The sequence below is a fragment of the Paraburkholderia youngii genome, assembly GCF_013366925.1.
GTDB classification, from domain to species: domain Bacteria; phylum Pseudomonadota; class Gammaproteobacteria; order Burkholderiales; family Burkholderiaceae; genus Paraburkholderia; species Paraburkholderia youngii.
In genome coordinates this window covers 3779363-3894226 of sequence record NZ_JAALDK010000001.1, presented here as the reverse complement: position 1 = coordinate 3894226, position 114864 = coordinate 3779363, and the positions used below count along the sequence as shown (strand labels likewise).

General features: G+C 62.9%; 105 protein-coding genes and 4 pseudogenes (2 of these 109 only partly in view). 41 read left to right on the top strand and 68 right to left on the bottom strand.

The window, feature by feature from the left end; translation table 11 throughout:
- Positions 1 to 533, bottom strand: partial view of a tyrosine-type recombinase/integrase gene (locus G5S42_RS17950; protein ID WP_176108022.1) — the 5' portion only. The gene continues 715 nt to the left of window position 1, outside the view; the window shows 533 of its 1248 coding nt (coding positions 1–533); the start codon lies at positions 531 to 533; its stop codon lies off the left edge, out of view.
- Positions 534 to 1307: 774 nt separating this feature from the next.
- On the opposite strand from G5S42_RS17950, the gene G5S42_RS17945 reads away from it, so the two are divergent.
- Both G5S42_RS17945 and galU read left to right on the top strand, forming a co-directional pair.
- Positions 1308 to 4187: a valine--tRNA ligase gene (locus tag G5S42_RS17945; protein WP_176108020.1), complete on the top strand. Its 2880-nt coding sequence runs from the start codon at positions 1308 to 1310 to the stop codon at positions 4185 to 4187.
- 62 nt (positions 4188 to 4249) lie between these two features.
- The gene (gene galU, locus G5S42_RS17940) at positions 4250 to 5131 is read left to right on the top strand and encodes a UTP--glucose-1-phosphate uridylyltransferase GalU (RefSeq protein ID WP_176108012.1); all 882 of its coding nucleotides are present in this window, start codon (positions 4250 to 4252) and stop codon (positions 5129 to 5131) included.
- A 103-nt stretch (positions 5132 to 5234) separates the two neighbouring features.
- Here the strand turns inward: galU and G5S42_RS17935 are convergent, their stop codons facing one another.
- The 4 genes from G5S42_RS17935 to G5S42_RS17920 form a co-directional block, all read right to left on the bottom strand.
- Entirely contained in the window at positions 5235 to 5462 is a 228-nt protein-coding gene (locus G5S42_RS17935) for a sulfurtransferase TusA family protein (protein ID WP_026225937.1), read from the bottom strand.
- 100 nt (positions 5463 to 5562) lie between these two features.
- Positions 5563 to 6609 carry a Gfo/Idh/MocA family oxidoreductase gene (locus G5S42_RS17930; protein WP_176108010.1) on the bottom strand — a complete coding sequence of 349 codons (1047 nt, stop codon included), beginning with the start codon at positions 6607 to 6609 and terminating at the stop codon, positions 5563 to 5565.
- Positions 6609 to 7625, bottom strand: coding sequence for an inositol 2-dehydrogenase (gene iolG / locus G5S42_RS17925; RefSeq protein WP_176108009.1), 1017 nt, complete (start codon positions 7623 to 7625; stop codon positions 6609 to 6611). The genes G5S42_RS17930 and iolG overlap by 1 nt, the downstream gene beginning before the upstream one ends.
- Complete coding sequence (locus G5S42_RS17920; RefSeq protein WP_176108007.1) at positions 7618 to 8502, bottom strand: MurR/RpiR family transcriptional regulator; 885 nt, start codon at positions 8500 to 8502, stop codon at positions 7618 to 7620. Before G5S42_RS17920 ends, iolG begins: the two co-directional genes overlap by 8 nt.
- Before the next feature lie 276 nt (positions 8503 to 8778).
- On the opposite strand from G5S42_RS17920, the gene G5S42_RS17915 reads away from it, so the two are divergent.
- The 7 genes from G5S42_RS17915 (at position 8779) to iolB (ending at position 17881) form a co-directional block, all read left to right on the top strand.
- The gene (locus G5S42_RS17915; RefSeq protein WP_026228647.1) at positions 8779 to 9825 is read left to right on the top strand and encodes a sugar ABC transporter substrate-binding protein; all 1047 of its coding nucleotides are present in this window, start codon (positions 8779 to 8781) and stop codon (positions 9823 to 9825) included.
- Positions 9826 to 10064: 239 nt separating this feature from the next.
- On the top strand, positions 10065 to 11255 hold the full coding sequence (locus G5S42_RS17910) for an ABC transporter permease (RefSeq protein ID WP_176108005.1): 1191 nt from the start codon (positions 10065 to 10067) through the stop codon (positions 11253 to 11255).
- A 13-nt stretch (positions 11256 to 11268) separates the two neighbouring features.
- Positions 11269 to 12075: an ATP-binding cassette domain-containing protein gene (locus G5S42_RS17905; protein ID WP_176108003.1), complete on the top strand. Its 807-nt coding sequence runs from the start codon at positions 11269 to 11271 to the stop codon at positions 12073 to 12075.
- An 86-nt stretch (positions 12076 to 12161) separates the two neighbouring features.
- Complete coding sequence (locus G5S42_RS17900; RefSeq protein WP_176108001.1) at positions 12162 to 14186, top strand: bifunctional 5-dehydro-2-deoxygluconokinase/5-dehydro-2-deoxyphosphogluconate aldolase; 2025 nt, start codon at positions 12162 to 12164, stop codon at positions 14184 to 14186.
- Positions 14183 to 16156, top strand: a complete 1974-nt coding sequence (iolD, locus tag G5S42_RS17895; protein ID WP_176107999.1) for a 3D-(3,5/4)-trihydroxycyclohexane-1,2-dione acylhydrolase (decyclizing) — start codon at positions 14183 to 14185, stop codon at positions 16154 to 16156. The genes G5S42_RS17900 and iolD overlap by 4 nt, the downstream gene beginning before the upstream one ends.
- A 19-nt stretch (positions 16157 to 16175) precedes the next feature.
- Entirely contained in the window at positions 16176 to 17084 is a 909-nt protein-coding gene (gene iolE / locus G5S42_RS17890) for a myo-inosose-2 dehydratase (RefSeq protein ID WP_176107998.1), read from the top strand.
- Positions 17081 to 17881, top strand: coding sequence for a 5-deoxy-glucuronate isomerase (gene iolB, locus G5S42_RS17885; RefSeq protein WP_176107996.1), 801 nt, complete (start codon positions 17081 to 17083; stop codon positions 17879 to 17881). Before iolE ends, iolB begins: the two co-directional genes overlap by 4 nt.
- Positions 17882 to 17939: 58 nt before the next feature.
- On the opposite strand, the gene G5S42_RS17880 is transcribed toward iolB, so the two are convergent.
- Positions 17940 to 18245, bottom strand: coding sequence for an NAD(P)-dependent oxidoreductase (locus G5S42_RS17880; protein ID WP_376776882.1), 306 nt, complete (start codon positions 18243 to 18245; stop codon positions 17940 to 17942).
- Positions 18246 to 18814: 569 nt separating this feature from the next.
- On the opposite strand from G5S42_RS17880, the gene G5S42_RS17875 reads away from it, so the two are divergent.
- Positions 18815 to 21337: a YadA-like family protein gene (locus tag G5S42_RS17875; protein ID WP_176107994.1), complete on the top strand. Its 2523-nt coding sequence runs from the start codon at positions 18815 to 18817 to the stop codon at positions 21335 to 21337.
- 177 nt (positions 21338 to 21514) lie between these two features.
- Here G5S42_RS17875 and G5S42_RS17870 read toward each other — a convergent pair whose 3' ends face one another.
- From G5S42_RS17870 to G5S42_RS17830, 9 genes are all read right to left on the bottom strand, one after another.
- Complete coding sequence (locus tag G5S42_RS17870) at positions 21515 to 22240, bottom strand: ABC transporter ATP-binding protein (protein ID WP_176107992.1); 726 nt, start codon at positions 22238 to 22240, stop codon at positions 21515 to 21517.
- Positions 22237 to 23037, bottom strand: a complete 801-nt coding sequence (locus tag G5S42_RS17865) for an ABC transporter ATP-binding protein (protein WP_176107990.1) — start codon at positions 23035 to 23037, stop codon at positions 22237 to 22239. The genes G5S42_RS17870 and G5S42_RS17865 overlap by 4 nt, the downstream gene beginning before the upstream one ends.
- Positions 23034 to 24350 (bottom strand): branched-chain amino acid ABC transporter permease, encoded by a 1317-nt coding sequence (locus G5S42_RS17860; protein ID WP_217709914.1) that lies wholly within the window; start codon positions 24348 to 24350, stop codon positions 23034 to 23036. Before G5S42_RS17860 ends, G5S42_RS17865 begins: the two co-directional genes overlap by 4 nt.
- Complete coding sequence (locus G5S42_RS17855) at positions 24343 to 25281, bottom strand: branched-chain amino acid ABC transporter permease (RefSeq protein WP_176107989.1); 939 nt, start codon at positions 25279 to 25281, stop codon at positions 24343 to 24345. The genes G5S42_RS17860 and G5S42_RS17855 overlap by 8 nt, the downstream gene beginning before the upstream one ends.
- A 4-nt stretch (positions 25282 to 25285) precedes the next feature.
- Positions 25286 to 25735, bottom strand: coding sequence for an acyl-CoA thioesterase (locus G5S42_RS17850; protein ID WP_176107987.1), 450 nt, complete (start codon positions 25733 to 25735; stop codon positions 25286 to 25288).
- A 40-nt stretch (positions 25736 to 25775) separates the two neighbouring features.
- The gene (gbd, locus tag G5S42_RS17845) at positions 25776 to 26924 is read right to left on the bottom strand and encodes a 4-hydroxybutyrate dehydrogenase (protein WP_176107986.1); all 1149 of its coding nucleotides are present in this window, start codon (positions 26922 to 26924) and stop codon (positions 25776 to 25778) included.
- A gap of 153 nt (positions 26925 to 27077) precedes the next feature.
- Positions 27078 to 27608 (bottom strand): NUDIX domain-containing protein, encoded by a 531-nt coding sequence (locus G5S42_RS17840; RefSeq protein WP_176107984.1) that lies wholly within the window; start codon positions 27606 to 27608, stop codon positions 27078 to 27080.
- A gap of 126 nt (positions 27609 to 27734) precedes the next feature.
- On the bottom strand, positions 27735 to 28766 hold the full coding sequence (locus G5S42_RS17835; RefSeq protein ID WP_176107982.1) for a threonine aldolase family protein: 1032 nt from the start codon (positions 28764 to 28766) through the stop codon (positions 27735 to 27737).
- 86 nt (positions 28767 to 28852) lie between these two features.
- A complete protein-coding gene (locus tag G5S42_RS17830; protein WP_176107981.1) occupies positions 28853 to 30154 on the bottom strand; it encodes a YbfB/YjiJ family MFS transporter in 1302 nt (433 codons plus the stop codon).
- A 101-nt stretch (positions 30155 to 30255) separates the two neighbouring features.
- Between G5S42_RS17830 and G5S42_RS17825 the strand changes: the two genes are divergently transcribed.
- Positions 30256 to 31176, top strand: a complete 921-nt coding sequence (locus tag G5S42_RS17825) for a LysR family transcriptional regulator (RefSeq protein WP_176107979.1) — start codon at positions 30256 to 30258, stop codon at positions 31174 to 31176.
- A gap of 72 nt (positions 31177 to 31248) precedes the next feature.
- On the opposite strand, the gene alaS is transcribed toward G5S42_RS17825, so the two are convergent.
- Positions 31249 to 33873 (bottom strand): alanine--tRNA ligase, encoded by a 2625-nt coding sequence (alaS, locus tag G5S42_RS17820; protein ID WP_176107977.1) that lies wholly within the window; start codon positions 33871 to 33873, stop codon positions 31249 to 31251.
- Between the two features lie 322 nt (positions 33874 to 34195).
- Between alaS and G5S42_RS17815 the strand changes: the two genes are divergently transcribed.
- Complete coding sequence (locus G5S42_RS17815; RefSeq protein WP_176110562.1) at positions 34196 to 35416, top strand: CaiB/BaiF CoA transferase family protein; 1221 nt, start codon at positions 34196 to 34198, stop codon at positions 35414 to 35416.
- An 18-nt stretch (positions 35417 to 35434) separates the two neighbouring features.
- Here G5S42_RS17815 and G5S42_RS17810 read toward each other — a convergent pair whose 3' ends face one another.
- Together G5S42_RS17810 and ggt are read right to left on the bottom strand one after the other, a co-directional pair.
- Positions 35435 to 35995: an RBBP9/YdeN family alpha/beta hydrolase gene (locus tag G5S42_RS17810; RefSeq protein WP_176107976.1), complete on the bottom strand. Its 561-nt coding sequence runs from the start codon at positions 35993 to 35995 to the stop codon at positions 35435 to 35437.
- A 55-nt stretch (positions 35996 to 36050) separates the two neighbouring features.
- Positions 36051 to 37871: a gamma-glutamyltransferase gene (ggt, locus tag G5S42_RS17805; protein ID WP_176107974.1), complete on the bottom strand. Its 1821-nt coding sequence runs from the start codon at positions 37869 to 37871 to the stop codon at positions 36051 to 36053.
- A 348-nt stretch (positions 37872 to 38219) separates the two neighbouring features.
- On the opposite strand from ggt, the gene G5S42_RS17800 reads away from it, so the two are divergent.
- A complete protein-coding gene (locus G5S42_RS17800) occupies positions 38220 to 39944 on the top strand; it encodes a glutamine--tRNA ligase/YqeY domain fusion protein (protein ID WP_018433476.1) in 1725 nt (574 codons plus the stop codon).
- 178 nt (positions 39945 to 40122) lie between these two features.
- Positions 40123 to 41037 (top strand): transporter substrate-binding domain-containing protein, encoded by a 915-nt coding sequence (locus G5S42_RS17795; RefSeq protein WP_376776881.1) that lies wholly within the window; start codon positions 40123 to 40125, stop codon positions 41035 to 41037.
- 16 nt (positions 41038 to 41053) lie between these two features.
- Here G5S42_RS17795 and G5S42_RS17790 read toward each other — a convergent pair whose 3' ends face one another.
- The 3 genes from G5S42_RS17790 to G5S42_RS17780 all read right to left on the bottom strand — a co-directional run bounded on the left by G5S42_RS17790 (position 41054) and on the right by G5S42_RS17780 (position 43570).
- Positions 41054 to 41503 (bottom strand): NUDIX hydrolase, encoded by a 450-nt coding sequence (locus G5S42_RS17790; RefSeq protein WP_013089984.1) that lies wholly within the window; start codon positions 41501 to 41503, stop codon positions 41054 to 41056.
- On the bottom strand, positions 41500 to 41883 hold the full coding sequence (locus G5S42_RS17785; RefSeq protein ID WP_176107970.1) for a hypothetical protein: 384 nt from the start codon (positions 41881 to 41883) through the stop codon (positions 41500 to 41502). The genes G5S42_RS17790 and G5S42_RS17785 overlap by 4 nt, the downstream gene beginning before the upstream one ends.
- Positions 41884 to 42004: 121 nt before the next feature.
- Complete coding sequence (locus G5S42_RS17780) at positions 42005 to 43570, bottom strand: methyl-accepting chemotaxis protein (protein WP_176107968.1); 1566 nt, start codon at positions 43568 to 43570, stop codon at positions 42005 to 42007.
- Between the two features lie 1500 nt (positions 43571 to 45070).
- Between G5S42_RS17780 and G5S42_RS17775 the strand changes: the two are divergent.
- A pseudogene (locus tag G5S42_RS17775) lies at positions 45071 to 45372 on the top strand (acetyl-CoA hydrolase/transferase C-terminal domain-containing protein); the annotation flags it as partial.
- 279 nt (positions 45373 to 45651) lie between these two features.
- Here the strand turns inward: G5S42_RS17775 and G5S42_RS17770 are convergent.
- From G5S42_RS17770 to G5S42_RS17730, 9 genes are all read right to left on the bottom strand, one after another.
- On the bottom strand, positions 45652 to 46323 hold the full coding sequence (locus tag G5S42_RS17770) for a DUF4286 family protein (protein ID WP_217709912.1): 672 nt from the start codon (positions 46321 to 46323) through the stop codon (positions 45652 to 45654).
- Between the two features lie 19 nt (positions 46324 to 46342).
- Positions 46343 to 47584, bottom strand: coding sequence for a cytochrome P450 (locus G5S42_RS17765; RefSeq protein WP_246392029.1), 1242 nt, complete (start codon positions 47582 to 47584; stop codon positions 46343 to 46345).
- A 35-nt stretch (positions 47585 to 47619) separates the two neighbouring features.
- Positions 47620 to 48378, bottom strand: a complete 759-nt coding sequence (locus G5S42_RS17760; RefSeq protein ID WP_176107967.1) for a glucose 1-dehydrogenase — start codon at positions 48376 to 48378, stop codon at positions 47620 to 47622.
- A gap of 133 nt (positions 48379 to 48511) precedes the next feature.
- On the bottom strand, positions 48512 to 49753 hold the full coding sequence (locus tag G5S42_RS17755) for a cytochrome P450 (RefSeq protein ID WP_246392028.1): 1242 nt from the start codon (positions 49751 to 49753) through the stop codon (positions 48512 to 48514).
- Between the two features lie 44 nt (positions 49754 to 49797).
- Positions 49798 to 51015, bottom strand: coding sequence for a porin (locus G5S42_RS17750; RefSeq protein WP_176107965.1), 1218 nt, complete (start codon positions 51013 to 51015; stop codon positions 49798 to 49800).
- 104 nt (positions 51016 to 51119) lie between these two features.
- On the bottom strand, positions 51120 to 51611 hold the full coding sequence (locus tag G5S42_RS17745) for a hotdog family protein (protein ID WP_312883579.1): 492 nt from the start codon (positions 51609 to 51611) through the stop codon (positions 51120 to 51122).
- 40 nt (positions 51612 to 51651) lie between these two features.
- The gene (locus G5S42_RS17740) at positions 51652 to 52800 is read right to left on the bottom strand and encodes a CaiB/BaiF CoA transferase family protein (protein ID WP_176107963.1); all 1149 of its coding nucleotides are present in this window, start codon (positions 52798 to 52800) and stop codon (positions 51652 to 51654) included.
- Positions 52797 to 53804: a ketopantoate reductase family protein gene (locus G5S42_RS17735; protein WP_176107961.1), complete on the bottom strand. Its 1008-nt coding sequence runs from the start codon at positions 53802 to 53804 to the stop codon at positions 52797 to 52799. Before G5S42_RS17735 ends, G5S42_RS17740 begins: the two co-directional genes overlap by 4 nt.
- A 162-nt stretch (positions 53805 to 53966) precedes the next feature.
- Positions 53967 to 54899, bottom strand: coding sequence for an AraC family transcriptional regulator (locus tag G5S42_RS17730; protein WP_176107960.1), 933 nt, complete (start codon positions 54897 to 54899; stop codon positions 53967 to 53969).
- A 154-nt stretch (positions 54900 to 55053) separates the two neighbouring features.
- Between G5S42_RS17730 and G5S42_RS17725 the strand changes: the two genes are divergently transcribed.
- From G5S42_RS17725 to G5S42_RS17715, 3 genes are read left to right on the top strand one after another with little or no spacing between them, the layout of a single operon-like run.
- Complete coding sequence (locus tag G5S42_RS17725; protein WP_176107958.1) at positions 55054 to 55851, top strand: SDR family NAD(P)-dependent oxidoreductase; 798 nt, start codon at positions 55054 to 55056, stop codon at positions 55849 to 55851.
- A gap of 19 nt (positions 55852 to 55870) precedes the next feature.
- On the top strand, positions 55871 to 56077 hold the full coding sequence (locus G5S42_RS17720) for a hypothetical protein (RefSeq protein ID WP_176107956.1): 207 nt from the start codon (positions 55871 to 55873) through the stop codon (positions 56075 to 56077).
- A gap of 1 nt (position 56078) precedes the next feature.
- Entirely contained in the window at positions 56079 to 57038 is a 960-nt protein-coding gene (locus G5S42_RS17715; RefSeq protein ID WP_176107954.1) for a LysR substrate-binding domain-containing protein, read from the top strand.
- 5 nt (positions 57039 to 57043) lie between these two features.
- On the opposite strand, the gene G5S42_RS17710 is transcribed toward G5S42_RS17715, so the two are convergent.
- The 16 genes from G5S42_RS17710 to G5S42_RS17635 all read right to left on the bottom strand — a co-directional run bounded on the left by G5S42_RS17710 (position 57044) and on the right by G5S42_RS17635 (position 74411).
- Positions 57044 to 58219, bottom strand: coding sequence for a CaiB/BaiF CoA transferase family protein (locus G5S42_RS17710; protein WP_176107952.1), 1176 nt, complete (start codon positions 58217 to 58219; stop codon positions 57044 to 57046).
- A 24-nt stretch (positions 58220 to 58243) separates the two neighbouring features.
- The gene (locus G5S42_RS17705) at positions 58244 to 59491 is read right to left on the bottom strand and encodes an NAD(P)/FAD-dependent oxidoreductase (protein WP_176107950.1); all 1248 of its coding nucleotides are present in this window, start codon (positions 59489 to 59491) and stop codon (positions 58244 to 58246) included.
- Positions 59488 to 59739 carry a ferredoxin gene (locus tag G5S42_RS17700; protein WP_176107949.1) on the bottom strand — a complete coding sequence of 84 codons (252 nt, stop codon included), beginning with the start codon at positions 59737 to 59739 and terminating at the stop codon, positions 59488 to 59490. Before G5S42_RS17700 ends, G5S42_RS17705 begins: the two co-directional genes overlap by 4 nt.
- 43 nt (positions 59740 to 59782) lie before the next feature.
- Positions 59783 to 60958, bottom strand: coding sequence for a cytochrome P450 (locus G5S42_RS17695; RefSeq protein WP_246392026.1), 1176 nt, complete (start codon positions 60956 to 60958; stop codon positions 59783 to 59785).
- Positions 60959 to 61045: 87 nt separating this feature from the next.
- Positions 61046 to 61741, bottom strand: a complete 696-nt coding sequence (locus G5S42_RS17690) for an SDR family NAD(P)-dependent oxidoreductase (RefSeq protein ID WP_176107946.1) — start codon at positions 61739 to 61741, stop codon at positions 61046 to 61048.
- A 167-nt stretch (positions 61742 to 61908) separates the two neighbouring features.
- Positions 61909 to 63564, bottom strand: coding sequence for an ATP-dependent acyl-CoA ligase (locus tag G5S42_RS17685; RefSeq protein WP_176110557.1), 1656 nt, complete (start codon positions 63562 to 63564; stop codon positions 61909 to 61911).
- A gap of 42 nt (positions 63565 to 63606) precedes the next feature.
- Positions 63607 to 64479 carry an acyl-CoA thioesterase gene (locus G5S42_RS17680; RefSeq protein WP_176107944.1) on the bottom strand — a complete coding sequence of 291 codons (873 nt, stop codon included), beginning with the start codon at positions 64477 to 64479 and terminating at the stop codon, positions 63607 to 63609.
- Positions 64480 to 64490: 11 nt separating this feature from the next.
- Positions 64491 to 64802: a 2Fe-2S iron-sulfur cluster-binding protein gene (locus G5S42_RS17675; protein ID WP_176107943.1), complete on the bottom strand. Its 312-nt coding sequence runs from the start codon at positions 64800 to 64802 to the stop codon at positions 64491 to 64493.
- A 29-nt stretch (positions 64803 to 64831) separates the two neighbouring features.
- Positions 64832 to 66061: an NAD(P)/FAD-dependent oxidoreductase gene (locus G5S42_RS17670; RefSeq protein WP_312883578.1), complete on the bottom strand. Its 1230-nt coding sequence runs from the start codon at positions 66059 to 66061 to the stop codon at positions 64832 to 64834.
- Between the two features lie 29 nt (positions 66062 to 66090).
- The gene (locus G5S42_RS17665; RefSeq protein ID WP_176107941.1) at positions 66091 to 67254 is read right to left on the bottom strand and encodes a CaiB/BaiF CoA transferase family protein; all 1164 of its coding nucleotides are present in this window, start codon (positions 67252 to 67254) and stop codon (positions 66091 to 66093) included.
- Entirely contained in the window at positions 67251 to 68117 is an 867-nt protein-coding gene (locus tag G5S42_RS17660) for an enoyl-CoA hydratase-related protein (protein ID WP_176107939.1), read from the bottom strand. Before G5S42_RS17660 ends, G5S42_RS17665 begins: the two co-directional genes overlap by 4 nt.
- A gap of 29 nt (positions 68118 to 68146) precedes the next feature.
- Positions 68147 to 69646, bottom strand: a complete 1500-nt coding sequence (locus G5S42_RS17655) for an aldehyde dehydrogenase family protein (RefSeq protein ID WP_176110555.1) — start codon at positions 69644 to 69646, stop codon at positions 68147 to 68149.
- Positions 69647 to 69682: 36 nt separating this feature from the next.
- Positions 69683 to 70825 carry an acyl-CoA dehydrogenase family protein gene (locus tag G5S42_RS45470; protein ID WP_176107938.1) on the bottom strand — a complete coding sequence of 381 codons (1143 nt, stop codon included), beginning with the start codon at positions 70823 to 70825 and terminating at the stop codon, positions 69683 to 69685.
- A gap of 24 nt (positions 70826 to 70849) precedes the next feature.
- Complete coding sequence (locus G5S42_RS17645; RefSeq protein ID WP_176107937.1) at positions 70850 to 71788, bottom strand: cupin domain-containing protein; 939 nt, start codon at positions 71786 to 71788, stop codon at positions 70850 to 70852.
- 41 nt (positions 71789 to 71829) lie between these two features.
- Positions 71830 to 72735, bottom strand: coding sequence for a fumarylacetoacetate hydrolase family protein (locus G5S42_RS17640; RefSeq protein WP_176107936.1), 906 nt, complete (start codon positions 72733 to 72735; stop codon positions 71830 to 71832).
- Positions 72732 to 74411 (bottom strand): FAD-dependent oxidoreductase, encoded by a 1680-nt coding sequence (locus tag G5S42_RS17635; RefSeq protein ID WP_176107935.1) that lies wholly within the window; start codon positions 74409 to 74411, stop codon positions 72732 to 72734. Before G5S42_RS17635 ends, G5S42_RS17640 begins: the two co-directional genes overlap by 4 nt.
- 438 nt (positions 74412 to 74849) lie before the next feature.
- On the opposite strand from G5S42_RS17635, the gene G5S42_RS17630 reads away from it, so the two are divergent.
- From G5S42_RS17630 to G5S42_RS17615, 4 genes are all read left to right on the top strand, one after another.
- Positions 74850 to 76505, top strand: coding sequence for a spinster family MFS transporter (locus G5S42_RS17630; RefSeq protein ID WP_176107933.1), 1656 nt, complete (start codon positions 74850 to 74852; stop codon positions 76503 to 76505).
- A gap of 71 nt (positions 76506 to 76576) precedes the next feature.
- The gene (locus tag G5S42_RS17625) at positions 76577 to 77332 is read left to right on the top strand and encodes an electron transfer flavoprotein subunit beta/FixA family protein (protein WP_176107931.1); all 756 of its coding nucleotides are present in this window, start codon (positions 76577 to 76579) and stop codon (positions 77330 to 77332) included.
- Positions 77332 to 78261 carry an electron transfer flavoprotein subunit alpha/FixB family protein gene (locus tag G5S42_RS17620; RefSeq protein WP_176107929.1) on the top strand — a complete coding sequence of 310 codons (930 nt, stop codon included), beginning with the start codon at positions 77332 to 77334 and terminating at the stop codon, positions 78259 to 78261. The genes G5S42_RS17625 and G5S42_RS17620 overlap by 1 nt, the downstream gene beginning before the upstream one ends.
- 36 nt (positions 78262 to 78297) lie before the next feature.
- Complete coding sequence (locus G5S42_RS17615) at positions 78298 to 79776, top strand: MmgE/PrpD family protein (protein WP_176107928.1); 1479 nt, start codon at positions 78298 to 78300, stop codon at positions 79774 to 79776.
- A 21-nt stretch (positions 79777 to 79797) separates the two neighbouring features.
- On the opposite strand, the gene G5S42_RS17610 is transcribed toward G5S42_RS17615, so the two are convergent.
- From G5S42_RS17610 to G5S42_RS17595, 4 genes are all read right to left on the bottom strand, one after another.
- Positions 79798 to 80562, bottom strand: a complete 765-nt coding sequence (locus tag G5S42_RS17610; protein ID WP_176107927.1) for a glucose 1-dehydrogenase — start codon at positions 80560 to 80562, stop codon at positions 79798 to 79800.
- Positions 80556 to 81788, bottom strand: coding sequence for a cytochrome P450 (locus G5S42_RS17605; RefSeq protein ID WP_176107926.1), 1233 nt, complete (start codon positions 81786 to 81788; stop codon positions 80556 to 80558). Before G5S42_RS17605 ends, G5S42_RS17610 begins: the two co-directional genes overlap by 7 nt.
- A 26-nt stretch (positions 81789 to 81814) precedes the next feature.
- On the bottom strand, positions 81815 to 83185 hold the full coding sequence (locus G5S42_RS17600) for an MFS transporter (RefSeq protein ID WP_176107925.1): 1371 nt from the start codon (positions 83183 to 83185) through the stop codon (positions 81815 to 81817).
- A 404-nt stretch (positions 83186 to 83589) separates the two neighbouring features.
- The gene (locus G5S42_RS17595; RefSeq protein ID WP_176107924.1) at positions 83590 to 83826 is read right to left on the bottom strand and encodes a hypothetical protein; all 237 of its coding nucleotides are present in this window, start codon (positions 83824 to 83826) and stop codon (positions 83590 to 83592) included.
- A 217-nt stretch (positions 83827 to 84043) separates the two neighbouring features.
- On the opposite strand from G5S42_RS17595, the gene G5S42_RS17590 reads away from it, so the two are divergent.
- From G5S42_RS17590 to G5S42_RS17565, 6 genes and pseudogenes are all read left to right on the top strand, one after another.
- Positions 84044 to 84697 carry a TetR/AcrR family transcriptional regulator gene (locus G5S42_RS17590; protein ID WP_176107923.1) on the top strand — a complete coding sequence of 218 codons (654 nt, stop codon included), beginning with the start codon at positions 84044 to 84046 and terminating at the stop codon, positions 84695 to 84697.
- A gap of 55 nt (positions 84698 to 84752) precedes the next feature.
- A pseudogene (prpF, locus tag G5S42_RS17585) lies at positions 84753 to 85905 on the top strand (2-methylaconitate cis-trans isomerase PrpF).
- Positions 85906 to 86307: 402 nt separating this feature from the next.
- A complete protein-coding gene (locus G5S42_RS17580; RefSeq protein WP_217709911.1) occupies positions 86308 to 87276 on the top strand; it encodes a DMT family transporter in 969 nt (322 codons plus the stop codon).
- A protein-coding gene (locus G5S42_RS17575; protein ID WP_176107922.1) for an IS3 family transposase occupies positions 87161 to 88344 on the top strand; the annotation gives its coding sequence in 2 pieces (ribosomal slippage) (positions 87161 to 87428 and positions 87428 to 88344; 1185 coding nt in all). Before G5S42_RS17580 ends, G5S42_RS17575 begins: the two co-directional genes overlap by 116 nt.
- Before the next feature lie 760 nt (positions 88345 to 89104).
- Positions 89105 to 89545, top strand: a complete 441-nt coding sequence (locus G5S42_RS17570) for a hypothetical protein (RefSeq protein WP_176107921.1) — start codon at positions 89105 to 89107, stop codon at positions 89543 to 89545.
- Between the two features lie 293 nt (positions 89546 to 89838).
- Positions 89839 to 90936, top strand: a complete 1098-nt coding sequence (locus tag G5S42_RS17565) for an outer membrane protein assembly factor BamB family protein (RefSeq protein ID WP_176107920.1) — start codon at positions 89839 to 89841, stop codon at positions 90934 to 90936.
- A gap of 389 nt (positions 90937 to 91325) precedes the next feature.
- On the opposite strand, the pseudogene G5S42_RS17560 reads toward G5S42_RS17565, so the two are convergent.
- The 12 genes and pseudogenes from G5S42_RS17560 to G5S42_RS17515 form a co-directional block, all read right to left on the bottom strand.
- Positions 91326 to 91769 (bottom strand): annotated as a pseudogene (locus tag G5S42_RS17560) (IS5 family transposase); the annotation flags it as partial.
- A 76-nt stretch (positions 91770 to 91845) separates the two neighbouring features.
- The gene (locus G5S42_RS45765) at positions 91846 to 92145 is read right to left on the bottom strand and encodes a group II intron maturase-specific domain-containing protein (RefSeq protein WP_176107919.1); all 300 of its coding nucleotides are present in this window, start codon (positions 92143 to 92145) and stop codon (positions 91846 to 91848) included.
- Positions 92146 to 92477: 332 nt separating this feature from the next.
- Positions 92478 to 92816, bottom strand: a complete 339-nt coding sequence (locus tag G5S42_RS17550; protein WP_246392024.1) for a hypothetical protein — start codon at positions 92814 to 92816, stop codon at positions 92478 to 92480.
- A gap of 3 nt (positions 92817 to 92819) precedes the next feature.
- The gene (locus tag G5S42_RS17545) at positions 92820 to 93071 is read right to left on the bottom strand and encodes a hypothetical protein (protein ID WP_176107918.1); all 252 of its coding nucleotides are present in this window, start codon (positions 93069 to 93071) and stop codon (positions 92820 to 92822) included.
- A gap of 127 nt (positions 93072 to 93198) precedes the next feature.
- Complete coding sequence (locus G5S42_RS17540) at positions 93199 to 93645, bottom strand: hypothetical protein (protein ID WP_176107917.1); 447 nt, start codon at positions 93643 to 93645, stop codon at positions 93199 to 93201.
- The gene (locus G5S42_RS17535) at positions 93561 to 94097 is read right to left on the bottom strand and encodes a type II toxin-antitoxin system CcdA family antitoxin (RefSeq protein ID WP_176110554.1); all 537 of its coding nucleotides are present in this window, start codon (positions 94095 to 94097) and stop codon (positions 93561 to 93563) included. The genes G5S42_RS17540 and G5S42_RS17535 overlap by 85 nt, the downstream gene beginning before the upstream one ends.
- 128 nt (positions 94098 to 94225) lie before the next feature.
- Positions 94226 to 94462: a hypothetical protein gene (locus tag G5S42_RS44350; protein WP_246392023.1), complete on the bottom strand. Its 237-nt coding sequence runs from the start codon at positions 94460 to 94462 to the stop codon at positions 94226 to 94228.
- A 371-nt stretch (positions 94463 to 94833) separates the two neighbouring features.
- A pseudogene (locus G5S42_RS45760) lies at positions 94834 to 95037 on the bottom strand (helix-turn-helix transcriptional regulator); the annotation flags it as partial.
- A gap of 85 nt (positions 95038 to 95122) precedes the next feature.
- Positions 95123 to 95656, bottom strand: coding sequence for a 3'-5' exonuclease family protein (locus G5S42_RS17525; RefSeq protein ID WP_176107915.1), 534 nt, complete (start codon positions 95654 to 95656; stop codon positions 95123 to 95125).
- Positions 95653 to 95823 (bottom strand): hypothetical protein, encoded by a 171-nt coding sequence (locus G5S42_RS43830; protein WP_217709909.1) that lies wholly within the window; start codon positions 95821 to 95823, stop codon positions 95653 to 95655. Before G5S42_RS43830 ends, G5S42_RS17525 begins: the two co-directional genes overlap by 4 nt.
- Positions 95820 to 96071: a hypothetical protein gene (locus G5S42_RS17520; protein ID WP_176107914.1), complete on the bottom strand. Its 252-nt coding sequence runs from the start codon at positions 96069 to 96071 to the stop codon at positions 95820 to 95822. The genes G5S42_RS43830 and G5S42_RS17520 overlap by 4 nt, the downstream gene beginning before the upstream one ends.
- Before the next feature lie 253 nt (positions 96072 to 96324).
- Entirely contained in the window at positions 96325 to 96648 is a 324-nt protein-coding gene (locus G5S42_RS17515; RefSeq protein ID WP_246392022.1) for a hypothetical protein, read from the bottom strand.
- 224 nt (positions 96649 to 96872) lie between these two features.
- On the opposite strand from G5S42_RS17515, the gene G5S42_RS17510 reads away from it, so the two are divergent.
- From G5S42_RS17510 to G5S42_RS17495, 4 genes are all read left to right on the top strand, one after another.
- Positions 96873 to 97118: a helix-turn-helix domain-containing protein gene (locus G5S42_RS17510; protein ID WP_176107912.1), complete on the top strand. Its 246-nt coding sequence runs from the start codon at positions 96873 to 96875 to the stop codon at positions 97116 to 97118.
- Positions 97119 to 97481: 363 nt separating this feature from the next.
- On the top strand, positions 97482 to 97886 hold the full coding sequence (locus tag G5S42_RS17505; RefSeq protein WP_176107911.1) for a glycine betaine ABC transporter substrate-binding protein: 405 nt from the start codon (positions 97482 to 97484) through the stop codon (positions 97884 to 97886).
- Positions 97887 to 97920: 34 nt separating this feature from the next.
- Positions 97921 to 98208, top strand: a complete 288-nt coding sequence (locus tag G5S42_RS17500) for a putative quinol monooxygenase (RefSeq protein WP_176107910.1) — start codon at positions 97921 to 97923, stop codon at positions 98206 to 98208.
- A 265-nt stretch (positions 98209 to 98473) separates the two neighbouring features.
- Positions 98474 to 99310 carry an alpha/beta fold hydrolase gene (locus tag G5S42_RS17495; protein WP_176107909.1) on the top strand — a complete coding sequence of 279 codons (837 nt, stop codon included), beginning with the start codon at positions 98474 to 98476 and terminating at the stop codon, positions 99308 to 99310.
- Between the two features lie 202 nt (positions 99311 to 99512).
- On the opposite strand, the gene G5S42_RS17490 is transcribed toward G5S42_RS17495, so the two are convergent.
- Together G5S42_RS17490 and G5S42_RS17485 are read right to left on the bottom strand one after the other, a co-directional pair.
- Positions 99513 to 100484 (bottom strand): GlxA family transcriptional regulator, encoded by a 972-nt coding sequence (locus tag G5S42_RS17490; RefSeq protein WP_176107908.1) that lies wholly within the window; start codon positions 100482 to 100484, stop codon positions 99513 to 99515.
- A 160-nt stretch (positions 100485 to 100644) separates the two neighbouring features.
- A complete protein-coding gene (locus G5S42_RS17485) occupies positions 100645 to 100887 on the bottom strand; it encodes a hypothetical protein (protein ID WP_176107907.1) in 243 nt (80 codons plus the stop codon).
- 213 nt (positions 100888 to 101100) lie between these two features.
- Between G5S42_RS17485 and G5S42_RS17480 the strand changes: the two genes are divergently transcribed.
- The 7 genes from G5S42_RS17480 to G5S42_RS17450 all read left to right on the top strand — a co-directional run bounded on the left by G5S42_RS17480 (position 101101) and on the right by G5S42_RS17450 (position 108294).
- Positions 101101 to 101955, top strand: coding sequence for an alpha/beta fold hydrolase (locus tag G5S42_RS17480; protein WP_176107906.1), 855 nt, complete (start codon positions 101101 to 101103; stop codon positions 101953 to 101955).
- A 101-nt stretch (positions 101956 to 102056) separates the two neighbouring features.
- Positions 102057 to 102776, top strand: coding sequence for a hypothetical protein (locus G5S42_RS17475; protein WP_176107905.1), 720 nt, complete (start codon positions 102057 to 102059; stop codon positions 102774 to 102776).
- Between the two features lie 9 nt (positions 102777 to 102785).
- Positions 102786 to 103832 carry an alcohol dehydrogenase gene (locus tag G5S42_RS17470; protein ID WP_176107904.1) on the top strand — a complete coding sequence of 349 codons (1047 nt, stop codon included), beginning with the start codon at positions 102786 to 102788 and terminating at the stop codon, positions 103830 to 103832.
- A complete protein-coding gene (locus tag G5S42_RS17465; protein ID WP_176107903.1) occupies positions 103829 to 104548 on the top strand; it encodes a hypothetical protein in 720 nt (239 codons plus the stop codon). The genes G5S42_RS17470 and G5S42_RS17465 overlap by 4 nt, the downstream gene beginning before the upstream one ends.
- A 46-nt stretch (positions 104549 to 104594) precedes the next feature.
- Positions 104595 to 105449, top strand: coding sequence for an alpha/beta fold hydrolase (locus tag G5S42_RS17460; RefSeq protein WP_176107902.1), 855 nt, complete (start codon positions 104595 to 104597; stop codon positions 105447 to 105449).
- Positions 105450 to 105494: 45 nt separating this feature from the next.
- A complete protein-coding gene (locus G5S42_RS17455) occupies positions 105495 to 106502 on the top strand; it encodes a zinc-binding alcohol dehydrogenase family protein (protein WP_176107901.1) in 1008 nt (335 codons plus the stop codon).
- An 82-nt stretch (positions 106503 to 106584) separates the two neighbouring features.
- Positions 106585 to 108294, top strand: coding sequence for an FAD-dependent oxidoreductase (locus tag G5S42_RS17450; RefSeq protein WP_176107900.1), 1710 nt, complete (start codon positions 106585 to 106587; stop codon positions 108292 to 108294).
- A gap of 151 nt (positions 108295 to 108445) precedes the next feature.
- Here G5S42_RS17450 and G5S42_RS17445 read toward each other — a convergent pair whose 3' ends face one another.
- The 4 genes from G5S42_RS17445 to G5S42_RS17430 form a co-directional block, all read right to left on the bottom strand.
- Positions 108446 to 109810 (bottom strand): FAD-dependent oxidoreductase, encoded by a 1365-nt coding sequence (locus tag G5S42_RS17445; RefSeq protein ID WP_176107899.1) that lies wholly within the window; start codon positions 109808 to 109810, stop codon positions 108446 to 108448.
- 82 nt (positions 109811 to 109892) lie between these two features.
- Entirely contained in the window at positions 109893 to 111329 is a 1437-nt protein-coding gene (locus G5S42_RS17440; RefSeq protein ID WP_176107898.1) for a catalase, read from the bottom strand.
- Positions 111330 to 111380: 51 nt separating this feature from the next.
- Positions 111381 to 112226, bottom strand: a complete 846-nt coding sequence (locus G5S42_RS17435) for an alpha/beta fold hydrolase (RefSeq protein ID WP_176107897.1) — start codon at positions 112224 to 112226, stop codon at positions 111381 to 111383.
- Between the two features lie 34 nt (positions 112227 to 112260).
- Positions 112261 to 113061, bottom strand: coding sequence for an SDR family NAD(P)-dependent oxidoreductase (locus G5S42_RS17430; protein WP_176107896.1), 801 nt, complete (start codon positions 113059 to 113061; stop codon positions 112261 to 112263).
- A 434-nt stretch (positions 113062 to 113495) separates the two neighbouring features.
- Between G5S42_RS17430 and G5S42_RS17425 the strand changes: the two genes are divergently transcribed.
- Together G5S42_RS17425 and G5S42_RS17420 are read left to right on the top strand one after the other, a co-directional pair.
- Positions 113496 to 113864 carry a BON domain-containing protein gene (locus G5S42_RS17425; RefSeq protein WP_176107895.1) on the top strand — a complete coding sequence of 123 codons (369 nt, stop codon included), beginning with the start codon at positions 113496 to 113498 and terminating at the stop codon, positions 113862 to 113864.
- A gap of 352 nt (positions 113865 to 114216) precedes the next feature.
- Positions 114217 to 114864 carry the 5' portion of an MFS transporter gene (locus G5S42_RS17420; protein ID WP_217709908.1) on the top strand. It continues 561 nt past the right edge of the window, so the window shows 648 of its 1209 coding nt (coding positions 1–648); it begins with the start codon at positions 114217 to 114219; its stop codon lies beyond the right edge, outside the window.

The following is a 114864-nucleotide window of genomic DNA, read 5'->3' as shown; positions in this document are numbered from 1 at the left end:
AGCCGCTGGCGCAGTGCCACGCCGGTTGCGTGCTTCGCGAGCCACAACGGTTCGACGACCCGCAGGATGTCCGGAGTATCGATCTCACTGACATCCATCCGGGCCAGTGGCGCCGCATGGATGCGGACGCTGCTTTCCCACGCGACGTGATTGCTCAGTGACCACTCAGGCTTGCGCAGTTCGATGTAGCGCGCCGCGGCGTCGCCGAACGTGACGCGGTGCTCGGCCTCGCGCCGCGCGACTGCGCGCGCGTTCACCCTGTCGTTCAGCGGATCGATACCGGCACTCTTTAACCGCCGCGCCTCGGCGGCACGTTCGCGCGCGACGTTCAACGTCACACCGTCCCTGACACTGCCGAGTCCCAGATCGCGGACCCGGCCGTGCAGCTGGTAGCGCAGAATCCACGATGCCGCGCCCGTGGCCGAGACCTGCAGAAACAGGTTTGCGCCGTCGGCGTAATACTTCGTCCGGTGGGGCGGGTTGTTGATGATCTGCCTGACGGACGCTGCGGTCAGGCGGTTGATGCTGCGCATGGGGATCTCCATCGGTCGCGCTACCCCCGTTCCTACCCCCGTGCTAATTTGCACAGCGAGTCGCAGGGATGCACACAGACCAAAGCAGATATTCTATCAAAACCCTGATGCATCAAGGCTTTGCGGCGTGATCGCGTGGGCACCCGTGAGCACATGATATGCCGCTTCTCTTCCTGCTGCAAAGAAAGTAGGCAAAGAAGACAGCTCAAACCGCCAGCTCATAAGCGGGGTCCCCTGGCTTGGCAGGGGTAGTGGTGCATCTGGAATCCGTGCCCCCGCACATTCCCCGGCAGTGACAAAGCCATCATTCCTCCCACTCCGCACTACGTGCGTCGCGGACGGGTCAGCCGGGGAAACCGGCGGGTTTGCCCGCGCAGCGGGGAGCCCTCGGCTGCGCCTCGGCGAGGCGCCGAAACAACGAGGGGTTTTGGAGCGGGGATTCGGCGCGCGGAGCGCCGCCGGAAGAATGACTGCCGTGTCACGAACGCGGAATGTGCGGGAGCACGGATTCCAGATGCACCACTACCGCACGCGGACCGAGGGACCCGCTTAAGAGTTAGCGGTTTGAGCTGTCTTCTTTGCCTACTTTCTTTGCAGCAGCAAGGAAAGTAGGTGCCGCCCCGCACAGGGGCAACGCTAATAGACCGATAACACAACAAGGAAAGGCCAAAGAAGCCAGAACAACGACAAACCAACCCGCCGGCAGGCAAAAAGTGCTCGCCAGCTATAATCAACCATTCTCCGCCTCCAAAATCCAGCCTTTTAACCAGAAACATGAGCGACACCCCGAGCGACCCGACCTCGACGCTTGCAAAAAGCTTCGAACCCCACACCATCGAAGCCCACTGGGGCCCTGAATGGGAAAAGCGCGCCTACGCCGCGCCCTCCTTCGACGCGAACCGCAAGGATTTCTCGATCCAGCTGCCGCCGCCGAACGTCACGGGCACGCTGCACATGGGCCACGCGTTCAACCAGACCATCATGGACGGTCTCACCCGCTATCACCGCATGCTCGGCGAAAACACGCTGTGGGTGCCGGGTACCGACCACGCGGGCATCGCCACGCAGATCGTCGTCGAACGTCAGCTCGACGCACAAGGCGTGTCGCGCCACGACCTCGGCCGTGAAAAATTCGTCGAACGCGTGTGGGAGTGGAAGCAGCAGTCCGGCTCGACCATCACGAATCAGGTGCGTCGTCTCGGTGCGTCGATCGACTGGTCGCGCGAATACTTCACGATGGACGACAAGATGTCGGCCGCCGTGCGCGACGTGTTCGTGCGTCTGTATGAACAGGGCCTGATTTATCGCGGCAAGCGCCTCGTGAACTGGGATCCTGTGCTGCTCACCGCCGTATCCGACCTCGAAGTGGTCAGCGAGGAAGAAAACGGCCACCTGTGGCACATCCACTATCCGCTGACCGACGGCTCGGGCCATCTGACCGTCGCCACCACCCGTCCGGAAACCATGCTCGGCGATACCGCGGTGATGGTGCACCCGGAAGACGAGCGCTACGCGCACCTGATCGGCAAGACCGTCACGCTGCCGCTGTCGAACCGCGAAGTGCCGATCATCGCCGACGACTACGTCGACCGCGAATTCGGCACCGGCGTCGTCAAGGTCACGCCCGCGCACGATTTCAACGACTACCAGGTCGGCCTGCGCCACAAGCTGCCGCAGATCGAAATCCTCACGCTCGATGCGAGGATCAACGACAACGCGCCCGAAAAATACCGCGGCCTCGACCGTTTCGAAGCCCGCAAGCTGGTGGTCACCGATCTCGAAGCGCTCGGCGCGCTCGAATCGGTCAAGCCGCACAAGTTGATGGTGCCGCGCGGCGACCGCACCGGCGTCGTGATCGAGCCGATGCTGACCGACCAGTGGTTCGTCGCGATGAGCAAGCCGGCGCCCGAAGGTACGTTCAATCCGGGCAAGTCGATCGCCGAGACCGCGCTCGACGTCGTGCGCAACGGCCAGATCAAATTCGTGCCGGAGAACTGGACCACCACGTACTACCAGTGGCTCGAAAACATCCAGGACTGGTGCATCTCGCGTCAGCTGTGGTGGGGGCATCAGATTCCGGCGTGGTACGGCGAGAACGGCGAAGTGTTCGTCGCGAAGACCGAAGAAGATGCGCGCGCGAAGGCCACCGCTGCCGGTTACTCGGGCGCGTTGAAGCGCGACGAAGACGTCCTCGACACGTGGTTCTCGTCGGCTCTGGTGCCGTTCTCGTCGCTCGGCTGGCCGAACGAAACGGAAGAACTGAAGCACTTCATGCCGTCGTCGGTGCTCGTCACCGGCTTCGACATCATCTTCTTCTGGGTCGCGCGCATGGTCATGATGACCACGCACTTCACGGGCAAAGTGCCGTTCGACACGGTCTACGTGCACGGCCTCGTGCGCGACGCCGAAGGCCAGAAGATGTCGAAGAGCAAGGGCAACACGCTCGACCCGATCGACATCGTCGATGGCATCGACCTCGACGCGCTCGTCGCTAAACGCACCACCGGCCTGATGAATCCGAAGCAGGCCGCGTCGATCGAGAAGAAGACCCGCAAGGAGTTTCCGGACGGCATTCCGGCGTTCGGCACCGACGCGCTGCGCTTCACGATGGCGTCGATGGCCACGCTCGGCCGCAACGTCAATTTCGACCTTGCGCGCTGCGAAGGCTATCGCAACTTCTGCAACAAGCTGTGGAACGCCACCCGCTTCGTGCTGATGAACTGCGAAGGCCATGACTGCGGTTTCGGCCAACCGGCGCAATGTGGCGAATGCGGGCCAGAAGGCCAGTTGCATTTCTCGCAGGCCGACCGCTGGATCGTGTCGCAGCTTCAGCGCGTCGAAGCGGAAGTCGCCAAGGGCTTTTCGGACTATCGTTTTGATAATGTGGCCAACGCCATATACAAGTTCGTCTGGGACGAATATTGTGACTGGTACGTCGAGCTCGCCAAGGTGCAGATCCAGACGGGGCAGCCGAACCAGCAGCGTGCCACGCGTCGCACGCTTTTGCGTGTGCTCGAAACGGTGCTGCGCCTCGCGCATCCGGTGATCCCGTTCATCACCGAAGCGCTGTGGCAGAAAGTGGCGCCGCTCGCGGGACGCTACCCGGAAGGCAAGGCCGAGGGCGAGGCGTCCATCATGGTGCAGCAGTACCCCATCGCGGAGCCTTCGAAGCTCGATGAAGACGCCGAGCAGTGGGCGAGCGACCTCAAAGCGGTGATCGATGCATGCCGGAATCTGCGCGGCGAAATGAATTTGTCGCCAGCGGTGAAGGTGCCGTTGCTCGCCACCGGCAACGCGGAGCGTCTTCGTACGTTCGCGCCTTATGCTCAGGCGCTTGCGCGTCTGTCCGAGGTGCAGATCATCGCCGACGAGGCCGCGCTCGATGCTCAGGCGGATGGCGCGCCAATTGCTATCGTAGGAACGGACAAGCTCGTTTTGAAGGTCGAAATCGATGCGGCGGTCGAACGCGAACGTCTGTCGAAGGAGATCACGCGGTTGAGCGCCGAAATCGTGAAATGCAACGGTAAGCTGCAAAATCAGGCGTTCGTCGCGAAGGCGCCGGCGGCGGTCGTGGAACAGGAGCAGAAGCGGCTGGCCGATTTCGAAGCCACCGTCGGCAAGCTGAAAGCCCAACTGGCTCGCTTGCCGGCCTGATCGACGCGCCCGCCGTCCTCAACGGCGGGCAAGGATTTAACCAGAGGACTCAGGGTATTCACATGCTAAAAGTTACGAAGGCGGTTTTTCCGGTAGCAGGTCTTGGCACCCGGTTCCTCCCCGCCACGAAGGCTAGCCCGAAGGAGATGTTGCCGATCGTCGACAAGCCGCTGATTCAGTACGCGGTCGAAGAGGCCATGGCGGCCGGCATCACCGAAATGATCTTCGTCACGGGCCGCAGCAAGCGCGCGATCGAAGACCATTTCGACAAGTCCTATGAGATAGAGGCCGAACTCGAAGCACGCGGCAAGGACAAGCTGCTCGAACTCGTGCGTAGCATCAAGCCGAGCCACGTCGACTGCTTCTACGTGCGCCAGGCCGAAGCGCTGGGCCTCGGCCACGCGGTGCTGTGCGCCGAGAAGCTGGTCGGCGACAACCCGTTTGCCGTGATTCTCGCGGACGACCTGTTGTACGGCACGCCGCCCGTGATGACGCAGATGATCGAGGTGTTCGATCACTATCACAGCTCGGTGATCGGCGTCGAAGAGATCCCGCCGCAAGACACGAAGTCGTACGGCATCGTCGATGGCAAAGAATGGGAAGATTCGATCATCAAGATGTCGGGCATCATCGAAAAGCCGGAGCCGAGCGTGGCACCGTCGAACCTCGGCGTGGTCGGCCGATATGTGCTGAAGCCGCGCATCTTCGATCACCTGCGCTCGATCAAACCGGGCGCGGGCGGTGAATTGCAACTGACGGACGCGATCCAGTCGCTGCTCGCCGATGAACAGGTGCTCGCGTACAAGTATCACGGCACGCGTTTCGACTGCGGCAGCAAGCTCGGCTACCTGAAGGCGACCGTCGAGTTCGCGCTGCGTCACCCGGAAGTGGCCTCGGATTTCGAAGAGTATCTGCGTACCCGCTCGCCGGTGCTCGAAGGCTGACGCCAAGGTCAGGCTGAAACGAAGAAGGCGCTGTACCCCGAATAATGGGGACAGCGCCTTTTTTTCTTTTTTACATCGGACGGACAGTTTTACCGGATGCTGCTCAGCGGCGCCGCATCAGAAACGTAAATACCTTGTCGTGCGCCGAGCTTTCGACGATCTCGTTGCCGGTCTGCTTCGCGAACGCGGCGAAATCGCGCTGCGAGCCCGGATCGGTGGCGAGCACCTTGAGAATCTGGCCGCTTTCCATGTCGGCGAGCGCTTTTTTGGCGCGCAGGATGGGCAGCGGGCACATGAGCCCGCGCGCATCGACTTCCTTGTGAATCTGAATTTGCATCGACGATGACCTTCGGGACGAGGCGTCGCTGACGACGCCGGACAGAGGGTCAAATTCTACAGCAGGCGGCGCGGCGGCGCCGGGCAGCACACCGCTACAGCGTCACCGCCCCGCCGCTTTGCAGCGACTCGCGCAGCGCGACGCCGATACGCGTCGCTTCGAGCGCATCGGCGAGCGTCGCGCCACTCCGTGCCGCATCACCGTTCCCCGGCCCTTTTTGCACCGATGCGACGAACGCGCGTGCCTCGTGCAGAAACGCGTCCTCGAAGCGGTCGAAAAAGTTGGGCGTGCATTCGTTGCGGATGCCGGTCGCGTCATAAATCTCGACGCGGTTCGCGCGCGGATTGCGGCCGATCGTCAATGCGCCCGCGGTGCCGATCACTTCGCTATGCGTATCGTTGCCGTGCGCCTGCGTGCGCGACGCGTAGAACATCGCGAGCTTGCCGCCCTCGAATTCGCAGATCGCAACGCCGTTGTCGACGTCGCCGAATTCGCGCAGCCCCTCGTGCAACGCAATCGTGCCCGCCGCGAACACGCGCGTCGCCCGCGGCTTGCCGAGCAGCCAGCGGGCGACGTCGATGTCGTGCACCGTGCAGTCGAGAAAGATGCCGCCCGAGGTGGCCGCGAAGCGCACGAAGAAACCGTCGTTGTCGTTTTTATCGGTGGTCTGCGAACGCACGAGGAACGGCCGGCCGATCTGGCCGGCGGCGATTTTATCGAACGCGTCGCGGTAGCTCGGATCGAAGCGGCGCATGAAGCCGATCGTCGCTTGCAGATGCGGATAGCGCGCCGCTTCGGCCAGCACGCGCTCGCATTCGGCGACATCGAGCGACAGCGGCTTTTCGCAGAACACGTGCTTGCCGGCGCGCAATGCGTCGACGATCTGCTGCGCGTGCAGCGACGACGGTGTAACGAGCCATACCGCGTCGATCTGCGGATCGGCGAGCAGGTCCGCGTAATCGGCGTAAAGACGCGGCTCGGGTAGCGCATCGCGCGCCCACGCGAGTTCCTCTTCGAGCGGACTGCACGCGGCCGCGAGCGTCGCACCCGGCACGCGATACGCGAGATTCTCCGCATGCCGCTTGCCAAGCCGCCCAAGGCCCACCACGCCGATCCGCAAGCGCTCCGTGGCGGGCTTCATCACGCGGCCTCGCCGAGTTTGACCGCGCGGCCCTCGCGCCATGAACGCGTCGCGGCTTCCGCGAGTTCGAGCGCTTTCAGGCCATCGGCGACGGTCGTGCGCACCGGCTTCCCGTGCGTGACCGCGTCGAAGAAATGCGCGATTTCGAGCGCGTACGCCGCGCGATAGCGTTCGAGAAAGAACGCCTCGGGCACGTCGGTGGATACCTTCGTTTCCGAGTACGCGGTGACTTCGGTCGGCCGTATGTTGCCCGCTTGCAGCATGCCGGTGCTGCCGAGCACTTCGAAGCGCTGGTCGTAGCCGTACGCGGCGCGCCGCGTGGTGTTGATCTGGCACAGGCGGCCGCGCTTCGTGCGGATCGTCACCGCGGTCGAATCGATGTCGCCCGCGTCGGCGATCGCGGGGTCGGTGAGGCAACTGCCGGTGGCGTGCAGCGTGTCGGCTTCATCGTCGAGAATCCACCGGCAGATGTCGAAGTCGTGAATCAGCATGTCCTTGAAGATGCCGCCGGAGCGCCGGATGTAGTCGACCGGCGGCGCGCCGGGGTCGCGGCTCGTCACGACGAGCATCTCGGGTGTGCCGATCTCGCCCGCGTCCAGACGCGCTTTCAATGCGGCAAACGTCGGATCGAAGCGCCGCTGAAACCCGATCATGCACACCACGCCCGCGCGCTCCACGGCTTCTGCGCACATCCGCGCGCGCTCCATCGTGAGATCGACCGGCTTCTCGCAGAACACGTGCTTGTTCTGCGCGGCCGATTTGACGATCAGGTCCGCATGCGTGTCGGTGCTCGAACAGATCACGGTCGCGCCAATCGAAGCGTCGCCGATCGCGCCGTCGATATCCGCGACCTGCGCGCCATGCTGCGAGGCGAGCGCGGCGGCCGCTTGGCGATTCACGTCGACCACGTATTTGAGCCGCACGCCGGGCTGCCGCGCGAGATTCGCCGCATGGATCTTGCCGATGCGTCCCGCGCCGAATACCGCGACGTCGATCGTGCTTACCGCGTCAGTCATCGTAGCCTCCAGTGTCGTTGGATTCTTCAACGTTCAGTTCGAGCTTGTACGCGAGCGCGATGAAGAGCGCCTGGCACAGGCAGATCGTGCTGGTCAGCGAGCGGAACGCGAACGCGCTGCCCTCTTTCACGTAGAGTTGCGTGCTCGCGTAGCGCGCGAGCGGCGATAGCTGGCTATCCGTGATGACGAGCGTCTTCGCCTGATGATGATGCGCGACGCGCAGACAGTACTGCGTCTCCTTGCCGTACGGCGCAAAGCTGATCGCAATCACCACGTCGCCCTTCCTGACACTGCGAATCTGCTCGCGATACATGCCGCCGAAGCCGGACACCAGATGCACGCGCTTGTGCGTGTGCTGCAACGCATAGACGATATAACTCGCGACCGGAAACGAGCGCCGCACGCCGATCACGTAGATGTTGTCGGCCTGCTGCAGCATCTTCACGGCGGCGTCGAACTGCTTGTCGTCGAGACCCGCTTCGAGTTCTTCGAGGCCGCCGCGCGACGCGGCGATGAACTCGCGCGCGACCGCGCCGCCCGACAGCGTGCCGGGCTTCTCGTCGATCAGCTTGCGGATGCGCTGCTGATAGCTCGACGACGACACGCCCTGCCCCGTATACGCCTGACGAAACACCGCCTGCAGATCCGAAAACCCGGAAAAGCCGAACCGCTGCGCAAAGCGCACGACCGCCGACGGGTGCACGCCGCAACTCGCGGCGATATCGCTGGTGCGATCCATCATCACGCTCGAGCGATGCTGCTCGATATACGTCGCCACGCTCTTCAACTGCCGCGGCAGCGACTCGTAGATATCCGCGATGCGCTGCATCAATTCGTCGACGCTCGGCAACGCTTCTTCGGTGATCTGTTCCGCCATGACTGCCTCTCGGGGTTTCCTGCAATGCGACAGACGCGCCCGCGGCCCGCCGCAACATGCATCCGACGTTGCCGAGTATAGGCGGCCGCCCCGTCAAATGGAACGTATTTTCCATTTTTATTTGTCATGAAATTTTCTTTGCAAGGCCTCGGAAGATGACCTACTCTTGGTCGTGAGCGATGGCGCTTCGACCTCGTTGTGTGGGTCATCGGAATGGCAAGCCACCCGCCAGGCGCTCCCTCAATAACGAACGACAGACCGAGAAAGGTGGAGACAATGAGACTTTGCAGAGGCAAGGCAACGCTCAGGATTCTGGTGACGGCGTTGACGTTGGCGACGGGATTCGGCGCGGCCTCGGCCGCCCGCGCGGCGGACGCTCACTTCGTGCTGATCAGCCACGCGCCGGATTCGGACTCGTGGTGGAACACGATCAAGAACGCGATCAAGCAGGCCGACGAAGACTTCAACGTTCAGACCGACTACCGCAACCCGCCGAACGGCGACATCGCCGACATGGCGCGTCTCGTCGAACAGGCGGCCGCGCGCAATTACGACGGCGTGATCGTATCGATCGCCGATTTCGACGTGCTGAAAAGTTCGATCGGGAAGGTCACCGAGAAACACATTCCGCTCGTCACGATCAATTCGGGCACCGAGGAGCAAAGCGCGAAGCTCGGCGCGATCATGCACGTCGGCCAGCCCGAGTTCGCGGCCGGCAAAGCCGCCGGCGAAAAGGCCAAAGCCGCCGGCATCAAGTCGTTCCTGTGCGTGAACCACTACGCGACGAACCCGGCCTCGTTCGAACGCTGCCGCGGTTTCGCCGAAGCGATCGGCGCCAACTTCAAGACCTCGACGCTCGACGTGGGCCAGGACCCGACCGGCGTGCAGTCGAAAGTCAGCGCGTTCCTGCGCAATCATCCGGATACCCAGGCGGTGCTGACGCTCGGTCCGCTATCGGCCGACCCGACCTTGAAGGCGCTGCAGCAGATGGGCGTCGCCGGCAAGATCTGGTTCGCGACCTTCGACTTCGATAGCGACATCGCAAAGGGCATCCAGGACGGCACGATCCAGTTCGCGATCGACCAGCAACCGTACTTGCAGGGCTATATCCCGGTCGCCGTGCTGGCGATCGCGAAGAAGAACAACACCACCGATCCCGTGAAGATCCGCGAGGTCCTGCAGGCGAATCCGAAATTCAAGGAGCGTCTCGCAACCTATGGGCTCGCTCCGTCGTACGGGCCGCGCAATATCGGCTCGGGTCCGGGCTTCATCACCAAAGAAAATGTCGACAAGGTGCTGAAGTACGCGGGTCAGTACCGCTGAACGCGCGGCATCGCATCGCATCGCGCGATCAAGCCGCCGCGCCGGCGGCAAGGTTGAAAAGGAGTGACCGGCGGGACGCATTGCGTCTTGCCGGCACTCGCCCGCTCAGCGGATATGCCGCTCAGCGGATATGCCGCTCAGCGGATATGCCGCCCAGCGGTTACGCCGCCCGGCGGATTCGCAAACGCCCACGGCATTGCGCCGACTCGCCGGTCGCGGGCGTATCAAGGAGAGCTTCAATGGGTGTCGCCGACCTGTTTCATCCCCATCACCGCAAGCAACCGCCGTCCGATCCGCAGGACCCGCCACAGTCTGGCGCGACGACCGCCTCGCAAGCCGCTGCCGTCGACGAACGCGTGCGCGAGGAATCCTGGTTCCGCCATCTGCTCGGCCGACCGGAATTCGCGGCGCTCGCCGGCACCGTGATGGTGTTCATCGTGTTCGGCCTGGCCGCCGGCAACTCGGGGATGTTCAACCTCGACGGAGTGATGAACTGGTCGCAGGTCGCCGCCTATCTCGGTCTGATCTCGGTCGGCGCATGCCTGCTGATGATCGCCGGCGAGTTCGATCTGTCGATCGGCTCGATGATCGGTTTTGCCGGCATGATGGTCGCGTTGCCGACCATGTACTTCCACTGGCCGATCTGGCTCGCGATCGTGTTCGCGTTCGTCGGCTCGATGTTGCTCGGCGCGCTCAACGGCTATCTGGTGATGCGTACGCGCCTGCCGTCGTTCATCGTCACGCTCGCGTTCCTGTTCATTCTGCGCGGTCTGACGCTCGCGCTGTCGGTGATGTTCGCCGATCGCACGATCATCTCCGGTGTCGGCGACGTCGCGCGTCAGGACTGGTTCGCGCACACGTTCTTTCAGGGCGTCGCGTTCCGAGGTCTGTTCGTATGGCTTGGCCACCTCGGTCTCGTGAAGATGCTCGACAACGGCGCGCCGCTCGTGCCGGGCATTCCCAAGGTGCTGCTGTGGTGGTTCGTGCTTGCCGTGGTCTGCGCGTTCACGCTCGCTAAAACGCGCTTCGGCAACTGGATTTTCGCGGTCGGCGGCGATGCCAACGCGGCCAAGAACGTCGGCGTGCCGGTGCGTCGCGTGAAGATCTCGCTGTTCGTACTGACCGCGTTCTGCTCGGCCCTGTATGCGGTGCTGCAGGTGTGCGATATCGGTTCGGCCGCGGCGGACCGTGGTTTGCAGGCGGAGTTCGAGGCGATCATCGCCGCGGTGATCGGCGGCACGCTGCTGACGGGCGGCTACGGCTCGGTGGTCGGCGCCTGCTTCGGCGCGCTGATCTTCGGCGTCGTGCAGATCGGCATCACCTATACCAACGTCGATTCCGACTGGTTCCGCGTGTTCCTCGGCGTGATGCTGCTGTTCGCCGTGCTGTTCAACCACTACGTGCGCGGCCGCGTCGCGGCATCGCGCTAGACGGAGGTTCACGATGAGCACCCCCGAACAGAACCCGGACGACATCATCCTGTCGCTCGAAAACGTCAGCCGTTATTTCGGCAACATCATCGCGCTGAACGACATCACGCTGCGGCTCAAACGCGGTGAAGTGCATTGCCTGCTCGGCGACAACGGCGCCGGCAAATCGACGCTGATCAAGACGCTCGCGGGCGTGTATCAGCCGAGCAAAGGCACCTACCGGGTGGACGGCAAACCGGTGCATTTCACGTCGCCGAAAGACGCGCTCGATCTCGGCATCGCAACCGTCTATCAGGATCTCGCGCTGGTGCCGCTGCTGTCGGTCGCGCGCAATTTCTTCATGGGCCGCGAACCGCAGAAAAAGCTGTTCGGCTTTCTGAACGTGATGGACCTCGAAACCTGCGCCACCACCGCGCGCGACAAGCTCGCCGAAATGGGCATCAACGTGCGCGACCCACATCAGCCGATCGGCACGATGTCGGGCGGCGAGCGTCAATGCCTGGCCATCGCGCGTGCGATTCACTTCGGCGCGCGCGTGCTGATTCTCGACGAACCGACGGCCGCGCTCGGCGTCAAGCAGAGCTTCAACGTGCTGAAGCTGATCCATAAGGCGCGCGCCAAAGGCATCTCGGTGATCTTCATCACCCACAACGTGCATCACGCGTATCCGATCGGCGATTCGTTCACGCTGCTCAATCGCGGCCGCTCGCTCGGCACGTTCACCAAACAGACGATCAGTAAGGACGAAGTGCTCGACATGATGGCCGGCGGCGCCGAGATGCAGAAGATGATCGGCGAACTCGAAGGCGCGACGATCTGACCGATTCGCGCGGTGCGACCGGCCTCGACGGGTTTCGCCAGGCCGGCTGCCGCGCACTCACCGCGCACTGTTACTCAGGACTATTCATGGCTCACTCCAGCACCTCCAGCGCTAACGCAGCGGGCAGCCGGTTCGCGCCGGGGCGCGCCCGCGACATCGTGTGCCTCGGCCGGCTGGCCGTCGATCTGTACGCGCAGCAGGTCGGCGCGCGGCTCGAAGACGTGTCGAGCTTCGCGAAGTATCTCGGCGGCTCGTCGGCGAACATCGCGTTCGGCTGCGCGCGGCTCGGGCTTGACGCAGCCATGCTGGCGCGCGTCGGCAACGATCACATGGGACGCTTCCTGACCGAAACGCTCGCGAAGGAAGGCTGCGACGTGAGCCACGTGCGCATCGATCACGAACGGCTGACCGCGCTCGTGCTGCTCGGCCTGAAGGACCGCGACACGTTCCCGCTGATCTTCTACCGCGAGAACTGCGCGGACATGGCGGTCGACGAGGCCGATTTCGACGAGGCGTTCATTGCGTCGTCGAAAGCGCTGCTGATCACCGGCACGCACTTTTCCACCGCACAGGTCGATCGCACGAGCCGCCGCGCGCTCGAATACGCGCGCCGCAACGACGTGCGCACCGTGCTCGACATCGACTACCGCCCGGTGCTGTGGGGGCTCACGGGCAAGGCCGACGGCGAGACGCGTTTCGTCGCGAGCGAAGGCGTCAGCGCGCATTTGCAGCGGATTCTGCCGCTGTTCGATCTGGTGATCGGCACCGAGGAAGAGTTTCGCATCGCCGGCGGCAAGACCGACCTGCGCGATGCGCTCGCGATCGTGCGCGCCGTGACGCCGGCCACGCTGGTGCTGAAGCGCGGGCCGCTCGGCTGTCAGATCATCGACGGCGAGGTGCCTGCATCGCTCGACGCTGCGCCGATTCATGGCGGCGTCGAAGTCGAAGTGCTGAACGTGCTCGGCGCAGGCGACGCATTCGCTTCCGGCTTCCTCTCAGGCTGGCTGCGCGATCAGCCGCTCGAGGCCTGCGCGCGCGCCGCGAATGCGAGCGGCGCGCTGGTCGTATCGCGCCACGGCTGCGCCCCCGCGATGCCGACCCCGGCCGAGCTCGACTACTTCCTGCGCGAAGCGAAGGCCGATCCGCAGCGCATGCGCCGGCCCGACCGCGATGCGAAGCTCGCCAGACTGCATCGCGTTTCGCCGGCGCGTAAAGCATGGCGCGAAGTGCTCGGTTTCGCCTTCGATCATCGCAACCCGTTCTTCGAACTCGCGCAGCAGACCGGCGCCGACGAAGCGCGCATTGCCTCGTTGAAGGGCTTGTTCGTCGAAGCGGTCGCGCAGACCGAGCGCGCATTGAACCTGCAGGGACGCATCGGCGTATTGATCGACGACCGCTATGGTCAGGACGCGCTGAATGCCGCGACCGGCCGCGGCTGGTGGATCGGCCGTCCGGTCGAGTTGCCCGGCTCCGTGCCGCTCGTGTTCGATCATGGCCGCTCGATCGGCACCACGCTGATCGCGTGGCCGCAGGAGCACGTCGTCAAATGCCTCGTGCAGTTTCATCCCGATGAGCCGATCGAGCAGCGGCTCGAACAGGAGGCGCAACTGCGCGCGCTGTATGACGCGACCCAGGCCAGCGGCCACGAACTGCTGCTCGAAGTGATTCCGCCGAAGCATGCGTCGCTGCCGCAGGGGCCGGACATCGTGTATCGCGCGTTGAAGCGCCTGTACAACCTCGGCATCTACCCGGAGTGGTGGAAGCTCGAACCGATGGACGCCGCGCAATGGCAGGCCATCGACGCGCTGATCGCCGAGCGCGATCCGTATTGCCGCGGCGTCGTGCTGCTCGGTTTGTCGGCGGCGGTCGAGCAGTTGAGCAAGGGCTTTCGTGCGGCCGCACAAGCGGCGACGTGCCGCGGCTTCACGGTCGGCCGCACGATCTTTCACGAACCGAGCCATGCGTGGCTCGCCGGCGAAATCGGCGATGACGAACTGATCGCGCGCGTGCGCCACACGTTCGAAACGCTGATCGCCGCGTGGCGCAGTGCGCGCGGCGAACCGACGGCGCATGGCACACCTCATCACGCTCATCAGGAGCAGGCCGCATGAACGAGGGCATCATGCATGACGACACTCCATCCACCAGCGGCGCGCCGCAAGCGCCCGTCCGCACCGGCGGCACGATTCGCCTGACGATGGCACAGGCGCTGGTGCGCTATCTGGCCGCGCAACGCGTCGCCAGCGAAGACGGCACCAGCGTCGAACCGCTGTTCGGCGGCGTGTTCGCGATCTTCGGCCACGGCAACGTCGCGGGCATCGGCGAGGCGCTGTATCAGCATCGCGACGCGCTGCCCACGTTCCGGGCGCACAACGAGCAGGCGATGGCGCACAGTGCGATCGCTTATGCGAAGGCGCACTTTCGCCGCCGCATGATGGCCGTGACGACATCGATCGGCCCCGGTGCGACCAATCTGCTGACCGCGGCCGCGCTCGCGCACGTGAACCGTCTGCCGGTGCTGCTGCTGCCCGGCGATATCTTCGTGTCGCGTGCGCCCGATCCGGTACTGCAGCAACTCGAGGATTTCAACGACGGCGGCGTATCCGCGAACGACGCGTTCAAGCCGCTATCGCGCTACTTCGATCGCATCGTGCAGCCCGCGCAATTGCTGAGCGCGCTGCCGCGCGCGATCCGCGTGCTGACCGATGCCGCGTTATGCGGCGCCGTCACGCTCGCGTTGCCGCAGGACGTGCAGGCGCAGGCATGGGACTTTCCGGAGGACTTTTTCACGCCGCGCGTCGTGCGTATTCATGCACCCGCGCCGCGTAGCGACGATCTCGACGCCGCGTGCGCGCGCTTGCGGCACGCAAAGCGGCCACTGATCGTCGCGGGCGGCGGCGTGCTGTACAGCCGTGCGGCCGATACGCTGCACCGCTTCGCGAGCGCGCATGGCGCGCCCGTCGCGGAATCGCAGGCCGGCAAAAGCTCGCTCGCGTGGAACGATCCGCTGAATGCGGGCGCGCTCGGCGTGACCGGGTCGCCCGCCGCCAATGCGCTCGCGCATGACGCCGACTGCGTGCTCGCGCTCGGCACGCGGCTGCAGGACTTCACGACCGGCTCGAATACGCTGTTCACGCAAGCCGACGTGATCGCGATCAACGCGAATGGCTTCGACGCGCTCAAGCATCGCGGCTTCGTCGTCGAAGCCGATGTGAAGCTCGCGCTCGATGCGCTCGCCGGGCCGCTGCAAGGCTGGCACGCCGAGCGCGCGTGGACCGCGCGCGCGCACAAGCTCGCGGCCAGTTGGCGCGACACCGTGCAAACGCTCACGCATGCACCGCAACGCGACGCGGTGCTGCCCTACGAGGGCGACGTGATCGGCGCGGTGCAGCGTTCGAGCGCGCGCTCGCCGGCGGACGACATCGTCGTCTGCGCGGCCGGCACGCTGCCCGCCGAGCTGCACAAACTGTGGCGCGCGGGCCGGCCCGGCGCGTATCACGTCGAATATGGCTACTCGTGCATGGGCTATGAGATCGCGGGCGGCCTCGGGGTGAAGCTGGCGCGGCCCGAGCGCGAGGTGATCGTGATTCTCGGCGACGGCAGCTATCTGATGATGAACAGCGAGATCGCGAGCTCGGTGATGCTCGGCAAGAAGCTAATCGTCGTCGTGCTCGACAATCGCGGCTTCGGCTGCATCAACCGGCTGCAACAGGCTTGCGGCGGCGCACCGTTCAACAATCTGCTCGACGATTGCGCGCACGGCCCGGAAGGCGTGCCGCGCGTCGACTTCGCTGCGCATGCGCGCGCGCTCGGCGCGCAAGCCGAACATGCGCGCAATCTCGCCGAACTCGAAGCGGCGCTGCAACGCGCACGGGCGGCCAAGGGCACGTACGTGATCAGCATCGACACCGACCCGGCTCGCACCACCGAAGACGGCGGCTGGTGGTGGGAAGTCGCGGTGCCCGAAGTATCGACGCGCACCGAAGTGCGCGACGCCCGCGCGAAGTACGACGCGCAACTCGCGGCGCGCGCGGCGCCATCCGCACCGCCTTCGCCGCCACAGGGCGCCGATCAAGACTGAGAACCATGGGGACTTCGGCATGACTGCTTTCGACGTACGCATCGGCATCAATCCGCTATCGTGGATGAACGACGACCTGCCGTCGCTCGGCGGCGAGACGCCGCTCGAAGTCGCGCTGACCGAGGGTCGCCAGATCGGCTATCAGGGCTTCGAGCTCGGCAACAAGTTTCCCCGCGAGCCGCAAGCGCTGAAAACGCTGCTCGCGCAATACGACCTCGCGCTCGTGTCCGGCTGGTACTCGGGACAATTGGCCAAACGCGGCGTCGCGGAAGAAATCGACGCGGTCGGCCCGCATCTGGAATTGCTCGCGCAAAACGGCGCGACCGTGATGGTGTATGGCGAAGTCGCCGATTCGATCCAGGGCGCGCCGCGCCCGCTGTATCAACGGCCGCGCTTTTTCAGCGACGCGCAATGGGCCGATTACGCGGCACGCGTCGATGAATTCGCACGCTATACGCTGAGCCGTGGCGTTCGGCTCGCCTATCATCATCACATGGGCGCGTATGTAGAAACGCCAGCCGACGTCGATCAGTTGATGGCGCGCACCAGCGACGCGGTCGGCCTGCTGTTCGACGCCGGGCACATCACGTTCGCGGGCGGCGATCCGGTGGCCGTGCTCGACAAGCACATCGCGCGCGTTTGTCACGTGCACTGCAAGGACGTGCGCCCCGCCGTGATGAAGCTCGCGCGCAATCGCAACTGGAGTTTTCTCGATGCGGTGATCGCCGGCGCGTTCACGGTGCCCGGCGACGGCGCGGTCAATTTTCCGGCGCTGATCGACCGGCTGAAGCGGCATGGTTATTGCGGGTGGCTCGTCGTCGAGGCGGAGCAGGACCCAGTGGTCGCGCCGTCGTTCGATTATGCGCAGAAGGGGTACGGAACTTTGCGGGCGCTCGTCGATGCGCCGCTCGGCAAGGAGGCAGCATGAGCTTATTGGTAAAGGCAGAGCGCGAAGGCCAGACGATCGCGCGCGTCACGCCGCAGTCGGCCTGCTGGCGCTATGTAGGATTCGCCGCGTACCGGGTCGGCGCGAAAGAACTCGTGTACGTGTTCGAGCCGGCGCGCGAAACGTGCATCGTCGTGCTGAGCGGCGCGGTCGATATCGAAACGCCGGATACGACGTGGAGTTCGCTCGGTTCGCGCGACAGCGTGTTCGAAGACGCGGCGCCGTACGCGGTGTATCTGCCGCCGAACGTGCGCGCGACGGTGCGCGCGAACCGCGACGCGGAAATTGGTGTCGCTAGCGCGCCGGCCAAGGGCGAGTATCCGGCGCGGCTGATCGAGCCGGCGTCGATGAAGCGCTCGACGCGCGGCAAGTCGCTGAATACGCGCTACGTGTGCGACATTCTTCCGCAGACGGAACCGGCCGAGTCGTTGCTGGTGGTCGAAGTGAGAACGCCGGGCGGTCACGCGTCGAGCTATCCGCCGCACAAGCACGACACCGACAACATTCCGCACGAAAGCTCGCTCGAAGAAACCTATTACCACCGGCTCGATCCGCCGCAAGGCTTCGCATTTCAGCGCGTGTACACCGACTCGCGCGATATCGACGAATCGATGGCCGTCGAGGATCACGACGTCGTGATGGTGCCGCGCGGCTATCACCCGGTCATCGTGCCGTATGGCTACGACTCGTATTATCTGAATGTGATGGCGGGCAGCCAGCGGGTCTGGCATTTCCATAATGATCCGGCACACGAGTGGATCATCAATAAGGATGCTTGACCATTCGTGACTCGACGCGGTCGGCCTCGACGCGGCGGGCCCGTCAGGGCCCTGCCCGTCACACCGCCAGGTTGGCGGGTTCACCGCGCACGAAGCGTTCGATATTGCCCATCAGCTGATCCGCCAGGCTTCGCTGCGCCTCATCCGAAGCCCAGGCCACATGCGGCGTCACGATCACATTCGGCCGCCCGGCGATCCGCATCAATGGATTGTCGGCCGCGGGCGGCTCGCCTGACAGCACGTCGAAGCGTATCCCGCTGATCAGCGCATCATCGAGCGCGCGCACGAGCGGCCCGAGTCCGTCGCGGTCCTTGTGGCCGGCGAACAGCGGCCGCATGCCGAACGCTTTCGCGATCTCGGCCACCCGCTGCCTCTGTCTTGAGAGCCTGCTGCTCGCTCAACGCGATCTGTAAACCGGGACACTCGTCGCACCGTTGGGACTCGATGGGTTGAAGGTAAACGGCTAAACGCTGAACCCTGCTCAGATCGCGCGCGGATCTGCCCCAAGCTGTAAAGCTTTCAGGAGTGGCTATTCGGGGGGCTTCGGGCGGGCTGAAGCGTCTGCCGGGATTCTTTGCTCAATCAAACGCAATGCCCCTTTTGGCCGTCGTGCCGACGGAATATCCGACGTCGCGCGCTTCCCCGCATTAACAAGCAGTTCTGTCGACATACCAACCCCTCATCTCAGACTCGGCTTATTTTGTTTCTATCTCAAAAATCTAAACTGAACTCAGTTTCAGAGATTTAGCAGAAGACGCGGAAGACGCTTCAGGTTGATCTGGGCATTGCAGGTTGTTTCTGTTGCCTCAAGCCTGCTAGCACGTTATTGCCCCTGTTTCCATAGCTGATATTAGAAGGCCAGATAAGGGCGACGACAATCTTCGATTACTTCGCAGACCTACCGTTATGTCGAACTCCGATAGGAATCACATCATGAACAAGTCCTACATCAGCATCTGGAATGAAGCGCTCGGATCGTGGGTGGCAGCTTCCGAGAATATGTCGGCGCGCGGTAAGCGAAGCAAGTCACGGACTGTGGCCGGAGCGATCGCCACTGCGGTTGTGCTTGCAGGAGTGTCGGGTACCGCCGCATCAGCCGTGATCGGCACACCGGTTGAGGCGACCAACGGGACCTACACCGGAACGGACACGGATTCCGCGTCTGCCACAGCCCCGGACTCCGTCGCGGTGGGTGCCGGGGCGACTGCATCGGCGCAGGGGACAACAGCGGTCGGCGGGGCTAGCCTTGCGGACGCGCTGAATGCAACTGCGATTGGCATTCAGGCGACCGCGTCCGGGGAGGCTTCGAATGCTATTGGCTGGCACTCGATGGCTTCCGGAAGTGGCAGCAATGCAATCGGCCAATACGCGAACGCCGCTGGCGACTGGAGCATGGCGCTTGGTTACGAAGCGGACGCGACGAATTACATGTCCACAGCCATCGGCACGTTGGCGGCCGCGAATGCGGATAATTCCGTGGCGTTGGGCGCGTACTCGGTCGCCGATCGCGCGGATGTGGTGTCGGTTGGCAACGCAGGGGCCATGCGGCAGATCACGAATGTGGCGGCCGGCACACAAGACTCGGACGCGGTCGTCGTGTCGCAGCTCAGGAACGTGAGCACGGCGCTCGGTGGCGGTGCAGCGGTCAATGCAGATGGTTCCATCGCGGCGCCTGCCTACAACGTGGGTGGTACGGCGGTCGACAACGTCGGCGATGCGATCATCAACCTCGATGGCCGCACCACGCAGAACACGTCGCAGATCACGAGCCTGTTGAATGGCTCGGCCGGTCTGATGCAGCAGGATGCGAGCACCCGTGCCATCACGGTGGCGAAGGACATGGACGGCACGGTGATCAACGTGGCGGGCACCGCGGGCACTCGTACGGTGACGGGCGTGGCCGCCGGCGCGGTGAGAGCGGCGAGCGCGGACGCGGTGAACGGTGGCCAGCTGTACGGCACGGCGTGGAGCACGGCCAAAGCACTGGGTGGTGGTTCGATCGTGCTTGCGGATGGCTCGATCAGCGCGCCGAAGTTCAGCGTGGGTGGCTCGACGGTGTATAGCGTGGGCGAAGCCGTCACCAACCTCGACGTTCGCACGACGCAGAACACGGAGGACATCGCACAGAACACGACCAGCATCACGAACGTGCAGAACCAGCTTGCTGACGGCACGGTGGGTCTGGTGCAGCAGGACGCGAACACGCGCGACATCACGGTGGCGAAGGACATGGACGGCACGGTGGTGAACGTGGCGGGCGCGGCGGGTAACCGCACGGTAACGGGCGTGGCGAATGGCGCAGTGAACGCATCGAGCGTTGACGCGATCAACGGCAGCCAGCTGTACGGCGCGGCATCGAGCACGGCCGAGGCACTGGGCGGCGGTTCGACCGTGAACGCAGACGGTACGCTCAGCGCACCGAGCTACAGCGTAGGCGGCGCGACGGTGCACAGCGTAGGCGATGCCGTCACGAACCTCGACGGTCGCACGACGCAGAACACGGAGGACATCACGAAGCTGCAGACCCAGGTGGGCGATGTCGGCACCCAGTTGTCGGCCGCGGTGCAGTACGACCGTCGCGCTGACGGCTCGGTGAACCTCGGTGCCGTGACGCTGGGTGGAGGCCAGAGCACGGGTCCGGTGATCCTGACCAACGTGGCCAACGGCACGAGCCAGTACGACGCGGTGAACTTCGGCCAGTTGTCGGCGTTGCAGGATCAGGTGACGGATCTTAACGGGCAGGTGTGGAATCTGGGCAGCCAGCTGTCCAACGTCCAGCCGGGCAGCTCGAATTCTGATGCCTCGAATGGTTCGTCTTCGGGCGGCGGCAACGACGCGGTGGTCAACGCAGCAGCGCCGGGTATCGGTGCGGCCAGCACGGTGGCTGGAGCGGGCGCGGCAGCCTCGGGCGACAACGCGACGGCAGTCGGCGCCAACGCAGCGGCAAGCGGCGTCAACTCGACGGCGATCGGCACGGACTCGCAGGCTGCCAATGCGAACTCGGTGGCGTTGGGTCAGGGTTCGTCGACGGACCGCGACAACTCGGTGTCGGTGGGTTCGGCCACGCAGCAGCGTCAGATCACCAACGTTGCAGCGGGTACGGCGGACACGGATGCGGTCAATGTCGGCCAGATGAACAGCTCGGTTGCCCAAGGCGTGCAGCAGGCCAACAACTACACAGATCAGCGTATCAACGCCACCAACCAGGCAATCAACGACGTCGCGAAGAACGCTTATGCAGGCATCGCAGCGGCAATGGCAATGCCGAACATGACGCCGTCGGGTCCGGGCAAAACGATCGTCGCGGCGGGAGGCGCGACTTATAAGGGTGGTAGCGCAGCAGCAGTAGGCGCCACGTATCGCTCGAGAAATAACAAGTGGCTCGTCAACGCTGCGATGTCGGTCACTTCAACTGGCGATGCAGGTGTACGGGCGCAGGTTGGCTACGAGTTCTGATAGCCATGTAACGCAAAAAGCAGGAGACCGGTCAGTCGAATAGTTGTTGAGCGAGTGTGTGGAAGGAGTCTTGCCGTTCCTGGCAAGACTCCTTTTTTATTTGGTGCGCCCAACATGGGCGCATTCCTGCGGGTGCAAGTTCCGGCATCAGCTAGTCTGCGCTCGAAAAGTCCCGCATCAGCCCACTCCGAGCCACTCCCGCATCACATCGTCACGCGATAAAAACGACGCAAGCGAGCCGTCGAACACGATCTCGCCATGCCCCATCACCGCGACTCGGCTCGCGAGGTCCTGCGCGATCACGAGCCGCTGCTCGATCAACAGGATCGCGACACGCCGTTCGCGCAATGCGTGCAGACAATCCGCGACCTGCCGCATCACGAGACTCGCAAGCCCTTCGCCGGGCTCGTCGATCAGCAGAAGATCGGGGTCTCCGAGCAGAGCTCGCGCGAGCGCCAGCATCTGTTGCTCGCCGCCCGACAGCGCGCCGGCACGCGTGCGCTTGCGCTCGGCGAGCACCGGGAACAGCGCATACGCGTCGTCGAGCGTGAAGCGCGGCGCGCGCCCGCGCGCACGCGATGCTGCAACTGGCGCAATGCCGAGCAGCAGGTTTTCATGGACACTCAACGCGGCGAACACATCGCGATGCTCGGCCACGTAGCCGAGCCCGAGCCGCGCAATCTCGAACGTGCGCAGACCCGCGAGCGAGCGCCCCGCGAAGCGCAGTTCGCCCTCGCAGCGCACGAGGCCCATGATCGCGCGTGCGAGCGTCGAGCGGCCTGAGCCATTGCGGCCGACCAGTGCGACCACTTCGCCGGGCTCGATGCTCAGCGTGGCGCCGTGCAGCGCCTGGCTCGCGCCGTACCACGCGTTCAGGTCGCGAATGTCGAGCAGCGCGCTCACCGGCCTGCCCCGATGTCCGGTTCATCACCGGCCCGAGCGCCTGAGCCCGGATGGAAGCGCTCACCCAGATACGCGGCCCGCACCGCCGCGTCCGCGCGAATCGCGGCCGGCGACCCGCTCGCGATGATGCGCCCCTGCACCAGCACCGAAATCCGATCGGCGATCGCGAACACCGCGTCCATGTCGTGCTCGACCATCAGCAGCGTGCGGCCCGCGGTGGTGTCGCGGATCAGCTCGATCGCACGGGCCGCCTCGGCGCGGTTCATGCCCGCCGTCGGTTCGTCGAGCAGCAGCGTGTGCGCGCCGCCCGCGAGCGCGATGCCGAGGTCGAGCGCGCGCTGCTCCGCGTAGCTGAGCGTGCCGGCCGCGACGTCGCGGCGCGGGCCGAGGCCGACCGCGTCGAGCACCGCGGCAGCGCGCGCATCGATCGCGGCGGCGCCGCTCAGACGCTGCCACCAGCGCGTACGATCGCGCTCGGCAAGCTGCGCCGCGCAACGCAGGTTGTCGAACACGGACAGCCGCGCGAACACGCTGGTGCTCTGGAAGCTGCGCGCGAGGCCGCGGCGCGCGATCGCGGCCGGCGCGAGCCGCGTGATGTCCGCGCCGAACAGATGGATACGCCCCGCGCTCGGCCGCGCGCCGCCGCCGATCAGGTTGAACAGCGTCGATTTGCCCGCGCCGTTCGGGCCGATCAGCGCGTGCCGCTCGCCGGGTTCGATGGCGAGATCGACGCCGCGCAGGACCGGCGTCGCGCCGAAGCGCTTTTCGATGCCGTAGAGCGCGAGTGCGGGGATCATCGTGCCGCTCCGGAGGATCGTGCCGCGCGTGCGTGCGCGGTGACGCGTGCATGCGCGCGCAGCGCATGGCGTGTGGACAACGTAGCCAGGGCAGCGAGCGCAACGAGTGTCAGCGCCAGAGGAAGCGGCGACAGCGTAGGTGCGACGGTGACATCGGTACCCGCACCGGCGCCGAACAATGCGCTAAACGCCGCGCCTTCGTCCGCCCCGAACTGCGCCGCATAGGCCCACTGCACCGCGATCACGATGGCCGCGAGCCACAGCAGCCCCGCCGCCGCACTCCACAGATAGGCGGCCCGGCAACCTCGCCAGCCATAGGCCGCAATCCGCGCCACCTGCCGCGACGCAAAGCCAGCAAGCCCGTCCGGCGCGGCCATCACGACGACGACAAAGAACAGCCCGAGATAGAACAACCACGCCCGCGTGACACTCGCGACCACCACGCTGAAAAACGTCAGCACGATCGCTCCCGCGACCGGCCCGAAGAACACCGCCGTGCCGCCGATCACAGTCGCGATCAGCACCGTGCCCGAGCGCACCATGCCGACGCTCTCGGTCGACACGAGTTCGATATTGATCAGCCCGAGCGTCCCCGCGATGCCCGCGAAAAACGCCGACAGCACGACCACGCGATAGCGAACCCGGCGCGGATAGCAGCCGATCGCCGCCGCGCGCGCCGGGTTGTCGCGCACCGCGTTCGCGAGCCGCATGAACGGCGTGCGCGAGAGCCCAAACATCGCGACACTCGCGACGACGCACCACAGCGCGATCAGCGCATAGGCCTCGCGCGCCGGACCGAAGCTCCAGCCGCCGAGGAGCGGCCCGCTCGCGCGATCGATCGCGACGCCCGCCTCGCCGCCGAACCAGCCCGGCAGCGTCCATGCGGCCGCGACGACGAGCTCGCCGAGACCGAGCGTGATCATCGCGAACGCAGTGCCGGCACGGCGCGTCGCGACTAAGCCGAACAGCACACCGCACAGCGCGCCGCCGATGCCGCCGACCAACGGCAGCAGCACGAGCGGCACGCCGGTCGCGTTGAACACGCGCGCGGCGACCAGCGCGCCGAGCCCCGCATAGGCGGCATGTCCGAACGACAGCAGCCCGGTCTCGCCGAGCAGCAGGTTGTACGACAGCGCGAACACGATCATCGTCGCGCTTTGCGCAAGGTAGGCGAGCAGCCAGCTGTGCGGCCAGATGAAAGGTGGCACGGCCAGAAAGGCGACGAGCCCGAGCCAAGGCGCGAGCGCGCGGCCGGGCCTGCGAGGCGGCACCCCGCCTTCCACCGCATCTGACGACCCACTCCGCTTAAGCATGATCGTCACGCCGTCCGAACAGCCCGCGCGGCCTCGTCGCCAGTACCGCGACGAGCAGCAGGTACGGCAGCAGCGGCGCGACTTGCGCGAGCGTCAGCGCGTCCCACGCGGGCGGCAGCACCGCGCCGACGAGCGACACCGCGTCGCCCAACGACAGATCGCTCGCGACCGCCAGCGTCTGCAAGCACCCCACCAGCAGCGACGCGACCAGCGCCCCGCTCAGCGACCCGAGCCCGCCGATCACGACCACGACGAACACGATCGAGCCGAGCGACTCCGCCATCGCCGGCTCGATCACGAACAGCGGCGCGCCGATCACGCCAGCCAGCGCGGCGAGCGCGGTGCCGGCGGCGAACACGCCGGTGAACACGCGCGGCACGTTGTGGCCGAGCGCTTCGACGGCCTGCGCATGCGTGAGCGCGGCGCGCACGATCAAGCCCGTCTTCGACACGCGCAGCATGGCGACGAGCGCGGCGAGCATCGCGAGCGACACCGCCATCATGAACGCGCGATAGCGCGTGAAAATCGCGCCGTACAGCGAGAACAGCGGACCGTCGAGCACGGCCGGAATCCTCGCCGACAACGGACCGAGTCCCCAGCCGAGCTTGACGAGTTCGCCGAGCAGATACGCGGCGCCGAACGTCAGCAGCAGTTCGGGCAGGTGACCGTGCCCGCGTACTCGCCGCAGCAGCCAGCGCTCGAGCGCCGCGCCGAGCAGACCGACGACGAGCGGCGCGACTACCAGCGCGCTCCAGAAACCGGCGCGCGCCGCCACCGAAAAGCCGACGTACGCGCCGAGCATGTAGAAGCTCGCATGCGCGAAGTTGAGCACGCCGAGCATGCTGAAGATCAGCGTGAGCCCGGCCGACAGCATGAACAGCAACAGCCCGTAGCTCAGGCCGTTGAGCAGAGTGATGATGAACGACTGCACGCGTCTAGTCCGCCGGCCCAGCGACGCACAAAGGTTCGAGCGCCGCGCGCAGTTCTGCGGGCAGGTTCACCGGCCGGCGCGTCGCGCGATCCACGTAGACGTGCACGAAATGCCCCTGCGCGGCGGGCGCGGCGTCGCCGTCGCGGAACAGTCCCACCTCGTAGCGCACGCTCGACGTGCCGAGCCGCGCGACGCGCAAGCCCGCGTCGACGCGATCGGGAAACACGAGCGGCGCGAAGTAGTTGCACTGCGTCTCGACGACGAGCCCGATCGTCGCGCCGTGCTCGAAATCGAGCACGCCCGCGCGGATCAGATACTCGTTCACGACGGTGTCGAAATAGCTGTAGTAGATGACGTTGTTCACGTGGCCGTAGACGTCGTTGTCCATCCAGCGCGTGGTGATCGGCAGGAAGTGCGGATACGCGGCGCGGCCGGCGGGGGCGGGTTTGTTCATCGGACGTGGCGGTTGGTGGATGCGAGGAGGCAGGGCTCGGTCACAAAGACTCGGTCAGCATGCGGCGATAGTCGTCGGCACTCGCCTCGCGCGGATTCGTGCGATGGCAATGATCGAGCAGCGCGCCCTGCACGACCTTGTCGAACATGCTTTCGTCGACGCCCATCTGCCTGAGGCCGGTCGGCAGGCCGAGTCGCGCGGTCATGTCGAACAGCGCCTGCGCGAGATCCGCATGCTCGGGCACCCCCATCACGCGACGCATGCGCGCATAGCGACGCTCGGCCACCACGCTCGGCGCGCGCTCGTTGAAGCGCAGCACCGCGGGCAGTACGACCGCGTTCAGCGTGCCGTGATGCAGCGACGTGCGGCCGTTCACCTTTAAACCGCCCAGCGGATGCGACAGCGAATGCACACAGCCGAGGCCCTTCTGGAACGCCATCGCGCCCTGCATCGACGCGCTCATCATGTTCAGGCGCGCTTCGCGATCGCTGCCGTCCGCGCACGCGCGCTCGATGCTGTGCCACGCGCGTTCGAGACCGTCGAGCGCGATGCCGTCGGCGGGCGGATTGAAGGCCGGCGCGAGGAAAGTCTCGATGCAATGCGCGATCGCGTCCATGCCGGTCGCCGCGGTGAGCCCCGGCGGCAGGCCGAGCGTGAGACCCGGATCGCACAGCGCCGATTTCGGCAGCAGACTCCACGAATGAAACCCGAGCTTGCGGCCGTCGTTCAGGATCACGATCGCGCCGCGCGCGACTTCGCTGCCGGTGCCGGCCGTGGTCGGAATCGCGATCAACGGCGCGACGGCGTCGGTGATCTTCGCGCTGCCGCCTTCGATCGTCGCGTATTGCGTGAGGGGTCCCGGATGCGTGGCCGCGATCGCGACGCCCTTCGCGAGATCGATCGACGAACCGCCACCCACCGCGATCAGCCCGTCGCAGCGCTCGTCGCGATACACCTGGGCCGCCGCGAGCACCTTTTCCTCGGTCGGATTCGACGGCGTGTCGTCGAACAGCGGCACGTCGCCGAGCTTCAGCGCATCGAGTGCCTGCCGCGCGATGCCGGCCGCGACGACGCCCTTGTCGCTGATCACCAGAGGCCGCTCGATGCCGATGCGCGCGCACTCGGACGACAGTTGCGACAGTGCGTCGTAGCCCAGATGAATATGGGTCAGGTAGTAGATGTAGGCCATGCCGTTGCTTCTCCCTGAGCGTGCGCTCATTGACCGCTGATTGACGTGGATGAACGATTCGGTGATGCGTCGATGGCTGTGCTGTGGGCTGTTTCTATGTTCTCTGCGTTGTCTGCGTGCTGGCCAATGTTGCGGCTCCGTGGGCGCAGCGCTTCACAGCCCCGGACGCTCGACGAATTCGAACGGCAAATTGCGGCGCCGCATCCATTCGCCGAGCGCTTGCCCCGTGCCCGCGCGCCAGGGTCGCAGCTTCGCGGGCTCCACGAGCCGGTATTCGAGCAGTTCGGGCGACAGCGCGATCGTCCCATGCGCCTTCACGTGATACGCGATGATCAGCTCGTTCTTGCGGATGAATTCGTACACGCCGATCAGCTCGACCGACTCCGTATGCAGCGAGGTCTCCTCCATCACTTCGCGCGCGATGCCCTGCTCCGGTGTCTCGCCGTTTTCAAGGAAGCCGGTGATGAGCGCGAACCTCCCCTCGGGCCATGCGGCATTGCGCGCAAGCAGAATCTTGCCCTCGTACTCGACGATCGCGGCGACGACCGGCAGCGGATTATTCCAATGAACGTAGCCGCACTCGGTGTCGGGACAGATCTGACGGACGCGGCCACCGTCGTGCTCGGGGTCGGTGCGTTCGGTCAGAGGCTTCGCGCAGCGGGGACAGAATCGGTACTCGGTCATGGCGGGGGACGTCTCGTTGTTTCGTGTTTTTTGGCGGGTCGTAGTGGAGTGGCTTTGCGTGTGTGCCGACTGGTGCGTCGAGGCGCCGGTGCTCGCTCAGGTTCCGGCATCATCACGCGTCCTCGATCACGCGACGCACAAGTCGCGCACGTCGGCGGCGAAACGCTCGACCGTTTCGGGCTGCGTGTCCCACGCGCACATCAGCCGGCACCCCCCCGCGCCGATGAACTCGTAGAACTTCCAGCCACGCGCGCGCATCGTCTTCGCGGCATGCGGCGGCAACTGCGCGAACACCGCGTTCGATTCACTCGGAAACATGATGCTCACGCCCGGGATTTCCTGCAACCGCGTCTCCAGCAAACGCGCCATCGCGTTCGCGTGACGCGCATTGCGCAACCACACGTCGTTGTCGAGCAGGCCGAGCCACGGCGCGGAGATGAAGCGCATCTTCGATGCGAGCTGCCCCGCCTGCTTCAGGCGATAAGCGAAATCGTCGGCGAGCGCGCGGTCGAAGAACACCACCGCCTCGCCAACTGGAAGACCGTTCTTGGTGCCACCGAAGCACAGCACGTCGACGCCCGCGCGCCACGTGATTTCCGACGGATGCACGTCGAGCGCGGCGACCGCATTCGCGAAACGCGCGCCGTCCATGTGCACCTTCAGATGACGGCGCTTCGCGATCGCCGCGATCGCGCGCACTTCCTCGACGGTGTAGACGGTGCCGACCTCGGTCGACTGCGTCAGCGTGACGACCTTCGGCTTCGGATAGTGAATATCGGCGCGCCGCGTGACGATGGACTCGATCGCATCGGGCGTGAGCTTGCCGCCGATGCCCGGCGCCGTCAGCAGTTTCGAGCCACCTGAAAAGAACTCAGGACCGCCGCATTCGTCGGTCTCGATGTGTGCCAGGTCGTGGCAGATCACCGAGTGATACGACTGGCACAACGACGCGAGCGCGAGCGAATTGGCCGCCGTGCCGTTGAACACGAAGAAGACTTCGCAATCGGTCTGAAACAGGTCGCGCAGACGGTCGCAGACCTGGTTGGTCCAGGAGTCGTCGCCGTAGGCCGGTTCGTGCCCGCTGTTGTTGGCGGCGATCAGCGCGTCGAGCGCTTCGGGACAGATGCCGGCATAGTTGTCGGACGCGAAATGTTGCATGGTCGAGCGACGCGCCCGGCGACAGGCGCGAGGGAATGACGGAAAGCGGTCATTTTAGTGCGCTCGTGCGAGATTTGTTTTCGGTGCTAGTTGCAACCGCAATCCGGCATGCGACCCCGGCGCGGTCCGCGCGGCACGCGCATCACCGCGATCAGCCCTGCCGCCCCCGCCAGCAACGCGCCCGCGGCGAGCCACAGCGCCAGCGAAAACGATCCGGTGTGGGCGGCAATCGGCGCGGCCACCAACGGACCCGCGATCTGTCCGATGCCGTAGGCCGCCGTCGCATAACCCATCAGCCCGGCCGCGTCGTCGCCGCGCAGCCGCCGCGCCTCGCGCATCGCGAATAGCGTGATCGCGGTAAACGGCAGGCCGATCAGGATGCTGCCGAGCGAAAAACCGCCCGCCGTCGGCCACACGATGCCCAACGCGATGCCGATTGCCTGCAGCACATACGATCCCGCGAGCAGCGTGCGGTTGTCCCAATGCAAGGGCAAACGCGCGGCGAGCAACGCGCCGACGATCAGCGCGGCACCGCACATCGGCCAGAACAGGTCCGGCCATGCCGAGCCCGGCAACGCGTGGCGCGCGATGACCGGCAGAAAGGTCGCGGTGATGATGTAGCCGAAGCCCGGGATGCCGTAGAGCAGCACCAGCCAGAATGCGTCGGCACGGCTCGTCTGAACGCCGGCCGTACGGGGCGGCTGGTTTGCGGCAGCGCGTGATCCGGTGGCGGATTTTGCGGTCGAGGAGCTCGCAACGGCAGGCTTCGCCGCCCCCACGCGCCGCGTCTCCCCGAACACCGGCCACACCAGCACGGTCAGCACCGCGCCGATCAACGCAAAGCCGATCCATCCGACCACCGCGCCATAGCCGCCCGCGACGCTGACCAGCAGGCCGGTCCCGACGATGCCCACGCCCGGCCCGGTGTAGATGACCCCGCTCCACTCATTTGCGCCGAGTTCGGCGAGCCGCCGCAAGCCCCACTGCGACGCGAACACGAAGGTCCACGCGCTGACCGCGCCGGCGACGAAGCGCACCAGCGCCCAAGCCCAGAACTGGCCCGTGACGCCCATCGCGAGCGTCAGCAGCACGGTCGCGGCGAGTCCGACGCGTACCATGCGCGCGGGCTCGGCCCGCAGCGCCGCGCACGTCATTGCGCCGACGAAATAGCCGGCGTAATTGAACGACGCGAGCCAGCCGCCATGCTGGATATCGAGGTGCGGCTGGCCGAGCGCGGCGCCGTGCAGCATCAGCGGCAACAGCGGCGTAAAAGCAAAGCGCCCGATCCCGAGCGCGACGGCCAGCGCGGCCATGCAGGCGAGCGCCGCGCGCCGGCCCGCGTGCGGTTCGTTGAAGCGCGAGTACGCGTGGGAAACAAGGTCGTTCATGATCGGACGGTCGAGCAGCGATGGAGTGAATCCATATTAGCTTGACCTTTCAATCACCAAAAATGAATAATTAGGATGTCATTCATCGCCGGGAGAGAATCATGGATCTGGCCGCTCTGACCATTTTTCGCGCGGTCGTACGCGAAAACGGCGTGACGCGCGCCGCGGCAAAGCTCAATCGCGTGCAATCGAACGTGACCACGCGCATCAAGCAACTCGAGGAGCAGCTCGGCACCGAGCTGTTCATCCGCGACGGCCGCCGGCTCGTGCTGACGCCGGCCGGCGAGACCCTGCTGCCCTACGCCGAACGGCTGCTCGCGCTCGCCGACGAGGCGCGTCACGCGGTGCGCGAGGATCGCCCGAGCGGGCGTCTGCGCCTCGGCACGATGGAAAGCGTTGCGGCGACGCGTCTGCCGGCCCTGCTCGCGCAATATCACCAGCAATGGCCGGCCGTCGAACTGGAGCTGGAGACCGGCACGACCGGCAGGCTGATCGAGCGCGTGCGCGAATTCGAGGTCGATGCGGCGCTGGTCGCGACGCCGCTCGACCCCGCGACGCTCGGCGATGTGTTCGAGACCGTGCCGATCTTCCGCGAGGAACTCGTGATGCTGACGCCGCGCGGCCATCGGCCGATCCGCGAAGTGCGCGACATCGCGCTATCGACGCTGATCGCGTTCGAGCGCGGCTGCGCTTATCGCGCGTATATCGAGAAGTGGTATCTGGAGCACGGGGTGCGGCCGGAGCGCGTGCTGGAGCTCGGCTCGTATCACGCGATCGTCGCGTGCGTGGCGGCCGGCGCGGGCGTCGCGGTCGCACCGCGCTCGGTGCTCGATCTGCAGCCCGACACGAGCAATATCGCGGTGCACGAGTTGCCCGATATCGGCATCATTGACACGCTGCTGGTGTGGCGACGCGGGCATTTTTCGTCGGCGCTCAATGCGTTGCGGCGCGCGCTGGTCGCGTCGCAGGAAGGGACGGCCGACGGGGATGCGACGGCGCCCGTGGATACGAATGCGGTCTGATCGTTGAATCCGCCGCGCCGGCGAGCCGGTTCGACGCAAGCCGAACGGCTTCGGCAAAAACGACCATCAGATTCAAAGCTGTCCTTCGACCCAGCTCTTGACGCCCGCGAGCGCCGCCGGCAGGTTGGCCGGTTCGGTACCGCCAGCCTGCGCCATGTCCGGACGGCCACCGCCCTTGCCGCCCACCTGCTGGGCCACGAAGTTGACCAGTTCGCCCGCCTTGACCTTCCTGCTGGCGTCGGCGGTCACACCGGCGATCAGGCTGACCTTGCCGCCTTCGACCGACGCGAGCACGATCGCCGCGCTCTTCAGCTTGTCCTTGAGCTTGTCGACCGTTTCGCGCAGCGTCTTCACGTCCGCGCCTTCGAGCGTTGCCGCGAGCACATGCACGCCGCCCACTTCGATCGCCTGGCCGGCGAGTTCGTCGCCCTGGCTCGACGCCATCTTCGACTTCAGCGCGCTCAGTTCCTTCTCGAGCGCCTTTACCTGGTCCTGCACCTGGCCGATGCGCTGCGTGAGTTCCGCCGGTTGCGCCTTCAGCACGGCCGCTGCCGCGTTGACGCGCGCTTCGAGCTCCTGCACGTAGCGCACCGCGTTATCACCGGTGATCGCTTCGACGCGACGGATACCGGCCGCGACGCCGCCTTCCATCACGATCTTGAAGAAGCCGATGTCGCCCGAGCGATTCACGTGCGTACCGCCACACAGCTCACGCGAGAAGCCGAGGTCGAGCACGCGCACTTCGTCGCCGTACTTTTCGCCGAACAGTGCCATGGCGCCGCCCTTCACCGCATCGTCGTACGACATCAAACGCACGATACCGGGCGCGTTCGCCAGCACTTCCGCGTTGACGATTTCCTCGACGCGGCGGATCTGTTCGTCCGTCATCGGCGCGTTGTGCGCGAAGTCGAAGCGGGTCTTGTCGGCGTCGACGAGCGAGCCCTTCTGCTGCACGTGCGAACCGAGCACCTCGCGCAGCGCCTTGTGCATCAGGTGCGTGGCCGAGTGGTTGCGCGCCGTGCGAGCGCGGCGCACCGCGTCGATTTCCGCCTTGACGACGTCGCCAACCTTCAGCGTGCCCTGCTCGAGCGTGCCGTGATGGCCGACCACGTCGGCCTGCACCTTCAGCGTATCGGCAACGGCAAAGCGCGTGCTGGCATTCGCGAGCACGCCCTGGTCGCCGACCTGGCCGCCCGACTCCGCGTAGAACGGCGTGTGATCGAGTACGACGACCGCCGGCTGACCGGCTTGCACCTGCTGCACCGACGCGCCGTCCACATACAGCGCGACGACCTTCGCGTCGTCGAAGACGATTTCTTCGTAGCCGTGGAACGTGGTCTTCGCGCCCGAGTATTCGAGGCCCTGGGCCATCTTGAATTTGCCCGCCGCGCGCGCCTGCTCGCGCTGACGCGCCATCGCATCGTCGAATGCGGCTTCGTCGACCGTCACTTCGCGCTCGCGGCACACGTCCGCGGTCAGGTCGAGCGGGAAGCCGTAGGTGTCGTGCAGCTTGAACGCGAGTTCGCCGTCGAGCGTCTTGCCACCCTTGGCGTCGAGATCGGCCAAGGCGGCTTCGAGAATCGACATGCCGTGCTCGATCGTCTCGAAGAAGCGCTCTTCTTCCTGACGCAGCACGTCGGTCACGCGCTGCTCGGCCTGCGCCAGTTCCGGATAGGCTTCGCCCATCTGCGCGACCAGGTCGGCGACGAGGCGATGGAAGAACGAACCCTTCTTGCCGAGCTTGTAGCCGTGGCGGATCGCGCGGCGCACGATGCGGCGCAGCACGTAGCCGCGGCCTTCGTTGCCCGGAATCACGCCGTCGACGATCAGGAACGAGCACGCGCGGATGTGATCGGCGATCACCTTCAGCGAGTTGTTGGTCAGATCGGTCACGCCGGTTTCGCGGCCGGCGGCCTGGATGAGCGCCTGGAACAGGTCGATCTCGTAGTTGCTGTGCACGTGCTGCAGCACTGCGGCGATACGCTCGAGGCCCATGCCGGTGTCCACGCATTGCTTCGGCAGCGGCGTCATGTTGCCCTGCGCGTCGCGGTTGAACTGCATGAACACGAGGTTCCAGATTTCGATGTAGCGGTCGCCGTCTTCCTCGGGCGATCCCGGCGGGCCACCCCACACGTCCGGGCCGTGGTCGTAGAAGATTTCCGAGCACGGGCCGCACGGGCCGGTGTCGGCCATCTGCCAGAAGTTATCCGACGCGTAGCGCGCGCCCTTGTTGTCGCCGATGCGGATGATGCGCTCGACCGGCACGCCCACTTCCTTCGCCCAGATGTCGTGCGCTTCGTCGTCTTCCTGGTAGACGGTGACCCACAGCTTGTCTTTCGGCAGCTTGTAGACTTCGGTCAGCAGTTCCCACGCGTAGTGGATCGCGTCGCGCTTGAAGTAGTCGCCGAACGAGAAGTTGCCGAGCATCTCGAAGAACGTATGGTGACGGGCGGTGTAGCCGACGTTCTCGAGATCGTTGTGCTTGCCGCCGGCGCGCACGCTGCGCTGCGCGGTCGTGGCGCGCGAATACGGACGCGATTCCGCGCCGAGGAACACATCTTTGAACTGCACCATCCCCGAATTGGTGAAGAGCAGCGTCGGGTCGTTGCCGGGCACGAGGCTCGACGAACGGACGATCGTATGGCCCTTCGATTCGAAGAACTTGAGGAATTTCTCGCGGATATCAGCGGCTTTCATAGCGTGCGGGGGACGGTCCTGACGGTTCCTGACGAAGACTGGCGGTCGATGGGATGCGCCAACTGTCTGTTTCTTTAAACGACTGATTATACGGGATCGGCACGCGTGCGCGGCACTGCGCGCCGGCGTGCTGGCCATCCGGCCAGCACGGCATGCGCCCGCTGCGACACTCGCATGTCCGATCGTCCGAACGGCGCTATGACGTTCGGCTGACTGCGCCCGCGAGCGGGAATCGCTTAAGATGACTTCCACGAAACTTCGCGCGAAATGGCGCATGGCGGCTCGCCGCGCGGCCTGCAACCATCAGGAGACATTCAGGAACATGGGCGCTCTCAGTCACATCCGCGTGCTGGATCTCACCCGCGTGCTCGCCGGTCCGTGGTGCGCGCAGACGCTCGCCGATTTCGGCGCCGACGTCATCAAGATCGAACGCCCCGAGGTCGGCGACGACACGCGCCACTGGGGGCCGCCGTATCTGCGGACGCCGGACGGCGCGGACACGCGCGAAGCCGCCTACTATCTCGCGGCGAACCGCAACAAGCGCTCGGTCACGCTCGACATCGCGTCGCCCGAGGGCCAGAGGATCGTGCGCGAACTGGCCGCGCAAAGCGACGTCGTGCTCGAAAACTACAAGGTCGGCCAGTTGAAGAAATACGCCCTCGACTACGAATCGCTCAAAGCGGTGAAGCCCGACCTGATCTACTGCTCGGTCACGGGCTTCGGGCAAACCGGGCCGTATGCGCAACGCGCCGGTTATGACTTCATTGTGCAGGGCATCGGCGGCTTCATGAGCATTACCGGTGAGCGCGACGGCCAGCCGGGCGGCGGCCCGCTGAAGGCCGGCGTCGCGATCGCCGACCTGATGACCGGCATGTACTCGACGATCGCCGTGCTGACCGCGCTCACGCACCGCGACCGCACGGGCGAAGGCCAGTACATCGACATGGCGCTACTCGACGTGCAGGTCGCGATGCTCGCCAACATGAACTCGAACTACCTCGCGAGCGGCCAGCCGCCGGTACGCTGGGGCAACGCGCATCCGAACATCGTGCCCTACCAGACCTTCCAGACGAGCGATGGCTGGATCATCGTCGCGGTCGGCAATGACGGACAGTTCCGCAAGTTCGTCGAGGTGGGCGGCCGCCCTGAACTCGCCGACGACGACCGTTTCGCGACCAACCCCGCGCGCGTGCGCAACCGCGAACTGCTCGTGCCGATGCTCGCGGACATGGTCCGCTTGCAGGGCAAGCAACAATGGATCGCGGCGCTCGAAGCGGCCGGCGTGCCGTGCGGGCCGATCAATGACCTCGACGAAGTGTTCGACAACGAGCAGGTGGTCGCGCGCGGTCTGCAGGTGGCTCTGCCGCATCCGTCGGGCGGCACGGTCAAGCTCGTGCGCAATCCGATCAACATGACCGGCACGCCGCCGCAGGCGCTGAGCCATCCGCCGCTGCTCGGCGAGCATACCGAGCGCGTGCTGCGCGACCTGCTCGGATACGACGCGCAGACGATTGCGGAGTTGAAGCGGAAAGCGGTGATCTGATCGACGAGGCGGCGAGACTCAGCGCACACGCGTTAGCGAAGCCAGCCAGCTCCGCCCCTCGTCCCAATCGCCGAGGCCGCTATCGGCGTTGATGTGGCCGCGCGCGCCGATGCCGATCCAGCGGCTGCCCCACGCGCTCGCGCAGGTTTGTGAAAACGGCACGCCGCCATACGGATCGTCGCTGCTCGCCACGACGATCGTCGCAAACGGCAGGCGCTCGAGCGGCACCGGCGCAAAGCCGGTCGCGTCCCGCGGGAAATGCGCTTCGGCCGGATCGGGCACGGCGACCAGCAGCGCGCCGGCCACTTTCGCGAGTTGCGCCGCGCTCGCGTACTGCGAGGCCCAGAACGCCGTGGTCAGACAGCCGAGACTGTGAGCGGCGAACACGACCGGCGCGTCCAGGGAATCGAGCGTGGCGGCCAGCGTGCGACACCAGGCGTCGCGCGAAGGGTGGTCCCAGTCCGGCATCCGCACGCGGACGAACGCGGGATCGAGCGCTTGCCAGCGCGTTTGCCAGTGGCCTGGGCCGGAGTCCAGATAGCCCGGCAGTACTAGTTTGGTTGGTTGTTGTTCGGTCATCGTTTTTCCCCGTGTTCGGCTTATGGCCCGCTCGCGGGATAGCGCGGCGGGGCGTCTACCGTATCACGCGTGCCACGCCGGCACCACGGGGATCGCTCGCTGGCTCGGGCGTCGCGCCGTTCACGCGGATCATCTGCACGTCGCCGTTGAACGGCTGCTGCTCGACCGTATAGCCGAGCTCCTTCAATTGCGTGGCGAGCTCATCCGGCGCGGCATGGTACGGCTCGAAGTAGATGGTCTTTTGCGGCAGCAGCTGATGATGGAAACGCATTGCGGCGAGCGCGTCCATCGGCGACATCTCGAAGTCGGACAGATTCGTCATCACCTGGAAGATCGTCGTCAGGATGCGCGAGCCGCCGGGCGTGCCGATCGCCAGCGCGATCTTGCCGTCCTTCAGCAGCAGCGTGGGCGTCATCGACGAAATCGGGCGGCGGCCCGGCGCGATCATGTTCGGCTCGGCATCGGCATCGGCGGCGCCGGATGCCGAGGCCGCGCCCGACGCGCCCGACGCGCCCGTCGCCCCGGCGCCGGCCGGCTTGATCAGGAAATCGTCCATCGCATCGTTCAGCAGGAACCCGCCGCCGTCCACCACGACGCCCGAGCCGAAATCGCCGTTCAGCGTGTAGCTGTTCGACACCGCGTTGCCCCACTTGTCGACCACCGAGAAATGGGTGGTTTGCGCCTTCTCCGTCGCCGCGGCGCCGTCGACGCCGGGCTTCTCCGGGGCCGCTCCGGGCGCTTCGCCGGATTTGACTTCGGCCGCGCGCTGCGCGAGGTAGCCGTCGTCGATCAGCTTCGCGACCGGTACCGGCGATGCGTCCGGGTCGCCGATATAGCGTTGCCGGTCAGCGAATACCCGATCCTCGATCTGCGCGATCAGATGGATGTACGGCGCCGAATTCAACGCGAGACCGTCGAACGCCGGCTGCAGAGCGGCCCGCATTTTCAGCAACTGGATCAGCCCGACGCCGCCCGAGCTCGGCGGTGGCGCGGTGATCACGCGGTAGCCGTGCCAGTCGGCCGCGAGCGGCTCGCGCCAGAGTGCCTTGTACTGGCTCAGATCCTGGCTCGTGATCAGGCCGTGGCCGTACATCTGCGTGGCGATCATTTGAGCGGTGCGGCCCTCGTAAAACTCGCTGCCGCCGTCGCTCGCGATTCGCCCAAGCGTCTGCGCGAGTTCCGGCTGGCGCAGCGTCGCGCCCGCTTTCAGGTTGCCGAAATAGGCGTCGAAATTGGTCTTGCCGGCGAAACTTTTCGCGGCCGCGTCGCGTCGCTGCTGCAGGCGCGGGCCGACCTGGAAGCCGTCGGTCGCGTAATGGATCGCGGGCGCGAGCACCTGCTTCCATTTGAGCTTGCCGAAGCGCCGCTGCGCTTGCCACATACCATCGACAGTGCCCGGCACGGCCGCCGCGCGATGACCGACCGTGCTCATGCCAGGCACCACGTTGCCCTTGTCGTCGAGGTACATGTCGCGGTTCGCCTGCTGCGGCGCGCGCTCGCGATAATCGAGAAAATACGGCTTGCCGTCGACCAGCAGCGTCATGAAACCGCCGCCGCCGAGGTTGCCCGCATCGGGCCGCGTGACGGCGAGCGTGAAGGCCATCGCGACCGCGGCATCGACCGCGTTGCCGCCTTCGGCGAAGATCTGCTGCGCGGTGTCGGCGCTGTAGCCGTCCGGCGCGGCGACGGCCGACCCATCGAGCGCCGGCTTCGGCGGCGGTGTTTTCGCAGCAGCGGACAGCGGCGCGGCCACGTTCACGGCCAGCGCGGCAAACCACGCCGAAGCGAGCACGCGACGAGTACGGCAAGAAAATCGGGCGCTAGCCAAAGCGCGGGCGAAAGGCGCGCGAAACGCGCCGTGCATCGGGATAGACATCCGAGAGAACTCCGGCAACGAGGCGAGCATGGCGCACGAGCAGAGGAGCCTCGTGCAAGCGACGAAGAACAGCGTGGACAGCTCAGGCAGCCTGCCCCGCGCGAAGGCCCAGCGCGGGTGCGCGGGCCGCGCGCAGCAGCGCATCCTAAGTCGGCGCGGCGCGCGTCGCCAACCCGTTTTACCTCCTGTTACAGCCCCGCGCGCCTGCCCCGGTGACTGCGGCATCCGCGCCAGACCCGCCCCACCGTTGGCTGCACGCCGCAAGCGCCTGCCGCGAGCGGGCTCGTCAGGTAGAATTGACGGCTAAGCGGGCGCATCACGCGCCCCCACGGACTCTCATCTTCTCGCATGAATACCGAACGCAAAGACGCTGACCGCAACGACGCGCCCGCGGCATCCAATTTCATCCGCAACATCATCGACGACGACAACCGCACCGGCAAATGGAGCCAGCGCGTCGAAACGCGCTTCCCGCCGGAGCCGAACGGCTATCTGCACATCGGTCACGCGAAGAGCATCTGCCTGAACTTCGGCGTCGCGCGCAGCTACGGCGGCGTGTGCCATCTGCGCTTCGACGACACCAATCCGGAGAAGGAAAGCGTCGAGTACGTCGAGTCGATCATCGACTCGGTGCGCTGGCTCGGCTTCGAATGGGAAAAGGACCGCACCGAGCATCTGTACTACGCGAGCGACTACTACGACAAGCTGTACGAGTTCGCCGAGCTGCTGATCCAGCGCGGCAAGGCGTACGTGGATAGTCAGTCGGCCGAGGAAATGCGCGCGAACCGCGGCTCGGCCACCGAAGTCGGCACGCCGTCGCGTTTCCGCGAGCGTTCGGTCGAGGAAAACCTCGACCTGTTCCGCCGCATGAAGGCGGGCGAGTTCAAGGAAGGCGAGCACGTGCTGCGCGCGAAGATCGACATGTCGTCGCCGAACTTCAACATGCGCGACCCGGTCATCTATCGCATCCGCTTCGCGCATCACTACCGTACCGGCGACACCTGGTGCGTGTACCCGATGTACGACTACACGCACTGCATCTCGGACGCGCTCGAAAACATCACGCATTCGCTGTGCACGCTCGAATTCGAAGATCACCGCCCGCTGTACGACTGGATCCTGAACGAGCTCGCCGAAGCCGGCATCTTCAAGCGTCCGTTGCCGCAGCAAATCGAGTTTTCGCGCCTGAACCTGACCTATGCGATCACCAGCAAGCGCAAGCTGCTGCAACTCGTCAACGAAGGCCATGTGGAAGGCTGGGACGACCCGCGCATGCCGACCATCGTCGGCGTGCGCCGGCGCGGTTTCACGCCCGAATCGATCCAGCTGTTCTGCGAGCGCATCGGCGTGACCAAGGTCGACTCGTGGATTGACATGAGCGTCTTTGAAGGCGCGCTGCGCGACGATCTCGACGAGAAGGCGCCGCGCATCGCCGCCGTGCTCGATCCGGTCAAGCTGATCATCGACAATTTCCCCGAACGCCTCACCGAGCCGTGCCACGCACCGGTGCATCCGCATCATCCGGAACAGGGCGTGCGCGAGTTTCCGATTTCTCGCGAGCTGTGGATCGAGCGCGAGGATTTCACGGAAACGCCGCCGAAGGGCTACTTCCGCCTGTTCCCGGGCAACAAGGTGCGCCTGCGCTACGGCTACGTGATCGAATGCACGCACGCGGACAAGGACGAGAACGGCAACATCGTCGCGGTGCACTGCAACTACTTCCCGGACAGCAAATCGGGCACCGAAGGCGCGAACAATTACAAGGTCAAGGGCAACATCCACTGGGTCAGCGCGGCGGCCGCGTGCCCGGCCGAAGTGCGCATCTACGACCGGCTCTTCAAGGAACCGCAACCGGACGCCGGCGGGCGCGATTTCCTCGAAGCGCTGAATCCGGACTCGAAGCGCGTGGTCCAGGCCTACCTCGAAACCGGCGCGCGCCACGCGCTGCCGGAGCAGCGCTACCAGTTCGAGCGGCACGGCTACTTCGTTGCCGATCGCGTCGATTCGAAGCCGGGTAAGCCCGTATTCAACCGCATCGTCAGTCTGCGCGACAGTTGGGGCAAGCCGGCCTAAGCTCGCGTCAGCGACGGCCCGGCGCTGCCGGGCCATCCGGGTTGCAGGATGTTAGATCGATATCACAGCGCGCTCGCCTGGGCGCGCCGGTCCGGGAGGCCCGATGAAGGTTGCAGGCCGCTGCGGGGAAGGGTCTGAAGGTATGGTTCGGGGCGGACGGGCCCCGCGCGGCTCAGGCATGCCGCATCTCGTGCGCGGCATGCACCGCGTGCTGCTTGCGCTGGCCGCCTGCGGCGTGTTCGCGTTCGCCGGCCCCGCACGCGCGGATGAACTGACCGGCACGCTGAGAAAGATCCACGACGATGGCGTCGTCGTGCTCGGCGTGCGCGAGGCATCGATCCCGTTCTCGTACTTCGACGGCAAGCGCACGGTCGGCTACTCGCAGGCGATCGCGATGCAGATCATCGATGAAATCAGGAAGACGCTCGGCATCGCACAGTTGCGGGTTCACGAAATCACGGTGACTTCGTCGAACCGCACGCCGATGCTGCTGAACAATCAGATCGATCTCGAATGCGGCTCGACCACGCACACGGTCGAGCGCGAAAACGTCGCCGCGTTTTCGGACAGCTTTTTCCAGTACGCGGTGCGCATGATCACGCGCAAGAACAGCGGCATCACCGACTTCCCCGATCTGGCCGGCAAGCCGGTCGTGACGACTGCGGGCACGTCCGACGAGCGCCTGCTGCGCAGCCTCAACACCGAGAAGCAGCTGAACATGCGCATCATGAGCGTGCGCGACCATCAGGAAGCCTTCAACGCGATGAAGGACGGCCGCGCGGTGGCGTTCGTGATGGACGAGCCGATCGTCTACGGTTTCAAGGCGACCGACCCGCATCCCGACGATTTCATCGTGACGGGTACGCCGCTCGGCTACGAGGTGTATGCGTGCATGTTCCGCAAGGGCGACGAGCCGTTCCGCGCGCTCGTGAATCGCGTGATCGTGCGCTCGCAGACGTCCGGCGACGCGGAGCGTCTGTACCGGCAGTGGTTCACGCAGCCGATTCCGCCGCGCGGCATCAATGTCAATTTCCCGCTGTCGGAGCAGAACCGCGCGTTGTTCGCGCATCCTAACGACCACGCGCTCGATTAAACGCGGCGCGCGCCCTCTATAGCGACCGGTGCAGTTCCGCGAGCGACAGCGTCGTCTCGAAGAGCCGCGTCAGACTACGGCTCGCATAGTGCGGGACCTCTTCGATCGACGCCCAGCGGTAGTCGTCCATCTCCGGGATCAGCGTGCCGTCCGAGCGGCGCGGAAATAGCGACGTGCAGGTGCACGTGCTCAGATCGAGTTCGCCGGCACTCGCGCGCGCCGCGAACAGATGCAGGTCCTTGTCGCGCCGATAGACGAACAGGCCGAGATCCTTCAGGCGGCCAGCCTCGAGCGCGATGCCGGTCTCCTCGACCATCTCGCGCAGCGCGGTGACGTGCGGCGCCTCGCCGTCCTCGCCCTGCCCTTTCGGAATATCCCAGTGCGTCGTTTCGGTGGCGTGCGCGAGCAGCACGCGCCCGTCGGGATCGAGCAGCACGATCCCGCATGAGACGATTCGCGGGCTCATCGCTTCTGCAGTTGCCAGGCGCCGCCTACCTTGCAGAAGTTCGGACGCAGGTTCATCGATTGCCCTTTCGCATTGAGTACGACGCCGAGGATGCGGCAAGTGCGGCCGCCGTCGGTCGAGGTGCTATCCATCGTGATGGTCGCGTCGATCTTCACGCTATTGCCGGTGCCGTCGTTGACCCACGTAAAGCTGTCGCCGTCCTTTCTGTCATTGAGCGCGCTCATGACCGCGCGCTTGATCGAGTCGTTGTCGCGCTGCTTCATGTAGGTGATCGGCGTGTCGTTCAGAAAGGCCAGGTTCGCCCCTTGCGCGCCGATCGCCGCGCCGAGCAGCAGGCCTGCGGCACCAAGGCGGAACAGCACACGGGTTCGCGTCGACATGTGGGACTCTCCTTGAAGTGCGCACGGCGCGCACGGGCGCACGCGGTTTTTGGGCTTTTGATCCTGACCTCAAAAGCATAGCATGCGCACTTCTGCAGGCAGCGCGCCATCGACGCGGCCATCAACGCGCGGCGGCCGCCCCCTGCAGGCGGAACGTGCTGACGACGTCGCGCAGCATCTGCGCCTGCGCCTGCATCGACTGCGCGGCGGCCGCCGCCTGCTCGACCATCGCCGCGTTCTGCTGCGTGGTCTCGTCCATCTGCGCGATCGCGAGATTGACCTGCTCGATGCCGCGGCTCTGCTCGTCCGACGCGGCGGAAATCTCGCTGATGATGTCGGTCACGCGCTTCACCGCATCGACGAGCGAATCCATCGTGCCGCCCGCTTTCTCGACGAGCGCCTTGCCGCTGCCGACGCGCGCGACCGAATCCTCGATCAGCGTCTTGATCTCCTTGGCCGCGTCGGCGCTGCGGCGCGCGAGATTGCGCACCTCGCCCGCGACGACCGCGAAGCCGCGACCCTCCTCACCGGCGCGCGCGGCTTCGACGGCCGCGTTCAGCGCGAGGATGTTGGTCTGAAACGCGATGCTCTCGATCACGCCGATGATATCGACGACGCGCGCCGAACTCGCCGCGATGCTCTGCATATTCGCGACGACGTGCTGCACGGCCTCGCCGCCCTCGCCCGCGAGCTGCGACGCGGAGTGCGCCATGCGGTTGGCCTGCAGCGCGTTGTCGGCGTTCTGCTTGACGGTCGCCGTCAGTTGCTCCATGCTCGCGGCCGTTTCGCCGAGCGACGACGCCTGCTGTTCCGTGCGTGCCGACAGATCGAGATTGCCCGCGGCGATTTCTTCCGCCGCGACCGTGATCGTTTCGGTGCCGCCGCGAATACGCCTGATCGCGTCGGCGAGGCGGCTTTGCATGCGCTGCATCGCGAACAGCATGCTTTCCTGATCGTTGCCGGCCAGTGTGACGGGGCACGATAGATCGCCGTCGGCGATCGTCTCCGCGACGCTCGCCGCGTAGGCGGGCTCGCCGCCGAGACTGCGCTTGACGTTGCGGATGATCAGCACGAGCGCGATGGTGCTGACGCTGCCGATCATGAGGATCGTCAGCAGATAGCGCAGCAGGTCGGCGCGGAACGCCGCGTCGATGTCGTTCACGTAGACGCCCGAAATCAGATACCAGTCCCACGCGGCAAAGCGCTTGACGAAGCTGATCTTCGGCACGTGCTCGTTGTGGCCGGCAAGGCGTCCCATGTAATCGACGAAGCCGTGCCCCTGCGCCTGCGCCACCTTGACCATCTCGACGAACAGCAGCTTGCCGTCGGTGTCCGCGTAGTGCGACACGTCCTTGTTGCGCAAATCGGCGAGCACTGGATGCATGATCACGACCGGCGTCGCGGTCGTCACGATCATGTAGCCGCTGCCGGGGTAGCGCATCGTGGACAGGCGGGCGAGCGCCTGCTGGCGCGCCTCATCGGGCGTCAGCTCGTGTTGGTCGGCGCGCTGCGCGTAGTCGGCGACGATGCCGTACGCGCTCTCGACGACGTTCTGCACCGCCGACTTGCGCTCAGCGAGCATCGTCGCGCGCGACTGCCACGCGGCCCAGCCGCCGAGGCCGAGCAGGCCGAGCCACGTGATCAGCAGCGCGAGCCAGAGTTTGGTGTTGAGGCTTAGTCGGTTCACGCTGATTCCTCCATCGCGGCGCGTCAAACGGTTCTGTCGAACTAACGGCGTCGCGCGCGATTTCCTAAGTCGGGAAACACCCGAAGCAAGCTCGGCGTCGCGTTCAAGGATCCGCGCGAGGTGCGAAAAGACAGCAAAAAGACAAAAAGGGTTACAGGCGCGAGGCCTGTAACCCTTCGATGATTCTGGTACGGCAGGAGGGGCTCGAACTCTTATATAGGGCAAAAAAAGGCGGCGGCCGGCCGTATGAGTGAGTGAATGCGTTCTGGCAAGGCCTTCAAGGGCATCTCACAGACACTTCAAATGTGCAAGTAATTGCATATTATCTGAAGCGCAAAAACTGCCCGTCAGAAGCTTGACAGGCGAGGAGGGGTAGCTGGATGCACCCAGCCTGCTCGCCGGAGAGGAGATCAGACGGGCGATGACAGCCCAGAGATTTGCGCGGATTGACGCGATAACGCCGCTTATCACGGCAATCGGCCGGCGGTGTCTGCGCTGCGGTTCTCCGGCTGATCCGCGCCGCCGGCCGGGGCAAAGGCTAGGTAGAGTCAAGCGGCAACCGGTTCCCCCGCTCAATGACAATAATCCGGCCTTTGGGGACGCTTGCCCATAAGGCGCCCTATGGCGGCTGCAGGTCACTTTAGAGCCGTTGGCGATCGGTGCTGGCGAATATGCGTCTTCGCAAAATGCGAATGACCGCCCCCGATCGGAAAGCATCTCAGCATGAGATAGACTCTGAATCGCGCCGTTTCCAGCGACCGCACCGGAACGATAGAACTCGTTTTTCGCACGCTGGGTTCCGCCCGCCATCCATCGGCCGGCGGCGTCCACGAAACGCCCGGGCGTCTGCCCGTACACGGGGTTGCGTCGGCGTGCCTTGCAGTCCAATAATGAGATGATCCTCATCTCACGGAGGAACAGGTGGTCCAGTTGCCATATATGGAACTCGAGTTTGCAAATCTTAGCAATGACACTCGGGCATGGTTCATCACCACATACGCAGGTAAGTATGTAGGCGTTCCCTCGGCAAGCTGGATATTCGTGTTCGAAATCCCGCCCCCCCGTTGTTTATGCATTCGGATTTTCGACAGTCCCGCGCCGCTCTGGGAGCTTAGAGCAATCTGTGAGTTGGCAGAGAAAAACGCACCCCCCGAAATACTTGTGACTGACAACGTTCGTTTGCAGCACGTTCTCGTCAGTGCAGGCAGCGCGTTTTCAAAGCCGGCCAAAGCTTACATCGATAAACCGTTGGCTAGATTGCCCGAAATACCAAGTTGCCTTCGGTCTTTAGCGGAGGTGCTTAACGACCGGGGATTCGAGAGTCAAACTCTTGACGGAAAGAACGCGATGTTCGAGTCGTGGCGTACGAGATACAACGAGAAACTCGGGTCAGAGTAAGAAGACCGCGCGTGATTCGGCCATTGCCCACATTCGAGCGGACGGGGTCTACGTCGGCAATGTGGCCCATCGCCGACGATGGTGACGTCAAGTAGTGATAGCGGGCACGACGTGGCTGTGCTCGTCACCGAGCAGGGGCTTGCCGATCTGCGCGGGCTTTCGCCGAAACAACGGGCTCGGCAGGTCATCGCGCAATACGCGCATCCCGACTACCGCCCTATGCTGCAAGACTATTTCGATCGGTCCTGCCGCGAAAGCGCTACGGCAAACACACTCCGCATCTGCTTGATGACGCGTTGTCCTGGAACCAGCGCTATGTCCAGCGCGGCTCGATGCATAAAACATGCGGTCTAGCAACGGATCGGGTGGCGCTGTTTCGCGAATTGGCAGAGGGCAGGCAGTAATGCGCATGCTGCGTGGAAGGCCTACTCATGTGAATCGCGGCGTCGAAATCCGATTCAGTGGCTAGATGCGGTGACCGATACTGACCGGCCAGCCATTCGGGGATTTGCACCATCGAATTCTTCCGTCTTGGTACAGTGCGAAGAACCGGCGCCACAGCGAAGTGTCCTCTCTGTTCGCTCGTTGACCCGCCTGTAAACGGATATCGTCATATAAAGTCACGAGCATATGCGCTTGCATAGGTCGATGCACTCGATCGGTGACGGGAAGTTAGTCAAGAATCAGTTGTTGGCGACACGCACCTGCAAACCATAGGTCTTCCAGCATTCATCCCCGACTAAACCCCATCGGCGGCAGCGTGACGCAGTGAATTCATCGCGTGCGAAATCCCGCAGATGCTTTTCAGAGAGTCCTTCGACCAACAAAATCCAATCTTCGGCAAAGCGATTGCCGCTTTGACGACTTTCTTCCGTTACATGCGTTGAAGCGATCTGGTCAGACTCTGCGAAAGCAATTCGCACAATGCCGGGCCGTCTGCACCAATCGTTTAGTAGCTCCGACGTGATCTCTTCCTTTAACGCCAGTGCATCAAGCGATCGCACGCGGACCATCATCACAAACGCTGCTTCTGCGTTCCCAGAATCCGCCAGCAACCGGTATGCTGAGCGCTGGCCATCCTGGAAGGTCGGAAGGGTGGCGCGAGTCCAGGTCGTGGGGTTATTCAGACGTTCAAGATAATCCGGCCGGGAAAGCACGGAAAGACACTCGACATCGTAGAGAATCAAATAGCACCGTTTTGCATCCGTGCGCTCGAAGCGCCGGCCGCGTAGAAATCCAGGAATTGCAAGGCGCTCCGGAAAATGCTCGCGCGTGTGCCAAGCGACGAAGTTTTCTTCGTCGCATTCGCGTATGGTAAGCGTCGCACAGAGGATAGCTGGGCCGGATTGCGTCATGTTCTACCTTCAATTGAAACTACCACTCGACCGGCAATGAAACCAGTCCGAACACATTGCCGTTATGCTTGAACTCGAGTGCGTCGAAAGGCACGGCGAGACGCAGTGTTGGTAGCCGCTTGAACAGCGTCTCGAACAACACCTGGAGTTCAAGGCGCGCAAGCGGTTGCCCTAAGCACTGGTGCACGCCGAACGAGAACGCGACATGGGATGCACCTTTGCTATCACGACGAATATCGAACCGGTTGGGCTCCGAAAATGCCTCGGGATCGTGATTCGCCGCCTGCACCGGTGCGAAGACACCCTCGCCCTTGCGAATGAGCTGGCCCCCGATCATGACATCGGCGGTCGCCACACGGGCGGAATTCATATGCGTAATCGAATGAAAGCGCAGCATCTCCTCCACCGCGCTCCGCACCAGCGAGGGGTCCGCATTCAGCGCTGCCACTTGCTCAGGTTCCTGCAGCAAGCTTAGCAAACCAAGGCCAATCTGGTTCGCGGTGGTTTCGTGTCCGGCGAGGTACAGCAAAGCGCCCATTTGCACAGCGTCGGCGTGCGACAGCTTGCCTGGGTTGATCCACTCAATGGCGAGACGACTCAGCAGATCGCTTCCGTCACCAGGATTCTCCTCCTTCTCGCGTAGAAGGCGGTCAAGATATTGCTCCATCTCCTGAGCAGACCGCCTGAGCAATTCCGGGCTGATGTCGAGATTCATACGATTGCTGCTTAGCATCTGCAACCGCGCGTGATCTTGATAAGGTACACCGAGCATGATGGAGATGACCATCGAGGGAAGCGGCAGCGCAACATCCTGAATGAAGTCGACGGGTGCCCCCTTCTCGATCATCTGATCGAGCAAGTCATCGAGCGTCTTTTGCACGAACGGCCGCAACTCGTCGATTCGCTTCATCATGAATTCTTTGGTCAGCGTGCGCCGATACTGACCATGCTCCGGTGGGTCCATCGTGATAAATGTCTGATAGGACCTCGACTGCGCCGCGCGCGCGGGCGACACTGAAGGGTATCCAGGTGTCTCCGGCGATGCACTAAAATGCGGGCTCGTTAGTACCTCACGAAAGTCCTTCATCTTCGTCACGAGCCATACGGTGCTGCCGTCCCAGGCCGTTACGCGCTTGATGGGGTCACTCTCACGAACGATCGCGTAGCGGGGTGGCGGATGCAGCGGGCACTCCGCGGCGCGGGGCCACGGGAAGGTGTCTACGTCCATTGGACATGAATGGACGGAAGTATCGTTGGTCATCAAGGTGGCTCCTCGAATTAAATAACTGCATTCGTTTAACGCGCAGTAGCGCCCCCGTCAACGGGCAGCGCCACGCCAACGACGAAAGATGCCGCATCGGAACACAACCACACGACGGCATCCGCGATTTCTTCGGGTTGCGCCAACCGGCCAAGCGGATTGGCTGTCGCCGCGCGCGCGGACAGTTCGTCGCCGAAGCGGGCGCGCGTAAGCGCTGTTTCGACGAGCCCGGGACACACCGCATTAATGCGAATGCCTCTGGCGGCAAATTCGATTGCTGCTGCCTTCGTCAATCCGATGACACCGTGTTTTGCCGCGCCATATACACCGTCAGAGGGTACGCCGACGAGACCCGAGCGCGATGAATTGTTGACGATCACACCCTTCCCCGCGACCAGCATGTGATCGAGTTCAGCCTTCATGCAGTGCCAGACGCCTTCCAGATTCACGGACATCACGCAGTCCCAGTTCTCCTGCGTAGAGACATGGAGGCTCGTGGCGCGATCCGGCACCCCTGCATTGTTGAAAGCCATGTCGATCCTGCCGAAGCAGTCGACGGCCGAACGCACCATTGTCTTGACTGAGTCGGCATCAGTAACGTCCACCTGAACGAACATCGCTCGTGCGTCACAGTGAGTCTCGATGAACTCGACCGTCTCACGTCCCCCCGCTGCATCAGCGTCCGCGACGACGACAGCCGCACCGGTGTGGGCGAATGCGATCGCCGTGGCCCGGCCGATGCCCGACGCGCCGCCCGTGACCAACGCTACCTTTCCGCCTAGCTTCCGATCCATTTAGTTGCTCCCCTTATTGCTCGATGACGCTTCACTATGCCGCCATCGCCAGACTGGCGAAAATCGCGATCAGCGCGTCAAGCATTTCGCGCATGCCCTTCGCAAACGAATGAGCCTTCATCTCTTCCTCCATCTACCAACGGACAGGCAGTGTCTTCAATCCGTAGACGAAGGACCTGTCCTTGTAGCGCAGTGCATCCTCGGGTGCTGCAAGCTCCAGATGCGGAAAGCGTTTGAAGATCGTTTCGAACACCACTTGAAGTTCGAGCCTTGCGAGCGGCTGACCGAGGCACTGGTGAATACCAAACGAGAACGCGACATGTGATTGGTCTTTCGTATCCCGGCGGATGTCGAAGCGCTCGGGTTCAGGGAACGCAAGCGGATCATGATTCGCGCCGTGGAGCAGCGCTAACACGCCCTCGCCCTTCCGGATCAATTTGCCGCCGATCATGACGTCTTCCGTCGCGACCCGGTTCGAGTTCATGTGCGTGATCGAATGAAAGCGCAGCATTTCTTCCACGGCGCCTTTGACGAGCGACGCGTTTTCCATCAATGCCGCGCGTTGCTCGGGATGCTGAAAGAGGCTCAGCAGCCCGAGGCCGATCTGATTCGCGGTCGTCTCGTGTCCGGCCAGGTAGAGAAGCGTCGCCATCTGCACGGCCTCGGCATGCGACACCTTGCCGGGATTGATCCACTCGATCGCCATCCGGCTCAACAGATCGCTACCATCACCCGGGTCGCGCTCCTTTTTAAGCAGCAACGCGTCGATGTATTGAGTCATATGCATTGCCGACTGCGTCAGTGCTTCGGGCGCGATCGACATATCCATCCGGTCACCGCTCCATTTCTGCAGCTTGTCGTGATCCTCGTAGGGCACACCGAGCATGATCGAAATGACAAGTGACGGAAGCGGCAATGCGACAGCCTCGATGAAGTCGGCTGGTGCGCCGTGACGCTCCATGCTGTCGAGAAGCTGATTGAGGGAACTCTGGACCAGCGGACGCAACTCCTGCATGCGCTTTGCCATGAATTCCTTCGTCAGCGTCCGGCGATACTGGCCGTGCTCCGGGGGGTCCATCGTGATGAAGGTCTGATACGACTTCGACTGCGCGGCCCGCGACGGCGAGACGAACGGAAAACCGGGCGTCAACGGCGACGCACTGAAGTGCGGGCTCGTCATGACTTCGCGGAAATGCTTCATGTCGGTGACGAGCCACGCCAGACTGCCGTCCCACAAACTGACCTGAACGACGGGGGAATGCTCGCGCAAAAGAGCATACTGACGCGGCGGAACCAACGGCGCGGCGCCGTCTCGCGGCCACGGAAAGTGCCCCGCGGCGAATGGGCATGTGAGGGTGGTTTCGGTTGTGTCCATTCCTTCCTCGATGTTTGATGGAGAAACGCTGCCTCGATATCTGTCTAGAACCGGTGCCGCATGCCGACCCGCAGCACGACCTGATGCGGCGTATTGGAAGGCGTGATCGTCAGGAAGGACGCCACGGCGGGTTGGCCGGTCGAATCCACACCCGACGCGATCTGATAGTTCGCCATGAAATAAACGTCTGTCCTTTTCGAGAGAAAGTAGTCAAGCGTTGCATTGAACGTGTGGTACTTTGCGCTCTCCTTGCCGTCGATCGCTCCGCCCACAAGATAGTCATACGAGCCGTTGAGCCACAGGAATGGCGTGATCGCGTAACGCGCAAACACGTTGTAGCTGTTAAATGCAGCGCTGCCCGTGTAACCGCGTGGATTGGTCAGCGCGAGATTACCCGACGAAGGTGAGTTCAGATCGCCGAACGTGATGTGCGAATAGTCGAATCCAACGATCGCGCTCTGCACCGCGTATTGAAACGCCGCGCCGATCACCTGGTAATACGCCGCCGACGCGAAGGCACCATACACCGGGTTCGTCTGAACGCCACTTGTAGCGCCGAGGTTATTGGCCGTGGTCGAACTGTTCGGGTTGTTGCCGAAGAACGAGCGGTTCGGATCGCGGGCACGCAGATACGCCACAGCGCCAGTGAACGAGCCGCTGGAATAGGAAGCGCCCGCGGAGTAGATGCTGTTCGTGCCGAATGAACCCGCGACGCCGCCAAAGCTATACAGCCCGCCGAACTTGAACCCCCCATACGTGTTGCTGGTGAATTTGACCGCGTTGTTCACCCGGTACGTGTTGCCGAAGTTGTTGATGTCGTTTCCGTGCAGCGAGTAGGTGCCGTTACCAACTGATCCGGTGATCGGCCCGAGGTAGTCGACCACTGAGTCGTACTGCCGACCCATTGTCACTGTGCCGTATGGCGACGCTAGACCGACATACGCTTGTCGGCCGAATAGGTTGCCACCCTGACCGAGCGCGCCCGTGCCGACATCGAAGCCGTTCTCCAATACGAAGATTGCCTGATAGCCGCCGCCGAGTTCTTCAGTTCCGCGAAACCCCAGCCGGTTGCCCTGCATGATGCTGCTGCTCATCGCGTACTGCTGACTACCCGTGCGTCCACCATGCGTCGCCGTCTGCGCATTGTTGACAAAGTTCAGACCGTAATCGATGATCCCGTAAATCAACACGTTGCTTTGCGCCGACGCCTGCGCTGACACGAACAACACCGCGGCGGCTGACGACCATTTCCAATATTTCATTGCTGTCTCCATGTCTCATATGTTCAAGACTTTTAATTTGTAGAACTACATTAAAAACTCGAATCGGCTAATGCAATCTGGTCGATTCATCGTCCTCTTTTTACTCAACCGCAGATCAGACCGTGTGCGCGCAAAGACGGATTGCGCATGCCTGCAACAACGGCAGCGCGGAACCGGTACAGTACGTTCGCACGCAATACCGGTCCGGTCACGACATCGCAGTCCATTACGCAATCGAGATTCAGGTGCCAGTGGTCTCCCGCCGGCTGAATCGCTCTGACGGTCGCGCCGACGCGTAGACCAGATCCGGTCGGAACGGGTTCGGCGAACTGCAGTTGTTCGATCCGGTGAAGCGCGACATTAAGCGTGTCCTCGAGCATGTAGATCTGCTGAAGCATTGGAATCAGCAAGGCGAGCACAACGCTGCCCGGCACGAACGCGTGCTCCACACCGTCGATGTCGCCCGGTGAGCGATCTTCGGTCAATGATTCGAAGCGCTCGAGCGTGGCCTGATCGACCTCCATCCAGTCGCTGTGACCCAGGTGGATGCCAAGGCAGGCACGGATGCCGTCGACGCCGCTTAGGATGATGGGCACTGGTTTCTCCGTATCGGGGACGTTCGGCCGCCGGTTCTTTTCACGAGCCGAACAGTTCAGCATTGCCTTCGCCGAGCGCGGGCGCGGCCTGGCGAGGTTTTAGCAGGTGCCCGTTGAAGCGCGCCGGGTAGCGGATTGCCCGGACCGCACCCGCGGGCGTCTCCAGTTCCGAATACAACTGGTTATGCCGCACCTGCGGGTCGTTCAGATGCGCATCGGGTGCATTGACGGGACCGGCCGGCACATCGAGTTCGCGAAAGCGCGCGAGCCAATGCGCGGTCGTCTTCTCTTTGAGCGGCGCCGCGATGCGCTCAAAAAAGGCATGTGTCATGTCGCGTTTACTGGTGATCTTCTTCAGCTCGTCTTTCCATTCGGGATGCCCGACGGCTTCGAGCGTCCGGCTCAACTGCTTTCCTGACACGGGCGAGATCACCAGATACCCGTCACTCGTCGCAAGCACGGGCTGCGGCGCAAGCGTTTCGGACGATGTGTCGTCGACGAAAGCGCGGTTGTGGAACATATCCGGAAAGTTGTAGTAGGACAGCATGTCGAGCATCGACGTCTCGAGGTGAATCGCCTTCTGAGCACGATCGCGCGCGATCAATCCCGAGAGCGCCATCTGCGCGGCGAAGATCGCGGCGACCTTGTCAGCGACGAAAGTGTTCGTCGCGCGCGGCCTGCCGCCCGCGGCTTCGTAGCTGAGCAGGCCGGTGCGACCCTGAATCAGCGCGTCGAAGGCCGGCTCCGCTGCGAGGTCACCATCCGCGCCGTATCCGGTGATCGAAAGCTGAACGATGCGCGGATTCAGCGCGCTCACCGCCTCGAAGCTCAGGCCGAGCGACGCCGACACATGCGGACGCCAGTTCTCGATGTACAGGTCCGCGTCACGCAAAAGCGTCTTGAATCTTGCGAGATCTTCGGCGGCCTTGAGGTCGAGCGTGACACTACGCTTGCCGCGATTCGAGTTGGTCCAGACCGTGCCCACACCCTTCCAGCCGTGGCCGAAGTTGCGATAGGGATCGCCCGTTGGCGGCTCAACCTTGATGACTTCGGCGCCGAGGTCGGACAGCATCTGCGCGCAGAACGGGCCTGAGATATAGCTGCATGCCTCGACGACTTTCACGCCCGCGAGCGGGCGTCTGAAGTCGTTGTCATCTTGCGTCGCGGCCGTCGTTGATGCGTGTGTCATGCGTGTTGCTCCTGTGTGTTGATTACATGCGCCGCCGTGACGGCACGCAGTTGAGCCATCGCGAGCACCGCGTCGAGAACGGGGGTGGCCACGTCTTTGAGATCGCGCAGCGCGCGAATCGAGCGGCTCAGCGGTTCGAGTTCGAGCGGACGGCCCGCCTCGAGATCCTGCAGCATCGACATTTTGTGGTTCGATGCACTGACCGTCAGCGCGATACGCCTGTCGGGGGCCGGCCCGATCGCAAGCCCCAGTTGCGCGGCCATGGCATCAGCTTCGGTCATCATCGTGCGCACGATGTTCAGCACGCCGCCCGCCTCGGCCATCTCTCCCAATGTGCCCTGCGTGAGCAGCGCAACGGGATTGAACGCGAGACTGTTGACGAACTTCATCCAGATCGCGGAGCGGATGTCCTTGTTTACCTTCGAATCGATTCCGCTCGCGCATAGCAGTTCGCTCAACGCGCGAACACGAGGCGAGTCGCTGCCGTCGAGCTCACCGATCGGACAGCCGGCCTTCGCACCGTCCTGCACGATGACGCCTGGCGCGCTCGCATGTGCGCCGATCCAGTAGACGCAGCCCAACACCTGCTTCGGCGGAATCGCGCGCCATTGACGCCCCTCGCGGTCGAGCGCGGGGAGTTGCCGGCCATCGAAAGGTCCGGGAAACGCGTGAAAGAAATAGTAGGGAATGCCTGTGGTCGGCGGCAGCACCGCGGTATCGGGGCCGATCGCCGGCGCGATCTGTTCGAGAGCCCCGTCGACCTGGTGCGCCTTGAGCGTGATGAACACGTAGTCCTGCACGCCCAGCTCGCGTGTGTCGGCGGTGGCGCGCACGGGCACCGTGAACGCCTCGCTCGCGGTTCTGACGCGAAGCCCGTGGCTGCGGATGGCGTCGAGCGTCCTGCCCCTCGCGACGACACTTACCTCGCAGCGTCCGGCGCGCGCGAGATGCGCCGCCACATAGCCGCCGATTGCCCCGCCACCGAAAATGCATACCCTCAGCATAGTGCGCTCTCTTGCGAATCGGATGAACCGCGTCTTGCATCGCTTCAGAGAGAAGCGACCGCAGACGCCTGCGATGAGCACAAGATACGGGCGACCAATGCAAGAGGGGAAATACTAAAAAACGATGATTCAAGCAGATCGGCGTATAGCTGAGAAAGCCCGCTATTGCGCGGGCTGTTCACTTCGTCTTGCGCGCCTGAAGGCCGCGGGCGCGACACCCACGGCACGGCTGAAAGCCGTACTAAAAGCGCTGTCCGAATAATAGCCGATGGACAGTGCGATATCGATCATCGAACGCTCGCTGTTGATTAGCGCATCCTTGGCCAACGCGATGCGCCAGTTCGACAGATACGTCGCGGGCGCAACGCCGACACGTTCGGCGAAACGCCGCGCAAATGCGGCGCGCGACATTCCGACCTCCTTTGCAAGCGTGCCGACGGTCCAGTGACGCGCCACATCCGAGTGCATCCTCTGCAGCGCGAGGTGGATGTTTGGATCTGCCATTCCGCTGAACCAGCCCGCCTCGCGCGAGTCGATCCTCGTCAGCGGACGGCGCCACACTTCGACCAGCATGATCTCGACGAGGCGGCTCATCACAAGATCGTGCCCCGGCAGACCCGAGCCCGACTCTTCTCCGATCAGCGCGATGAGGCGCGAGAGTCGCCCCGCCTCCTCATCCGACGAACGGATGTGCAGGAAGTCCGGCAACATCCCGGAGAACAGCGCGGTATGCTCGGGGCCGATTTCGAAGTAGCCGCCAACGATACGCACTTTGTCGCCGCCAAGCCCGTCGTCCCAGCGCACATATTGGTCGCTAGCGACGTGTGTTTCCATCGCATGCAGGGTCTCGATGGCGTCGGGATCGCTGACGAGGCAGTAGCGGGCCGTCGCGCGCATCAGTAGATAGTCGCCCTGCCGTAGCAGGAGTGGCTGGCCGTGGCGCGGCACGTACCAGCATTGTCCCGTGACGACGAGGAAGAACACGGGTATATCCCGGCACGGCACGCTCATACCCCATCGACCCTGCACGTCGACCGTTCTCCAACTGATCGCCTGGGGTCGCATAAGTCGAATGATATCGGTCAGGATGTCCATGTTGAGACGATAGATAAACTTTCATAGACAGGCTGTTATAGATTAACTCATTTAGTTGCGTTAAGTTTTTTCTCAACGACCGGCGCACGCTTTCAGCGAACGAGACGCCGGCAAAGAAGCCCCAATCCGGGCGAGAACAGAACGGAGACACGCAATGAAGCTCAAGGATCGAGTCGTCGTGGTCACAGGCGCGGCGCAGGGAATGGGCCGCGCAATCGCGATCGAGGCAGCGCTCCAGGGTGCCGCATGGGTCACGCTCGCGGACCTGCAGGAGGACCGCGGCACGACGGCCGCGCACGAGGTCGAAGAGGCCGGCGCGAAAGCCTGCTTTATCCGCACGGATCTGTCAGACACGGACGCGATCCGCCACATGATCGACGAGACCGCGCGCCTCGCGGGTGGCATCGACGTCCTCGTCAACAACGCCGGCGTCACCGACGACGGACTGACCGGCCGCGCCCCGACGATCGAAGACCTGCCCGAAGCCGTATGGGACACGGTCATGAACGTGAATCTCAAGGCGATGTGGCTTGCGAGCAAGTTTGCCGCGCCGTGGCTGCGGAAATCCACCAAGGGTCCCGCCATCGTTAATGGCGCGTCCGTCGCCGGCAGCGTCGCCTATCCGGGTTTGCCCGCGTATGCGGCGAGCAAAGGCGGCGTCGTGATGCTGACCAAGGCGATCGCACTCGATCTCGCCGACGCCGGCATTCGCTGCAACGCCTACGCGCCAGGGGCGATCGACACGCCGATGCTGTCCCGCAGCGTCGAGCACGCGCAGGACCGCGAGAAGGCCCGCGCGCGTCTGTGGGGCACACATCTGCTCAAACGTCTGGGACGTCCCGATGAAGTCGCGAAGCTAGTGTGCTTCCTCGCGTCCGACGAAGCGTCGTTCTCGACAGGCGGCACCTTCAGCGTCGACGCCGGCACGCTCGCATGGCGCGGCGTCCACTGAACGCGAACGCGGTGACCCGATGCGAGCGACGAACAGGCGCGGCGAAACATCGACGTTCGCGCGTCGCCTGACGCACGCGCTCACCCTCGCCCTGTATATGACCGACCCGATCCGCCAAGGCACCGACGAGCGCCTGGTCGCCCGATATCTCGGCGAGCTGGAATCGAATCTGCGTGGACCGATCGTCGCGATCGCATACGCGCGAACAGCAAGGAAGGAACGCTGACATGAACATGCGCCAACTCCAGTATTTCCTCGCCGTGGCCGCCGAGCTGAACTTCACGCGCGCTTCCGAGCGCGTGAACATCGCCCAGCCCGCGTTGAGCGCACAGATCATCGCTCTTGAAGACGAACTGGGCACACCGCTTTTCACGCGCGAGAAACGCAAAGTATTGCTCACGCCGGCTGGGGAAATTCTCGTCGAGCACGCGCAGCGCGTGCTCAACACGGCGTCGGCGGCCATCGCGGCGGTGCGTGCATCGGGCCGCGGGGCGCGCGCGCATCTGATCGTCGGCTCGATCTACACGGCGATCTACTGCTTTCTGCCGAACACGCTGCGGATCTTCAACACGCTCGCACCGAACTCGGACGTGAGCCTGCAGGAAATGACCATATCTCAGCAGATCGCGGGCCTCAAGGAAGGCCTGATCGAAGTCGGGCTTGTGCGCGGCCATGTATTCGATCACAACATCGTGACCGAGCTGCTCTATCGCGAGTTGCTTGTGGTGGCCGTGCCCGCCGGAAGCGAATATGACGTTGCCGGACCCGTCAATCTGCGCGATCTCGCGAAGTGGCCGCTCATCGCCGTCGCGCGTGGCACGGCGACGGAGCGCGGTTACGGCGACAAGATTCTCGACATCTTTGAGGACGCGAACCTCAAGCCCAACATCGCAAAAGAGGCCTACGACATGCATACGTCCGCGTGTCTCGTCGCGGCAGGTGTGGGCGTTGCGGTCGTCCCCGCCATCATGCAACTGATGCAGCCGCACGGCGTCGCCTATCGGCCGCTCGCCGTCGAAACCGCGGGCGTCTCGCTGTCGCTCGCCTGGCACAAGGATCGCGTGCCCCCCCTTCTCAACGCATGGCGCGAGGCCGCGCGCGCGAACGCGGCGCAACTGATCGCGCGCCATCCACAGTACTTCATCGATACATCGTCGCCAAGTCTCGTCGAAGCTGCCGCGGCCTGACGCGCTCAGCGCGGCGTGTCGCCCTCCTGCTGCAACCAGGCCTCTATCTCTTCGCTGTGCTCGCCGAGACAGGGGGCTGCGTGCATCTCGGCCGGCCGAGTGTCGTGAAAGCGCACCGGCAGGCGCATCTGCAACGTGCCACCCTCCGACGGATGTGTTCTTTGCTCAAAGAAGCCCACCGACATCAGATGAGGATCCGCGAGTACACCTTCGAGATCCCGGACCTCTGACGCGGGGATATCGCATTCGGCAAAGAGCACGAGCCAGTGGCGCAACGGCTTGTCCGCCACGATGCGGGCCATTTCCGCGTGCATTCGGTCGAGCGCGAGGAAGCGCTCGCGCGCCGTGCATAGCTTTTCCTGTTCGAGGAAGTCCGCATGCCCCGTCACGCCGAAGAAGCGCACCCAGCGCTCGTCCGTGTAAGGCGCGACTGCGATATAGCCGTCGAGACACTTCAGCGGCTGGCGCAGCGGATCGAGCTGGCGCGGGTAGCCAGCGGCATCGGTCGGCGGAATGAACGCACGGCCATAGAGATGCTCCTGCAACAGGAAATGCGTAAAGCTCTCGAACATGGGCACCTCGACGGCCTGCCCGTGCCCGGTCCGCTCCCGATGCAGCAATGCGCCGAGCACGGCGTACGTCGCATGCAGGCCGGCGACCTTGTCGGCCATCGCCATCGGGAGATAGCGCGGCGCGGGGTTGCCGTCGGCGCGCGGAAGAAGGCTTGCCGCCCCCGATGCAGCCTGGATGATGTCGTCGTACGCGGGCCGGCCTGAGTACGGACCGCCTTCACCGAAGCCCGTGCAATGCACATAGACGAGACGAGGATGCAGGGTGCGGATCGCATCATAGCCCAGGCCGAGCCGCTCGATCGCCTCCCGCCGCAGGTTATGAATGAACACGTCGCAGCGGGCAAGCAGACGCAACAGCGATGCCTTCCCGCGCGGCGTCTTCAGGTCCCATACGACGGAGCGTTTGCCGCGATTGAGCGTCATGTGCGCCGGTCCCATGCCGCGCGTCTTCGCGGGCCGCCCGACGCGCCTGATCTCGTCGCCGCCGAGTGGCTCGACCTTGATGACATCCGCGCCCATTTCGGCAAGTGTCGCCGTGCAATACGGGCCGAAGATCACCGACGTCATGTCGAGAATGCGGATGCCGTCGAGAATGGGCGATGCAGCCATGAATGTCTTTCTCCGCAACGGATTTCAGACCGCTTCCTCAAGCGTCAGCAACAGCTTCAGATCGAACGAAGGATCCGCGGCCTGCTCGCGCGTCGGACTGATACGCCTTTGCAACAACCGCCGCGCGGCCATATGTTCGGCGGGTCGGTTGCACGATTCGACGCCGGTCAGCCGGTGATGCCGGTAGCGGAACACCGAAAACGCGCCGGACTCGGGATCGCCGCGCACGACGCTGCTGTCAAGCCTGCGTGCGACGCCCGCTATCTGCAGCCGCGCGCCGCCTTGATCGCTCCAGAAGACAGGCGTCTGGTTGTAGGGCGCCGCATCGCCGAGCAGAGCGCGCGCCACATGGCGCGCCTGATCGACCGCGTTCTGCACCGATTCGAGGCGCAGCAGATCGCCGCCGTCGAACGCGTATGGAAACGCCGCGCAATCGCCGATGGCGGAGATCGCCGGATCCGATGTGCGCAGGCGCTCATCGACGATGACGCCGTTGAACCCTGACAGGCCGCACGCGGCCGCGAGTTCGCTGTTCGGCACTACGCCGGCGGCCACGAGCACGAGATCGGCGTCGAGCCGCGTGCCGTCCGCCAGTTCGACAGCGCAGACTTGATCATCGCGGCAGCGGATGCGCTCAACGCGCGCATTGAAGAAAAAGCGCACGCCCGACGCCTGATGATGCGCGCCGTACGCAGCCGACATTTCCGCGGAAATCGCGCGCTTCATCACGCGATCCACGGATTCGACGACATGCACGTCGCAGCCGCGCGCCGCCGCGATGCTCGCGACCTCCAGGCCGAGAAATCCCGCGCCGATCACGACGACGCGCCGCGCATCGCCGAGGCGCGCTTTGAGCAGTTGCGCATCGCACACCGAGCGCAGCGACACGACGCCGTGCGCCGGTTGTATCGCAAATGGTAGGGAGCGGTTGCGCGATCCCGTCGCGAGGACGAGATGATCGTAGGGCACGATGCGCCCTGACAGCAACGAAAGCCTCTGACGCCGGCGATCGATCGAGCCGACGCGCTCGCCGGCCAGCAGCTCGATGCGCGCATTGTCGAACCAGTGGGATTCCTCGAGACTCAGTTCGTCCGCCGCGACATCACCGGTCAGGAAGCTCTTGGACAATGGCGGCCTTTGATACGGCAGCCCCGTTTCGTCGCCGATGAGCCGGATCGCGCCTTCGTACCCTTCGTCGCGCAAGGAGGCCGCGGTCTGCAGCCCGGCCTGCCCCGCGCCGACGATCACCACCGATTCGGGCCGCGCGTTCACTGCCCGCTCTCCTGCGTGTCTGCATCGTCGGTCAACTTCTCGACCTTGATCGCCTTTGACGGGCATTTGCGTGCCGCGCCGAGCACCTTTTCATAGAGTGCCTCGTCCGGTTCTGTCTGCAACAGCTTCACGACACCGTCCTCGTCGCGCTGGTCGAACACCTCGGCAGTCGACAGCACGCAAAGTCCCGCGCCGACACACACGTCCTGATCCACTGCGACGCGCAGTTTGAAGTTTCCGTTTGCCATGCCCTACTCTCCTTCATCGCTACAATGAGCGCGCTCCAGTTGATTACCAGGTAACCGGCAAGGCTTCGAGGCCTTGCACGAAATGATCGCCCTTGCCCTTGATCTCTTCGAGCGGCACGGCAAAGCGCAAGCTCGGCATGCGTTCGAAGAGCGTCGCGAACACGACCTGCAACTCGACGCGCGCAAGGGGCTGGCCTAGACACTGGTGAATGCCGTAGCTGAACGCGACGTGATGATCGGCCTTGCGCGTGATGTCGAAGCGATCCGGCTGCTCGAACGCCGTGGCGTCGTGATTCGCACCGGAAATCAGCGCGATTACGCCCTCGCCCTTGCGGATCATCTGCCCCGCCACTTCGACGTCTTCCGTTGCGACCCGGAACGCGTTGTAGTGAACGATAGTATGAAAGCGCAGCATTTCCTCGACCGCATTGCGCAGCAGCGAAGGATTCTCACGCAGCAAGCGCAGCTGGTCTGGGTTGGTGAGGAAGCTGAACACGCCGAGCGCCATCTGGTTCGCGGTCGTTTCGTGGCCGGCCATCAGCAGCAGCTCAGCCATGATCACCAGTTCGCGATGGGTCAGATGCCCCGGCCGCACCTGCTCGACGATGAGCCGGCTCAGCAGGTCCGTGCGGTTTTCCGCATCTTTCGCACGCTCGGTGATTAGCCGGTCGAGATACGCGAGGATGCGGTCTGACGCCGCCTTCGGAATCGACGGATCGACGTCGAGCAGCACCTTGAGCCGACTTTGTTCCTGAAAGAAGCCATGATCGCTCGCGGGTACATCGAGCAGGCCGGCGATTACTTCCGACGTCAGCGGCAGGAAGAGGTCTTCGACCAGATTAGCGGGCGGTCCCTTTTCGAGCAGTTCATCAATGAGTCGATTAAAAATCGAATCGATGCGCGGACGAAGCTCGCTTACCCGTTTGATCATGAATTCTTTCGTCAGCATGCGCCGATAGTGGCCGTGCTGCGGCGGGTCCATGCGAATGAACGCGGGCTCCAGATCGAGGACGGCATTGCGCGCGGGCGAGAGGCTCGGGAAGCCGCTTACATGCGGATCGCCGCTGAAGCGGTTATCGCCGAGCACGGCGCGCACATCGTGGTAACGCGTGAACAGCCAGGCGTCCCGGCCATCCCACATCTGCACCTTTACCGGTCCCGGCTGCTGCTGAAAATCACGGTACTCTGCGGGCGGAACGAAAGGACGTTGCCGTGGCATGGGGAACGCCGGCTTGCTGAAAGGACATCCAGACATCGCGCCTCCCGTCAGATCAATTGAATGCTTGAGTTCATGTCGGCAAGCCGTTTACAGACCGCCATTGACGTCGAGTGTTGCGCCGGTGACGTAGCGAGCGTCGTCACTCACGAGAAAGCCAACGGCCGACGCGATCTCTTCCGGTTCCGCGGCGCGCTGCAGGCCTGAGCCCGCGATGAGTTTGTCACGGATCTCCTTGGGCACCTTTTCGCCCATTGCGGTGTTGATGGTCCCCGGCGAGACGGCCGTGACGCGAATGCCATGCGGGCCAAGGGGTTTTGCGAGGCTCTTCGTCAGGTTGATGACCGCCGCCTTCGAACCGCCGTAGTCGGTCACGCCGCTGCCCGCCGTCGCCACGATCGACGCGAGATTCACGATCACGCCGCCGCCGCCCGCCTTCACGAGACGCTTCGCCACTTCCTGGCTCAGAAAGAACGGCGCGCGTGCGTTGACGCCGTACGTGAAGTCGTAGTCGGCAGGAGAAATGTCGAAGAATGTTTTGCCGTGCCAGACGCCCGCATTGTTGATGAGCACGCGGATCGTGCCGTGCTCCGCGTCGATCGCTTCCACGGCCGCGCGAATCTGTTCGATATCTGTGACGTCGCACTTGTGGTAGGCGTACTCGCCCTTGCCCGACTCGGCGATGTCGAGTCCGACGACCTTGTAGCCGCGCTCACTCAAGTTCTTGCAAATGGCTTGTCCCGTCAGGCCGTTCGAGCCCGTAACAACTGCAACGCTAGTCGTCATGTGTCACCTCTTCTCACGATATGGTCTTGAACCCGGATCATCTTCATGCACGCTCCACGTCGAGCGGCTCAGGCTCAAGATTCGCCCGGCTCGCGATGCAGGTCCAATACTGTTTTGCGAGAAAGTGAGACCGATTTCCTATCGTTGCCGCTTCGTGACGGCGCGCATCAGCGCTGAATGACGATGCCTGCGCGTTCGCGATCCCAACAGTCGTCGGTGACGCCTTCCGCGCGCAGCCGATACTTCTCGACGCGCTGGCTCGGCGTTTTCGGCAGGCTGTCGCGAAACGCGACATAACGGGGAATGGCGAAATACGCGAGACGCGGCTCGCACCAGCGAATCAGCTCCGCTTCCGTGAGTCGCTCGCCGTGTCTGAGCACGATGACCACCTTCACGTCGTCTTCGCCCATCTCGGCTGGTACGCCCACCACGCATGATTCGAGCACCGCCGGATGTGCCCCGATGACGGCTTCAACCTCGAACGACGAGATGTTTTCACCGCGCCTTCGTAGCGCCTGCTTCTTTCTGTCGACGAAGTGGAAATAACCGTCATCGTCCTGTCGCGCGAGGTCGCCCGTGTGAATCCATAGATTCCGGAACAGATCGAGCGTCGCGGCGGGGTCCTTGTAATAGCCGCTCGTGCCGAGAAACGGGCGTTGCGGTCTCACGATCAATTCGCCGGTCGTGCCGCGTTCTACTTCATTGTCCAAATCATCCACGATACGTACGTCGTAGCCCGTGATCGCCCTTCCACACGCGCCCGCGCGGCGGTCGTCGTACGGATTCACCAGACAGCTGCTGCATTCGGTCATGCCGTACAGTTCAAGCAAGCGCGTGTTGAAGCGCGCCTCGAAAGCATGCCAAAGATGCGGCGGCGCGGCGGCACCCACCATCAAGCGAAGCGGATTGTCGGCATCGAGCGGCGATGGCGCCTGCTTCATCAGGATCGACAGCATCCCGCCGATGAATTTCGCCGACGTGCAATTCCACCGGCGGCAATCGTCGAGCATGCGGCTCGCCGAGAAGCGATCGACGAACACCGCCTGCGCATCGGCAAGGATTGCGGGACCGGTCGTCCCGTGCGCGCTCGTGTGAAAGAACGGCAGGCCGGTGTAGAGAACGTCTTCGTCTGTATAGCGCGAGTACTTCACCGCCTGCGACCAGATTTCGTACCAATAGTGATGGCTGATCAGCACGCCCTTCGAGCGCCCCGTCGTGCCGGATGTGTACGAGATGGTCGATAACTGCCTGAAGTCCACCGCAACGCCGGGCGCGGTCTCCGCGCGGGACATTAGTTCGTCGAAGTGCAGCGCTTCGCGCCCAGGCCAGTCTGCGAGATGCGGCGTCATGCCCGCATCCACGACAATCGTGTGGTTCAGCTTCGGCAGCCGGTCCGCGATCGCGCCTAGCGTCCCGGCGTAGGCGGGCTCGGCGACGAGCGCAACGCAATCTGCATGATCGATCTGATACGCGAGGCCTTCGCCTTTCAGCGCGACGTTGATCGGCACGCAAACCGCACCAATTCTATTAAGCCCGAACCACGCGAACAGGAACTCGACGCGGTTCGAAAGCATCAGCGCGACATTGTCGCCAGGCTCGATGCCGAGCGCGCGAAAGCCATTCGCCGCGCGATTCGACGATGCGTTCAGCTCGTCGAACGTAACGGTCCGGTCGCGAAACCGGAACACTTCATGATGCGGATATCGCCGCGCCTTGTCCTCGATGATATGGCCGATCACGCGCTCGGTCTGCGCATATTCGTGCATCCTCCATTCGGCCCATCTCCGCGCAGCGCGTTCGAACTTGTCATCCCACTGACCCATCGTGTCGCTCACCCTGATTCATTCATAGGTTGCGCGACGGCGTCACGCAAGACTCCCATCCTCATTGACGCGCATCAGCCCTTCCTGCATCGCCGTACCGATCCGCCGCCCGTCCTGATACAACGCGCCCGCGCCAAGCCCGCGATTGTTTGTCGCGCACGGCCCGCTCATGTCGTAGTAGAACCACGCATCGGGGCGCACGGGCGCATGGAACCACATCGCGTGATCGAGGCTCGCCGAGCGAGCGCGGCGGTCCATCGTGCCGTGGCCGCGCGGACGCATCGCGGTGGTCATCAGGTCGAGATCGCAAGCATAGGCTAGCACGGCGTGACAGAGCAGAGGATCGTCGCCGCACGGCTCGCGCAACCGGCACCAAAGCCCGTTGGCGGGCGCCATTACGCCCGGATCGAGCCAAGGCCGCCACAGCTCGCTGCGCCTCTCGAAGAGCGTCATGATTGTCGATACGTGGGAGCGGCGTCGTTCCAGCAGATGTGATTCGCGCGCGTAAAACTCCGCTTCGGCGGGCATGTGTTCGGGCGATGGCACGTCCGGCATCCGTGCGAGACGCTCGTGATCGCCCTCTGCCGCCTGAAACGAGGCCGCGCCGATGAACACCACGTGCTCGTTCTGCGTGACGGTCACCCGGCGCGTGCTGAAGCTGCGGCCATCGCGCACCAGTTGCACGTCGAAGCGGATGCGCTTCGACACGTCTCCAGGGTGTACGAAATAACCCTGCATCGAATGCAGGCCGTGCGCCTCGCGCACGGTTCGCCCCATCGCCATGATCGACTGGGCGAGCATTTGTCCGCCGTAAATGCGCCGCACGCCATCGAAGAGCGAATCGCCCGCGAATATGTGACGACTTTCCTCGCGCACCCGAAGGACCGACAGCAGATCGCTCACCGTCAGCGCCATACGCCCTCCCGTCAGCCAGGAATCGCGACGACGAGGCCGTCCAGCTCCGGCGTGATCTCGATCTGGCAGCTCAGGCGGCTATTGCTGCGCGGCTCTCCGAGACCTTCGAGCATTTCGCGCTCGACATCGCACGCTTCGCCGACCACGCCCATCCACGCATCGTCGACATAGACTTCGCAGGTCGCGCAACTGCACGCGCCGCCGCATTCGGCGACGATGCCCGCGATCATGTTGTCGACGGCACCCTGCATCACGGAACTGCCGAGCGGCACGTCGACTTCCGTGGCCTCACCGCTTACCTGTACGTATTTGATGACTGGCATTGCACACCTCTCTGTCTAACTTGATCGGACTAGTGTTGCGCCGTTTCGAACAGCGACTTCAATGAAAACGCTTCGTCGGCCAAGCATGCCGGATTGAGTGGCACGGCTTCGGCGATCACGCGCTTGCTGAGCATAAAATCCTGCGCGCGATTGATGCAATCGACTGCGAGGAGCCGGTCTTCCTTCAGGTAGAAGGCGCTGAAACTGCGGCCTGTGTCGCGCGTCCCGCGCACAACGACCTGGTCGTAACCCGTGTTGAGGCCCGCAATCTGCAGCTTGATGTCGTATTGGTCGGACCAGAACCACGGTGTCGCACGATACGGCTTATCCTTGCCGCACAGCGCCGCGGCGGCTGCTTTCGCCTGTTCAGTCGCGTTGGGGACCGATTCAAGTCGGATGCGGCCGTAGTACGGCGACGGATGTAGCGTGCAGTCGCCCGCCGCGACGATGTCCGGGTCTGAGGTCCGCGCACACTCATCGACGACGATGCCGTTATCGACCTCGAGCCCGGCCGCTTGCGCCAGCTCGACGTTAGGCACCACGCCGACCCCGATCACGACCAGGCTCGCAGGGAGCGCCGTGCCGTCGTTCAGGACGATCCGCTTGACGTGCCCGTCGCCCTCGAAACGATCGACGGTGACACTCGTGCGGATATCGACGCCCTCTTCCCGATGCACGCGCTCGAAGAAGCCAGACACCTCCGGCGCCGTGACACGCGCGAGCACGCGCGGCGCCATTTCGAGCACGGTTACATGCATACCGAGACGCCTGAGCACAGCCGCCGTCTCCAGCCCGATGTAGCCGCCGCCGACAATTGCAGCGTACCCGCCCGGCTGCACGTGGCGGCGAATGCGATCGATGTCTGCGATGCCGCGCAGGTAATGTACGCCTTCGAGTCGCGCGCCGGGGAGCGCAACGGTCCGCACACGTGTACCGGTGCAGAGCGCGAGCTTGTCGTAGGCGAGCGATGCGCCATCGCGCAGCATCACTGACTTGCGTTCCCGATCGATCGCGACGACCCGCTCGCCCAGACAAAACTCGATGCCGAGTTTGCCGTAAGCGTCCTCGGCCCGGATCAGCAGATCGTTGCTGCTCTTTTCGCCCAGCAAATACGCCTTCGACAATGGCGGCCGATGATACGGCAAATGGGCCTCGTCGCCGACCACAATGATGCGCCCTTCCCACCCTTCTTGCCGAAGGCTCGGCGCAAGTTGCGCCGCCGCATGGCTCGCGCCGACGATGATGCAGGTCCTTTCCACGATGCCTCCTTGCTATTGCCGATCCCGTCTCATGCGACCACCACAGGCCATGCGCCGCCGTGCTGCTTTAGCACTTCCTCGTTGTGTTCGCCAAGCATCGGCGGCGAGCGGTCGATCCGCGTCGGCGTGGCGGAGAAGTTCAGCGGATTATTGATGATCTTGAATTCGCCGCCCTTCGGGTGCGGCAGCGTCTTCAACAAGTTGTCGACGACGTGCGGATCGCTGAAAACTTCGGGCCACGTGCGCACCGCGCCGTAGATCGCGCCCGCCGCAGACAGTCGCGCTTCCCACGCGTCGAGATCGCGGGTCGCGAAAATCGCGGCGAGCCGGTCGTTCACGGGTTCACGATTCGCAAGACGCGCAGCCTTCGTCGCGAAGCGCTCGTCGGTCTTGAGCTCCGGTGCATCGAGCGCGTCGCACAGCACCTGCCAGAACTTGTCGTTGATCGTGATGATCATGATGTCGCGGCCGTCGGACGTCGCGTACGTGTTGTTCGGCACGATGTCCCAGTGCTGGTTGCCCATGCGCAAGGGCGTCTTCGAAGTCAGATCGAAATACACATCGCGCGGCACCTGGCTGAATATGCTCGCGTCGAGCATTGACAGATCGACGCGTTGTCCTTCGCCTGTGCGCTCGCGCGCCTGCAACGCGGTGAGCATGCCGATCGCCGCTAGCAGCGCGGTAACAAGATCCGAGAAGGGAAATCCCGTCTTGAGCGGGCCGGATTCTTGCGTACCCGTGACCTGCATGACGCCCGAGATGGCCTGAATGATCATATCGAGCGCCGGGCGATTGCGGTCGGGGCCGTTGCGGTCGAAGCCCGAGATCGAGCAGTAGACGAGGCGCGGGTTCAGTTCGCGTAGCGCTTCATAGCCGATGCCGACGCGTTCCGTAAAGCCCGGCCGAAAATTTTCAACCAGCACGTCGGCCTCGGCGGCGAGCGCACGCGCGGCAGCCTGTCCTTCCTCCGTCTTCAGATCGAGCACGATGCCGCGCTTGTTGCGATTCACGCCAAGAAAGAACGCGCCGTCGCCGTTGAGCGTTGTCTCGCCAGAGCGGCGGAACGGATCGCCTTCCGGCTGCTCGACCTTGATCACGTCGGCGCCGCAATCGCCGAGCATCATCGTCGCGAACGGGCCGGTCATCATCTGGGTGAAATCGAGCACCTTCAGGCCCTGCAGCGCCGTCTTCATGCTTTGTCCTTTTCGGTGTAGAACGCTTCGCGCTCGTGGTTCGACGCACGCACGCCCTTGTCGCGGCGCTGCTTCATGAAGTTGTACTCGTCGGCTTCGTAACGCACGTTGGTGGCGAGTGTATGCAGAACGTGACCGTAGGAGAACTGGGCGTCGATGCCGAGCGCATTCATTGCCAGATTCGTCGCGGCCTTGCCCATTACGATGCCGTCGCGTGGCAAACGTACGATGCGCTCCGCCCATTCCTCGCCCGCTTCGACGAGCGACGCGCGTGGCACGACCTTGTTGACGAAACCGTTCGCGAGACAGGTTTGCGCGTCCCAGACCTCAGCCATCAGCAGTAGTTCGCGCGCCTTGCGCGGACCGAGCGTCATCATCTCCCAGGCGGCGAAATAGGCGGCGCCTGACAGCCCGAGCTTCTGCTCCGGATGTCCCATCTTCGCGGTGTCAGCCGCGATGACGAGATCCGACGCTTCGGCCAGGTACAAACCGCCGCCGAGGCAATAGCCCTTGACCAGCGACAGCGTTGGTTTGAGAAACTTGAAAATCCGCTCAAAGCGTTCGATATAGCGCTTGTCGTGCAACAGTCGCGCGCGCTGGCTCGGCTTGCGCGGACGACCGTTGTCGTCGTACGTGGTCTCTCCGTATTCGGTGCCGACTTCAGCCAGATCGTGGCCGGTCGTGAAGTCTTCGCCAGCGCCTTGCAGCACGACCACGCGCACGTCGTCGTCGGCTTCGGCCCGGTCGTAGCCGTCCATGAGTTGATCGAGCATGGCGCTCGTCATCGCGTTTTTCTTCTCCGGGCGGTTGATCGTGATGTAGGCCCGGCCGTCCTTCGCGATGTAGTCGATGCTGCCTGTCATGGGTATTCTCCTGTCCTGTGTGGTCTGCATCAGTTGTTCAGATTGATCGCGACCGCCTTGACCTCGGTGTAGAGCTCGATCGCCTCGAAGCCGCGTTCGCGGCCCCAGCCCGATTGCTTGTAGCCGCCGTAGGGCAGGGTCGCGTCGGGCGACGAGAGCGCGTTCACGTTGACGATGCCCGCCTGCATGCGGCGCGCCATCTTGTGCGCGCGGCCGATGTCCTTCGTCCAGATGCTGGCCGCGAGCCCGTACGTCGACGCATTCGCGGTCGCAGCAATGCGCTCGAGGTCGTCGTCGTCGAAGGACATCGCGCACAGCACCGGCCCGAAGATTTCCTCGTCATGCACCTTCATGCCGGGCTTGACGCCGGTCAGCACGGTGGGTTGCACGAAGTAGCCGCGTTCGCCCGACGAGCCGCCACCCGCGTAGAGCGTTGCGCCCTCTTCCTGTCCGCTGTGGATGTAGCCCGCGACGCGATCGAGCTGGCGCCGCGAGATGACGGGACCCATGTCCGTGCCAGCGTCGAGGCCGTGGCCCATCTTCATGCCGTTCGCGCGCTTGGCGATGAGCTCCAGCATCGGCTCGAACGCGCGTTCGTGGACGTAGAGTCGCGAACCCGCCGCGCAAATCTGCCCGGCATGAAAGAAGATCGACGAGCACACGCCCGCGGCCGCGGCTTCGAGGTTCGCGTCGGGAAAGACGATCACGGGAGACTTGCCGCCCAGTTCCAGTGAGACGCGCTTGAGGTTGCCGCTCGCTGCCTGCAAAATGCGCCGTCCCGTCTCGCCGGAGCCGGTGAACGCGACCTTGTCGATGCCCGGATGAGCGGCGATCGCGGAGCCGACAGGATTGCCGAAGCCAGTCACGATGTTCAGCACGCCTGGCGGAATCCCTGCTTCCAGCGCGAGTTCGCCGAGCCTGAGCGCCGTGAGAGGGGTCTGCTCCGACGGCTTCATAACGACCACGCAACCCGCTGCGAGGGCGGGCGCGATCTTCCACATCGCCATGTTGAGCGGAAAATTCCACGGAATGATCTGCCCAACCACGCCCACCGGTTCGCGCAGCGTGTATGCGTGCCATTCGCCCGGGAGCGACACGTTCGGTGTCTCGCCGCTCATCTTGGTGGTCCAGCCGGCCATGTAGCGCAGCATCTCGATGATGCCCACCACGTCACCGTTGCGGCAGAACGGCAGCGGCTTGCCGCTGTTGATGCATTCGAGCTGCGCGAGCTCGTCGCCGTGCGCTTCAATCAGATCGGCGAAGCGCAGCATCATGCGCGTGCGTTCCGATGGTGTGATCTTGCGCCACGGTCCTTCCAGCGCGCGACGTGCGGCTTCGACGGCGCGATCCACGTCGGTGGCGGTCGCTTCCGCGACCGTGGCGATCACTTCGCCCGTCGCGGGATCGAGGATGTCGGTGCGCTTGCCTCCATCGGATGCGATCATGCGGCCGTCGATCAGCAGTCCGTGTTCGCGCGAAAGGAAGTCGCGGGCCGCCTCACCCAGCGCCGGATGAAAACTCGTCGTCATGTCAGTGTCCTTCATGGTCAATGTCGTTGTCCCACGTCACTTGCCGAGCAGCTGCCGCGCGATGATCAGCCGATGAATCTCGTTGGTGCCTTCGAGAATCTGGTTCAGCTTCGCGTCGCGCATGAAGCGCTCGACGGGATATTCGGTCGAGTAGCCGTATGAGCCGTGCACCTGCACAGCTTCGAGCGCGGCTTCCATGGCGACGTCGGTGACATAGCACTTCGCCATCGACGAAAGCAGCGTGAGGCGGCTCGTGTCGCCCGCGTCGATTTCCTGCGTGCTCGTGTAGAGCAGCGTGCGCGCGGCCTCGATCTTCATCGCCATGTCGGCGAGCTTGAACTGGATCGCCTGAAAGTCGCCGATCCGCTTGCCGAACTGGCGGCGGTCCTTCGCGTATTGCACCGACTCGTCGAGCGCCGCCTGCGCGAGCCCGAGCGACGACGCCGCGACCGAAGGCCGGTTCAGGTCGAGAATCCGCATGCAGGCCTTGAATCCGTGGCCTTCCTCGCCGAGCAGGCAATCGGCATCGACGCGCATGTTCTCGAAGAACACCTGATAGGTCGGCGAGCCGTGGCGGCCCATCTTCACTTCCTTGCGGCCGACCTTGAGGCCCGGCGTCTTCGTATCGACGAGGAACACGCTGATGCCCTCGTGCCCGCGCCCTTCCGACGTACGCGCGAAAACGAGCATGAAGTGCGCTTGCGCGGCCCACGTTATCCAGCTCTTCTGTCCGTCGATCACATACGACGCGCCGTCGCGGCGGGCCGTGGTGCGGATCGCGGAGACGTCGGAACCGGCCTCCGGCTCCGTGATCGCGACCGACGAGATCGTGCGGCCCTTCGCGGCTTCCGGCAGATAGCGCGCCTTTTGTGCGTCGGTGCCGAAATGCAGCAACGGCAGGATGAGGCCGATCGAGTTGTTCGCACACAGCGTCGAGGCGGCCAGCGACACCTTGCCGATCTCCTCCTTCGCGATGCACACCGAGGTCAGATTGCCCCCCGGTCCGCCGTATTCCTCCGGTACCCACATCTGCAAGAGGCCGAGATCGCCGAACACTTCGACGAGCACATCCGGAAAATCACGCGTCTCCTCCATTTCCGCGACGAGCGGGCGCACCTGTTCGTCCGCGACCCTGCGCACCATGTCGCGCAGCATTTCCTGTTCTTCGCTGAACTTCACCTTGTTCTCCTCATATGCCTTGCATTACGGCAGCGTCACGTCGCGAAAGCCGAGCGCGCGCATCGCGGGCTCGTCGCTCACGCAAATCAGTTGCGCCTGTTCGGACAGGCTCTCGATCGTGAACGCGTGCCAGCAGGGAATGGCGATCACATCGCCGCGCGTGAGCTCGACGGCGCCCAGCGGCTCGACGGTGATCCGCACGTGTCCGCTCATGACCGTGTACAGGTTGTTGTCGATGCGCGGTCGCTGTTCCTCCCGAGCGCCACGCGCCAGGCCGATCGACTGCACGCCGATAGTCTTCAGGCAATCGGTGGCGAGTTCGAAAGTGCCGTGTTCGCGCGCGCCGCGCTCCAGGTCGGCGCGCTTGTGACGCATCGGCGAATCTGGTTCGTGCGACGTCACCGGTTCGTTGCGCCGCGGATGATCCTCGAAGAACATGCATTCGAGGTTCTGCACCAGCGGCACATCGAGAAAGTCGATCCAGAAAGCGGGCTCGTCGCCGAAGTTGCTGTGGCCGTGCCAGTGCCACGACGGTGTGAGCACTACATCGCCCGGCGCAACGTCGATCTGCACGCCGTTGACGATCGTGAAAGTGCGCTCACCCGCATCGAGAATCAGGCGCAGCGCGTTGGGCGAATGCCGGTGCGAACGCGCGGTCTCGCCGGGCAGCACAAGCTGATACGCGGCCACCAGATTGCGGCAGGTCGGGTAGATGTTGTCGGCAATCGGATCGACCATGATCAGATTGCGGCGCTCCGCCTGCTCGGGCGAGACGAAGGCGCACGCGGCATCGAGCGCGGCGCGGGCATCGGCATAGCGCCACACGGCGGGCACGAAACGCGGCCGTGGCGCCGGCCACATCTGCGGCACTTTTTTCGCCCAGCCCGGCGAGAGCGCGCGGGCCTGCAAGTCATCAAAGTAACCTTGAGGCGCGGCGGGCGCCTGTGTGACCGTGTGCGACATTGCTGTTCCCTGTTCGTTTGTCTGCATAAAAGCGGCGCGCGTTATACCGCCAGACCGGCTTTCGCCTCGTCCCACACGGCGTGCATGCCGAGTTCACCCTGACGCACGTCGAGCGTCATCGAGCCGACGCCGTCGATCACGATTTCCAGCACGTCGCCGTCCTCGACGGGACCGACGCCAGCCGGCGTGCCGCTCGCGATGATGTCGCCCGGTTCGAGCGTCATCACGGCCGAGGACATCGCGATCATCTCGGGAATGTCGACGATCAGATTGCGCGTCGAAGCCGACTGACGTTCCTCGCCGTTCACGAAGAGACGCATCTCGATGTTGTCGAAATCGGCGATTTCATCGGCGGTCGTGATCCACGGCCCGGTCGGGCAGAACGTGTCGAAGGACTTGCGCATCACACGCTCCTCCTTGCCGCGCACGACCATGTCGAGCAGACACGTGAAGCCGAACACATAGTCGCGCGCATCGGCCCGCGTCACGCCGCGCCCTCGCCTGCCGATCACAACGCCGAGCTCGCACTCGTGATGAATCTCGCGGCCTGCGAGCGGCGGCAGGACGATGTCGTCCGCGGGACCGCTCAGACTAGAGTTCGCCTTCAGGAAGAAGCCCTGGCCGCTCGCCTTGTAGGTCGAGATCACGCCGCTGCCGGAGCCATGCTTCATCTCGTCGATATGCGCGTGATAGTTCGCGGGAAACGCGATGATCTTGTTCGGCCACTGCACGGGCGCTTCGAGCCGAGCCTCGGCGAGCGGCCTGCTTTCGCGTCGTGTCACTGCATCGTGCAGCGCGGGGCTGCGCGCCTGCCAGTCGGCGATCAGGCGCACCATGCCGACGGGCGGCCATGTGCCCGGTTCTGCGCCCGCGAGATCGGTGATATCGATGACACGCTCGCCGTCCACGATGCCGATACGGCCTTGATCGAATGTGACGAGCTTCATCGCGTGGCCACCTCTTCGGTGACGACCGCCTCGGGCCTCACGGGATACACGCCGCGAATCACGTCGATCAACGCCTGCGCATCTTCGGGTGCCGCGTCGGCGCGCCATGCCACGTGCCCATCCGGACGCACGAGCACGAGTGCGCGCTCGTACACGGCACGTGCCGCGTCATCGCCGATATCGACGACCGTGAAAGGCACGCCCGCGCGTTGCGCCGCGTCGCGCAGCGTTTCCACATCGAGCGATGCGTCGAAGCGCAGCAGCACGAAGCTCTGGCCGAACAGGTCGAGCGTGGAGCGGCCGGGCGCGAGCCACACGTGTGGCGCGCGATGGCCCGGACGCGAAGTCTGCACATAGGTGCTGATCGTGTCCTCGGGCTCCGGCGTGCCATCGGGCACAACGATCGACGAGCCTTCGTACCGGAAGCCCAAATGAATACCGATCGTGTACCACTCGCGCTTCATCATCGCCGTGTAGGCATCGCCGAAAACACGGCGCGCCTCATCGCCCGCTTCGCCCGACTCGAACACGGCGGGGCTCAGATTCTTGCGTGGCGCGAGCATGAGCTTGAGATTGTTGGTCGCCTCGTTGACGTTGCGGATGGCAACCGGACGGCGTTCAAACTCGTAGGTATCGAGCAGATGTTCGCCGCCCCACCCCTCGACCATCGCCTGCAGCTTCCAGCCGAGGTCCACGGAGTCCTGGATGCCCATATTCATGCCGAAGCCCCCAGTGGGTGAAGTCAGGTGGGCGGCGTCGCCGGCGATCTTCACGCGTGCGGTGCCGTAGTTGTCCGCGACAAGCTGGCGGCGAATCCACGGCATCACCGACAAAATCCTGAAATTGAAGTCATCGCGGCCTACAGCGCGCCGGAAAGCCTTCGCCACATCCTCTTCTGAGAGCGTGCGCATCGTGCCGTCGCCGACGATTGAAAAGCGCCACTGGTCGCGTCCATTGATCGCGACCACCGTGCTCCATGTGCCTTCTGGTCCGATGAAGATGTAGCGATAGCCAGGCTTCTTGTCGTGCAGGGCTTCGAGCCCCTTGCATTCGATAATCGCGTTGGTTGTATAAGTCAGCGCGGGCGTACCGGTCATGCGGATCCCGAGGTTCTCCTTCACGCGGCTCGCGCCGCCGTCGCAACCGACGAGATATTGGCACTCGATCGTATCTTCCTTGCCCGATGCCAGGTCGCGCACGGTCACGGAAACGCCGTCGTCATGCTCTTCATGCGATACGTATTCGGTGCAATAGCGGAACTGCACCTTACCCGTCTTCTGCGCGAAGCGCGTCAGCACGGGGTCGAAGAAATTCTGCGGGCAGCGCTCGCGCTTTTGCGGGCTCTGCTCGGGGCGCGCCTCATCCCGCACGCTCGGAAACCGCTCGCGGCCGAATTCATAGCCGCCCGCCAGTTGCGACACCCAGGCGTAGTCCTGCGGATAGTCCCGGTTGTAGCCCGCGTTCTCGACATCTTCGACGATGCCCCAGCGGCGGCAGAATTCCATTGTGCGGATGCCGACCATGTCCATCTTGGGCTGGGACACGGTGCCGTCGCTGCGTTCGATGAGCACGCAAGGAATGCCTCGCCACCCGAGATCGCCTGCGAGGGAGAGGCCGATCGGCCCCGCTCCAATAATGACGACCGGGGCGTGCCCGCTCGCTTCGATTTGCGCCATAGCTGAATGCTCCATCATGCTCCACGTGTCGTTAGAACCTACGTCGCACCGCCTTGCTTTTCGACAGCGGCACCTCGATGTGAAGCCACTCTAGCAAGCACCCCCGTGCCTCGACCAATACTGTTTGCAGAGGAATTCAGAGGATTTCCCTCTGATATGCACCCAAGTTTCTTCCTCTCAATGGATCGGAAAAACGTATTGGTTTCTGGCCCATATGCGTGGCTATCCTGTGAAGCAGCCGATAGGCCGAGACGCTTCGGCAGCCGACAAAAGCCAACATCAGGAGACACGACACCATGCCCGCCATCCGCACCGAATAATCGCCTCGCGACGGCTCTTCAACGACGGCGGTCTGTCCGCAAGTCCGGACGCATGGCCGTCGATTCGCATCCGCGCCGCGCATTTTCCGTTTGCGGCGCCGCATTTCAAAGGTTCACCATGACCACCCCTGAACGTCCCTGGTATCGCTGGTATGTGCTGTTCATCCTGACGCTGATCTACGCCTTCGGTTACATCGACCGGCAGATCGTGACCATCCTCGCGCCCTATCTGAAGAAGGATCTGGGCGTGTCCGACGCGCAGCTCGGCCTGCTCTACGGCACATCTTTTGCGCTGTTCTATTGCGTGTTCGGCATTCCGCTCGCGCGTCTCGCCGACGGCTGGAGCCGCGTGCGCACGCTCGCGCTCGGTCTGTCGTTCTGGTCGCTGATGACGGCGCTGTCCGGGTTGTCGCGCAGCTTCGTGCAACTGGGCACGGCGCGCATCGGGGTGGGCATCGGCGAGGCAAGCGCCACGCCTGCCGCCGTCTCGCTGCTCGGCGACTACTTCGAGCGCGCGCGGCGCGGTACGGTGCTCGCGCTCTATTCCGTCGGCGTGTATGTCGGTGCGGGCGCATCGCTCGCGATTGGCGGATCGATCGTGTCGGCATGGGAACGCGCCTTCGGGCACGGCAATGCGCCGCTCGGACTGACGGGCTGGCAGGCGTCCTTCATCGGCGTGGGCGTGCCGGGCATGCTGTTCGCGCTGATCGTGATGCTGACGGTTCGCGAGCCGATGCGCGGCCGGCTCGACGCCGTGCCTGCCAGGAAGGACCCGCATCCGTTCGCGAGCGCCGTGCGGGATCTCGGCTCGATGATTCCGCCATGGAGCTGGCTGCGGCTTCAGGCGCTTGGCGCCCCGCGCCGCGAATACGCGCGCAACTTCGTCTATCTGCTCATCTCCGTCGCGCTCGTGATCGTGGCCACGTGGGGCACGAACCAAGTGCTTTCGGCAGGCCGCAAGGCCGTGATCGCGACGGTCGGCGGCTTCGATATCACGAGTAACCTCGTGCAATGGGTTGCCATCGCGGTTGCGTTTTACGTGTGCTCCAACTGGTATCAGGCCACGCGGCTCAGCGACGCGTACGCGCACCGCCTCATCACGGGATCGCGGACCTTCGCGGCCGTCACCGTCGCGGGCGCTTTCCTCGCGTTCGCGATGAATGCCGTCAACGCCTTCGTGTTCGTCTACGCGAGCCGCACGCTCGGCCTGACCGCGAGCGCCGGCCTGCATCTGGGCATTATCGCGATCATTGCGGGCGGATCGGGCATCAGCGTGAGCGGCTACCTGTGCGACTGGGCCAAGCGCAAGCACGCATTCGGCCGCCTTTATTTCGTCTGCGTGACCGCGACCGCGTTCAGCGCGGCGAGCATGGTGCAGTACCTGACGCAAAACGTCACGGTGTTCTATTGCGCCTATGCAGTCGCGACATTCTTCGTCCCGATGTGGTTCGGTCCACTTCAGGCGACCACGCAGGATCTCGTCATTCCGCGACTGCGCGGCACGGCGTTCGCCGCATTTTCGCTCGGGCCGAACATCTTCGGGCTGGGGCTCGGGCCGTACTTCGTCGGCATCGTCAGCGATGCATCTGGCGATCTGAGACTCGCGATTCTCATCGCGATCGGTGTGCTGCCCGTTTCGATCGGCGCGCTGCTGTTCGCGAGCCGCTCGCTGTTGCAGGGCGAAGCAGATGCCCATGCGGAGCTCGAGCGCTTCAATGCCGAAACGCGCGGTGACGGTTACGTGGAAGTCGGCGGTCCACAGTTGACGCACTGAGCCTCCGTACTCCGCTCGCTTTTCAGTTTCGCTATCCCGTCGATAAGGAATCAGGTAATGAGGTCATCAGCATGAAGGTATTGGTTACGGTCAAACGCGCCGTCGATCACAACGTGAAGGTGCGCGTCAAATCCGATCATAGCGGCGTCGAACTCGACAACGTGAAGATGTCGATCAATCCGTTCTGTGAAATCGCCGTCGAAGAGGCCGTTCGTCTGAAGGAAAAAGGTATCGCGACAGAAATCGTCGCGGTGTCAGTCGGCCCCGCCGCTGCACAGGAGCAATTGCGCACGGCGCTCGCGATCGGCGCGGACCGGGCGATTCTGGTCGAGACGACCGGGACGCCCGGCGCGCTCGCCGTCGCGAAGCTGTTGAAGGCGGTCGTCGAACGCGAAGCACCGCAGCTCGTCCTGCTCGGCAAGCAGGCGATCGACAGCGACAACAATCAGACGGGCCAGATGCTTGCCGCGCTCACGAACTGGCCGCAAGGCACGTTTGCCTCGAGCGTCGACGTCGACGTCGACGCGCAACGCGTGACAGTAACGCGCGAAGTGGACGGTGGCCTGCAGACGGTAACGCTGCGACTGCCCGCCGTCGTCACGGCCGACTTGCGTCTTAACGAGCCACGTTACACGACGCTACCCAGCATCATGAAGGCGAAGAAGAAGCCATTCGAGACGCTCGCGGCGAGCGCGCTCGGCGTTTCCGTCGGGACGACGCTCGAAACACTGCGTGTCGAGCCGCCCGCCGAACGCAAGGGCGGCGTAAAGGTGACGTCCGTCGCGCAACTCGTCGACAAGCTCAAGACCGAAGCAAAGGTGATCTGATGGCCATTCTCGTAATCGCAGAACATTCAAACGGCGCGCTCGGCGCGGCTACATTGAACACGGTCGCGGCCGCTCGGGAGATCGGCGGCGACATCACGCTGCTCGTGGCCGGGCACTTAGTGCAGGACTTGGCGGCGCAAGCCCGCTGCATCGCACATGTGAAAACCGTGCTCATCGCCGATCATTCTGAGTATGCGCATCAGTTGCCGGAAAACCTCGCACCGCTCGTCGTGTCGCTGGCAGTCGGCTTCAGCCACGTCCTGTGTGCGGCGAGCTCCCACGGAAAGAACCTGCTGCCGCGCATCGCCGCGTTGCTTGACTCGGACCCCGTTTCCGATATTGTCGCGGTCCTTTCCGCCGACACGTTCAAGCGCCCCATTCATGCGGGCAACGCGATCGCGACCGTACAGTCGGGCGCGGCGATCAAATGCGCAACCGTGCGCGCGACTGCCTTCACGCCCGTCGATGCAACCGGCGGAAGCGCCGACATCGTGCCCGTCACGGGCGCTGTGGATAGCGGCACCTCAGTCTTCGTTGGCGAGAAAATGGCGCGCTCGGATCGCCCGGACCTCAGCGCTGCGGACATCGTGGTGAGCGGCGGGCGCGGCATGCGCAGCGCGGAGCTGTTCGAACTGCTCTATCCGCTCGCGGACAAGTTAGGCGCCGCCGTAGGGGCGTCGCGTGCGGCCGTCGATGCGGGTTTCGCGCCGAACGATCTGCAGGTCGGGCAGACCGGAAAGATCGTTGCGCCGCAACTGTATGTCGCCATCGGCATCTCGGGCGCGATCCAGCATCTCGCCGGGATGAAAGACTCGAAGGTGATCGTCGCGATCAATAAGGATGCCGACGCGCCGATCTTCCAAGTAGCGGACTATGGCCTCGTCGGCGATCTGTTCGAGGCGCTGCCGCAACTGCAGGACGCGCTTTGACGCGCGTTTGTTCATCGTTCATTCAGGAGTTTTCGCATGACCTCGCTCACGCAGACATTGGCCGATTTCACGGTGCAGACGCGCTTCGAAGATCTTCCCGAGCCCGTCGTGCATGAAACGAAACGCCTGCTGCTCGATACGATCGGCTGCGCGCTCGGCGCTGTCGATACGCCAAGCGGAAAAATCGCGCTCGACTATGTCGACATGCTCGGTGGCGCGCCGCATGCGAGCGTCGTCGGCTCGGCACGGCGCAGCTCGGCGACGGCGGCGGCGTACGCCAACGCGCGACTCGCCAACGTGCTCGACGCCGACGACACTTTCCCCACGTCGACGCACTTCGGCAACGCCACCGTGTTCTCCGCGCTAGCGCTGGCCGAGCTCGACAGCCGCAGCGGCCGCGATCTGCTCGGCGCGATCGCCGTGGGCTTCGATGTCGGCGCACGGATCGGCAGCTGGATGGGCGCGCCGATGCAGATCGAAAACGGCAAGGTGATCGGCTGGAACGAGCTCGGCGGACCTGCCGCCACCATCACCTGGGCAGCTATCGGCACGTCGGTGCACATCGCGCGTCTGGACGGTAGGCAGGCCAATCACGCGTTCGGCATCGGCGGCAGCAATTCGCCGCAGCCTACGCTGCGCAAATGGGCGGAATCCGTCGAGCAGCCGATGTACAAATACGCCGATGCCGGTTGGTGCGCGGAAATCGGCGTATCGTCCGCGTTGCTTGCGCGACTCGGCAGCACGGGGTTCACGGACATACTCGACGGCGAAAATGCATTCTGGAAGTTCTACGGCTCGCCGGGCCACGACGATCGCGCGCTACTCGCCGGCCTCGGCGACGACTGGCAGATTCTCAATACGACCTACAAGCCCTGGCCGTGCTGCCGCTGGATCCACCACCCCCTGACCGCGTTCGCGCAACTGCTGGAACAGCACGCGCTGCGGCCCGATGAAATCACGCGTGTCGTAGTGCGGGCGAATCCGTTCTCGCTCACGTCCATCTTCCGTGAACAGCAGCCGAAGGATCTTCTCAGCGCCGAGTTCAGCCATGCGCACGCACTCGCCGCCCTCGCCCACGCGATTCCGCCGGGTCCACGCTGGTACGAATCGACAACAATGAATGACTCGCGCATCGCGGCGTTCCGCGAACGCGTGACGGTCACCGCCGAGCCCTCTTCTTCGAACATCGCAGAATGGATGACGGGCGGACAATGGCGCGGGGTGCCTGGCGGCGTCGATATTCATGCGCGCGGCACCGTCTTCAGCGCGACCGCCGATAACGCGACGGGCGACCCCTGGACCGACACGACGCGTTTCTCGGACGCGCAAGTCCGCAGCAAGTTCGGCGTGATGGCCGGGCTCGATGCGGCAGGCGGCGGCCCGGAGGAACTTCAGCGCGCGGTGCGCGAAGTGACGGACGTGGTCATGGCGCTCGACGAATTGCCGGTCGAACGGCTCACCGCGAGTCTCAGCGCCTTGTTCCTGTCAATGCGCACGCAGGTCACGCAAGCATGAGGGGCGGCGGGCGCGGCGTGATCAGGCCACCGCGCCCCCATCCACCGGCAAGGCGATGCCCGTGACGAAGCTCGCCGCATCGGAACACAGCCACGCGATGCATTCAGCGATCTCTTCGGGCTCGCCGATGCGTCCCATTGGATTCATCGTAGCTGCCAGCTCACCCAGGCGGTCACCGAGCTTTCGCTCGACGAAAGGGGTGCGCACGAGTCCCGGGCAGACGGCGTTGACGCGTATGCCGTGTCGCGCGTAATCGACGGCAGCCGATCGCGTCAGTCCGAGCACGCCATGCTTGCCGGCCGTATAGATCGCGTGGCGCGGCTTGCCCACCAGGCCCGTGCGCGACGACACGTTGACGATCGCACCACCGCTTTCCAGCATGGCCTGGATCTCGTGCTGCATCGAAAGAAATACGCCGCGCAGGTTGACCGACATGAGACGCGTCCAATGTTGGGGCGTGGCGTCGGTCAGATCGATCGGCGTCTCGGACAAGCCGGCATTGTTGACGGCGCAATCGATGCGGCCGTGTTCGCGCAAGGTGCGTGTGACCATCGCTTCGATGGAGTCCGGGCAGGTGACATCGGTCTCGATGAACAGGGCATCGCCGTGGTCGCGACGCAGACGTGAGCCGAGCGCATTCCCCTCCTCGCGGCACCGGTCCGCGATGACGACACGCGCCCCTTCGCGTGCCAGCAGTTCCGCCGTTGCACGGCCAATGCCCGAGGCGCCGCCGGTGATCAACGCGACTTTGCCAGCAAAGCGCGGTGTCTCGGGTGCGCTCACCATGTGACGGGCAAGGCTTCCAGCCGATAAACCTGAGACGTGCTGTTGAACGTCAGCGTCTCGACCGGCACCGCGAGCCGCAATCCAGGCAGACGCCTGAACAGCATGCTGAACACCGTCTGCAGCTCGAGGCGCGCAAGCGGTTGCCCTAGACACTGATGGATGCCGTAGGCGAAAGCTACATGCTCCTGCGGGTTGCGGTGGATATCGAACGTATCAGGGTTTGGAAATACATCGGGATCGCGATTGGCAGCGAAGATCAGCGGGTAGACGCCTTCACCGGCGCGAATCAGGTTTTCTCCGACAACCACATCCACCGTCGCCACGCGTGCCGAATTGAAGTGCGCAATCGTGTGAAAACGCAGCATCTCTTCGATGGCGCTTGCGAGCAACGAAGGATCGGCATCGAGTTCGGCGCGCTGCTCGGGGTGCATCAGCAACGATAGCGTGCCAAGACCGATCTGACTGCCCGTGGTGCCGTGCCCGGCTGAATACAACAGTGAGGCGATCCGCACCACTTCCTCACGTGTCACGTGTCCGGGACGAATCTGCTCGATGACCAGGCGGCTCAGCATGTCGCGCCCCTCGCCGGGATCGACCTCCTTCTGAGCGATGATCCGGTCCAGATGCGCTTCCATACTGCGCACCGCCTCCTGCACGGTTTCCGGCGACGCGGTGTGATCGTTACGCGTCGTACTCCATGTGCCCAGTTTCGCGTGATCCTCGTACGGCACGCCGAGCAGCGCGGAGATGACCATCGAAGGAAGCGGCTGCGAAAAATGCTCGACGAAATCAAGCGGCGGTCCATGCTGGAGCATCTTGTCGACTAGCTCGTCGATGAGCTCGCGGACCATCGGACGCAGGTCGCTCATGCGCTTCTGCATAAAGTCTTTCGTCAGCATCCGCCGGAAGCGCGCATGATCGGGGTCGTCCATGTTGATGAACGCCTGACGCGATCGTGCTTGCACGGCGCGTGCCGGCGAAACCGACGGATAGCCCGGACGAAACGGATCGACGCTGAAATGCGGGCTTCCGAGGATCGCGCGCACGTCCTCCCAGCGGGTCGCGATCCAGGCTGTCGAGCCGTCCCAAAGCCTGACCTTGCTGAGCGGCTGTTCCTCACGCAGCCGTGCGTATTCGAGCGGTGGGCTGAGCGGGCCGCCTGGCCGTTGAAACGGAAAGTCGCGTCCGACGTGGTCGTGATCCGTCACATCCCCATCCTTTCGCATGCGTCTAACTCCACGATATAAAACCGTTATTCCAAGCCGACGTTGCCCGCTGCCGAAACGCCAGACGTGCCGCGTCCCACCTCCGCTTTCGAACGCGATTGACTGACCTGGAAAGCAAGAAATGCCGATATGAGGAAGAAGGCCGACATCACATAAAGTCCGGTCCGGCTGGTTCCCGTCAGATCCTGCGAAATGCCGAGAATCCACGGCCCGACGAGTCCTGCTGTACTTGCGACTGAGTTGATAAAGGCAATTGCTATCGCCGCGCGCGCACCACTGAAGGACATCGCGGGAATGGTCCAGAACAGCGGCACCGCCGCCTGCACGCCAGCAGCACTGATACAAATGCCGATCAGGCCGACGACGGGCGAATCGACGCGCGCCGTGATCCACAGGCCGACCGCAGAGAGCAGCAAGACGATCAGCAAGTGCCATTTCCGGTCGCCGGTCTTGCGCGAAGTCCATGCCACGAGCGCGATGCCGGCGACAGCTGCCAACCATGGAATCGAGGAGATCAGGCCCGCATGGACGGGATCGACGTGAAAGCGCTCCTGCACGATCTTTGGCAGGAAGTATGTGACGGCCCAGAAGCCGATGATGATCGAGAACTCGAGCGCGATAAAGAGCCATGTCAGCGGGTTGCATACGACGGCCTTGAATTCGCTCAGGCTCGCTTTTGAATGTCCGTGATCCGAAACGGTTCTCAAGAGTAAATAGTCTTGCTCTTCCTGCGTCAGCCATTTTGCCTGCTTCGGTCCATCCGGCAGAATGAAAAGGACCAGGAAGCCCATCACTATGGCGGGAATCCCTTCCAGCGCGAAGGCCCAGCGCCAACCGGCGATGCCTGCTACGCCCTCCATCAGAAGAAGTCCGGCAGTCACGACAGAGCCGAGCGCGAGCGAAACGGGCACGCTTAGTTCGAGCGTCAAATAGGCCTGGCCGAGCAGATGTCGCGGATACCAAAAAGTTAGGTAAAACAGCACGCCGGGAAAGAACCCTGCTTCGGCGGCACCAAGAACAAAGCGCAGCGTGTACAGCATCGGCACGCTGTGCGTTGCCGCGAGCAGGCAAGTGACGATACCCCAGCTAATCATGATCCGCGCGATCCAGCGTCTCGCGCCGAAGCGCACGATCGCCATGTTCGATGGCACTTCGAACACGAGGTAGCCGAGAAAGAAGATACCTGCGGCGAAACCGAAAGCGGACGCCGTGAGATGCAGTTCTTTGGAGATGGGGGAAAATAGAACGCCGAGGTTGGCGCGATCGATATAGTTGATGAAGAAACACAAAATGAGGATCGGTACTATCCGCATCGTCACCTTCCGGAAAATCTTCCGTTCGATGGCGGCATGCATGTCGGACCGTTCGGGACCTTGCGCGACTGGGTTGAGTTGCATCGTCTCCTCACTAGTGAGAGTAATTGGGCACTTGTCGACCGTTCTTTCACCGCTTCTTCATGGCGGCATTGCAAGCGTCAGGCAGGAGTCGAAAGCGGGCCGCGCGGCGACAGTGTCGCGCCGGTCTCACGCCAATCGCGAAGACGACCGTGCACCCCGGGCCGCGAATACATTGCTCGTGGTCCGTGCGTTCGGATTGGCTCGCTGAGGGTCATGCGCGGCTCGGGCGTCATGCCGCGCGCATTTCGTTCTGTCTGGATACGTTGTCTGTCGTTAGCTTATGCGCGAGCGCATGAGGCGACCAATACGTTTTTCCGATCCATTGAGACGAAAAATCTAGCGACGGTCAAAAGGCTTTTGCCGCATGGAGTTGCGATGGCCGCGGCGTATGCGCCGGGCGCAACTTACTGCGCATTGATGGAGGGACGCGCCTTTTGCGGGGGATAGACCTGCCAGGAGCCATCGTCATGGCGAAAAAACAGCATCGACAGGTTGCGCGACGTGCGGCTGATCTCCACGCGCACGCAGCGATGCGAACCAGCTTCTTCACGCGCAAGGCGCACTACCCGGGCTGGAGCCGCAAGGTACGGCGCCAGCCATTTCTCGACGAGGCCATGCAACGTCATCGACCGATCGTTCATTTTGCGACTCCCGGACCGTAACGTTATTGGTCCAATGACCAAATATTAGTGGTCAACTGACCAACAAACAAGGAATTTGCGACTAGGCGTTTACCACTAAATCCCGTTAAAACTTCAGCTGGCAGGGTATAAAATCTAACGAAATTGGTCATAAGACCAACCTTTCTAGGTCAAACGCACTTCGGAACTCAGTCTGGCGACTACACGGGACGAAACCATGAAAGATTTGACGATCGCGCTATCGGACGTGGCGGGACCGGGTAAAAAGGGGGCGCCACGCGGACGACGCGAAACGCGCGTGCCGGAAATCCTCGAGGCGGCGATCAGCGTGTTCGCGGCCGCGGGAAACGACGGGTTCACGCAGCGGGGTGTCGCAGCGGCGGCGAACATCCGGCTCGCCACGCTTCAACACTACTTCGGCAGCCGCGATTCCCTGCTCAAGGCAACCATCGAGGAACTAGCACAACGCTATCTGAGGCGCTTTCATGAATTGGGAGAAGATGCCCGGCTCACGCCCGAAGCGCGCCTTCACGCCGTGCTCGATGAGACATTCAATACGCTCGTTAGCCCCGGCAATCTCATCAGTCCGTTCGCTCTCGAATGCTGGTGCCTCGCCGAACATCATCCGGAAGTAAGGGAACTGATGGAGGAAGTGAGCGAGAAATACCAGTCGCTCTTCAGTGGCCTGGTCGCCCAGATCAATCCCGATCTACCCGCGCAGGAGTGCCGCATAAGGGGTGCGCTGATCTACTCGCATTGGCAGGGCCTAATCGTTTTCCTGCGTCGCTCGGGGAGGAACGCTCCTGACCTGGCCGCGTTTCGCAAGGCGACAGGCGTCGTGTGGACTGCGCTCGGCAAGACGACTTCGTGAATCGCGATATCACTGGTGAGCAACGTTGAGTCAATCGAAAATTCAGGCAGTCTACATGCGTGGGGGCACCAGCAAAGGGGGCTTCTTCCGCGACGACTGGTTGCCCGTCGACGTCGCATCGCGCGACCGAATTCTGATGCGCGTGACCGGCAGCCCTGATCCGTACGGCCAGCAGATGGACGGCATGGGCGGCGCGACGTCGAGCACGAGCAAGGTCGTGATCGTCGGGGCATCGTCGCGCGGGGATTGCGACGTGGACTATCGCTTCGGGCAGGTCGCGATCGACAAAACCGGTGCTTGACTGGTCCGGCGACTGCGGCAACCTCACGTCCGCCGTCGGCCCGTTCGCCATTGCACAAGGCCTCGTCGATGCTCCACGCGATGGCATCGCCATCGTGCGGATTTGGCAGGCGAACATCAGCACAAAAATCGTCGCACATGTGCCGATGAGAAACGGCGAAGTCGTCGAGGAAGGCAATTTCGAACTGGACGGGGTGACATTTCCGGCTGCGGAGATCAAGATCGAATTCCTCGACCCCGGCGGCGATAGTGACGATGCCCGCGGCGCGATGTTCCCGACCGGCAACGCGATCGACGTGCTCGATGTGCCCGGCGTCGGGCCCATTGAAATGACGATGATCAACGCGGGCAATCCGGCCATTTTCATCGACGCGGCATCGCTCGGACTGCAAGGCAGCGAATTGCAGCACGACGTGAACGGCGACAGCGCCCTGCTCCAGAAAGTGGAGGCGATCCGCTCGCACGCGTCCGTGCGCATGGGGCTCACTGCGACCGCCGAGGAAGCGACGCAGTTGCGCCCGCACACGCCGAAACTCGCGTTCGTCTCGAAGCCCGCGAGCTATGTCGCATCGAGCGGCAAGCCGATCGACGCGGACACGCTCGACATCAACGCCCGCATCTTCTCGATCGGCAAGCTGCATCACGCGATGACCGGTACCGGCGCGGTGGCGATCGCCGTCGCGGCGGGTATTCCCGGTACCGTCGTCAACCGGCTCGTGCCGCGATCTAAGGCTTCGGTGCGCTTCGGGCATCCGTCGGGCAGTCTCGAAGTGGGCGCGGAAGCCCAGCAGAAGGACGGCGCATGGACGGTCACCAAAGCGAGTATGAGCCGCAGTGCGCGACGCCTAATGGAAGGGTTCGTACTGGTGGCGTCTTCGACGACCTCGCGTCGACCGAATCGCGATTGAGTTAGGAAAGGGTGACGAATTGCTGAGGGATTGTCTTTCGCTTCGGCGCTTCTTGTGGCCCCCCTCGAAGGCACAATTCGCGCGGAATGTTCTATCGTCGATCTTGCTCGATCAGTGACCGCACTTCGGGCCCACGGACTTCTCGCAGGACTCTGGGCGCTCTGCCGACATTCGCACTTTGGCGTCGGCAAACGTCAGCTTTCACTTCATGCAGACAGGTAACCGCGGCCCACTCCTGCTGCTGGCCGACTTTGAGCGCAACGACGACAGCGGCCGCTGCCCTCACCCATTGGGTTAGGCCCTTGGGACTGCTAGACTTAAGGTTCCCAAGGCCTCACGCGCCGCCGTCAGACATCCCGCATCGAAGATTGTATGGTTCTCAGCCGCTTAGCAAACGTCCCCATGACAGCCGAAGCTGGCGTCGCTCTCATGGTAGTCACGACTGCGACTTTCGCTGCAGGTGATTCCGTCGTCAAGATCATTGGCACAGCGGTCCCGTTGACAGCAATTCTTCTTGGACGCTACATCTTTCAGGCAATCGCCCTTGGCGCCTGGCAGGCCAGACACGGCATTAGTCGTTTCGGGCACATCGGCACGCTGCGGCTCCAGGTGTTGCGTGCGTTTCTCCTGCTTCTCAATTCAGCCTGCACATTTGCCGGATTGCGCCTGTTGGCATTACCGGTCGCCACGTCGCTGGCGATGATGGCACCACTCATTTCAACGCTGCTCGCGGCGACTCTGCTCAACGAAGAAGTGTCCAAGGCAAAGTGGTTCATGGTTACGCTTGGCTTCATTGGGATGCTGATCGTCGTCAGGCCCGGAAGCGGTCAGTTCAGTTGGGCAGTGGCATTTCCTATAGGGGCTGCCACAACTTTTGCGTGTTTTCAGGTTGTCTCAAGCAAGTTGTCGATGGCTGGCGACCCTGTTACAACCAATTTCTTCACAGCCCTGATAGCGAGCATCGCACTAGCGTCGCTTTTATGGGTCGATCAAGCTGCTCTTCTTCCCGCAATTCATGACGTAAGGGCGGGAGGCTGGCTATTGGTCATTTTGATGGCGTCGCTTGCCACTTCGGGTCATCTCCTTATGCTTCAGGCCTTGCGAAGAACGCCGCTTGCTGTGCTGACTCCGTTCGGCTATGCGCAGCTTGCCTTCGCCACGTTTTTTAGCTGGCTGCTGTTCGGTAAGATGAGCTTGCCCCCGAAAAACGAATCCCTTGCTGAGCAGGTAAACTCAAGCAAGGAGAAGAAGAACGATGACGAGCAAGGCAAAGCGAGCGCAGTACACGCTCGAGTTCAAGCTGGAAGCGGTGCGACTGGTCAAGGCCGGGCAAAGCATGGCGGCGGTGGCGGGGACACTGGGGGTGGTTGAACAGACGCTGTACAACTGGGTGAAGGCTGACCGGGAAGGCAAGTTGGCGGGAGCAGGCACGAAGCCTGTGAGCCCGGAGCAGATGGAACTGGCGCGGCTGCGTGCCGAAGTGGCTCGCCTGAAGATGGAGCGAGATATTTTAAAAAAAGCGGCCGCGTACTTCGCCAAGGAGTCGATGTGAAGTACGCGTTCATCGAGCGCAATCGACGCCAATGGCCGGTCTCTGTACTATGCGAAGTGCTGGAAGTTAGTCCCAGCGGATATCATCAGCATCGACAACGCACCGCGCAGGACAAACCGTACCGAAGTCGCGTGAGCGACGACGCGCTGGTCGCGCACATCAAGGCGATTCACGCGCAGGTCAGGGGCGAATATGGCTGGCCTCGAATGTGGAAGGAACTACTCACGCATGGCGTGCGCGTGGGCAAGGAGCGGGTTCGCAAGCTGATGGCCCGGCATGGCATTCGAGCCCGCCACAAGCGCAAATACATCGCGACGACGAACTCGAACCACGATTTGCCGGTGGCGCCCAATCTGCTTGCGCGCAACTTCACTGCAACTGCCCCGAATCAGGTCTGGACGAGCGATATCACCTATCTGGCGACAGCCGAGGGCTGGGTGTACCTCGCGGTTATCATTGACCTGTTCAGCCGACAGGTGGTGGGCTGGTCGATGCAGCCGCACATGAAGGCGGAACTGGTCACGGACGCATTGCGCATGGCGTGGTTCCGGCGCCGCCCGGAAGCTGGCGTAATTGTACATAGCGACAGGGGCGCCCAGTATTGCAGCGGCCTGTTTCAGGACACCTTGAAGGCCTATGGCATGCGCTCGTCGATGAGCCGACGCGGCGATTGTTGGGATAACGCGCCGACCGAAAGTCTGTGGGGTTCGCTGAAGGTAGCACGCATGCATGGCCGGCACTTCGCTACACGGCGTGCCGCAATGGATGAAGTAATTGATTGGCTGGGCTTTTACAATGCACGACGGTTGCACTCGACACTCGACTACGTCAGCCCCATGAATTTCGAGAAGAACTGGTTCGCGGCTCAGCAAGGCGAAGCCGCATAATTCCCTCAGCTATGGGATTCGTCAAACGGGGGCAAGGTCAAGATTCCAGACTTGTGGACTATCGTAGGGATGGCTGTAATCGCGATCAGTGGAATCGGCACAATGGTCGTGCATGCCTCACCTCGAGGCCAGTAGTCACCTTTCTTGCTTGTTGTTTTGCGGGATTTTGAACGGGATATGACTCCCAGGCCGCCGGCAATCCCCGCTGGATTGGCTGCACTACCCGCCAGCTGTCGTCGGGTTCGCTGCGGGCCGGCCGTTGTCGATCGGGAGTGTGAGTTTGCTGATCCGGCAAGCTGCCGCGTGGCCGCTCGATGCCTCCACAGTCGGCAATCCGCCGGATTACTGACATGAATCCCAGTGCGCACCAAATGTCAGCTTTGGCCGAATTGTGCACGTAGCCCCGTCTGTCAGCTTGCGGGTAGTAATGCAGCCGCTCCAACGGCATGTTTCCCTGCTCGCTGACCGGCAGGAGTTAAACGCGATCACGCGCACATAGCTTCGTAAGACAGGAATCTGGAGGGCCACAAATCAGAATGCCGGTCACGCGATCACGGCGACTGTTATCGAGGAGAACCCATGAATAGCTGACCAATGGCGGGAGGACAAAGCGGATCGTCCAGTCCTGGAAACCTACACCCAGCTTGTTTTGAGCCGCCGCGATTCTATAAGCGCCTGTTTGTGCTTATCGTCGTGACTGTTCTGCCTTACATGAAGGCCGCCCGGTACCGCCGAGAGCGGCGAAAGCCTCATCTTATGGGTGTCTTACACAGTCATCGAAGAACAGCGTAGCGACACGCTTTGGCTTCTGGAGGACGTGTCCGCCCCTGACAAGCCAGTTTGGACTAACGATGAGGGCACCACCGGATATACGTTGTTGGAGGCGTTCGTTCATTGTGCCCGCGACAAACTACTCGCCAGTTCGCTTGTGGCGAAACTGAAAGTGCTTGGCTTACGCGTCGGTTCCGACCGCGACAACTCGCTGGATTCCGATGCGCTTGATTGGTCTCCCGAGTGGCATGCCTTCGCTTCTGACCCGATACTTGCGACAAAGGAACTGGGCTGCGTGGCATCGTCGCCCAGGAAAATCGAAACGCTCTATCGCATGCGGGAAGTCGGTCCCGCTCATGCCGGAGGGACCGACGAACCCCGACCTGGCTACGCGCTATTCGGCTATCCATTGTGGATAGCTGCAGTTTGAAATCCGAAGCGGCTTTCGCACTCTGTGCCTCTGGAGGGCGACTGTTCGAACGAGTGTGACGCCCGCCCACCGACAGACGTGTACCTGCAGCACTAACGGAGTGCGCCACGTTCGCCAGGATCCAGCGCCAATCCGTCCATCTCTCTCTACTCCGTCGAGAATGACCTATCCTGAGTGCAGCCTAGTCTTTGCTCCAGCCGAAGGGAGCGTTGAATTACTGTACCGTCGATTCGCGAGAACCGTAACAATGCGTCGGAAGTATTGAGCGACGTTAGCAGGCAAGGAGAGCGATTATGGCGCATATATCCGGCTTTCTGTATATCACGAGCGGTCGCCTTTTTCTGGACAACGTCGACTTTGGCGATACTCACGCAAGCAACGACTTTGGGCTTGTTGCGTCACCTCGCCCTGTTGGACGATCGAGCGAACCGTACCATCGGGTCTATGCCGGTGCAGCCGATGGCACGATCTATAAGTTCGGCCCTCCTGTTATTACCGAACTGGTGCCCGGGGTCCCTCTATCGGATCCTGCGATATTTAGCGTTGGCGAGGCGATGACGGGCGAGTTGGCACACGCGGATGGCGTTCTGTACGTCGGCACAGGCACAGACTGGACACCACCCGGACAGGGATCGATGTTCGCACTTGACGACGACACCGGCGCCGTCAAGTGGGTGAGGCAAATGGGCGGTAGCGTGCAGTTTCGAGCATCGCTTGCCTTCCAACTGGGCCAACCGTATCGCTTGATTGTCGGAACGATCGACGCACCATCTCTTCAGGCCTTGGACCCGCAAACGGGTGCGCTGATTTGGAGCCTAGACGAATATCCTCTCACCGGACATACGGTAATTGGTGAGACCGTCTACTACGCCGACTTGAATACCAACAGTTTGCGCGCCAGGTCTGTCGTCGACGGTTCGCTAGTTTGGGAGAGCGTCAACGTCGCCCATGACAATTTCAATCGCCCGTTCGTCGCCGGCAATGTTGTTTATGCCACAGGTTTCGACAGCAACGTCTACGCCTTTGATGCGACAGGGGGAGAGATTTTGTGGAAGGTCTCGTCCCCAATCGTTTTTCCTGGCGTCCCCCTACTTCACAACCCAAGTTACGAACCAAAAGTGGTCGTTTTCGCCGCTGGACAAGGCAGCACGGGAGACGTCTTTATGGTGGGGCTCGATGCGAAAACGGGCGCTCATGTCTGGACTTCGGGCTCGCTCAACACTGGATCAGGCGAGACGGTCACGGATCCGATTGCATATGGCTGGGGGGGCGTGGTCGTCGGAACACAAGACGGCCGACTGATTTTTGTTGACCCAGAGACGGGCGCGCTCAATGAGACTCAGTTGTCGCCATCGGGGATACTCAACAGCCCTAGGTTCGCGTGGTTTTGACGAACCGCGTCAGCCCGCCCAAGGTTCTCGCCCTGCCGGTTTTTGCTCGTTGCCGAAGGTCGCCCAGTCCTCAAGGCGGTCGCTATCTCGCTGAGGGCGCGCTCATGGCGTTGTACCAGTTCGAGAATGAACGAACGGATGATCTACAAGCTGTAGTCGCCCCTTCATGCGGCGCCGGGATCCCAGAATCAGGCAAACGATAAACGGCGATGGCCATGAACGAAGGGGCAAAGTGCTAAGGAAGTTCTGCACAACTCGTTTTCGGAGCACTGATCTTTTGCCACTTTGGTCGTATCTGCCGTAAGAGTCTGCTGGCAGGTTGGGCGTCCGGCTTTCCAAGCATGACGACCTCTGTTTGCCGAGACTCGCGGCCTTAATCCCCGAGCGTTTCAAGCTTTGCGTAAAGCCTTGCGTGCCATCCACAGGTTGCCCAGCGCAAACAGTGTCGTGATCTGCGCGGTGTTCTTCATCAACCCTCGGTACCGGGTCTTCGTATAGCCAAACTGCTGCTTGAGCACGCGGAACGGATGTTCAACCTTGGCGCGGATGCCGGCCTTCAGGCGATCAATCTGGTCGAATATCGCGTCCAGACGATCGTTCAGGTCCAGTTGTCTACGCCTGCCTGGTCGCATCGCGACATGCCAGCGAACCGGGTTCTCCTGGCAGCGCTTTTCGATACCTCGGTAGCCGGCGTCGGCGGACACATCCGTTTCTCGGCCGTGCAACAACGCTTCGGCCGCATTGATGTCATGAACGTTGGCCGCTGTGCCGATCACGGTATGGACTAGGCCCGACTCTTGGTCCACGCCAATGTGCGCTTTCATCCCAAAGTGGTGAGTAGGCTCGGGGAGTCCCACCCCGAGCCTCTCGCAGAACCGTACGTGACACTCTCGCGTCATACGGCTCCCGTTATCCAACCTTTGGTCCGGCGACACGCCAATGATGGAACAACGTTGGGCTGGCGACCTGCATCTTGCGCACGCACTCCACACTACGTCGATGGCGACCGTGAAGAGCCTTGTACTTTCGCCGCGCCCAACGTTCAAGCGCACGATCGATGTGCTGAAAGAAACGAAGCACGGCCGTCTGGTAAAACGCACCATAGTAGTTCCACCACCCTTGTATCACTGGGATGTATAGCATCGCCAGGTCGGCAATCGGGACATGGGTCTGTCTATTCAGCCGCCACCTTCGCACAGTCTGCCGCATCCGCTTCAAGGCGCATCAACAGAGGTCAGCAAAGCGGCCTGGACCCGCCGCACACTGCCGGTTCGGCGAGCGTCGGCTTTGGCCGACCTGCTGCCTCTGGGGCGCCGTCACGAAACGACCGGTTCATCTTGTTACCTGCGCTTAAACCCCCCACGTCGCACCGGCGGCGATGCGGTCGACAAGACTCGTTGAGCGATAGGGCTAACTTGTCCAACCGAAGGTAACCAGCCGCCTGAGCGTCTCGACGATGAGTTCGAGACGCCCCGTGAGAAACGGCAATCCACGATCGGCAGTCTGAGCGGCGCGCGAAGCCGCATCGGGCGGTAAGACCTCTATTCGTGCTCGTGGAAGTCCCAGGGATTCATCCGGTCGACAGACACCGGTGCATCGGGTCGGGGCACGACGCCTTTCAGGGCCTGAATTGAGCCGTCCGGTGCGGAAGGCGGATCGACCCGTAGCCACGGTCCCAGCGTATCGCGTACGCACTGCTGGCAAAGATCAAGGCTCATATGGGCGCCATCGCCGAAAACCGAGCCAAAGCCACCACGCCAGTCGAGCGACACCTTTTCGTACCACTCCCACTGGTCATCAACAGGTGTCATGCGCCGGCCGCAGCGGTCGCATGTGCAAGCCGCGACCTCCCGCACCGTCCTGTCCTGGTATTCACGCATGACCTATCCCTTTCCCCAGTCCGACGTTTCCCAGTCCGGCGGCACGAGACCAAGCTGCTTCGCAGTGTCGACCGGCAGGCGCAACAGCACCGTGCCCGGCCCGCGCTCCATGTTCCCGAGCATCGTGACTTCAGCGGCAACACCGTCGAGCTCGAGATACACAACGTCCTCCGCCTCAAGAATCTCGGTGTAGAGATCCCAGCCGGGCTGATCTCCCTCTCTCGACTGATACCTGATGTGGTTCCTGGTACTCATGAATCCCCACTCCTCTTGGGAGCGTTGAGCCGATGCCTTAATTGTCGGCGGCCAATCACTGCAGATACTGGATGCGGTCAGCAGCGTCACAGACTGCCCCGCGTCATTTTCGCATGGGGCTCTGGCATCAGCGCTGACCGTTGAGAAAGTCGAACCAGTCATGCGCGTAGGCGCAGCCGTGATCGGGAATGCCCGAACCGGCGAGCTTCCGGTCAAAGAATGTTCGGGTCGGCTCGGGGATTTCCTCCAGACGCACGTACCGGAAGCCTGCTTCGTTGGTGTGAACTGGCACCTCCGGTTTCGCCGGTCGGGCGGGCAACGCTTCAGTGTCCTGGTTCAGTGCAGCAGCAATCCCGCGGGCCACGAGGTCCCACACGCTCCCCGCAAATCGTGGATAACTGCGCACAACGGCGCGCTCGCCGACCTCACCGAGCATCGCATCCGCCAGGGTGACCCGGTAGTCCGCGAGTGCCCCAAACGGCCCGTCGCTCACCCGCGCGATATCCGCCGTCGCGATGACGCGCTTTCCCTTTTCCTGTCCGCCGGGCAGCAATTCAACAGTGATTCGAAGCATCCGCCTCTCCTTTTGGTAACCGTCTCATCCGGCGCCGCTGTCCCGCGGACTGACATCGAGAGACCTGATACATGCGTCGCGATCGGCGCAATACCAGGCGGCCACTCCACCCCGTGCATCCGGAAAGACAGCGGAAGGCTCCCTCGGAACTTCCGGTACATTTCAAGTGGAAGCCCGTGCTGTTCCACGTAAGCGTTGGAGCTTTCGATCGCTTCCGCGTTCTCCTTCAGCCATTCCGCCGCGCGCTTTTCGGCCGCGACCCTGCCAACTGCAGCTTCCGCCACGTGCGATATGTCGAGGCCACGTTCCTGCACTTCAGGCAGGACACCCTGGACCAGCGGAGCCTTCGCCGATTGCGTCGTGATGCTGGCGCAGCTCACCGACCTACTGAGATCAGCGCCGGTGGTCCGCCGGGACAATATCTCGTCGGCGAATGCCGCAGCGCGCGCCATCGACAGCGACGGCCCCAGCAGCTCACGCACGCGGTCATCGACGGCTGCACTCGCTGACGAAAAGCCCCCCGCCCCAATGATGGAGTCCAGCACCGGGATCTCGAACGCGAACTGCGCCGACCGCGCGATCAGGCGTGCACGGCTTTGTGTACATCCGCGCGCGCCATTCCGTACGAGACGGCGACGTCGACCAGGGGCCAGTGGCGGTGCGCGCCAATGCCATAGCGGTGACCAAGCAGGTCGGCATTCCGGCTGGCTGCCTTGTCCAGCGGCTGTTCCGGCCCGACCAGGTTGCGGCCGCGCGTGGCCAGACAGGCCGCAACGCCATGGATCGCGGCTTCGAGCGTTTGAGCCTCGTTGAGCACGCGCCACCGGCCATCGCAAACCGGGGATGCGACGCCGGAGGCGCGAGCAATTCCCCTGGCGCAAGCAGGAGTGCACGCTCCCAGGCGCGAAGGCGCTGCGCGGTGAGCACCTTGGGAAACGTCGCCTGCTCCCACTGCGACAGCGTGGGATGGCTCACTGCACAAGCTCGCGCCACCTCCGCAACGGTCAAGCCCAGTTCCTCGCCCAGCCGCCGTGCGTGCGGGCCGAGCTCCTGGCACCGGGCCCGGGGAATCCGCGCCTGCAGGAGATCCCGCCCACTTTCGTGGGGCGCCGCATTTGCCGCGTCGAACCCCAGGTCCGGGAACGGCAGCATCCCATGGCGGAGCAACCATCCTTGCGGCACCTGCAGGGCGGCTTCCAGGGCGTTCACCGTCGCTGTCGCAAGGGTGCCAGGCAGCCTTCCCCTCTCCCAGTGCACGTAGGTCGATCTGGCCACGCCCACCTTGCGTGCGAGTTCGGGCTGCGTCATCCCCGACGCTTCCCGGCGTTCACGCAGGCGCTGCGCAATCTGAGCCGCGTCGGTTCGCGGAACCCACTCGCGCTCCCCGGTCATCCTGATCTCCTGCCGTAGTCCCTGCAATGTTCGCAGATACGAGGCATGTGTCCGGCTGCATGCACATGGCCCTCCCGCGGCCACATCACATCCGCCGCCTTCCGCCGGCAAAGGCGTACGCATTGGCCCGCGCGTCATGCAGCGCGTGATGTTCGCCGCCCTGCTGGACGAAATAGGCGGCGCGCCGCTCCCGGTCGCGACGGTCCGCGATATTCTCGATCCGCCAGCCGCGCGGTAGCGGGCCACCCAGCAGAAACCGGAACAGGTTCAGGTCCGTCCCGTAGTCGTAACAGAGCAACGGCGCCCCATCGCCCGGGATGTCCGCGAGCCAGGCGCGCAATGCCTCGCGCAGTGCTGCGAACGGCATTGCGCGCCCCTCGAACTCGCCGAGTTGCGGCAGCACCACGGTGCGGACAAAGTCGCTGCACAGTGTCCGGTCTAAATCGGTACGCTCGCCATAGAACTCGTTCCCGTTCTCGCCGACGACCGCGAGACTGATCAGCTGGCAACGCTGGAAATCGGTGAACTCGGTGTCGATGAAGTAGCGGTTGTCCCAGCTGGGGGCATCCCCGGTCGGGATGGGATACACCAGCGCGCCGTGATAGCGGGTATCGGTCATGGCCGCGCGCGCATCCTCGCGTGACCGGGACGCACCGGCCCATCGCCGTGGCCGGTCCATTCGACATTCAGCATCTGTTTGCTCCTGCTTAGATTGAACCGGCCTAGACAGCCCCGCACGGTGTGATCCGCGCCAATGACCGTCGCCCCCGCGTTGGGGTGCTTCATTGACTGTCCTCGTCATCCTGGCCTGGCTCTCCGGCGTTGCTGTGAGCCCGCGCCGGCTCCGTACCCGGCGGACGCACGCGGCGCAGCGGACCGGCGAGTACGCTCACGTGCTCCGGAAACGGGATCGTCGCGGTTCTGGAGGCGCGGGTGGCGTCGTCGCAGGTCGCGAGCGCGAAGCGCCGCAGCCGCGCGCGCAACTGCCCGGTTTCGTCGGGCAGCAGCGCCGGCCGTTTGCTGCGTCGACTCATGTCATTTTCCTGGGGGATGCCCCTTTGGAGGCGGCGAGTACACGCTGGCCGCGATAAGGCGGATTATCACGGCCAGCTTGCGTCCGGCCTGCACATTGCGGCTAGCTGCATCTGCAATTTTGTGAGGACTGCCAGCGCACTCATGCCAAGCACTGGATCAGTCTGCACCAGATGGTCGCGGCACACCGCTGTCCATTTCCTGAATGGCCATGCCCGATCTCGTGTGCCGATGCGCGTCCACTGCCAGCCCCGCTCAGCAGTTGGCCTGGGCCCCCTGCGCTTTCGCGCGCCAAACTCGCCTGCCGCGCGCCGGGCGCGTCGCGACGGCATATGGGACTGAGAATTTGCGTCCCGCTGCCGTGGTGAATTGCGTCACCGAAAACAGCTTCCTGTCCTGCTCACTGAATTCCGTCGCCCCGATGCGGATCTCGCTGAGCGGTTCGAGATACCACTCCTCAGCCGGCCGTGAGAGCCGCGTGCTCACCAGCGCGGCCCCACGTACTGTGGCTTCTCCGTCAACGAACTGGTCCAGTGAACCTGCACCGGCCGTCAGATCCATCCAGATCACGCTCGGCATCTCCCGAGCCCCTGTACTCGCCACGCGTAGGACCAACAGGTCACCCGGAGTCCACTGCTCCGCTACCGCACACACATCTGCCCCAGCCACTGCCGATTGAAGCGGAAGGACGTTCTCAGCCTGAATCAAAAACATATGCAAAAGATCCGGAAGACCAACAGCAATTGGAGAAATGGGTCGTAAATGCCGTGGCCAAATGGTCATCATACCGCGACCATCGTAGGATGCAAAGGGTATCGGTCAAACTGGACGATTCGGGACATCTGGCGGCCATCGGCGCGACAGTGCGCGCGCGCCGTCAGGAATTCGGGGTCTCCCAGGAAGCGCTTGCCCACGCAACTGGAATCGATCGAAGTCATATGGGGCGAATCGAGCGCGGGGAGCGCAATCTGTCGATCCTTAACCTCATCCGGATTGCTGATGCGCTGGACATTTCGCCATCTAGGCTTCTCAAGGCGGCTGGTCTTTGACGCGGGGGCCAGAGACAAACACGCCGTGCGACGGCGGTGTGCAAGCCGGGTCCCACGCTACCTCACGCAGACGTGGAGAGCTTCCATGTGGCGGAGCTAGGCCAGCACAACCAATTGCCGGTGCGCTGACACTCGCGGATATATCGCCTTGCCTGATTGCGCTGGTACAGGTCATGACATCCCAAGCCCCGATCGCCGTGTTCGCTACTCTCAAGCGAACTCCTCATTTCGAAAAATTTACTTAGGATTACGACATAAAAGTCGCTAAAAACAATTATGTAAAATACGCGAGATTCTGAGTGTATTTTCCTAAAAGCTGCCTATGATGTTTTGATATTTTCCTCGCTGGACGGCTCTCTCAGCGTGATTCTCGGATTCAGCCGCTTCTCCGTGGAGATCGTGCAGCAGTACGGACTCGACCCGCTAGGCTATCACTTGGAAACCGGAACCAAGGAGGCGTACTACGGCCGTTTCGAGGCAGCCGTCGCAGAGGGCGCTTGGATCGTAGTGCCGCTTTGGAAGCCGCAGTTTCTCCACTATCGCTACCGGATCCGCGAGCTAGCGGAACCCCGAGGTCTATTGCGCGGCAGTGACCGGGCGACCCTCATCGCGCATGAGGACTGCGTTGCGCGCATCTCGCCAACGCTAGTCGAGACACTGACCAAGCTAAATCTCGCCAACGATGTGGTGAGTGAACTCGATTTTCTTATCTGCCGCGAAGGCAAATCTCCGCTCGAAGCCGCGGACATCTGGCTGGATCGCGTATGACGACGTCTTTCTTTAAACTTCTCTAAAGTATTCCATGACTGCCAAGATCATCGTTGCCACTATTGCCGCGGCGCCCGAGCATGCCGCTACCGTTATGCAGGCACTTGAAGAAGCGGTACGCGCCGTGCGGGAAGAGCCCGGCTGCGAACAGTACGATCTTCATCGCGATACGAACGACCCCAACCGCTTCGTCATGATCGAGCGCTGGAGCGATGCCGGCGCGCTTGCACAACACGCAAATGCACCCGCGTTCAGAAAACTCGCGAGCACGCTGGAGGGCCGCGCGACGCTCGAAGTCTCGCATCTCGTCAGGATTGCATGAAGGGAAAATCGCACATGACACGGGACGCACACCGGCCACATTCGTTATGGCAGCGGGATTACCAATGATTTCTTTGAAGATGAATTCACTGCCTGATGCTTTTTGTATTGTGCGATCTATCTGATGATTCCGGTAAAGCGACGCCACTGTGCGGCGCCTTTGACTAACTTCTCATAGCTGACTTATCGAGAATGAAAGCCGTTGGACGAATGCTGGAAGATGATGGCCGGCCAACTTTCAATGCAACCTCAAGAGGAAAATGACCATGCCGTACGTCACTACGAAGGACAACGTCGAAATTTTCTACAAGGACTGGGGCCCCAAGGATGCGCAGCCCATCGTCTTCCATCACGGCTGGCCTTTGTCTTCGGACGACTGGGACGCTCAAATGCTCTTCTTCGTCCAGAAAAGCTACCGCGTTGTTGCGCATGACCGGCGCGGCCACGGACGGTCGTCGCAGGTCTCCGAAGGGCACGACATGGACCATTACGCCGCGGACGCGTTTGCCGTGGCCGAAGCGCTCGACCTTCGCAATGCGGTGCATATTGGTCACTCAACCGGCGGTGGCGAGGTGGCACGTTACGTAGCGAAGCATGGTGAACCCGCAGGGCGTGTCGCGAAGGCCGTTCTAGTGAGCGCGGTCCCTCCGCTCATGCTCAAGACCGAAGCGAATCCCGAAGGCTTGCCCATCGAAGTTTTCGACGGCTTCCGCAAGGCCCTCGCCGACAATCGCGCTCAATTCTTCCTCGACGTTCCGGCGGGTCCTTTTTATGGGTTCAACCGTGCCGGCGCAACGGTGCACCAAGGCGTGATCCAGAACTGGTGGCGGCAAGGGATGATGGGTGGCGCAAAAGCGCACTACGAAGGCATCAAGGCATTTTCGGAGACGGACCAAACCGAAGACCTGAAGGCCATCACCGTCCCGACGCTCGTTCTGCATGGCGAAGACGATCAGATCGTACCCATCGGCGATGCGGCGCTTAAGTCCATCAAGTTGCTCAAGAACGGCACGCTCAAGACCTACCCCGGCTTCTCGCACGGCATGCTGACAATCAACGCGGATACCCTTAACGCAGATTTGCTGGCGTTCGTGCAATCCTAAAAATAAGCCCGCTCTGGCGGGCTTATTTGTATTTCCCGGCAGCGCGTCGAACGATGCAGATCCGCCGCTCGACGCCGCCGCACTTAGCAATTCGGATGCCTTTTTTTGTCCCTGACTTCTAAAGTTGTCAATACAACTACCGTCTTCCCGAATAGGCCTTGTGAACAATTTGATTCGGTCTGCTTCGCCGCTCACACCAGCTTTAAATTTGCTCAATAGGCTCAGACGCTTCATTGCTACGAGCGTCCCTCCTCAACGCCTGGGGCGCCACACCGTATCCTCGGACAAATACTTCACGCAGATGGCGCCTGTCGCGAAATCCTGTTTCACGGGCGATGACTTCCAGGGAATGTCGGCCCTGCTCTACCATATGTTTCGCCGCTTCAAGGCGAAGTCGCTCGATAGCCTTAGCGGGAGACTCCCCTGTTTCCGAAAGGAAAATACGGCCGAACTGCCGTGTACTGAGATGTGCTGCCTTTGCCAGGTCGTCAACACGCAGGGGCTTCGACAGGTTTACGCGCGCATATTCGAGCGCCATTTGAATCCTGTCCGATTTTGGTGCGAGCGCAAGCATTTGTGAATGCTGCGACTGGCCACCTGATCTCCGATGATGCATGACGAGCGCTCGGGCGACCGAGTTTGCGAACTCCGGGCCGCGGTCCTTTTCCACCATACCGAGAGCAAGATCCATCGCGGCAGTTAGTCCAGCCGAAGTCCATATCGCGCCATCGACGATAAAGATCCGGTCCGCCTCAACGCGAGCGTCGGGGCAGCGCGCCTGCAGCGCCTTTGCGAACGCCCAATGTGTCGTCACGCGCCGCCCGTCAAGCAGACCGGCTTCGCCAAGCACAAATGCACCGGTACAAAGGCCCGCGGTGCGGCGCGAGCGCACCGAAGCTTCATTCAAAAACCGGAGTTCTTCCGGAGCGGTGGAGCGGCCAGTGGGGTCCACCACACCGCTGACCATCCACGTGTCAGCCACGGTCGTCGAGTCTGCCTTTTGAGTTATGACGGACACTCCTAGCGAGGCTCGGGTCTCCCCACCGGCGAGAGAGTAATTCGTGACGCTATAAAGCCGCTCGCGTGCCACCACATTGGCGATTTCGAAAACAGTTTGTGTCCCGATCGCCATGACCTGGAAGCCGTCCGTCAAAAAATAGCCGATTCGATGCATCGCTCTCACCGCGCGTCATGTCCGAAAACCTGATTATAAATGTCGTTTGAGAAACACGTGAATCACGTGGATCATAGACACCTGACGTGAAACGCTGCACGCCGGGACGGATACAAAAATGACCTTATTGCAGGGAACGGCCGTTGTGAGCGGCGCACTATCAGTTATTGGTCTGGCGTATGCCGAATTTCTCGCGACGAGTGGTCATGACCTCATCCTTGTCGATCAAGACCGCGCGAGTCTTAACGCCCTTGCGCGAGCTCTGACCACGCGCACACGTCGCGCCGTCGAAGTCGTTGCGGTAGATCGCGGGACTACCGTCGATCTCGCCGAGATCACGGAGAAGATAGACCGAGATGCCAGCATAGTCCTTGTTGTCAGCATTTCGGAGGAAGGCGTACATGAAGCGCTTTCTCCGACGCAGGCCAACGCCCTGATCAAGGCCGTGGGCCTGGAGTGTGAGGTGTCGTGCGCTGCAATCAGAAAATTTTCGTCGCATGGTGCTAACGCGAGCATCTCCCGCGTGAGCGTTGTCCTTACCGCTGCCGGCCGTGTCAATAACGGGCCCGGTCCGGTGTAGCGTTTGTGAACGCGCGTGAATGAACAGGTGAATTTGATGACCAAAACTCTTGCCAACGATTCCCCTTCGAGCCACTCTGCGACTCAGTTTGCCGATTTACCGGGCCGTAGACTCGCCTATCGACGCTTTGGCAGCGGCAGGCCCATCGTGCTCTGCGTGCGCTTCCGGGGCACGATGGACTCCTGGGATCCCTTGTTCCTCGATAGCCTCGTGGCACAGGGATTCGAGGTCACCGTCTTCGACTACAGCGGTCTCGGGCAATCCACGGGCGAGCGAACCTATCATCCTGCTTCGCTCGCGCGTGACGCGATTGAGCTGATTACTGCACTTGGAATCAGGCGCGTGATCATCGCTGGATGGTCGGTCGGCGGAATGGCGGCGCAGATCGTCCTGGCGCAAGCCCCACAGCTCGTGAGCCACGCCGTGCTCATCGCGACCACGCCGCCCGGCCCACTGTCCAGGACAGGCGAACCTTTGTTCTATACGCTCGCCAAGCGCGAAAACGACTTCGAGGACTTCGTCAGCCTCTTCTTCGAGCCGACTTCGCCAGCCAGCCGGACGGCCGCCGAAGCATCGTCGATGCGGCTCGCGGCTCGGCAATCCGATGTTAGCCCTCAGGTACCCTGGCAGTGGGCGGCAGAACAACTAGGCGAGGGCCCGAAAAACCCGGCCTTCCCGGCGGATGCCGTACTCCAGGCGTTGAAAACCACTTCGATTCCCGTCTTGCACCTCGGCGGTGACCACGACATCGTTTTTCCGGTCGAAAACTGGTACGCCCTCAACGGCCAACTGCCGACACTGCAACTGATCACATTTCCACGCTCGGGGCACGGACCTCATCTTCAGTTCCCACACGCTGCGGCAATGCACATCGCCGCATTTGTGGAATAACTCGCGGCGCTCGCGCGCCCGTTAGGCGGCGCGACGACCTCCAGGCTTTCGAAGGCGCTACCTCAGGCGATGGTTTCGAATCAGATTCATCTGGATAACTAATGACAGACCTAATCGAGAAAGCAATAGACGCCGCTGGCGGACTTGAGCGGTTCCACAGCTTTCGTAGCGTCTCCGCCCTCCTACACCACACCGGTGCACTTTGGAGACTCAAACGGTGCGAAGGCGTGTTGACCCACTCGCGTGTCACCGTAGACCTGCATGAACAACGTGTGTCGCATGGACCGTTCGCGCCCTCGTCGGACCATTCGATCTACACGCCGTCACGCGTAGAGATCCGACGGCAGGACAATTCCCTCGCGGAATCACTGGTCGAGCCGCGTTCGTCATTCGCAGGCTATGAGATGGAAACACCCTGGTCCAATGCGCAACTGGCCTACTTCGCCGGTTACACCATGTGGACTTATCTGACCTCGCCGTTCCTTCTGCATTATCCCGGCGTCGAAGCGACGGAGATCGAGCCCTGGATCGTCGATGGTCTTCCTTGGCGACGCCTTCACGTCGAGTTTGCTCCCCACATCGCCACGCACAGTGCAGTGCAGACCTTCTATTTCGACGCGGACGGTCTCCTTCGCCGGCACGACTATGAAGTCGACATCCAGGGGCGCAATGCGGCGGCGCGCTATCTGAGCGACTACGTGACCGTGCAGGGCATACGCATGCCGACGCGCTTTCGCATCTACCCCCGCACGCCCGACAACGTGGCGCTGCCCGAGCCGCTAATCGTGGGCGTGGATCTTTCCGATTTCCGCTTCGAGTGAGAACACCCTATGACCCAACCAGCAACTTATCGCGCCGCGCTGGCCACTGGCCCCGGCAAACTTGAGATCGTCGAGCGTCGGGTTCCGCAACCGCACTACGGACAGGTTCGCATTCGCGTCGAGGCGTGCGGCGTCTGCCACTCCGATAGCGCCACCGTGGAGAAAGCCAAGGCGGGGAGCGCCGCGGCGCGGGTGCCCGGACACGAGGTCGTGGGACGCATCGAGGCGCTTGGTGAGGGCGTGCAAGGGTGGTCACTCGGCCAACGCGTAGGCGTGGGGTTTCTCGCGGGTGAGGACGGAAGCTGCCCCTCATGCCGCAACGGAGATCACGTCAATTGCGAGAACCCGGTCATCACCGGCATGACAGTCGACGGTGGCTACGCCGAGATTATGCTCGCGGAAGCACGCGGCCTCGTTCGTGTGCCGGAGGAACTGGATGCTGCGCAAGCTGCCCCGCTGCTGTGCGCAGGACTCACGACCTTCAACGCGCTGCGTAACGCGGGGGCTCGCCCCGGCGACGTGGTGGCGATCCACGGCCTTGGCGGCCTCGGCCATCTGGCCGTGCAGTTTGCGAACAATATGGGCTTCCACACTGTCGCCATTGCACGTGGTGCCGACAAGGCTTCTCTCGCGCGCGAACTCGGTGCCCATCGCTACATCGATGCCAAGACCGAAAACGTGGCGGAGGTCCTTCGCAGTCTAGGCGGAGCGAAGGTCGTGCTTGCCACCGCGCCCACGGGCCCGGGCATGTCGGAGACCGTACCCGGCCTGTCGCCTCGCGGCAAGCTGGTCGTCGTGGCGATCGCCAGCGAACCCATTACGGTAAATGCGATTGACCTCGTGTTCGGCGGCCGCGCAGTCGTGGGCGCGCTGACCGGCACCGTCGCAGACAACGAACAAACGCTCGCGTTCGCGCAACTGCGCAACATTCGCCCGCTGATCGAGACCTTCCCGCTGGATCAAGCCCAAGCGGCATACGACCACATGATGCGCGGGAATGCACGCTTCCGCGCAGTCCTTGTAATGAACCCCCAACATTCCGGAGCCAATGCATGAATTCCCTCGCGAACACGATCATCGAGGCCCATGGCGGACTCGCGCAGTGGCGCAAGTTTGGCCAGATCCGCGCGGATCTCGCGCAAGGCGGCGCGCTATGGTCTTTGAAAGGTCAAGCCGGCGTGCTCGACCAGACCACGGTTACCGTAGCGACTGACCGTCAATGGGCCTCTCATGCCCCCTTTGGCACGCTCGCAGAGCGCAGCGAATTTACCGGCAATCGCATCTCGCTTCAGGATACGTCCGGGCGTGTTATCGAAACACGCGACCATCCACGCACTTCCTTCGATGGGCACACGCTCGAGACACCCTGGGACGCGTTGCAGCTCGCGTTTTTTGCCGGATGCGCCATGTGGACTTATTTGAATACGCCGTTCGTGCTTGCATGGCCCGGTGTGGAATGCGAAGACGCCGGCGAATGGAACGAGCAGAACGAGGTCTGGCGTAAAGTCCTTGTGCGTTACCCCGACTCACTCGAAGTCTTCAGCAAGGTCCAGGCGATTTACGTGGGTCCAGACCACCTGGTTCGACGACTTGATTACGACGTGGAGATCGCGGGTAACACACCCGGCGCGCACTATGTCAGCGACTACACCACAGTTTCTGGCATCCGCATTCCAACGAAGCGTCGCATTTTCCCCCGGCAGCCCGACGGCGCCTCGCTTCCCGAACCGCTCGTCGTCTCGATCGACCTGAGCAACATTTCCCTGGTCTGACCATCACCATGACCGGGCGCATCGCGCGCCCAGAAGGAAAATAGCCATGAGCGCCACACATGCATCAGACGTGGAAACCCGCTTTGTCGACGTATCCGGCATCCGGTATGCAATGCGCCGGTTCGGCAATCGCAACGGCGGACTACCCCTGCTTTGCTTGCAGCACTTCACCGGCACGCTTGACAACTGGGACCCGGCGATCGTCGATGCGCTCGCCGAAGACCGTGAGGTCATCCTCTTCGAGAACGCCGGCGTGGGCCGTTCAACCGGAGCGGTTCCCGCAACCATTGCCGAGATGGCGGCTCACGCCATACGCTTCATGGACGCGCTCGAGTTGCCCAAAGTCCACATCCTCGGTTTCTCGCTGGGTGGCTTTCTCGCCCAGGAAATCGCCATCGCCGTGCCGGATCGCGTGGCAAGCATCATCCTCTCGGGCAGCGCGCCCGAAGGCGGAAAAGGCGCGGGCATGGACCGGCCCGAACTGGTCGCGATCTACACCGACAGCGCCATGCCGATGAACGAGAAACTCAAGCGTCTGTTCTTTCCCGATACGCCGCAAGGCCACGCTGCCGCGGCTGCGTTTATCAACCGTCTCGACGCTCGCCAAAGCGATCGCGATCTGCCACCAGGTCCTGAAGTGGCAGGGACGCAATTGCAGGCCATGATTGCCTGGGCGAACTGGCAAGGCGACTTGCGCCAGAAGCTTGCGAAGATCAACCATCCGGTGCTCGTCACCAACGGCGACAACGACGCGATGATCCCCACGCAAAACAGCATCGTGCTGGCGGAAGCTCTGCCAAACGCAACGCTGATCCTCTATCCGAACGCTGGCCATGGCGCTTTGTTCCAGTACGCGCAGACCTACGTCGCGCACGTACGCGAGTTTCTGCGCGGTCAATAAGATTCACCCGCCGAGAATCGCACTCACATTCCTGGGGATCTGTTCATGAAAGCAATCGTTTATGCTCAGGCGGGGCTGCCTATCGATGACGCGCGAGCACTGTATGAGGTCGAGGTGCCGAGACCTGAGCCCGGTCCGCGCGATCTGCTCGTTAAAATCGAAGCGATTTCGGTCAATCCCGTCGACAGCAAATTGCGCCTTGGCGTGCAGCCTGGCGGTCCGCGCATCCTCGGTTGGGATGCCGTCGGAACGGTCGAAGCCATTGGCGCCGAGGTATCGACGTTCAAGCCGGGCGACGCGGTCTGGTATGCGGGGGACATGACGCGTCCCGGCAGCTACGCCGAATACAGCACCGTCGACGAGCGCATAGCCGGCCATCGGCCAGTTACGCTTCCCGTCGCCCAGGCGGCCGCACTGCCGCTCACCGCTATCACGGCGTGGGAACTGCTGTTCGAGCGTCTCAAGATCGCAGAAGGCGGTGCGAGCGGCGAGAGCCTGCTTGTCATAGGCGCGAGCGGTGGTGTTGGATCGATCCTCGTGCAGTTGGCGAGGAAGCTGACAGATCTGACCGTGTGCGGCACCGCCTCACGCCCGACCACGCAAGCGTGGGTACGCGAACTCGGCGCCCATCACGTCATTGATCACGGCAAACCGTTGCGCCCGCAATTGCTCGAGTTGGGTATCGAACAGGTCGACCACGTCATCAGTTTGTCGCACACAGATCTCTACTACGAGCAAATCGTCGATTTGCTGAAACCGCAAGGCCAGCTCGCACTCATCGACGACCCATCCGCGCTCGATGCAATGCCGCTCAAGCGCAAGTCGATTTCTCTCCACTGGGAATTCATGTTCACGCGCTCGATGTTTCGTACGATCGACATGGGGAAGCAGCAGCAGTTGCTAAATCGCGTGGCCGCCCTGATCGACCAAGGTGTGCTCAGGACAACGCTAGGCGAACATGCTGGCACTATCAACGCCGACAACTTGAGAAAAGCTCACGCGTTACTGGAGACAAATAAGGCGGTGGGGAAGATTGTGCTGGAAGGCTTCTGAGCAAATCCCAACGTATGCAAACGGCGTCACGCGCGCGTGACGCCGCTCCGACAAACTTCCCCTTTAATGGCAGAAATTTGCGATGCAAACCCCGCTCGATCCCGACGAACTCCCCGGTACGCGGCGCACATCGTCGGTACGCAAAACTGGCGCAGATTCGGGGCGCCGCGAACAAATATATCCCGAGCTTCCCGACGAGGATCTAACCCGAATTGCACGCTTCGGCGAGATGCGCCACTGGCAAGACGGATCGTCCATCTTCAAAATCGGTGATCCCGGCTTCGGACTGTATGTCGTGCTCGCTGGGGAGATACGGGTCACCCGCCGCGACGCACTTGGTCGCTCCGCTGTGATCAACGAGCAGGGGGCGGGACAATTTGTCGGGGAAGTCGGGCAGATTTCCGGGGAACGGTGCCTCGTAGATGGATTTGCCGTTGGCGACGTCAGAGCGATTCATATTCGACCAGAGCAACTGCGCGCGTTATTGATCGCTGAAGCACAACTAGGTGAGCGCATCATGCGCGCACTGATTCTCAGACGCGTCGGCCTCATCGAGGGAGGAAGTGGCATTGTCCTCGTGACGGACTCCCAAACCACCAGATTAAATGCACTGCAGGCATTTCTCTCGCGCAACAATATCCCTCATACTGTGGTCAACGCAGAGGCGGATGCCGAAATCGCCCAGTACCTGAAGAAATGGTCGCCAGATGTATCGGACTACCCAGTTGTGCTTAGTCCCGATGGTTCTGTCCTTCTCGCGCCCACAGAAACACAACTGGCCGAAGCGTTAGGATGGTTGCCAGTCTTCGATTCCGATGAGGTTCTCGACGTCGCAGTGGTCGGCGCCGGTCCCGCCGGCTTGGCGACGGCGGTCTACGCGGCCTCTGAAGGCCTTCGAGTCGCGGTCCTGGATCGCCAGGCACCTGGCGGCCAGGCCGGTGCGAGTGCGCGAATCGAGAACTTCTTTGGCTTTCCCACAGGGATATCCGGCCACGCACTGACCGCTCGCGCGTTCGTGCAAGCACAAAAATTCGGAGCCCGTACCGCAATTCCGGTGCAGGCACACGCCCTGGATTGTGGATCGACTCCCTTCCGGCTGCAGCTTGGCAACCAGACGGCTATCCGTGCGCGTACTGTGGTAATCGCATCAGGCGCGGCGTACCGTAGACCTGATATCGAAGGGCTTGCGCGTTTCGAAGGGCGAGGTGCGTATTACTGGGCGTCGCCAGTAGAAGCAAAAATGTGCGCCGGGAAAGACGTCTTTCTCGTCGGAGCGGGCAATTCGGCTGGGCAGGCCGCGGTCTATCTGGCATCCCACGCACGGCGAGTTAGCATGATAGTGAGGGGCCCCAGCCTGAAAGCCAGCATGTCTCAGTACCTGGTTGAGCGCATTGCGTCACTGGAGAATATCGAAGTTCAGTACAACAGCGAAATAACCGCGCTTCACGGTTCGAGTAACCTCGAATCTGTGGAAATTGTCCAGACGTTACAGCGTCGTACGTACGCGACGGAGCACCTTTTTCTTTTTATCGGCGCTGTTCCCAATACGTCCTGGCTGACCGGATGCGGAGTGGCAGTTGATTCAAGCGGCTTTGTGCTTACTGGCACTGCGGCGTCGGCGCACGCAGCGGAGCATGAGACGAGCGTCAGCGGCGTTTTCTGCGCGGGAGACGTACGCCAAGGCTCCGCAAAACGCGTTGCTGCAGCAGTGGGCGACGGCGCCTCAGTGGTTGCCCAGATACATCAATACCTTGCGCAACTGAAGCCAACACAACCGGCGACGAGCGACTAATCGCCGACTTCAGGTCCGAACATCGGTCACTCGCGTTCTGAACAAGGTGGCCGATGACAATAAACCCGGCGACCCACAGCTAAGAAGCTAGATCCGGAGGCGGACTTGCGACAAGCGCTTCCGCCGCCGGATGAGCTTTGGAAGATATCGCTCAGTCGAGCGTGGCAAAGAGCAGATTCAGGCCCTCGGCAAGCAATGGGTGGGCAATGATCGCGTCGCGCACCGCTGTGTGCGGCACGCTGCCGAGCATCGCCATTTGCACGACAGACGTGACCTCGCCGGCGCCCGAGCCGACCATCGAAAACCCAAGAATCTGCCCCGAATCGGGCGCTACAAGTGCTTTCATAAAGCCGCGTGTTGTGCCATTGGTGCGCGCTCGCGGAACCGCTGCCATGGGCAGCCTGGCGACGCGAACCGGGATATCGAGCGACTTGGCGTCCGTTTCGTTTATGCCTATGCGCCCAGGTTCCGGATCCGTGAACAGCGCGTAGGGCACGATGCGCGATGCTGTGCTGGCTCGACGCCCTTCGATACCCGCTTTCAGCACGCGGAAGTCATCGAACGAAGCGTGCGTGAACATCGGTGTTCCCGCCACTTCTCCGATTGCCCACGTGTTCTCTGCAGATGTCGCGAGCGTGTCGTCGACCTTGATATAGCCGCGCTCGTTACGCTCCACGCCTGCAAGGTCGAGCCCTATATCGTCGGTTTGCGGGCGCCGGCCGGTTGCGACCAGAAGGTGTGTGCCCCCGATTAAGCGTCCGTCGTTGAGCTTCACCGTGACCTTGGCGCCAGACTTGCCTTCGACATGAACGACACGCGAAGCAAGGTTGAGGGCAATGCCATCTTCCACGAAGGCGCGCTGGATTTCGAGGCTTATGTCCTCATCCTCCCGCATCGCGACGCGAGGCAAATCGTGTATGAGTGTGACCTGGCTGCCGAGCCGCCGGAATGCCTGAGCCATTTCGAGCCCGATATATCCACCGCCAAGCACGATGAGATTCTCGGGGAGGACGTCGAGACTCAGCGCCTCTACGTGTGTCATTGGACTCGCGTCACGCAGACCTGGTATATTTGGAATCGCGGCCACCGTGCCCGTATTGATATATACATTGTCGCCCGAGAACAGTTGTTCGTTTCCGTCGTCCATTCGCACGAGAATTCGCCGCGGCGCGACGAAACTGCCGCTCCCAATCACGAGTTCGAGCCCGGACTGCTGAAGCGCGCGCCGATTGATCTCCACCATGCCAGTCACAACCCCGTTGACATTCGCATGAACGCTAGCCATGTCTGCCCGTAGATCAGGCTCGCTCGACGCGACGCGCCTTACGTGCATGTTTCGGGCATTCTGGATCAAGGTTTTGCTGGGAATGCACGCCACGTTGATGCATGATCCGCCTATCATGCCGCGCTCGATGACCGCTACGCGCCTGCCCTTCCGCGCCAAATCCATGGCAAGGGACTTGCCTCCTTTTCCGCCTCCGAGGAACAAATAGTCGAAGTGCCTGATATCCGCCATGTGAATCTCCTCAATGAGTCGCGCGAGCCCTGAACATCAGATCAGGCGAACGCGCGATGTAACATAAGTCGTGCGCGAGCTGTTACAAATCCAACTCTATCGCTTTGCGCACCCCAGCCCCATAGACGGGGTCGATCCGCTCGAAGTGCGCAAGCATTCGGTCGATGATGTCCCGCGGAACGCCGCTTATCGCGCGCGCGATGTTGCCAAAGAGCCGCTCACGCTGCGCTTCATCGAACAGCCGGAACAGCGCGCCCGGCTGGCTGTAGTAATCGTCGTCTTCGCGGTGATCGTAGTGATCGACCGCTCCGGCCGCGAGCGGCGGCTCACCGGCTTGCGGATGCTGCGCGAAGTCGCCGACACGGCTCGGTTCGTAGTTCACGTTGCCGCCCAGGTTGCCGTCGGAGCGCATCGCGCCGTCGCGATGGAACGAGTGGAACGGGCAGCGCGGCGCGTTCACCGGAATCTGGTGATGGTTCACACCGAGGCGATAGCGCTGCGTGTCGCCATACGAGAACAAACGCCCCTGCAACAAGCGATCCGGCGAGAAACCGATGCCCGGCACCACGTTCGCCGGCGTGAAAGCGGCCTGCTCGACATCGGCGAAATAGTTCTCCGGATTCCGGTTAAGCTCGACCGTGCCCACGTCGATCAGCGGATAGTCCTTGTGCGGCCAGATCTTCGTGATGTCGAACGGGTTGTACGGCACCTCTGCGGCATCGGCCTCGGGCATCACCTGAATGCGGAAATGCCACTTCGGGAAATTGCCCTTCTCGATCTCGTTGAAGAGATCGCGCTGCGCCGATTCGCGGTCCTGGGCAATCACTTGCGCGGCTTCGGCATCGCTGTAGTTCTCCACGCCCTGCGCAGACTTGAAGTGGAACTTCACGTAGAAACGCTCGTTGTTCGCGTTGATGAACGAGAACGTGTGCGAGCCGAAACCGTGCTGCTGGCGATAGTTCTTCGGAATGCCGCGATCGCTCATGAGGATCGTCACCTGATGCAGCGACTCCGGATGACGCGACCAGAAGTCCCACGCCGCCACGTTGTTGCGCAGGTTGGTGCGCGGATCACGTTTTTGCGTGTGGATGAAGTCGGGGAACTTGAGCGGATCGCGAATGAAGAACACCGGCGTGTTGTTGCCGACGACATCCCAGTTGCCCTCTTCCGTGTAGAACTTGATCGAGAAGCCGCGCACGTCGCGCTCGGCGTCCGCCGCGCCGCGTTCGCCGGCCACCGTCGAAAAGCGGATGAAGAGCGGCGTTTCCTTGCCGACATCGCTGAACACCTTGGCTTTCGTGTAGCGCGAGATGTCGTGCGTGACCTTGAGCGTGCCGAACGCGCCCGAGCCCTTGGCGTGGACGCGGCGCTCGGGTATCACTTCGCGGTCGAAGTGCGCGAGCTTTTCGAGCAGCCACACGTCCTGCAGCATGACAGGACCGCGTGGGCCGGCGGTCAGCGAATTCTGGTTATCGACTACCGGCGCACCGGCACCAGTGGTAAGCACCTTGTCGTTCATTTGCGTCAATTTCGTTGGTAAAGCGAATGGAATTGAACCGGTGAGCGTGAATCATCCGGTTAATTTGGCAAAATCGAGCGGCTTCCCCAAGCCGAAATCGACCACGTGCTTGAGCGCTTTCGGATCAGTGAGCAAATCAAAATGTCCGACACCTGGCAGCGCCAGCCAGACGGCGGATTGCCAAAGGGTGGCAACCGCCTTGGCTTGCTCAATGGGAACGATTTGATCGTTGGTCCCATGCACCAGGAGCGCTGGTAGAGACAAGTGGGGCGCTTGTCGCTCCATACTGATTTCGTCTGGATGAGTTCCCGTCATGGCGGACAACAGTTCGAGCCACTGTGGCAGCTCGGACGGCGGTAGCCCGGCCTCCGACGCAAAACGCCTCGCGAAGTGTCCATAGTTCGTCGGCGATGCCAGAATGGCGACCCGGTCCGCCCGGAGTCTTTTCGCAAGCGCATGCACGACACTAGCGCCACCGTATGAGTGTCCGACCGTATATGCAAACGGGCCAACGAGCGATTGAACCGCAGCAAGCGTGGCAGCGGCAAGCGGTATGCTCAGATGGGTGCCGCTCGAATATCCGTGCCCCGGCAAATCCGGCATCCAGACTTCGAATCCCTCGTCGGCGAGCGCGCCTGACAATGTGGAAAGCTCCGCAGCCTGGCTTTGCCACCCGTGGACAAGCAGCGCCCGCCGGCCTTTGCCCCGACGGTGAACGCGAATCTCGACTTGTCGACCATCCGGCCAATTGTGGGGTGCCGCGACCGAAAGCGTGACCGTGTCCACGTCAGGAGAAATCGTTCGCGGTTCCCTGCGCTTTACTGCCATGAAACGCCGCGCGAATTCCTCCAGCAGCGCGCGCAGCGCAGTGTCCCTGCCAAAATTGTCGTGACTCACGCGCTCGCTCCGTAGATGAAAGGCTCTGCTGAAGTCACACTGACGTCAAATAGCGGGCCGCCGGCAAATTGCTGGACAGGTGAGGGCCCATCGCGCTTCGCGCTGCTTCCAGTTGATCCCACAAATTGGCGTCATGCAGTGACGGAATCGTCACGCGTTCGCCAAGGTCAAAGCCCTTCAAGGCGGCATCCACCATATCGGACGCCGACATGACGATCTCTTTTGGCAGGTTATTGAGGGGGAGCCCCCCGATTTCCCAGAATTCCGTGGCCGTCGCGCCCGGCAATACGGCCTGCACGCGCACCCCCTTGTCCGCCAGTTCGTGATGCAACGACTGGCTCAGCGCAAGCACGAACGCCTTGCTACCTCCATACACACCGTTTAGCAGTTCAGGCGTGATTGCGGCGATAGAGGCAATATTGATAATCGCGCCGGCGCCACGTGACACGAAGCCCGGAACCGCGGCGTAAGTAAGACGGGTCAGTGCCGTGACATTCAAGTCGATCATGCGCGTCATGGCATCCACGTCGCTGTCGAGTAGCGGCTTGTGCGTGCCCACGCCCGCATTGTTGACGAGCAGGTTAATACTGGCGTCCTCGCGTAGTTTTGCTTCGATCGCGGCAAGCGCACTACGATCGCCGAGATCGGCCTCGAGCAACTGAACGCTCTGCCCCGTTTCATCGTTGATGCGCCGCCCGAGACTGCTGAGTCTCTCGCGATTGCGCGCGACGAGGACGAGGTCGTATCCGCGACGTGCGAGCCGGTCCGCATAGAGCGCGCCAATGCCGGAGGATGCGCCGGTAATCAGTGCGGTGCCTTGATGTGCTTGCGTCATGATCTTGCTTCTCCATGATGATTTCGAAACCTGATGAACCAGCACATAAAAGCGTGCGCTCCCGTCCTGATTCACTCGTCAGTCAGTGCGTTGCAGTCTATGTTTCCTCGGTCGCCCAGATCAACGAGTTGCGCCCATAAAGAGAATTCAGTTTCGCCAAAGAATGAAGCGATGGCGAATCGGCCCGACGTGCAATTTATATTTCAGGCAATCCGTCCGTTGACATCAACCCAGCCTGGGCTGTTCTGCCGAGTTTTGCGCGCCGATTTTTGTGAAACACATCGTCTGGCGGTCTTGCTTCACTGATTTCCGAAGCGCGCGTGAATGCTGTTTTCCGGATTGCCGTATTGGTTGTGCGTAGCACCACGGGTACGATTTATCAGGGCATGCAACCCGCTAGCAGTTCTGATTCACTTTAAATATCGGAGCCTCAATTGAAAAAGACGATTGCATCCGTGCTGTACGTAAGCTATCTCGCGTTTGGCATTCCGGCCCACGCCGTTGAAGAAACCTACACGCCGCCCGTCGTGACGCATGTCGCGCATGAAGACAGTGCGAAGAGCCAGAAGAAGGCGCAGCGAGCCGCCGACCGAGCGCTCTCGAAGCAGGTTCGCTCGGCGTTGACGAAAACGAAAGGGCTAGAGACTATCAACATCACCGTGCTGGCGCGCCGCGGAACGGTCAGCCTGATCGGATACGTGCCCGACAACGAACAGGTACAGCTCGCCGGCGACACCGCTGGCCATGTGGCTGGTGTGACTTCCGTGGCAAACAACCTCGTTCCGGGAGAACCGGGACACTAAGCCCCGATGGCGGCCGGGAGGCAACACGCGTGCGGAGGGACCGCCGTTGCTTCGTTACCCGCTTCCCTGGGCCGTCTTTTCATTCGGGAAAGTGCTTAGTCCCAATTCGAAGAAACTATTTCTGTATTTATTTGAAAATCACCTGGATTCAATGCTGGGAAAGGCTTTTGGACCGACAGACCTATTACCGTGACTTAACGGTCTTGGTAGACTTCGGAGGTCCAAAATCAACGAACACAAAAGAATGAGCACGCACCTGCCTCGCATAGGCGTAGCGACGAAGAACCGGAGCCGCCTCGCGGGTGACAACCCCATCAAGCCACTCACGCCACTTAACGTAGTTGGGCTTGTCATGGCCAACACGCTCGAGTTTTTTGACTTCTTCTTGTATGCCATGTTCGCGGCATATATTGGACGTACCTTTTTCCCACAGGGAACGGCGTTCGGCGGTACCCTACTTTCTCTGGCAACGTTTGCCGCGGGCTATCTGTCGCGTCCGCTAGGCGCACTGACGCTGGGCCGCTACGCCGACCGACGAGGGCGAAGACGCGCCGCACTGGTCACCGGAAGCCTCGTCACGTTTGGCAGCATTGGTATCGCCGTGGTGCCATCCTTCGATGCGATCGGTCTGTGGGCTTCATCGCTCGTTCTGATGTGTCGGATGATTCAGGGTTTTGCCATTGGCGGCGAACTGGGGGCGGTCAGTGCGCTGCTAGTGGAGCAAGGCCCCGCTAATCGACCCGCTACCGGAGGCGGTTACCAGATGGCTGGCCAAGGGGTTGCTCAGCTTCTAGCGGGGCTCGCTGGCCTTGCGCTGGTGCTGTATCTTCCCGCGCACGACCTGCAGGTGTGGGGCTGGCGACTGCCATTTGCTTTCGCGGCGCTGTTGCTGCCCGTCCAATTCTACCTGAGACGATCCGTGCAGGAATTTATCCCGCCGAGCGAAGGCAAAACCCGTCGTAGCCTGCAAGAGGCACGAAACTGGCTCACCCAGGCGCTG

Bases quoted from the DNA above. Each gene is read 5' to 3' on its own strand.
- G5S42_RS17945 (WP_176108020.1), top strand. From the start codon at position 1,308: ATGAGCGACACCCCGAGCGACCCGACCTCGACGCTTGCAAAAAGCTTC.
- galU (WP_176108012.1), top strand. From the start codon at position 4,250: ATGCTAAAAGTTACGAAGGCGGTTTTTCCGGTAGCAGGTCTTGGCACC.
- G5S42_RS17930 (WP_176108010.1), bottom strand. From the start codon at position 6,609: ATGAAGCCCGCCACGGAGCGCTTGCGGATCGGCGTGGTGGGCCTTGGG.
- iolG (WP_176108009.1), bottom strand. From the start codon at position 7,625: ATGACTGACGCGGTAAGCACGATCGACGTCGCGGTATTCGGCGCGGGA.
- G5S42_RS17920 (WP_176108007.1), bottom strand. From the start codon at position 8,502: ATGGCGGAACAGATCACCGAAGAAGCGTTGCCGAGCGTCGACGAATTG.
- G5S42_RS17915 (WP_026228647.1), top strand. From the start codon at position 8,779: ATGAGACTTTGCAGAGGCAAGGCAACGCTCAGGATTCTGGTGACGGCG.
- G5S42_RS17910 (WP_176108005.1), top strand. From the start codon at position 10,065: ATGGGTGTCGCCGACCTGTTTCATCCCCATCACCGCAAGCAACCGCCG.
- G5S42_RS17905 (WP_176108003.1), top strand. From the start codon at position 11,269: ATGAGCACCCCCGAACAGAACCCGGACGACATCATCCTGTCGCTCGAA.
- G5S42_RS17900 (WP_176108001.1), top strand. From the start codon at position 12,162: ATGGCTCACTCCAGCACCTCCAGCGCTAACGCAGCGGGCAGCCGGTTC.
- iolD (WP_176107999.1), top strand. From the start codon at position 14,183: ATGAACGAGGGCATCATGCATGACGACACTCCATCCACCAGCGGCGCG.
- iolE (WP_176107998.1), top strand. From the start codon at position 16,176: ATGACTGCTTTCGACGTACGCATCGGCATCAATCCGCTATCGTGGATG.
- iolB (WP_176107996.1), top strand. From the start codon at position 17,081: ATGAGCTTATTGGTAAAGGCAGAGCGCGAAGGCCAGACGATCGCGCGC.
- G5S42_RS17875 (WP_176107994.1), top strand. From the start codon at position 18,815: ATGAACAAGTCCTACATCAGCATCTGGAATGAAGCGCTCGGATCGTGG.
- G5S42_RS17865 (WP_176107990.1), bottom strand. From the start codon at position 23,037: ATGATCCCCGCACTCGCGCTCTACGGCATCGAAAAGCGCTTCGGCGCG.
- G5S42_RS17860 (WP_217709914.1), bottom strand. From the start codon at position 24,350: ATGCTTAAGCGGAGTGGGTCGTCAGATGCGGTGGAAGGCGGGGTGCCG.
- G5S42_RS17850 (WP_176107987.1), bottom strand. From the start codon at position 25,735: ATGAACAAACCCGCCCCCGCCGGCCGCGCCGCGTATCCGCACTTCCTG.
- gbd (WP_176107986.1), bottom strand. From the start codon at position 26,924: ATGGCCTACATCTACTACCTGACCCATATTCATCTGGGCTACGACGCA.
- G5S42_RS17840 (WP_176107984.1), bottom strand. From the start codon at position 27,608: ATGACCGAGTACCGATTCTGTCCCCGCTGCGCGAAGCCTCTGACCGAA.
- G5S42_RS17835 (WP_176107982.1), bottom strand. From the start codon at position 28,766: ATGCAACATTTCGCGTCCGACAACTATGCCGGCATCTGTCCCGAAGCG.
- G5S42_RS17830 (WP_176107981.1), bottom strand. From the start codon at position 30,154: ATGAACGACCTTGTTTCCCACGCGTACTCGCGCTTCAACGAACCGCAC.
- G5S42_RS17825 (WP_176107979.1), top strand. From the start codon at position 30,256: ATGGATCTGGCCGCTCTGACCATTTTTCGCGCGGTCGTACGCGAAAAC.
- alaS (WP_176107977.1), bottom strand. From the start codon at position 33,873: ATGAAAGCCGCTGATATCCGCGAGAAATTCCTCAAGTTCTTCGAATCG.
- G5S42_RS17815 (WP_176110562.1), top strand. From the start codon at position 34,196: ATGGGCGCTCTCAGTCACATCCGCGTGCTGGATCTCACCCGCGTGCTC.
- G5S42_RS17810 (WP_176107976.1), bottom strand. From the start codon at position 35,995: ATGACCGAACAACAACCAACCAAACTAGTACTGCCGGGCTATCTGGAC.
- ggt (WP_176107974.1), bottom strand. From the start codon at position 37,871: ATGTCTATCCCGATGCACGGCGCGTTTCGCGCGCCTTTCGCCCGCGCT.
- G5S42_RS17800 (WP_018433476.1), top strand. From the start codon at position 38,220: ATGAATACCGAACGCAAAGACGCTGACCGCAACGACGCGCCCGCGGCA.
- G5S42_RS17795 (WP_376776881.1), top strand. From the start codon at position 40,123: ATGCCGCATCTCGTGCGCGGCATGCACCGCGTGCTGCTTGCGCTGGCC.
- G5S42_RS17790 (WP_013089984.1), bottom strand. From the start codon at position 41,503: ATGAGCCCGCGAATCGTCTCATGCGGGATCGTGCTGCTCGATCCCGAC.
- G5S42_RS17785 (WP_176107970.1), bottom strand. From the start codon at position 41,883: ATGTCGACGCGAACCCGTGTGCTGTTCCGCCTTGGTGCCGCAGGCCTG.
- G5S42_RS17770 (WP_217709912.1), bottom strand. From the start codon at position 46,323: ATGACGCAATCCGGCCCAGCTATCCTCTGTGCGACGCTTACCATACGC.
- G5S42_RS17765 (WP_246392029.1), bottom strand. From the start codon at position 47,584: ATGACCAACGATACTTCCGTCCATTCATGTCCAATGGACGTAGACACC.
- G5S42_RS17760 (WP_176107967.1), bottom strand. From the start codon at position 48,378: ATGGATCGGAAGCTAGGCGGAAAGGTAGCGTTGGTCACGGGCGGCGCG.
- G5S42_RS17755 (WP_246392028.1), bottom strand. From the start codon at position 49,753: ATGGACACAACCGAAACCACCCTCACATGCCCATTCGCCGCGGGGCAC.
- G5S42_RS17750 (WP_176107965.1), bottom strand. From the start codon at position 51,015: ATGAAATATTGGAAATGGTCGTCAGCCGCCGCGGTGTTGTTCGTGTCA.
- G5S42_RS17740 (WP_176107963.1), bottom strand. From the start codon at position 52,800: ATGACACACGCATCAACGACGGCCGCGACGCAAGATGACAACGACTTC.
- G5S42_RS17735 (WP_176107961.1), bottom strand. From the start codon at position 53,804: ATGCTGAGGGTATGCATTTTCGGTGGCGGGGCAATCGGCGGCTATGTG.
- G5S42_RS17730 (WP_176107960.1), bottom strand. From the start codon at position 54,899: ATGGACATCCTGACCGATATCATTCGACTTATGCGACCCCAGGCGATC.
- G5S42_RS17725 (WP_176107958.1), top strand. From the start codon at position 55,054: ATGAAGCTCAAGGATCGAGTCGTCGTGGTCACAGGCGCGGCGCAGGGA.
- G5S42_RS17720 (WP_176107956.1), top strand. From the start codon at position 55,871: ATGCGAGCGACGAACAGGCGCGGCGAAACATCGACGTTCGCGCGTCGC.
- G5S42_RS17715 (WP_176107954.1), top strand. From the start codon at position 56,079: ATGAACATGCGCCAACTCCAGTATTTCCTCGCCGTGGCCGCCGAGCTG.
- G5S42_RS17710 (WP_176107952.1), bottom strand. From the start codon at position 58,219: ATGGCTGCATCGCCCATTCTCGACGGCATCCGCATTCTCGACATGACG.
- G5S42_RS17700 (WP_176107949.1), bottom strand. From the start codon at position 59,739: ATGGCAAACGGAAACTTCAAACTGCGCGTCGCAGTGGATCAGGACGTG.
- G5S42_RS17695 (WP_246392026.1), bottom strand. From the start codon at position 60,958: ATGCCACGGCAACGTCCTTTCGTTCCGCCCGCAGAGTACCGTGATTTT.
- G5S42_RS17690 (WP_176107946.1), bottom strand. From the start codon at position 61,741: ATGACGACTAGCGTTGCAGTTGTTACGGGCTCGAACGGCCTGACGGGA.
- G5S42_RS17685 (WP_176110557.1), bottom strand. From the start codon at position 63,564: ATGGGTCAGTGGGATGACAAGTTCGAACGCGCTGCGCGGAGATGGGCC.
- G5S42_RS17680 (WP_176107944.1), bottom strand. From the start codon at position 64,479: ATGGCGCTGACGGTGAGCGATCTGCTGTCGGTCCTTCGGGTGCGCGAG.
- G5S42_RS17675 (WP_176107943.1), bottom strand. From the start codon at position 64,802: ATGCCAGTCATCAAATACGTACAGGTAAGCGGTGAGGCCACGGAAGTC.
- G5S42_RS17665 (WP_176107941.1), bottom strand. From the start codon at position 67,254: ATGAAGACGGCGCTGCAGGGCCTGAAGGTGCTCGATTTCACCCAGATG.
- G5S42_RS17660 (WP_176107939.1), bottom strand. From the start codon at position 68,117: ATGACAGGCAGCATCGACTACATCGCGAAGGACGGCCGGGCCTACATC.
- G5S42_RS17655 (WP_176110555.1), bottom strand. From the start codon at position 69,646: ATGACGACGAGTTTTCATCCGGCGCTGGGTGAGGCGGCCCGCGACTTC.
- G5S42_RS17645 (WP_176107937.1), bottom strand. From the start codon at position 71,788: ATGTCGCACACGGTCACACAGGCGCCCGCCGCGCCTCAAGGTTACTTT.
- G5S42_RS17640 (WP_176107936.1), bottom strand. From the start codon at position 72,735: ATGAAGCTCGTCACATTCGATCAAGGCCGTATCGGCATCGTGGACGGC.
- G5S42_RS17635 (WP_176107935.1), bottom strand. From the start codon at position 74,411: ATGGCGCAAATCGAAGCGAGCGGGCACGCCCCGGTCGTCATTATTGGA.
- G5S42_RS17630 (WP_176107933.1), top strand. From the start codon at position 74,850: ATGACCACCCCTGAACGTCCCTGGTATCGCTGGTATGTGCTGTTCATC.
- G5S42_RS17625 (WP_176107931.1), top strand. From the start codon at position 76,577: ATGAAGGTATTGGTTACGGTCAAACGCGCCGTCGATCACAACGTGAAG.
- G5S42_RS17620 (WP_176107929.1), top strand. From the start codon at position 77,332: ATGGCCATTCTCGTAATCGCAGAACATTCAAACGGCGCGCTCGGCGCG.
- G5S42_RS17615 (WP_176107928.1), top strand. From the start codon at position 78,298: ATGACCTCGCTCACGCAGACATTGGCCGATTTCACGGTGCAGACGCGC.
- G5S42_RS17610 (WP_176107927.1), bottom strand. From the start codon at position 80,562: ATGGTGAGCGCACCCGAGACACCGCGCTTTGCTGGCAAAGTCGCGTTG.
- G5S42_RS17605 (WP_176107926.1), bottom strand. From the start codon at position 81,788: ATGCGAAAGGATGGGGATGTGACGGATCACGACCACGTCGGACGCGAC.
- G5S42_RS17600 (WP_176107925.1), bottom strand. From the start codon at position 83,185: ATGCAACTCAACCCAGTCGCGCAAGGTCCCGAACGGTCCGACATGCAT.
- G5S42_RS17595 (WP_176107924.1), bottom strand. From the start codon at position 83,826: ATGAACGATCGGTCGATGACGTTGCATGGCCTCGTCGAGAAATGGCTG.
- G5S42_RS17590 (WP_176107923.1), top strand. From the start codon at position 84,044: ATGAAAGATTTGACGATCGCGCTATCGGACGTGGCGGGACCGGGTAAA.
- G5S42_RS17580 (WP_217709911.1), top strand. From the start codon at position 86,308: ATGACAGCCGAAGCTGGCGTCGCTCTCATGGTAGTCACGACTGCGACT.
- G5S42_RS17565 (WP_176107920.1), top strand. From the start codon at position 89,839: ATGGCGCATATATCCGGCTTTCTGTATATCACGAGCGGTCGCCTTTTT.
- G5S42_RS45765 (WP_176107919.1), bottom strand. From the start codon at position 92,145: ATGCGGCAGACTGTGCGAAGGTGGCGGCTGAATAGACAGACCCATGTC.
- G5S42_RS17550 (WP_246392024.1), bottom strand. From the start codon at position 92,816: ATGCGTGAATACCAGGACAGGACGGTGCGGGAGGTCGCGGCTTGCACA.
- G5S42_RS17545 (WP_176107918.1), bottom strand. From the start codon at position 93,071: ATGAGTACCAGGAACCACATCAGGTATCAGTCGAGAGAGGGAGATCAG.
- G5S42_RS17540 (WP_176107917.1), bottom strand. From the start codon at position 93,645: ATGCTTCGAATCACTGTTGAATTGCTGCCCGGCGGACAGGAAAAGGGA.
- G5S42_RS17535 (WP_176110554.1), bottom strand. From the start codon at position 94,097: ATGGCGCGCGCTGCGGCATTCGCCGACGAGATATTGTCCCGGCGGACC.
- G5S42_RS17525 (WP_176107915.1), bottom strand. From the start codon at position 95,656: ATGACCGATACCCGCTATCACGGCGCGCTGGTGTATCCCATCCCGACC.
- G5S42_RS43830 (WP_217709909.1), bottom strand. From the start codon at position 95,823: ATGAAGCACCCCAACGCGGGGGCGACGGTCATTGGCGCGGATCACACC.
- G5S42_RS17520 (WP_176107914.1), bottom strand. From the start codon at position 96,071: ATGAGTCGACGCAGCAAACGGCCGGCGCTGCTGCCCGACGAAACCGGG.
- G5S42_RS17515 (WP_246392022.1), bottom strand. From the start codon at position 96,648: ATGCCGAGCGTGATCTGGATGGATCTGACGGCCGGTGCAGGTTCACTG.
- G5S42_RS17510 (WP_176107912.1), top strand. From the start codon at position 96,873: ATGCAAAGGGTATCGGTCAAACTGGACGATTCGGGACATCTGGCGGCC.
- G5S42_RS17500 (WP_176107910.1), top strand. From the start codon at position 97,921: ATGACTGCCAAGATCATCGTTGCCACTATTGCCGCGGCGCCCGAGCAT.
- G5S42_RS17495 (WP_176107909.1), top strand. From the start codon at position 98,474: ATGCCGTACGTCACTACGAAGGACAACGTCGAAATTTTCTACAAGGAC.
- G5S42_RS17490 (WP_176107908.1), bottom strand. From the start codon at position 100,484: ATGCATCGAATCGGCTATTTTTTGACGGACGGCTTCCAGGTCATGGCG.
- G5S42_RS17485 (WP_176107907.1), bottom strand. From the start codon at position 100,887: ATGTACGCCTTCCTCCGAAATGCTGACAACAAGGACTATGCTGGCATC.
- G5S42_RS17480 (WP_176107906.1), top strand. From the start codon at position 101,101: ATGACCAAAACTCTTGCCAACGATTCCCCTTCGAGCCACTCTGCGACT.
- G5S42_RS17475 (WP_176107905.1), top strand. From the start codon at position 102,057: ATGACAGACCTAATCGAGAAAGCAATAGACGCCGCTGGCGGACTTGAG.
- G5S42_RS17470 (WP_176107904.1), top strand. From the start codon at position 102,786: ATGACCCAACCAGCAACTTATCGCGCCGCGCTGGCCACTGGCCCCGGC.
- G5S42_RS17465 (WP_176107903.1), top strand. From the start codon at position 103,829: ATGAATTCCCTCGCGAACACGATCATCGAGGCCCATGGCGGACTCGCG.
- G5S42_RS17460 (WP_176107902.1), top strand. From the start codon at position 104,595: ATGAGCGCCACACATGCATCAGACGTGGAAACCCGCTTTGTCGACGTA.
- G5S42_RS17455 (WP_176107901.1), top strand. From the start codon at position 105,495: ATGAAAGCAATCGTTTATGCTCAGGCGGGGCTGCCTATCGATGACGCG.
- G5S42_RS17450 (WP_176107900.1), top strand. From the start codon at position 106,585: ATGCAAACCCCGCTCGATCCCGACGAACTCCCCGGTACGCGGCGCACA.
- G5S42_RS17445 (WP_176107899.1), bottom strand. From the start codon at position 109,810: ATGGCGGATATCAGGCACTTCGACTATTTGTTCCTCGGAGGCGGAAAA.
- G5S42_RS17440 (WP_176107898.1), bottom strand. From the start codon at position 111,329: ATGAACGACAAGGTGCTTACCACTGGTGCCGGTGCGCCGGTAGTCGAT.
- G5S42_RS17430 (WP_176107896.1), bottom strand. From the start codon at position 113,061: ATGACGCAAGCACATCAAGGCACCGCACTGATTACCGGCGCATCCTCC.